96 protein-coding genes, 1 tRNA gene and 4 pseudogenes are annotated in these 104,415 nt (G+C 57.2%); 51 read left to right on the top strand and 50 right to left on the bottom strand.

Translation table 11 applies throughout. The features are described 5' to 3' along the window. From PMI22_RS20735 to PMI22_RS20725, 3 genes and pseudogenes are all read left to right on the top strand, one after another. A pseudogene (locus PMI22_RS20735) lies at window positions 1–576 on the top strand (type IV secretion protein Rhs); the annotation flags it as partial. Between the two features lie 7 nt (window positions 577–583). After that, window positions 584–994 (top strand): hypothetical protein, encoded by a 411-nt coding sequence (locus tag PMI22_RS20730; protein WP_007944415.1) that lies wholly within the window; start codon window positions 584–586, stop codon window positions 992–994. A gap of 360 nt (window positions 995–1,354) precedes the next feature. Continuing rightward, the gene (locus PMI22_RS20725) at window positions 1,355–1,678 is read left to right on the top strand and encodes a hypothetical protein (RefSeq protein ID WP_007944416.1); all 324 of its coding nucleotides are present in this window, start codon (window positions 1,355–1,357) and stop codon (window positions 1,676–1,678) included. Between the two features lie 267 nt (window positions 1,679–1,945). Here the strand turns inward: PMI22_RS20725 and PMI22_RS20720 are convergent, their stop codons facing one another. Continuing rightward, window positions 1,946–4,027: a carboxy terminal-processing peptidase gene (locus PMI22_RS20720; RefSeq protein ID WP_007944417.1), complete on the bottom strand. Its 2,082-nt coding sequence runs from the start codon at window positions 4,025–4,027 to the stop codon at window positions 1,946–1,948. Window positions 4,028–4,166: 139 nt separating this feature from the next. Between PMI22_RS20720 and PMI22_RS20715 the strand changes: the two genes are divergently transcribed. Further along, entirely contained in the window at window positions 4,167–5,129 is a 963-nt protein-coding gene (locus PMI22_RS20715) for a zinc-binding dehydrogenase (RefSeq protein ID WP_007944418.1), read from the top strand. Between the two features lie 112 nt (window positions 5,130–5,241). Here PMI22_RS20715 and PMI22_RS20710 read toward each other — a convergent pair whose 3' ends face one another. The 6 genes from PMI22_RS20710 to PMI22_RS20685 all read right to left on the bottom strand — a co-directional run bounded on the left by PMI22_RS20710 (window position 5,242) and on the right by PMI22_RS20685 (window position 10,664). Then, on the bottom strand, window positions 5,242–5,895 hold the full coding sequence (locus tag PMI22_RS20710) for an HAD family hydrolase (RefSeq protein WP_007944419.1): 654 nt from the start codon (window positions 5,893–5,895) through the stop codon (window positions 5,242–5,244). A 110-nt stretch (window positions 5,896–6,005) separates the two neighbouring features. Then, complete coding sequence (locus PMI22_RS20705; protein WP_007944420.1) at window positions 6,006–6,995, bottom strand: ABC transporter ATP-binding protein; 990 nt, start codon at window positions 6,993–6,995, stop codon at window positions 6,006–6,008. Continuing rightward, on the bottom strand, window positions 6,992–7,792 hold the full coding sequence (locus tag PMI22_RS20700) for an ABC transporter permease (protein WP_007944421.1): 801 nt from the start codon (window positions 7,790–7,792) through the stop codon (window positions 6,992–6,994). Before PMI22_RS20700 ends, PMI22_RS20705 begins: the two co-directional genes overlap by 4 nt. Next, the gene (locus PMI22_RS20695) at window positions 7,779–8,624 is read right to left on the bottom strand and encodes an ABC transporter permease (RefSeq protein ID WP_007944422.1); all 846 of its coding nucleotides are present in this window, start codon (window positions 8,622–8,624) and stop codon (window positions 7,779–7,781) included. The genes PMI22_RS20700 and PMI22_RS20695 overlap by 14 nt, the downstream gene beginning before the upstream one ends. Then, on the bottom strand, window positions 8,621–9,427 hold the full coding sequence (locus tag PMI22_RS20690; protein WP_007944423.1) for an alkaline phosphatase family protein: 807 nt from the start codon (window positions 9,425–9,427) through the stop codon (window positions 8,621–8,623). The genes PMI22_RS20695 and PMI22_RS20690 overlap by 4 nt, the downstream gene beginning before the upstream one ends. A 172-nt stretch (window positions 9,428–9,599) precedes the next feature. After that, a complete protein-coding gene (locus PMI22_RS20685) occupies window positions 9,600–10,664 on the bottom strand; it encodes an ABC transporter substrate-binding protein (RefSeq protein WP_007944424.1) in 1,065 nt (354 codons plus the stop codon). A 361-nt stretch (window positions 10,665–11,025) separates the two neighbouring features. On the opposite strand from PMI22_RS20685, the gene PMI22_RS20680 reads away from it, so the two are divergent. Continuing rightward, complete coding sequence (locus PMI22_RS20680) at window positions 11,026–11,739, top strand: UTRA domain-containing protein (RefSeq protein WP_007944425.1); 714 nt, start codon at window positions 11,026–11,028, stop codon at window positions 11,737–11,739. Between the two features lie 28 nt (window positions 11,740–11,767). On the opposite strand, the gene PMI22_RS20675 is transcribed toward PMI22_RS20680, so the two are convergent. The 7 genes from PMI22_RS20675 to minC all read right to left on the bottom strand — a co-directional run bounded on the left by PMI22_RS20675 (window position 11,768) and on the right by minC (window position 18,431). Next, window positions 11,768–13,924, bottom strand: a complete 2,157-nt coding sequence (locus tag PMI22_RS20675; RefSeq protein ID WP_033049018.1) for a mechanosensitive ion channel family protein — start codon at window positions 13,922–13,924, stop codon at window positions 11,768–11,770. 77 nt (window positions 13,925–14,001) lie between these two features. Beyond that, window positions 14,002–14,178, bottom strand: coding sequence for a hypothetical protein (locus PMI22_RS31570; RefSeq protein ID WP_007944427.1), 177 nt, complete (start codon window positions 14,176–14,178; stop codon window positions 14,002–14,004). Window positions 14,179–14,354: 176 nt separating this feature from the next. Further along, a complete protein-coding gene (locus PMI22_RS20670; RefSeq protein ID WP_007944428.1) occupies window positions 14,355–15,644 on the bottom strand; it encodes a M18 family aminopeptidase in 1,290 nt (429 codons plus the stop codon). 55 nt (window positions 15,645–15,699) lie between these two features. After that, on the bottom strand, window positions 15,700–16,335 hold the full coding sequence (locus PMI22_RS20665; protein WP_007944430.1) for an RluA family pseudouridine synthase: 636 nt from the start codon (window positions 16,333–16,335) through the stop codon (window positions 15,700–15,702). A gap of 90 nt (window positions 16,336–16,425) precedes the next feature. After that, entirely contained in the window at window positions 16,426–16,680 is a 255-nt protein-coding gene (minE, locus tag PMI22_RS20660) for a cell division topological specificity factor MinE (RefSeq protein ID WP_007944431.1), read from the bottom strand. Beyond that, entirely contained in the window at window positions 16,680–17,492 is an 813-nt protein-coding gene (gene minD / locus PMI22_RS20655; RefSeq protein WP_007944432.1) for a septum site-determining protein MinD, read from the bottom strand. The genes minE and minD overlap by 1 nt, the downstream gene beginning before the upstream one ends. 201 nt (window positions 17,493–17,693) lie before the next feature. Then, the gene (minC, locus tag PMI22_RS20650; RefSeq protein ID WP_033049029.1) at window positions 17,694–18,431 is read right to left on the bottom strand and encodes a septum site-determining protein MinC; all 738 of its coding nucleotides are present in this window, start codon (window positions 18,429–18,431) and stop codon (window positions 17,694–17,696) included. 118 nt (window positions 18,432–18,549) lie between these two features. Between minC and PMI22_RS20645 the strand changes: the two genes are divergently transcribed. Further along, window positions 18,550–19,482: a lipid A biosynthesis lauroyl acyltransferase gene (locus PMI22_RS20645; RefSeq protein ID WP_007944434.1), complete on the top strand. Its 933-nt coding sequence runs from the start codon at window positions 18,550–18,552 to the stop codon at window positions 19,480–19,482. A 35-nt stretch (window positions 19,483–19,517) separates the two neighbouring features. Further along, window positions 19,518–20,687 (top strand): patatin-like phospholipase family protein, encoded by a 1,170-nt coding sequence (locus PMI22_RS20640; protein ID WP_007944435.1) that lies wholly within the window; start codon window positions 19,518–19,520, stop codon window positions 20,685–20,687. Between the two features lie 142 nt (window positions 20,688–20,829). Here the strand turns inward: PMI22_RS20640 and PMI22_RS20635 are convergent, their stop codons facing one another. The 8 genes from PMI22_RS20635 to puuE form a co-directional block, all read right to left on the bottom strand. Continuing rightward, entirely contained in the window at window positions 20,830–21,615 is a 786-nt protein-coding gene (locus PMI22_RS20635) for an outer membrane protein OmpK (protein ID WP_007944436.1), read from the bottom strand. A gap of 376 nt (window positions 21,616–21,991) precedes the next feature. After that, the gene (locus tag PMI22_RS20630; protein ID WP_007944437.1) at window positions 21,992–22,777 is read right to left on the bottom strand and encodes an outer membrane protein OmpK; all 786 of its coding nucleotides are present in this window, start codon (window positions 22,775–22,777) and stop codon (window positions 21,992–21,994) included. A 94-nt stretch (window positions 22,778–22,871) separates the two neighbouring features. Beyond that, the gene (locus PMI22_RS20625) at window positions 22,872–24,224 is read right to left on the bottom strand and encodes a nucleobase:cation symporter-2 family protein (protein WP_007944438.1); all 1,353 of its coding nucleotides are present in this window, start codon (window positions 24,222–24,224) and stop codon (window positions 22,872–22,874) included. A gap of 166 nt (window positions 24,225–24,390) precedes the next feature. Next, complete coding sequence (locus PMI22_RS20620) at window positions 24,391–25,692, bottom strand: urate hydroxylase PuuD (RefSeq protein WP_007944439.1); 1,302 nt, start codon at window positions 25,690–25,692, stop codon at window positions 24,391–24,393. 50 nt (window positions 25,693–25,742) lie between these two features. Next, window positions 25,743–26,246 carry an ureidoglycolate lyase gene (locus PMI22_RS20615; RefSeq protein WP_007944440.1) on the bottom strand — a complete coding sequence of 168 codons (504 nt, stop codon included), beginning with the start codon at window positions 26,244–26,246 and terminating at the stop codon, window positions 25,743–25,745. A gap of 117 nt (window positions 26,247–26,363) precedes the next feature. Then, the gene (gene alc, locus PMI22_RS20610) at window positions 26,364–27,359 is read right to left on the bottom strand and encodes an allantoicase (RefSeq protein WP_007944441.1); all 996 of its coding nucleotides are present in this window, start codon (window positions 27,357–27,359) and stop codon (window positions 26,364–26,366) included. Between the two features lie 99 nt (window positions 27,360–27,458). Further along, on the bottom strand, window positions 27,459–27,974 hold the full coding sequence (gene uraD, locus PMI22_RS20605) for a 2-oxo-4-hydroxy-4-carboxy-5-ureidoimidazoline decarboxylase (protein WP_007944443.1): 516 nt from the start codon (window positions 27,972–27,974) through the stop codon (window positions 27,459–27,461). After that, the gene (puuE, locus tag PMI22_RS20600; RefSeq protein WP_007944444.1) at window positions 27,971–28,897 is read right to left on the bottom strand and encodes an allantoinase PuuE; all 927 of its coding nucleotides are present in this window, start codon (window positions 28,895–28,897) and stop codon (window positions 27,971–27,973) included. Before puuE ends, uraD begins: the two co-directional genes overlap by 4 nt. Window positions 28,898–29,324: 427 nt before the next feature. Between puuE and uraH the strand changes: the two genes are divergently transcribed. Further along, on the top strand, window positions 29,325–29,678 hold the full coding sequence (uraH, locus tag PMI22_RS20595; protein ID WP_007944445.1) for a hydroxyisourate hydrolase: 354 nt from the start codon (window positions 29,325–29,327) through the stop codon (window positions 29,676–29,678). Between the two features lie 150 nt (window positions 29,679–29,828). Here uraH and PMI22_RS20590 read toward each other — a convergent pair whose 3' ends face one another. After that, window positions 29,829–31,682 carry a hypothetical protein gene (locus tag PMI22_RS20590; protein WP_007944446.1) on the bottom strand — a complete coding sequence of 618 codons (1,854 nt, stop codon included), beginning with the start codon at window positions 31,680–31,682 and terminating at the stop codon, window positions 29,829–29,831. A gap of 24 nt (window positions 31,683–31,706) precedes the next feature. On the opposite strand from PMI22_RS20590, the gene PMI22_RS31320 reads away from it, so the two are divergent. Then, the gene (locus tag PMI22_RS31320; RefSeq protein WP_157214415.1) at window positions 31,707–31,856 is read left to right on the top strand and encodes a hypothetical protein; all 150 of its coding nucleotides are present in this window, start codon (window positions 31,707–31,709) and stop codon (window positions 31,854–31,856) included. A 64-nt stretch (window positions 31,857–31,920) separates the two neighbouring features. Here the strand turns inward: PMI22_RS31320 and PMI22_RS20585 are convergent, their stop codons facing one another. From PMI22_RS20585 to PMI22_RS20545, 9 genes are all read right to left on the bottom strand, one after another. Continuing rightward, window positions 31,921–33,780 carry a hypothetical protein gene (locus PMI22_RS20585; RefSeq protein ID WP_007944447.1) on the bottom strand — a complete coding sequence of 620 codons (1,860 nt, stop codon included), beginning with the start codon at window positions 33,778–33,780 and terminating at the stop codon, window positions 31,921–31,923. A gap of 241 nt (window positions 33,781–34,021) precedes the next feature. Continuing rightward, window positions 34,022–37,618 carry a calcium-binding protein gene (locus tag PMI22_RS20580; protein WP_007944448.1) on the bottom strand — a complete coding sequence of 1,199 codons (3,597 nt, stop codon included), beginning with the start codon at window positions 37,616–37,618 and terminating at the stop codon, window positions 34,022–34,024. 205 nt (window positions 37,619–37,823) lie between these two features. Then, window positions 37,824–38,453 (bottom strand): LysE family translocator, encoded by a 630-nt coding sequence (locus tag PMI22_RS20575; protein WP_007944449.1) that lies wholly within the window; start codon window positions 38,451–38,453, stop codon window positions 37,824–37,826. 79 nt (window positions 38,454–38,532) lie between these two features. Next, a complete protein-coding gene (locus PMI22_RS20570; protein ID WP_007944450.1) occupies window positions 38,533–39,882 on the bottom strand; it encodes an NCS2 family permease in 1,350 nt (449 codons plus the stop codon). Between the two features lie 438 nt (window positions 39,883–40,320). Next, window positions 40,321–40,692 carry a glutathione S-transferase N-terminal domain-containing protein gene (locus PMI22_RS20565; protein WP_007944451.1) on the bottom strand — a complete coding sequence of 124 codons (372 nt, stop codon included), beginning with the start codon at window positions 40,690–40,692 and terminating at the stop codon, window positions 40,321–40,323. A gap of 104 nt (window positions 40,693–40,796) precedes the next feature. Then, window positions 40,797–41,342: a GTP cyclohydrolase I FolE gene (gene folE, locus PMI22_RS20560; RefSeq protein ID WP_003204506.1), complete on the bottom strand. Its 546-nt coding sequence runs from the start codon at window positions 41,340–41,342 to the stop codon at window positions 40,797–40,799. A gap of 77 nt (window positions 41,343–41,419) precedes the next feature. Further along, on the bottom strand, window positions 41,420–41,977 hold the full coding sequence (locus PMI22_RS20555; protein ID WP_007944452.1) for a Smr/MutS family protein: 558 nt from the start codon (window positions 41,975–41,977) through the stop codon (window positions 41,420–41,422). 86 nt (window positions 41,978–42,063) lie between these two features. Then, window positions 42,064–42,384, bottom strand: a complete 321-nt coding sequence (locus PMI22_RS20550; RefSeq protein WP_007944454.1) for a hypothetical protein — start codon at window positions 42,382–42,384, stop codon at window positions 42,064–42,066. 131 nt (window positions 42,385–42,515) lie between these two features. Continuing rightward, entirely contained in the window at window positions 42,516–43,106 is a 591-nt protein-coding gene (locus PMI22_RS20545) for a cysteine hydrolase family protein (RefSeq protein ID WP_007944455.1), read from the bottom strand. Window positions 43,107–43,345: 239 nt separating this feature from the next. Between PMI22_RS20545 and prmB the strand changes: the two genes are divergently transcribed. After that, window positions 43,346–44,254 (top strand): 50S ribosomal protein L3 N(5)-glutamine methyltransferase, encoded by a 909-nt coding sequence (gene prmB / locus PMI22_RS20540; protein WP_007944456.1) that lies wholly within the window; start codon window positions 43,346–43,348, stop codon window positions 44,252–44,254. Between the two features lie 138 nt (window positions 44,255–44,392). On the opposite strand, the gene PMI22_RS20535 is transcribed toward prmB, so the two are convergent. After that, entirely contained in the window at window positions 44,393–45,184 is a 792-nt protein-coding gene (locus PMI22_RS20535) for a hypothetical protein (RefSeq protein ID WP_007944457.1), read from the bottom strand. Between the two features lie 95 nt (window positions 45,185–45,279). Then, window positions 45,280–46,279, bottom strand: a pseudogene (locus PMI22_RS20530) (alpha/beta hydrolase). Between the two features lie 84 nt (window positions 46,280–46,363). On the opposite strand from PMI22_RS20530, the gene aroC reads away from it, so the two are divergent. The 3 genes from aroC (at window position 46,364) to PMI22_RS20515 (ending at window position 49,280) form a co-directional block, all read left to right on the top strand. After that, on the top strand, window positions 46,364–47,455 hold the full coding sequence (gene aroC, locus PMI22_RS20525; protein ID WP_007944460.1) for a chorismate synthase: 1,092 nt from the start codon (window positions 46,364–46,366) through the stop codon (window positions 47,453–47,455). A gap of 34 nt (window positions 47,456–47,489) precedes the next feature. Further along, window positions 47,490–48,635 (top strand): MFS transporter, encoded by a 1,146-nt coding sequence (locus tag PMI22_RS20520; RefSeq protein ID WP_007944461.1) that lies wholly within the window; start codon window positions 47,490–47,492, stop codon window positions 48,633–48,635. Window positions 48,636–48,734: 99 nt separating this feature from the next. Next, complete coding sequence (locus tag PMI22_RS20515; RefSeq protein WP_007944462.1) at window positions 48,735–49,280, top strand: 1,2-dihydroxy-3-keto-5-methylthiopentene dioxygenase; 546 nt, start codon at window positions 48,735–48,737, stop codon at window positions 49,278–49,280. Window positions 49,281–49,365: 85 nt separating this feature from the next. Here PMI22_RS20515 and PMI22_RS20510 read toward each other — a convergent pair whose 3' ends face one another. Then, the gene (locus PMI22_RS20510) at window positions 49,366–49,644 is read right to left on the bottom strand and encodes a DUF3509 domain-containing protein (RefSeq protein ID WP_007944463.1); all 279 of its coding nucleotides are present in this window, start codon (window positions 49,642–49,644) and stop codon (window positions 49,366–49,368) included. Window positions 49,645–49,983: 339 nt separating this feature from the next. On the opposite strand from PMI22_RS20510, the gene PMI22_RS20505 reads away from it, so the two are divergent. The 9 genes from PMI22_RS20505 (at window position 49,984) to PMI22_RS20465 (ending at window position 57,866) form a co-directional block, all read left to right on the top strand. Further along, on the top strand, window positions 49,984–51,822 hold the full coding sequence (locus tag PMI22_RS20505; RefSeq protein ID WP_007944464.1) for a long-chain-acyl-CoA synthetase: 1,839 nt from the start codon (window positions 49,984–49,986) through the stop codon (window positions 51,820–51,822). A 96-nt stretch (window positions 51,823–51,918) separates the two neighbouring features. Next, window positions 51,919–52,437, top strand: coding sequence for an ankyrin repeat domain-containing protein (locus PMI22_RS20500; protein ID WP_007944465.1), 519 nt, complete (start codon window positions 51,919–51,921; stop codon window positions 52,435–52,437). 116 nt (window positions 52,438–52,553) lie between these two features. Then, window positions 52,554–53,084: a hypothetical protein gene (locus PMI22_RS20495; RefSeq protein WP_007944466.1), complete on the top strand. Its 531-nt coding sequence runs from the start codon at window positions 52,554–52,556 to the stop codon at window positions 53,082–53,084. Between the two features lie 78 nt (window positions 53,085–53,162). Next, on the top strand, window positions 53,163–53,354 hold the full coding sequence (locus PMI22_RS20490; RefSeq protein WP_007944467.1) for a PLDc N-terminal domain-containing protein: 192 nt from the start codon (window positions 53,163–53,165) through the stop codon (window positions 53,352–53,354). Window positions 53,355–53,501: 147 nt separating this feature from the next. Next, entirely contained in the window at window positions 53,502–53,735 is a 234-nt protein-coding gene (locus tag PMI22_RS20485; protein WP_007944468.1) for a hypothetical protein, read from the top strand. 213 nt (window positions 53,736–53,948) lie between these two features. Beyond that, on the top strand, window positions 53,949–54,293 hold the full coding sequence (locus PMI22_RS20480; protein WP_007944469.1) for a ribonuclease E inhibitor RraB: 345 nt from the start codon (window positions 53,949–53,951) through the stop codon (window positions 54,291–54,293). Between the two features lie 394 nt (window positions 54,294–54,687). Continuing rightward, window positions 54,688–56,097: a circularly permuted type 2 ATP-grasp protein gene (locus PMI22_RS20475; protein ID WP_007944470.1), complete on the top strand. Its 1,410-nt coding sequence runs from the start codon at window positions 54,688–54,690 to the stop codon at window positions 56,095–56,097. 12 nt (window positions 56,098–56,109) lie between these two features. Further along, window positions 56,110–57,060 (top strand): alpha-E domain-containing protein, encoded by a 951-nt coding sequence (locus PMI22_RS20470; protein WP_007944471.1) that lies wholly within the window; start codon window positions 56,110–56,112, stop codon window positions 57,058–57,060. Next, window positions 57,057–57,866, top strand: coding sequence for a transglutaminase family protein (locus PMI22_RS20465; RefSeq protein WP_007944472.1), 810 nt, complete (start codon window positions 57,057–57,059; stop codon window positions 57,864–57,866). Before PMI22_RS20470 ends, PMI22_RS20465 begins: the two co-directional genes overlap by 4 nt. A 122-nt stretch (window positions 57,867–57,988) precedes the next feature. On the opposite strand, the gene PMI22_RS20460 is transcribed toward PMI22_RS20465, so the two are convergent. Then, on the bottom strand, window positions 57,989–58,810 hold the full coding sequence (locus tag PMI22_RS20460) for a c-type cytochrome (RefSeq protein WP_007944473.1): 822 nt from the start codon (window positions 58,808–58,810) through the stop codon (window positions 57,989–57,991). A gap of 593 nt (window positions 58,811–59,403) precedes the next feature. On the opposite strand from PMI22_RS20460, the gene PMI22_RS20455 reads away from it, so the two are divergent. The 3 genes from PMI22_RS20455 to PMI22_RS20445 all read left to right on the top strand — a co-directional run bounded on the left by PMI22_RS20455 (window position 59,404) and on the right by PMI22_RS20445 (window position 63,599). Then, on the top strand, window positions 59,404–60,609 hold the full coding sequence (locus PMI22_RS20455) for an acetyl-CoA C-acetyltransferase (protein WP_007944474.1): 1,206 nt from the start codon (window positions 59,404–59,406) through the stop codon (window positions 60,607–60,609). A 27-nt stretch (window positions 60,610–60,636) separates the two neighbouring features. Further along, a complete protein-coding gene (locus PMI22_RS20450; RefSeq protein ID WP_007944475.1) occupies window positions 60,637–62,781 on the top strand; it encodes a 3-hydroxyacyl-CoA dehydrogenase NAD-binding domain-containing protein in 2,145 nt (714 codons plus the stop codon). Window positions 62,782–62,876: 95 nt separating this feature from the next. Beyond that, entirely contained in the window at window positions 62,877–63,599 is a 723-nt protein-coding gene (locus tag PMI22_RS20445) for an amidotransferase (RefSeq protein WP_007944476.1), read from the top strand. An 84-nt stretch (window positions 63,600–63,683) separates the two neighbouring features. Here the strand turns inward: PMI22_RS20445 and PMI22_RS20440 are convergent, their stop codons facing one another. The 3 genes from PMI22_RS20440 to PMI22_RS20430 form a co-directional block, all read right to left on the bottom strand. Then, complete coding sequence (locus PMI22_RS20440) at window positions 63,684–64,658, bottom strand: magnesium and cobalt transport protein CorA (RefSeq protein ID WP_007944477.1); 975 nt, start codon at window positions 64,656–64,658, stop codon at window positions 63,684–63,686. 133 nt (window positions 64,659–64,791) lie between these two features. Further along, a complete protein-coding gene (locus PMI22_RS20435; RefSeq protein ID WP_007944478.1) occupies window positions 64,792–65,514 on the bottom strand; it encodes a lysophospholipid acyltransferase family protein in 723 nt (240 codons plus the stop codon). Between the two features lie 213 nt (window positions 65,515–65,727). Further along, window positions 65,728–66,417 carry a crotonase/enoyl-CoA hydratase family protein gene (locus PMI22_RS20430; protein WP_007944480.1) on the bottom strand — a complete coding sequence of 230 codons (690 nt, stop codon included), beginning with the start codon at window positions 66,415–66,417 and terminating at the stop codon, window positions 65,728–65,730. A gap of 308 nt (window positions 66,418–66,725) precedes the next feature. Between PMI22_RS20430 and PMI22_RS20425 the strand changes: the two genes are divergently transcribed. Continuing rightward, window positions 66,726–66,815 (top strand) — tRNA-Ser (locus PMI22_RS20425). A gap of 303 nt (window positions 66,816–67,118) precedes the next feature. Then, entirely contained in the window at window positions 67,119–67,301 is a 183-nt protein-coding gene (locus PMI22_RS20420; RefSeq protein ID WP_007944481.1) for a hypothetical protein, read from the top strand. Window positions 67,302–67,492: 191 nt separating this feature from the next. On the opposite strand, the gene PMI22_RS20415 is transcribed toward PMI22_RS20420, so the two are convergent. Further along, complete coding sequence (locus PMI22_RS20415; protein WP_007944484.1) at window positions 67,493–68,146, bottom strand: YopT-type cysteine protease domain-containing protein; 654 nt, start codon at window positions 68,144–68,146, stop codon at window positions 67,493–67,495. A 585-nt stretch (window positions 68,147–68,731) separates the two neighbouring features. Here PMI22_RS20415 and PMI22_RS30415 point away from each other — a divergent pair. The 8 genes and pseudogenes from PMI22_RS30415 to PMI22_RS20385 form a co-directional block, all read left to right on the top strand. Further along, window positions 68,732–69,505 (top strand): annotated as a pseudogene (locus tag PMI22_RS30415) (hypothetical protein); the annotation flags it as partial. A 30-nt stretch (window positions 69,506–69,535) separates the two neighbouring features. Further along, window positions 69,536–69,856 carry a YbjQ family protein gene (locus PMI22_RS31755; RefSeq protein ID WP_033049030.1) on the top strand — a complete coding sequence of 107 codons (321 nt, stop codon included), beginning with the start codon at window positions 69,536–69,538 and terminating at the stop codon, window positions 69,854–69,856. Between the two features lie 164 nt (window positions 69,857–70,020). Then, the gene (locus tag PMI22_RS20410; RefSeq protein ID WP_007944489.1) at window positions 70,021–70,209 is read left to right on the top strand and encodes a hypothetical protein; all 189 of its coding nucleotides are present in this window, start codon (window positions 70,021–70,023) and stop codon (window positions 70,207–70,209) included. Window positions 70,210–70,543: 334 nt separating this feature from the next. Further along, the gene (locus PMI22_RS20405; protein WP_007944491.1) at window positions 70,544–70,915 is read left to right on the top strand and encodes a hypothetical protein; all 372 of its coding nucleotides are present in this window, start codon (window positions 70,544–70,546) and stop codon (window positions 70,913–70,915) included. A gap of 113 nt (window positions 70,916–71,028) precedes the next feature. After that, a complete protein-coding gene (locus PMI22_RS20400) occupies window positions 71,029–71,490 on the top strand; it encodes a glycine zipper domain-containing protein (RefSeq protein WP_007944493.1) in 462 nt (153 codons plus the stop codon). Window positions 71,491–71,613: 123 nt separating this feature from the next. Beyond that, a complete protein-coding gene (locus tag PMI22_RS20395) occupies window positions 71,614–71,802 on the top strand; it encodes a hypothetical protein (RefSeq protein WP_007944494.1) in 189 nt (62 codons plus the stop codon). Window positions 71,803–71,907: 105 nt separating this feature from the next. Beyond that, window positions 71,908–72,120, top strand: a complete 213-nt coding sequence (locus tag PMI22_RS20390) for a hypothetical protein (RefSeq protein WP_007944495.1) — start codon at window positions 71,908–71,910, stop codon at window positions 72,118–72,120. Between the two features lie 80 nt (window positions 72,121–72,200). Then, window positions 72,201–72,530 (top strand): hypothetical protein, encoded by a 330-nt coding sequence (locus PMI22_RS20385; RefSeq protein WP_007944496.1) that lies wholly within the window; start codon window positions 72,201–72,203, stop codon window positions 72,528–72,530. 535 nt (window positions 72,531–73,065) lie between these two features. Here the strand turns inward: PMI22_RS20385 and PMI22_RS20380 are convergent. Both PMI22_RS20380 and PMI22_RS32325 read right to left on the bottom strand, forming a co-directional pair. Continuing rightward, window positions 73,066–73,458 (bottom strand): hypothetical protein, encoded by a 393-nt coding sequence (locus PMI22_RS20380; protein WP_007944497.1) that lies wholly within the window; start codon window positions 73,456–73,458, stop codon window positions 73,066–73,068. Continuing rightward, entirely contained in the window at window positions 73,458–78,311 is a 4,854-nt protein-coding gene (locus PMI22_RS32325) for an RHS repeat-associated core domain-containing protein (protein WP_007944498.1), read from the bottom strand. Before PMI22_RS32325 ends, PMI22_RS20380 begins: the two co-directional genes overlap by 1 nt. 252 nt (window positions 78,312–78,563) lie before the next feature. On the opposite strand from PMI22_RS32325, the gene PMI22_RS20370 reads away from it, so the two are divergent. Next, window positions 78,564–79,259, top strand: a complete 696-nt coding sequence (locus PMI22_RS20370; protein WP_007944499.1) for an HAD-IA family hydrolase — start codon at window positions 78,564–78,566, stop codon at window positions 79,257–79,259. A 70-nt stretch (window positions 79,260–79,329) separates the two neighbouring features. Here PMI22_RS20370 and PMI22_RS20365 read toward each other — a convergent pair whose 3' ends face one another. Continuing rightward, window positions 79,330–80,076 carry a 3-oxoacyl-ACP reductase family protein gene (locus tag PMI22_RS20365; RefSeq protein WP_007944501.1) on the bottom strand — a complete coding sequence of 249 codons (747 nt, stop codon included), beginning with the start codon at window positions 80,074–80,076 and terminating at the stop codon, window positions 79,330–79,332. A gap of 124 nt (window positions 80,077–80,200) precedes the next feature. Here PMI22_RS20365 and PMI22_RS20360 point away from each other — a divergent pair, with 124 nt between their 5' ends. Next, window positions 80,201–81,124 (top strand): LysR family transcriptional regulator, encoded by a 924-nt coding sequence (locus PMI22_RS20360; protein ID WP_033049023.1) that lies wholly within the window; start codon window positions 80,201–80,203, stop codon window positions 81,122–81,124. 183 nt (window positions 81,125–81,307) lie between these two features. On the opposite strand, the gene PMI22_RS20355 is transcribed toward PMI22_RS20360, so the two are convergent. Continuing rightward, entirely contained in the window at window positions 81,308–82,048 is a 741-nt protein-coding gene (locus tag PMI22_RS20355; RefSeq protein WP_007944504.1) for a phosphoadenylyl-sulfate reductase, read from the bottom strand. Between the two features lie 173 nt (window positions 82,049–82,221). Between PMI22_RS20355 and thrH the strand changes: the two genes are divergently transcribed. Continuing rightward, window positions 82,222–82,839, top strand: coding sequence for a bifunctional phosphoserine phosphatase/homoserine phosphotransferase ThrH (thrH, locus tag PMI22_RS20350; RefSeq protein ID WP_007944505.1), 618 nt, complete (start codon window positions 82,222–82,224; stop codon window positions 82,837–82,839). 133 nt (window positions 82,840–82,972) lie between these two features. Here the strand turns inward: thrH and pabB are convergent, their stop codons facing one another. The 4 genes from pabB to rloA form a co-directional block, all read right to left on the bottom strand. Further along, complete coding sequence (gene pabB, locus PMI22_RS20345) at window positions 82,973–84,310, bottom strand: aminodeoxychorismate synthase component I (protein WP_007944506.1); 1,338 nt, start codon at window positions 84,308–84,310, stop codon at window positions 82,973–82,975. Between the two features lie 189 nt (window positions 84,311–84,499). Beyond that, a complete protein-coding gene (locus PMI22_RS20340; protein ID WP_007944507.1) occupies window positions 84,500–85,486 on the bottom strand; it encodes an alpha-L-glutamate ligase-like protein in 987 nt (328 codons plus the stop codon). Continuing rightward, entirely contained in the window at window positions 85,486–87,021 is a 1,536-nt protein-coding gene (gene rloB / locus PMI22_RS20335; protein ID WP_007944508.1) for an osmotic stress tolerance membrane protein RloB, read from the bottom strand. Before rloB ends, PMI22_RS20340 begins: the two co-directional genes overlap by 1 nt. 5 nt (window positions 87,022–87,026) lie before the next feature. Beyond that, window positions 87,027–87,563 (bottom strand): retropepsin-like aspartic peptidase RloA, encoded by a 537-nt coding sequence (gene rloA, locus PMI22_RS20330; protein ID WP_007944509.1) that lies wholly within the window; start codon window positions 87,561–87,563, stop codon window positions 87,027–87,029. Window positions 87,564–87,864: 301 nt separating this feature from the next. Between rloA and PMI22_RS20325 the strand changes: the two genes are divergently transcribed. The 5 genes from PMI22_RS20325 to prpF all read left to right on the top strand — a co-directional run bounded on the left by PMI22_RS20325 (window position 87,865) and on the right by prpF (window position 94,862). Then, window positions 87,865–88,581 (top strand): GntR family transcriptional regulator, encoded by a 717-nt coding sequence (locus tag PMI22_RS20325; protein ID WP_405046871.1) that lies wholly within the window; start codon window positions 87,865–87,867, stop codon window positions 88,579–88,581. Further along, entirely contained in the window at window positions 88,578–89,468 is an 891-nt protein-coding gene (gene prpB / locus PMI22_RS20320; RefSeq protein WP_007944511.1) for a methylisocitrate lyase, read from the top strand. Before PMI22_RS20325 ends, prpB begins: the two co-directional genes overlap by 4 nt. 205 nt (window positions 89,469–89,673) lie before the next feature. Beyond that, window positions 89,674–90,801 (top strand): bifunctional 2-methylcitrate synthase/citrate synthase, encoded by a 1,128-nt coding sequence (gene prpC, locus PMI22_RS20315; RefSeq protein ID WP_007944512.1) that lies wholly within the window; start codon window positions 89,674–89,676, stop codon window positions 90,799–90,801. A 209-nt stretch (window positions 90,802–91,010) separates the two neighbouring features. Further along, the gene (acnD, locus tag PMI22_RS20310) at window positions 91,011–93,605 is read left to right on the top strand and encodes a Fe/S-dependent 2-methylisocitrate dehydratase AcnD (protein WP_007944513.1); all 2,595 of its coding nucleotides are present in this window, start codon (window positions 91,011–91,013) and stop codon (window positions 93,603–93,605) included. Window positions 93,606–93,671: 66 nt separating this feature from the next. Continuing rightward, complete coding sequence (gene prpF, locus PMI22_RS20305) at window positions 93,672–94,862, top strand: 2-methylaconitate cis-trans isomerase PrpF (RefSeq protein WP_007944514.1); 1,191 nt, start codon at window positions 93,672–93,674, stop codon at window positions 94,860–94,862. A 198-nt stretch (window positions 94,863–95,060) separates the two neighbouring features. On the opposite strand, the gene ppsR is transcribed toward prpF, so the two are convergent. Beyond that, complete coding sequence (ppsR, locus tag PMI22_RS20300; protein ID WP_007944515.1) at window positions 95,061–95,879, bottom strand: posphoenolpyruvate synthetase regulatory kinase/phosphorylase PpsR; 819 nt, start codon at window positions 95,877–95,879, stop codon at window positions 95,061–95,063. Window positions 95,880–96,053: 174 nt separating this feature from the next. Here ppsR and ppsA point away from each other — a divergent pair, with 174 nt between their 5' ends. From ppsA to PMI22_RS20265, 8 genes are all read left to right on the top strand, one after another. Beyond that, window positions 96,054–98,429 (top strand): phosphoenolpyruvate synthase, encoded by a 2,376-nt coding sequence (ppsA, locus tag PMI22_RS20295; protein WP_007944516.1) that lies wholly within the window; start codon window positions 96,054–96,056, stop codon window positions 98,427–98,429. Window positions 98,430–98,521: 92 nt separating this feature from the next. Beyond that, window positions 98,522–99,511: an alpha/beta fold hydrolase gene (locus PMI22_RS20290; protein WP_007944517.1), complete on the top strand. Its 990-nt coding sequence runs from the start codon at window positions 98,522–98,524 to the stop codon at window positions 99,509–99,511. 120 nt (window positions 99,512–99,631) lie between these two features. Next, entirely contained in the window at window positions 99,632–100,123 is a 492-nt protein-coding gene (gene rraA, locus PMI22_RS20285) for a ribonuclease E activity regulator RraA (protein WP_007944518.1), read from the top strand. Window positions 100,124–100,147: 24 nt separating this feature from the next. Beyond that, a complete protein-coding gene (locus PMI22_RS20280; protein ID WP_007944520.1) occupies window positions 100,148–101,143 on the top strand; it encodes a zinc transporter ZntB in 996 nt (331 codons plus the stop codon). Window positions 101,144–101,206: 63 nt separating this feature from the next. Further along, window positions 101,207–101,455 carry a hypothetical protein gene (locus PMI22_RS20275; RefSeq protein WP_007944521.1) on the top strand — a complete coding sequence of 83 codons (249 nt, stop codon included), beginning with the start codon at window positions 101,207–101,209 and terminating at the stop codon, window positions 101,453–101,455. Window position 101,456: 1 nt separating this feature from the next. Then, the gene (locus PMI22_RS20270; protein ID WP_007944522.1) at window positions 101,457–102,281 is read left to right on the top strand and encodes a mechanosensitive ion channel family protein; all 825 of its coding nucleotides are present in this window, start codon (window positions 101,457–101,459) and stop codon (window positions 102,279–102,281) included. 86 nt (window positions 102,282–102,367) lie between these two features. Further along, on the top strand, window positions 102,368–102,958 hold the full coding sequence (sigX, locus tag PMI22_RS0129270; protein WP_033049026.1) for an RNA polymerase sigma factor SigX: 591 nt from the start codon (window positions 102,368–102,370) through the stop codon (window positions 102,956–102,958). 107 nt (window positions 102,959–103,065) lie between these two features. Next, window positions 103,066–104,106, top strand: a complete 1,041-nt coding sequence (locus tag PMI22_RS20265; protein WP_007944525.1) for an OmpA family protein — start codon at window positions 103,066–103,068, stop codon at window positions 104,104–104,106. Window positions 104,107–104,191: 85 nt separating this feature from the next. On the opposite strand, the pseudogene PMI22_RS0129275 reads toward PMI22_RS20265, so the two are convergent. Continuing rightward, window positions 104,192–104,415, bottom strand: a pseudogene (locus PMI22_RS0129275) (uroporphyrinogen-III C-methyltransferase); the annotation flags it as partial.

Here is a 104,415-nt window from a genome sequence, read left to right on the forward strand (position 1 = left end):
TACACGCCGAATCCGACGGGGTGGGTTGATCCGTTGGGGTTGAGCGGGAACTGTCCGCCACCGAATAAGCCTGGGTGTGGGGCGCCGGATGATACGACTGGCACTAGGGTGGATGAGGGTGAGCCTGAGTTACCCAAGCGTAAGTTAAGTGCTGCGGAGCTTGCCGAGAATGAAATTAGACGGTTGGATAAAAGCCAGGGCATGCATATGGTGGGGAAACATAGTCCAGCAGTACCAGATGCCAAATGGAAGCAGCGAGCTATTGATGGTACGGATCCGATAACTGGTAGAAAACCCTGGCACCAACGTGGTAATCCAAGCTCCAGATTTAGCAGTTGGGAGTTGATGCTCGAGGCTTACACTCTTGCAACAACAAGAACGAAGAACGGTCTTCCGCGTTACACGGGGAAAGACAATGAGGACAACGATGTTGTCAGAATGAGACTTCCGGGCGCGGGGGAAGGGTACATGCCAAATTCCAAATCAAAAGAAAATCCGAAGTTGATCGGTTTGGACGGATTTGAAATGAAATTTGATGATGACGGCGTGCCATTTACGCTGTATCCGATTAAGTAGAGAAAAAATGCTTATTGATCCTGGAACTGAACAGCCATACGTCCCGACGCCTTCATATTTTTTAGGGTGTTTTGATATTTATGATCGCGAAGAGACCCTTGGGGAGGAGTTGGAACAGTTTGATCCCAATAATCCTGCAGACAGGGAAGAGCTAATACTCAAGTACTGCCTGACTAGAAAACGGTCATACCGACATCGATTTTTACTTTATAAGTGCTTGGAAGAGGCGCTTCAGGACGCAGCATATGATTTTAAGTCGCTGCTGGCGTATGACCCAGAAGCATATTCGTCATTTCCTTGCGGCTGGGATGAGATGGATAACACCAGAGCTTTTTTCGAGGATATCTTCCGGTTGGCAACCTTGGAATGGAAAGACGATCTTCAAAAAGCCAGTCTTGAAGACCAATCCACTTGGTAGGCGACGTTTGTGAAACGGAAGCGAAATTTCTGGGCAAGGTCGTCGGAAGTTTCCTTCAACTTGTAGCGGCTTTCATGAACTGGTGCGAAGTGAGATCCATGGATAGTCTTTGGCTGTCCCTGCAAATGCAGTGGCAGGGTGTAGGAACCCTTGGGTATTCACCGCGCGTCAGCGCTGTCGTGTGATTGCGGCACTTAATCAGTGTCCGTAAGATCGTTCGCGGCGGCTGTGCGCGGGGCACGCTTCGGCGTGGCTGAGTTTGGTGGGTACCTCAGTTTCCTACTCCCGCGTACGGCTGCCACCCAAGCCCGTAGGAAAGGCCGTTGGTAGCTTAAATTTATCCGCCAAAGGTCTGAAAAAATGAAAACCCTTCACCCCGATCCCCCCTACGAAAAACCAATCCCCCACCCCAAAAGCCGCTTCATGGCTCTCACCAGCAACTGCACCGACATGCCCACGCTGTTCGTCGATACCCACGCGCCGCTCGATGTTTTATACGACGCCGCCAACTATCGAATTCGCGCCGTCACGCAGGTGCTGGAGAACATGTCGATGCGCGGATCGGTTGAGTGTGAGTCGTTCATTCTTAGTGATTTTGCGTTGCTGTGCGCCATTCCGTTGCGCGATGGGTGTGATGTGCTGGATGTGCTCGGGCGGCGGTTGCGGGCTCAGGCTTCGGAGTAACGCCGCTGAAAGATCATTCCCACGCTCCGCGTGGGAATGCAGCCCGTGACGCTCTGCGTCACAGGGGTGCCCGGCGCGATGCCGGCGCTGTAGCTGGAACGCGGAGCGTCCCTGGAGGCATTCCCACGCGGAGCGTGGGAACGATCACAATATCTAGGCGATAAAAAAGGACTGGGAGCAGACTCTTGTTCAAGAGTTGCTCCCAGTCCCTTATTTCGCGACAGATGATGACGCTCCGGAGAGCGCCAGCATTAATTTGCCATCATCTTAGTGCTTGGCGACCGCGGTGTTGAGTTTCAGGTAGTCCAACAGGATCCGACCAGCCTCGCTCAGGTAAGCGTCGTCTTCTGGCTTGGTCTTGTCCGGCTCGGCCGCGATGGCGTCTTCGTCTTCTTTTTTCAGCTCTTTGAGCGGCTCTTCGCCTTTGGCCTTGCGACGGATGTTTTCCATCGCCAACTGTTTGGCTTCGATGTCGGTGTGCTGCGCCCGACGCTCGACTTCGTTGAGGCTAACGGTTTTTTCATCCATCAGCTTCTGCGCCAAGGCCAGCTTGTCGCGGATGAACACGAACTCCGCGTCTTTGGCCGAGCGAGCGTCATGCTCGGACTTGAGCTGTGTGATGTACGGCTTGAACGGATCAACCGCAGGCTTGATGGCCGGTTTGATGGTGTCCCACGGCATGGCTTCCGGAAGGGCGCTTTCACCGATTTCCTTGGTGTCGATGATCGACGGGTAATCAATATCTGGCAGTACGCCCTGATGCTGGGTGCTCTGGCCGGAAACCCGGTAGAACTTGGCCAGGGTCAGTTTCAGCTCGCCATGGTTCAGCGGTTGAATGGTCTGCACGGTGCCTTTGCCGAATGTCTGGCCACCGATGATCAGCGCGCGGTGGTAATCCTGCATGGCGCCGGCAAAAATTTCCGATGCCGAGGCGGACAAGCGGTTGACCAACAACACCATCGGGCCTTTGTAGAAGGCGCCCGGGTTTTCATCTTCCAGCACATCGACCCGGCCATCGGCGTTACGCACCAGAACCGTAGGCCCCTTGTCGATGAACAGACTGGTCAGCTCGGTGGCTTCCTGCAAGGAACCGCCGCCGTTGTTGCGCAGGTCGATAACTACGCCGTCGACCTTGTCTTTCTGCAACTCGGTCAGCAGTTTCTTGACGTCGCGTGTGGTGCTCTTGTAGTCCGGATCGCCTGCACGGAAAGCTTTGAAGTCGAGGTAGAAAGCCGGAATCTCGATGACGCCGAGCTTGTAGTCCTTGCCATCCTGTTTCAGGTTGAGGACCGACTTCTTCACCGCCTGATCTTCAAGCTTCACCGCTTCGCGGGTGATCGGCACGATTTTGCTGGTCTGGTCGTTGGGTGCATTGCTGGCCGGAATCACTTCCAGGCGCACCACGGTGCCTTTCGGACCACGGATCAATTTGACCACTTCGTCCAGGCGCCAGCCGACCACGTCGACCATCTCTTTATTGCCTTGGGCAACACCGATGATCTTGTCGGCAGGGGCAACCATTTTGGTCTTGTCGGCCGGGCCGGCAGGCACCAGACGCACGACTTTTACCTGGTCGTTGTCGCTCTGCAACACGGCGCCGATGCCCTCCAGGGACAGACTCATGTTGATGTCGAAGTTTTCCGCATTATCCGGTGACAGATAGTTGGTGTGCGGGTCGTAGGACATGGCGAAGGTGTTGATGTACGCCTGGAAGATGTCTTCCGCACGGGTCTGGTCCAGGCGCGCCAACTGGTTCTTGTAGCGCTTGATCAAGGTTTCCTGAATCTGCTTGGAGTCCTTGCCCGCAATCTTTTGCCGCAGCACTTCGTCCTTGACGCGTTTGCGCCACAGGTCGTTGAGTTCGGCAGTGGATTTGAGCCAAGGTGCGTCCTTGCGGTCGATCAGCAAGGTTTCCTTGGCGGTGAAGTCGATCTTGTCGACGCCTTTGTTCAACTCGGCAAGGGCGAAGTCCAGACGCGCCTTGACGCGGTCCAGGTAGCGCTTGTAAATGGTGAACCCGGCATTGAGGTCGCCGCTTTTGAGGAAATCGTCAAACTGGGTTTTCCACTTGTCGAATTCGGCAATGTCGCTGGCCATGAAGTAGCTGCGCGACGGGTCCAGCAGCTTGAGATAGCTGTCGTAGATGATCACGGAACGCGCGTCATCGAGCGGCGGTTTGCTGTAGTGATGGCGCTTGAGCAATTCGACTACGTTCAGACTGGCGATTACTTCGTCACGATCAGGCTGAAGCTTGTCCCAGCTATTGGCGGCAAACGTATTGGTCGACAGCGGCAACAGGCCGATACCGATGCAGAGGGCAAGGGCGGAGCCAGAGAAAAAATGCTTCATGCTGATTCGACGCGGGGACAATTGATCACGCATATTAGGCCGTCTTTGAAGTCGCCGGATCCACGAGAACCGGTCGCATAATGCAAGAAAGCCCGGCGCTACAGCTACGGGCTCAGTCCAGACTCACTATGGAGGCACTGTGAAAGCATTGCAAGGCGTTGAAGGTCAAGTGGAGTGGCTTGAAGAGCCCAGTCCTACATGCGATGTAGGACAAGTTCGTATCCGAGTGGCGGCAGCGGGTCTCAATCGTGCCGATTTGTTGCAGAAAGCGGGCCTCTATCCACCCCCGCCGGGAGCCAGTCAAGTACTGGGTCTTGAGTGTTCAGGGGTGATCAGCGAGGTGGGCGCGGGGTCTTCCTGGCAGGTCGGTGATCGGGTTTGCGCCTTGCTGGCCGGGGGTGGAATGGCCGAAGAAGTAGTTGTCGACGGGCGGCATGTGTTGCCGGTTCCCGAAGGACTGTCCCTGGTCGAGGCGGCCGCCTTGCCAGAAGTATATGCGACCGTTTGGCTGAATTTGTTTCAGCTGGCTGCGCTCAAACCGGGTGAGAAAGTTCTTCTGCACGCCGGAGCAAGTGGAATTGGTTCAGCTGCCATTCAGCTCTGCAAGGCGTTTGGTAATCCGTGCTGGGTCAGCGTCGGTTCCGCCGAGCGTTTGGCTTACTGTGAAGCACTGGGGGCGCAGGGTGGGGTGGTGCGCAAGGGTGGCCTGGACAGTTTGAATGATCTGGGGCCGTTCGATGTGATCCTGGATCCAGTGGGCGGCAACTACGCCGCGCTGAATCTGAAGCTGCTGGCCCGCGATGGACGTTGGGTGCTGATCGGCCTGATGGGTGGGCGTGAGGCACAACTGGATCTGGCGCAGGTGCTGGCCAAGCGTGTGCAACTGCTGGGCTCGACGTTGCGCAACCGCGACGAGCAGTTCAAGGCGGACTTGTTCAGTGATCTGAGCCAGCATGTCTGGCCATTGTTTGCAGAGGGGCGTTTGAGCCCGCAACTGGCCAGGACGTTCCCGATCAAGGATGCCGAAGCGGCGTTTGCGGAGTTGGCGAGCAATACTGTGGCGGGGAAACTGGTGTTGGTGATCGACGAAAGCCTGACCTGACAACACAAAACCTGTGAGAACTAGCCTGCTGGCGATGAACGATGGCGCGGTTTTCCAGCTGAACCGCGTCATCGTTCATCGCCAGCAGGCTAGCTCCCACAGGGGATTTGCGTTACTTCCAGATATGGATCGGCCAGCCGGCTTTTTCGGCGTGCTCAAGCAGGACCGGGTCGGGGTTTACCACGTGTGGGAAATCCACCTTCAGAAGCAGCGGCAAATCGTTACGTGAGTCGGAATAAAAGCTCGCGCCTTCCAGGTTTTCCTCTTCCGCATCCAGCCATTCCAGCAGACGGGTGATTTTGCCTTCGCGGTAGGTCAGCGTGCCAACGGTGTGGCCGCTGTACACCCCATGCGCGACTTCCAGTTCAATGCCGAGAATCTCGTCAATGCCCAGGCGATCTGCAATCGGCCGCACCAGGTGCGTGCCAGACGCCGATATCACCAGAATCCGGTCGCCAGCCTTGCGATGGGCGGCAATCGCTTTAGTAGCGTCGCTGAAGATGATTGGCTCGATGAAATCTTCAACCCATGGCCCGACCAGGTGATCGACCTCTTCAGGCGTCCGGCCGATCATCGGCTCAAGGCTGAACTCCATGTACTCTTCCATACGCAACTTGCCGTGGCTGTAAGCGTCCATCAGCTCATTGTTCTGCCGCATGAACGACTCAGGGTCGACCCAACCCAAGCGGCCCATTTGCTCGCTCCAGAGGGTGGCGCAGTCGCCGTGGATCAGGGTTTCGTCCAGATCAAAAATTGCCAGGGCCATCAGTGGGTTCTCCCTGAGAACAGCTTCAAGCGGCAAGCTTCAAGCTGCAAGGTGGATAGAGGTAATCAGTCGTTTACTTGCAGCTTACAGCTTGAAGCTTGCAACTGCTTTCAAGCTACCTCACAGAGCGCCGCTGGATCGATGGAAAGCGCCAGACGCTGACCATCGGGATGCAGGTCGGCCGCCGAGCGGTTCAGAACATCCACCACCAATTCCACGCCGCGGGCTTCGACCCGGTAACGAATCACGTTGCCGAGCAAGCTGTGGCTGCGCACCTGGGCGTCCAGTTGACCGTTCAGACTCAGCTCGATGGCTTCCGGGCGAATCGCTATGCGGTGGTTGATCGGCCGTTGCAGCAACCTTGTAGCACTGTCGGCGTCCAGCAAGTTGTAATTGCCGATAAATCCGGCGGCAAACACATCCACAGGCGCGGTGTACAGGGTTTCGGCGTCTCCGCTTTGTACGATCTTTCCCTGATTCATCAGGAAAATCCGGTCAGACATGGTCAGCGCTTCTTCCTGATCGTGTGTGACGAAAATCGTGGTCAGGCCCAGTTCGCGCTGGATCTGACGGATCTGTTCGCGCAAGTGCTTGCGAATCCGTGCGTCGAGGGCCGACAGCGGTTCATCCAGCAACAACAGTCGTGGTCGCGTGACCAGCGAGCGGGCGAGGGCCACACGCTGGCACTGACCACCAGACAGTTGATGAGGGAACCGCGCGGCGAAGTCGTTCAGTTCCACCAGCTTGAGCACTTCGGCAACGCGCCTTTGGCTGTCGTCGGCGTTGACCTTCTGCATCCGCAGGCCAAAGGCGATGTTTTGTTCCACGGTCATGTTCGGGAACAGTGCATAACTCTGAAAGACCATGCCGATCCCGCGTTTCTGCGGGCTCAATGGAACGAGGTCCTGACCCTCCAGCAAAATCTTGCCGCCATCGACCGAGGTCAGGCCGGCGATGCAACGCAACAGTGTCGATTTACCGCAACCTGACGGGCCGAGCAGGGTGACGAACTCACCCTTCTGGATCTCGCAGTTGATGTCGCTGAATACCGTGGTGCCCGAGTAGTTTTTTTGCAAATGTTGGACGCTGACATAGCTCATTCGCTTTTGTCCTTGTTCAAGATATTGGCCGCCCAGGTCAGAACCAGCACAAAGAAGAAATAGGAAATCACCAGCGCACTGGTGAAGTGGCCGCTGCTGTTGCGCATGTTGTTGAGGTAGACCTGCAGGGTTTCGTAGCGGGTGCCGACGAGGATGTTGGCGAACACGAATTCCCCGAACAGGAACGAGAACGACAGCAGAAGCGCCACCATCAAGCCCTTGCGCAGGTTTGGCAGCACCACCAGGAACGCCGCTTGCCAGGTGCTGGCGCCGAGCAACTGTGCGGCGTCCATCAGGTCGCGCAGGTTGATGGCTTGCAGGTTGTTGGTGATCGCCCGGTACATGAACGGCGACGCAATCGTGAAATAGCAGCCAATCAAAATCCACGGTGTACCCACCATCGCGAACGGTCCGGAACCGTAGAGCTGCAACAGCCCCACCGACGACACCACTGGCGGCACCGCGAAGGGCAGCAGGATCAGAATGTTCATCAGGGCGTCGAGTTTCGGGAAGTGGTAATGCACCACAAACAGCAATGGCAGAATCAGTACCACCGACAACAGCAACGAGCCGACGCAGACCAGCAGTGACTGACCGAACGCACCGAGGAAGCGCGGGTCGCTCCACAGCTGGAGGTACCATTTGAAGGTAAAACCGCTGGGCAGAATGGTCGCCGACCAACTGCTGGAGATCGAGTAGATCAGCGTCCCGATCAGCGGCAACAACAGAATGGCAAACAGCAGGTACACCACGATGCGGTGATAGACACCGACGGGGCCCAGTTCAACGCGAGACATGGTAGCTCCTCTTCAACAGCAGCTGATGCACGAGGGTCACCAGGGTCATCAAGGCCACCAGCACCACCGCCAGGGCACTGGCGAGGTTCGGGTCCAGGGAAATATCACCAGAGACCATCGCCGCGATGCGGATGGTCATCACGTTGAAGTTGCCGGTGGTCAGCGCGTAAACCGTCGCGTAGGCGCCGAGGGCATTGGCCAGCAGGATCACGAACGTACCGAGCAACGCCGGCGTCAGTACCGGTAAGCCGATATGCCGCCAGAACTGCCAGCCGTTTGCGCCGAGCAATTCGGCGGACTCACGCCAGTCTTCGCGCAAGGCATCGAAAGCCGGGTAGAGCAGCAACACGCCGAGCGGAATCTGGAAATAGGTGTAGAGAATAATCAGCCCGGTTTTCGAGTACAGGTTGAAATCCTGAATGATCCCGGCCTGCTTGAGCATGATGGTGAAGCTGCCGTTGAAGCCCAGCAGGATGATGAACGCGAAGGCCAGGGGCACGCCGGCGAAGTTGCTGGTCATGTTGGCGAAAGCGTTGACGAAATTACGCAGTTTCGAGTCGACCCGGCGCAGGGAGTAGGCACCCAGCACCGCGATAATGATCCCGAATACGCTGGACCAGAAACTGATCTCGAGGCTGTACTGGATCGCCTGCAAGTAGAACTTTGAACTGAAAATCTTGGTGAAGTTGGCCAGTCCCCAGCCGAATTCTTCCGACTCCAGACTGTTGATCATTACCCAGACCAGCGGGGCGATTTCAAACACGATAAAAAACAGGGCGAAAGGTACAAGGCACAAGGCTGCCAACCACTTGCTACGGGTATTGGCATTCACTTGAGCAGCTCCTGGCACACCGGTTTGTCGTGGGCCACGCCCAGCAATTTGCAAATCGTGCCGCAGATTTCGGTCTGTTTCGGCGTGGCGTCGGGGTTGAGACTGAACGCGTCACCGAGGACAAACAGCGGCACTTCGCGCTCTTCCGGCAACAGGCCGTTGTGGGAGCGGTCGTTGTTCATGCCGTGGTCGGCGGTCACCAGCACTTGATAACCGGCGTCGAGCCAGGTGCGCAGGTAGTCAGCCAGAATAATGTCGGCCGTGCGCGCGCTGTTGCGGTATTGCGGGGTGTCGAGACCGTGTTTGTGCCCGGCGTCGTCGATGTTCATCGGGTGGATCAAGAGAAAATTCGGCGCATGACGCAGGCGCAGGCTTTCGGCGTCGGCGAACAGGTGAGAGTCCGGGTAGTGGTCGTTCCAGTAGAAGTGACCGTGCTGGATAGGCAGGAATTCATCATCGGTGTGACGATCCCGTGCAGCCACAAACGGCGAACGGTTATACAGCTCGCTGACCCAGTGATACGCCGCTGCGGCAGTTATCAGACCGGCGTCCGTGGCGTAGTGATAAATGCTGCGCTGGTTGGACAGGCGCGAGACATTGTTGTGAACGATGCCGCTCTCGATGGGCGGGACACCCGTGAGAATGCATTCGTAGAGTGGACGGGACAGGGACGGCAGTTCGCACTCAAGTTTGTAGAGCGCGGCGCGCCCAGCGCCGACGTACGCCTGCAAGTGCCCCATGGTGTGGCGTGCGACGTCGTGGTTGAGACCGTCGAGCACGACAAGGATGACGTTGTGCTTCATGGGCTGAAACTCCGCAATACAAAAATTCAGAAACTCAGGCTTCACTCGATCCAATGTGGGAGCGGCGGTGCGACGATTCGACTTGCTGGCGAAAGCGGTGTGCCAGTCAACCTAAATGTTGAATGTAAAACCGCTTTCGCGAGCAGGCTCGCTCCCACAGGGATTTACGACATCACTTCATTTCTACGATGACTTCTTCGTTCCACATCTGAGGAAGGGCTTTGGAGGTCTTTTCCCATGCGTCGGCGTCTTTGATCGGCTTCACGTTCTTGTACTGCTCGTTAGGCAGCAGCTTGGACTTCACGTCGTCTGGCAGTGTGATGTGCTCGGCACGGATCGGACGTGCGTTGCCTTTTGCCAGGTTGATCTGGCCGGCGTCGCTGAAAATGTATTCGCGGGTCAGCTTGGCGGCGTTCGGGTTTTTCGCGTACTTGTTGATGATGGTGGTGTAGCCGGAGATCACTGAACCATCGGACGGGATCAGCACCACGTAATCATCCGGGTTAGCCATCTTGGCCTTGTAGCTCAGGCCGTTGAAGTCCCAGACCACGCCGACTTCGATCTCGCCTTTTTCCATGGCGCCAATGACCGGGTTGGACATCGACAGGCGACCCTGCTTGGCGAGATCGGCGAATAGCAGCAGCGCAGGCTTGAGGTTTTTCTCGTCGCCGCCGTTGGCCAGTGCCGCCGACAGAACGCCGTTTGCAGCCTGGGCCGCGGTGCTTACGTCACCAATGGAAACTTTGTACTTGCCAGTTTTGAGGTCAGCCCACTTGGTCGGCACTTCGGAACCGTGCAGCAGTTTTTTGTTGATGATAAACGCGATGGAGCCGGTATAGGCCAGTGCCCAGTTACCGTCCTTGTCCTTGGCCCAGGGCGGAACCTGATCCCAGGTCGTCGGCTTGTACGGTTGCACCACGCCTTGCTTGACCGCGATCGGGCCGAAGGCTGCACCCACGTCGCCGATGTCAGCGCTGGCGTTGTCTTTTTCAGCGGCGAACTTGGCAATTTCCTGGGCCGAGCTCATGTCGGTGTCGATGTGTTTGAGGCCGTAGGTTTTGGCCAGGTCTTCCCAGGTGCCTTTCCAGTTGGCCCAGTCATCGGGCATGCCGACGCTGTTGACGGCGCCTTCCGCTTTCGCAGCGGCTTCGAGGGTTTTCAAATCATCAGCCGCCATGGCGGCGGTGCACATGGCTATGGTCGAGCCTAACAGTGATGCCAGGAAAAGCTTTTTCATCCGAAGCTCCTTTGGGCGTTTTCAACGCTGCGATTGCGGTTGTGTTGGTCTAGGTCAGCAATACCTGAGCCAATTTAGGCGGGCTCGATGACACTTTCATGTCGGTCGTCGCCCGGCAGCACAGTTATTTGCCCGGTATTGGCAGGTGCACGGTAAGCGTAGACCATGGGTAAAGACCCCGTGAGCAAGGGACTTGGCGGATGTATTGCAGGGTTTTCGGCAACCGTGGGAATGACCGTTGGGTGGCTTTGTCATCGATCAGTCATCTGCATTGCCTACGCTTGCAGCATGTCGATGAACCGGTTTGACAACGCGATTTTGCTCTGTAACAGCGCTGGTCTAGTCCAGATAGGTAACTTTGATGCGTGATGAGGCAACGAAAGCGGTGACGGCCATTGGTCAGGTCTTGCAGGAGCAGCTCGACCACGGTTTGTTGGCGCCCGGCAGCAAGCTTCCGGCCGAGCGCAAGCTCAGTGAGTTGTTCGGGACCACACGGATTACCGTGCGCGAGGCGTTGTTGCAACTGGAAGCGCAGGGCCAGATTTATCGCGAAGAGCGCCGTGGCTGGTTCGTTTCACCGCCGCGTCTGGCCTATAACCTGATGCAACGCAGTCACTTTCACGCGATGGTCAGCGCGCAGGGTCGTGTGCCGTCCACCGAAGTGATTTCGGCGCGGTTGCAACCGGCCTCGGCAGCGGTGTGCGCGTGGTTGCAGTTGCCGGCGCTGTCGAGCGTGATCCAGATTTGCCGCGCGCGACGTATTGATGGGCGGCTGGTGTTATACGTGGAGCACTATTTGAATCCGCTGTATTTTCCGGGAATTCTTGAATTCGATTTGAATCAGTCGATCACCGAGTTGTACGCACGGCATTACGACTTGCACTACGGGCGGGTGCGTTTCGAAATAGTCCCGACATCGCTCTCGGTGGATGCGGCCGCCGCGTTACGCGTTTCGGTGGGCAGCCCGGGTTTGCGCATTGCGCGGGTCAACTACGATCAGCATGAGCGGTTGATCGACTGTGACCTGGAGTTCTGGCGCCATGATGCGATTCATGTCGGGGTTGATGTGGTTTAGTTCGCAGAAAACCGAGTCGCCGCCATCGCTATTCCTTCTGCGCTTCACCCGTCGCCGTAACAACCTGAACACTCATGCGCGGCGTCGCCAGGTCCAGGCCCGCCTCATCCAGATGCCGCTTGAGCGACAGGTTGAATGCCCGTGAAACCTCCCACTGTTTGATCGGCGCGGTTTTGAACCGGGCGCGAAGGATCGCATTGCCAGACTCGAAACTCTCGACCCCCTGGATTTCCAGTGGCGACCAGATGTTGCGACGTTGCAGTGGGTCGGTGCGCATTTTCTGACCGACTTCGCGCATCAGTTTTATCGCGCTATCTATGTCCATGTCGGACGGCACCGCTACCCGGAAAATCGCGTAGCCGAATTCCCGGGAGTAGTTCTTGATGCTTTTGATTTCGCTGAAGGGAATGGTGTGGACGATGCCGTCGATGTCTCGCAGGCGCACCGTGCGGATGGTCAGCCCTTCCACGGTGCCCAGGTGGCCGCCGACGTCCACATAGTCGTCGATGGCCAGGGAGTCTTCGATGATGATGAACAGCCCGGTGATCAAGTCCGCGACCAGCGACTGCGCACCGAAACCGATGGCCAGACCGATCACGCCGGCACCGGCCAGTAATGGCGTGACGTTCATGCCCATGTTCGCCAGCGCGACGATCAGCGCAATAATAAAGATCGCCACGAACAGCACGTTGCGAATCAACGGCATCATCGTCTGTGCGCGGGTATTGGCCAGGCCTTTGCGGGATCGGGTGAGGGCGAGGTGCACGGCCGTGTCGCTGAGAATCCAGATCAGCCAGGCGAAAATCAGCGTGCCGGCGAGGCTGAACAGTTTGACGCTGACTTCATGGCCTTCACCTTCAGTGAACGTGATCAGCGACATGCCCCAAACCCGCAGGCCGAGCTCGATGAACGCCAACCACACCAGCAAGTGAACGAGGGTGTAGAAAAAGTTTTTCAGGCGTTCCGAATACAGCGCATGGCGCTTTACACCGCGTTGCGGTTTAAGGGCGTGGCGCCGCACCAGTCCATTGATGACCATGCTCAACACCAGCAACACGGTGCAGATCAGCGACTGGCGCAATGCGGTGCTGGTGTCGCCCGCCGAGATAAACGTGGCGAACAGCGAGACGCCCACCAGCACCAGTGCCGGGACGTACCAGAAGGTACCGAGAATCTCGATGGTATCGCTCAGGGCGCGACGGGTCAGGCGCCGGGACAGTGGCTGGTTGCGGATCAAATGCGCAATCGGCCGGCGAAACCGCAAGATGAACAGCCCGGTCGAAATCGCGGCCAGTACGTTGGCCGCCGTCGCCGCCGTGTGCGCCAGATGGCTGCCGAGACCGGCGATCAGTCGCGGATCGTTCAGCGCCTCACCAAACGCGGCGAAACTGCCGATCAGCCACAATGGCCGAAATGCCTGGTGCCGCAGGATATACAAGGCGCGGTGGCGGTGCGGACCATCGAGCAGGGAGAACGCGATCACACAGATCGCCGAGAAACAGGTGCCAACCACCAACGCGTAAGCCAGCACCATGGCCAGGCTTTTGCCCAGTGAGGAGGGCAGGGCGTAGCTCATGTAGACGGTGATCACCAGGGCGACCATCCATGGCCCAATCTTGCGCAAGGCGAAGCGCAACATGTCCAGCGCCTTGGGGTGTTGCGGCAGTTCCTCGGTCAGGCCGAAGCGCGTGCGCACCCGGTGACTGATCCAGATCAGGGCCGCCGCCAACAGGCTCCAGACCATCAGGATCATGGCGAACGCGAAGATGATCGGCAGCCACTCACTGGCCGGCAACAACAATGCTGTCAGTTCGTCCCTGGCCTGATCGAGTTCTTCAGTCCAGCGTGTGAGCGGGCTGTCGGCCCCGGAGAATTGTTTTTCGAACGTGGCCAGCGTGCCGCCGATCAAGCCCAGTACGCCTTCTTCGGCGGCGGGTTGCGCCTTTTTGGTGGCATCGCGCAGTTTCTTCAGGTCGGCCAGCAGTTTGCTGCGCTGCTGATCGTTTTCCAGCGACTTGATGACTTCGTCCAGCGATTGGCCCAACGGTTCTTGCGCCTCTGGCTGGGCTTTGGTCGAACTGCCGAGCAGGCCCGGCAAACCGACCGCCTGGGCTGGCGTCATCGGCAGCAACGTCATGAGGCAGACAAGGAAGAAACACGGCAGGGCGAAAAGACGGGCAAGCACTAGGCGGTCAACCTCGGGATGAACGGATCGTCCGAGTGTACGAGCCCCTCTAAATCAATGCGAGTCAGGGGGAGGGTTTATTCATTGAGTTTGGCGAGGATCTTGAAAATCACGGTGCCGAAAATGGTCAGCATCCCAACCCACATGGCAAATACACCGGCGTTTTTGTCGCGAAAGTTGAAGCCGATTGCCAGCATGAGCATCCCGGCGAGGATCGGGACCAGCATGGCGTGAAACGAAGACAGCGAGATCATGGAGACGGCCTTGTCAGTGGTTAATTTAAGTCTAGGTGGCTTTTGGGTGGCTGATTGTCAGGTGTGTAAAACAACATGCTGTGGTGGCAGTGCCGCCGTCATCGCGAGCAGGCTCACTCCCACATTGGAATGCAATTCAACTGTGGGAGCTAAGCGGCTCGCGATGCTTTTAGGGGTTACGGCAATTCCTGGCAGGCGTAGAACGCGCTCAGCACTTTGACCAGGTGCGCCAGGTCGTGGCTGCCGCACAGTTCGCGGATCGAGTGCATGGCGAACGTCGGCAGGCCGATGTCCACGGTGCGCACGCCCAGGTGGCTGGCGGTGATCGGGCCGATGGTCGAGCCACAGCCCATGTCGCTGCGCACCACAAAGCTTTGCACCGGTACTTCCTCGGCCATGCACAGGTGGCGGAAGAAGCCGGCGGTTTCGCTGTTGGTGGCGTAACGCTGGTTGCTGTTGACCTTGATCACCGGGCCGGCGTTGAGTTTCGGGCCGTGGTTGGCGTCGTGTTTGTCGGCGTAGTTGGGGTGCACGCCGTGGGCGTTGTCGGCCGAAACCAGCAGGGATTTCTGAATGGTGCGCACGAACTCGTCACCTTCAGGCAGCAGACGACGCAACGTCTGCTCAAGCATCGGACCATCAGCGCCGCACGCCGAACAGGAACCGACTTCTTCGTGATCGTTGCAGACCAGCACACAGGTTTCGTCGGTTTCGGCACTGAGCAATGCTTGCAGGCCGGCGTAGCACGACAACAGGTTATCCAGGCGCGCGCCGGCGATGAAGTCACCATGCAGGCCGATGACCGCAGCGCTTTGCGTGTCGTAGAAACTCAACTCGTAATCCAGCACCACGTCGGCGTTCAAGCCATGTTCCAGTGCCAGTTGATTGGTGAGCACGGCGCGGAAGTCCACGCGCTCGTCACCGGCGAATTGCGCGAGGATCGGCGGCAATTCGGTCTGCGCGTTGATCGCCCAGCCCATGTTGGCTTCACGGTTAAGGTGAATCGCCAGATTCGGAATGGTGGCGATGGGCGCCTTGAAGTCGATCAACTGGCTCTCGACCTTGCCGTCGCGGCGGAAGGTCACGCGGCCGGCGAGGGACAGGTCACGGTCAAACCAGGGCGCGAGCAACGCACCACCATAGACTTCGACACCCAATTGCCAGAAACCCTGACGCTGCAGCTCAGGCTGTGGCTTGACCCTCAGGCACGGGCTGTCGGTGTGGGCGCCGACCAGGCGAATTCCGCCATGCAACGGTGAATGCCGACCCATCTTGATCGCGACGATGGAGGAGTCGTTACGGGTGACGTAGTAACGACCGTTGGCTTCGGTGGTCCAGGGCTCGCGCTCGTCAAGGCGTACAAAGCCCGCCGCTTCCAGGCGTTGAACGAGGCTGGCAGTGGCATGGAATGGGGTAGGGGAGGCCTTGAGGAAGTCGATCAGGCCTTGGTTCAACTCTTCGCGCATAAGAAGCTCCAGACAGCAGTGGCGCCAGTTTAACGTATTGAAAGCTCATCGGGCGTCAGAACGGTGCCGGGCACTCGAAGCGCAAGCGTTCACCGGTTTGAGGGTGGGTGAAGCTGAGCATGCTGGCGTGCAGGCACAGGCGAGGCCAGGCGGCCAGGGCTTGCTCATGGGCATAGAGCCCGTCACCCAGTAGCGGGTGGCCGATGGAGAGCATGTGCACGCGCAATTGGTGCGAGCGGCCGGTGATCGGCGTCAGCTCGACGCGGCACCAGTCGCCACAGCGTTCCAGCACGCGCCAGAAGGTCAGGGCGTGCTTGCCGAATTCGTGGTCGACCACATGGCGTGGTTTGGTCGGCGGATCATAGCGCAAGGGCAAGTCGATGCTGCCGCTGTCCAGTTCCGGCTGACCCCAGCACAATGCCGTATAGGCTTTTTCGGTTTCGCGGTCGTGAAATTGCCGAGACAGCTCGCGATGAGTGTCCGGGTCACGGGCCAGAAGAATAATGCCGGAGGTTTCCCAGTCCAGGCGATGGACGATTCGTGCTTCCGGGTAGCCGTTTTCTTGCAGGCGGGTAATCAGGCAATCCTTGTTGTCGTCAGCCCGGCCAGGGACGGAGAGCAACAGGGTCGGTTTGTTCACCACCAGTACGGCGGCGTCCTGATGGATGATGTGGACATTGGACAACGGCATTAAAACAGCCTCGTAACAAACGCCAACGGCGGCTCAGGCCCCTTCCAGTGGCAGAAGGGCCCTGAGCCGCCGTGGCTCCGACCGGATCGATTAACGATCTGGCAGGGTGATATTGAGTTCCAGAATCGAGCAGCTGCCCTGGTTTTCCAGAGCGACGTGCACGTCATCGGACCCGATATTGACGTACTTGCGGATCACTTCCACCAGTTCCTTCTGCAAGGCTGGCAGGTAGTCCGGGGTACTGCGTTGGCCGCGTTCATGCGCCACGATGATCTGTAGACGCTCTTTCGCTACCGATGCGGTACTTGGCTTCTTGTTGGCACGAAAGAAGTCAAAAATGTTCATTATCTACCTCCAAACAGGCGCTCGAAGAATCCCTTCTTCGTGACATCGAGAAAACGATGTTCCACGGTTTTGCCCAGCAGGCGATCGACGGCATCGCTATACGCCTGACCGGCGTCGCTCTGGTCGTCGAGAATGACTGGCACGCCCGAGTTGGAGGCCTTGAGCACCGCTTGCGATTCCGGAATCACACCCAGCAGGGCGACAGCCAGAATCTCTTTGACGTCTTCGACGCCGAGCATTTCGCCATCGCTGACGCGTTGCGGGTTGTAGCGGGTCAGCAGCAAGTGTTCCTTGATCGGCTCTTCGCCTTTTTCAGCGCGGCGCGATTTGCTGGCCAGCAGGCCCAGCATACGGTCCGAGTCACGAACCGAGGACACTTCCGGGTTGGTCACGATAATCGCTTCATCAGCGAAGTACATGGCCAGGTGGGCGCCTTTTTCGATGCCCGCCGGGGAGTCGCAGACCACGAATTCGAAGTCTTCTTTCAGCGCCATCAGGACTTTTTCAACGCCTTCCTGAGTCAGCGCGTCTTTGTCGCGGGTTTGACTGGCGGCCAGGACGTAGAGGTTTTCCAGGCGCTTGTCTTTGATCAGGGCTTGCTGCAGGTTGGCTTCGCCGTTGACCACGTTGACGAAGTCATACACCACGCGACGCTCGCAACCCATGATCAGGTCGAGGTTACGCAAGCCGACGTCGAAGTCGACGATGACTGTTTTGTGACCACGCAGAGCGAGGCCGGTACCGATAGCGGCGCTGGTGGTGGTCTTACCCACACCACCCTTGCCGGATGTAACCACGAGAATCTTGGCCAAGGTGTTTCACCCCTAAGGAAAAAGGACATTTAGCCCCTGAAAAACATCTCTTGAAAAACTACTGCAGTCGGACAGCCTTGGCTGGAATACGGTTTTGGGCGGGGCTTACCTCCGGTAAACACTGCTTGTAGCCGTTTTCCTACTTCGTTTGAGCCGTTTTCGCTACGTTTTAGAGATGCTTGGAAAATGCGGCAGTATCCGTTAAAGCCGAATGATGTTCAACACGTCGCCGGACAGGCTGACCTGTACGCCCGCGCCCCACAAGGGATCGCGACGCAGATCCTCGGAGACCTTGTAGTGGCCTGCGATGGACACCAGTTCAGCGCTCATTTGCTGACAAAAAATCCTGGCTTTCGTGTCGCCTTTGACGCCGGCCAACACACGACCACGCATCGGACCGTATACATGGATATTGCCATCGGCGAGAAGTTCCGCCCCCGGGCTGACTGATGAAATCACCACCAAATCGCAACCCTGGGCATAAATCTGCTGGCCCCCACGTACTGGCGAAGTGATGATTTTCGTCGGTTTGATGGTCGGTTCCGGCGGTTTTTCCGGTTTTTTCTTCACCTGACCTTCGAGCGGGTCAAGCGCACGCTCACGGGCACCGGATGGCGGCAGTACGGGCAGATCGATGGCAATGGCGGCAGCGATGTCTTCAATGCGACTGGCGCGGATGGCCAGCGTGCGCAAGCCATGCTGGCGACAGACGCGCATCAGGCCCGGCAAATCCACCGCGCCTTCACCCGCTGGAAGCTTGTCCAGGGCCAGCACCAGCGGCGCATTGCTGAAAAAATTAGGCGCCTGAGCGACCTTGGCGGCCAGTTGCCGATCAAGGTTATCGAGGTCGTTGCGGGCCAGTTCCAGCACCGTGATGGCGAGCATGCTGCCCTTCAACTGGAACACGGGATCCTGGTCTTGCGGTTCGGTTTGGCTCATGGTCGGCATACAACGGCTTGTCACTAAAAGTGCCGAGACTTATAACGAGAACGCCCGCAAGCCGCAAGCCGGGTCGAACGATGTAGAATGTGCGGCCATTGTCTTTCCGGAACCTTTAATGGATCGCCCGCGTTTTCGAAAAACATTTCTTATGCCGCGTTTCTGGCCGCTGTGGTGCGGCTTGGGGTTGTTGTGGCTGATTGTTCAGCTGCCATATCCGGCGTTGCTGTTTATCGGTCGCCTGCTCGGTGCCCTGATGTATCGGCTGGCCGGCGACCGACGGCGCATTGCCAAGCGCAACCTTGAACTGTGTTTCCCTGAAAAGTCCGCCGCCGAGCGCAAGCGTCTGCTCAAGGAAAACTTTGCCTCGACCGGCATCGCCTTCTTCGAAATGGCCATGAGCTGGTGGTGGTCGCGTCAGCGTCTGGCCAAACTGGCCCATGTCGAAGGCCTGGAGCACCTGAAAAAGGCTCAGCAGGACGGCAAGGGCGTGATCCTGATGGCGGTGCATTTCACCACGCTGGAAATCGGCGCGGCGCTGTTGGGGCAGCAACACACCATCGACGGCATGTATCGCGAGCACAAGAATCCGCTGTTCGATTACGTCCAGCGTCGTGGTCGCGAGCGGCACAACCTCGATTCGCTGGCGGTGGAGCGCGATGACGTGCGCGGCATGCTCAAGTTGCTGCGCGCGGGTCGAGCGATCTGGTATGCACCGGATCAGGACTACGGCGCCAAGCAAAGCATTTTTGTACCGCTGTTTGGCATTCAGGCGGCCACCGTGACCGCCACCAGCAAGTTTGCGCGGCTGGGCAAGGCATTGGTGGTGCCGTTCACTCAAGAGCGCCTGGCCGATGGCAGCGGTTATCGACTGATGATTCATGCGCCGCTCGAAGGTTTCCCCGGTGAAACGGAAGAGGCCGATTGCATCCGCATCAATCAGTGGGTCGAAAGCACCTTGCGTGAATGCCCGGAGCAATACCTCTGGGCTCACCGCCGCTTCAAGAGTCGCCCGCCGGGCGAGCCGAAGCTGTACAAAAAACGCGGTTGAGTGACCGATCCCTTTAAGCGCCATGGAGTGTTGCGATGAGTCCTGCTGAACCGGTTACAGGGTTGATTCTTTCCGGCGGCGGGGCTCGGGCGGCGTATCAAGTGGGTGTATTGGCGGCGATTGCCGAGCTGTTGCCGGTGGGCGCAAGCAACCCGTTTCCGGTGATCGTCGGCACCTCGGCCGGGGCGATCAACGCGGTAAGCCTCGCCAGTGGGGCGATGGATTTTCGCGGCGCGATCGAACGGCTGACCGCATTCTGGCAGGGCTTTCGCAGCCATCTGGTGTTGCGCAGCGACTGGCCCGGCGTGATCAGCCAGGCCAGCCGCTTTGTCAGTCACAGCCTGTTGGGCATCGGCGCGCAGGTACCGGTGGCGTTGCTGAACAGTTCGCCGCTGCGCGGTTTGCTCAACGACAAACTGAACATGGCGGGCATCGACGAAGCCATTGCCCAGAAGCAGTTGCAGGCGGTGGCGGTGACGGCGTTCGGCTACGAGTCCGGTCAGGCTGTCACGTTCTATCAGGGTGGCGGCACCATCGAATCGTGGCTACGCCATCGGCGCATCGGCGTTCCGACTCAATTGAGTGTCGAGCATTTGCTGGCCAGTTCCGCCATTCCGTTGCTGTTCGCCCCGGTGAAAATCGGTGAGGAATACTTCGGTGACGGTGCCGTGCGCCAATCTGCCCCGATCAGCCCGGCCCTGCACCTGGGTGCCAGTCGGGTGCTGGTGGTGGGCGTCAGTGGCAACCCGCGAGGCGTCGACCCGCAACAGCTACAACGAGCCTATACCGGGCAACAGCCAACGCTGGCGCAGATTGGCGGGCACATGCTCAACAGTACCTTCATTGATAGTCTGGAAAGCGACATCGAGTTGTTGCAGCGTCTGAATCAGTTCAGTCACTTGATGCCCAGTGGTACGCCGACCCGTGCGCTGGGCGTGGCACCGGTGGAGGTGCTGGTGATTTCGCCGAGTCAGCCGATCGATGAGATTGCGGCGCGGCATCGTCAGGAATTGCCGGCGGCGCTGCGTCTGTTCCTGCGCGGGCCGGGGGCGACCAAGACCAGTGGGGCGGGGGTGTTGAGTTATCTGTTGTTCGAGGCGGGGTATTGCAGCGAATTGATTGATCTGGGGCGGCGGGATGCGTTGGCCAAGCGTAAGGAACTGTGCCGGTTTCTTGGGTTGGCGGAGCCTGTAATCCCTGCTTGAGATTTGTGGTGCGGCCATTCGCGAGCAGGCTCGCTCCGACAGTAAATTTTTGTCGAATACAACCTTTGCATACGGCGAAAATCCCTGTGGGAGCGAGCCTGCTCGCGAAGGCGTCCTTGCAGACGCCGCGAAACTCAAATCGTCAGAAGTGAACCTTGACCAGGAAGCTGGTCACGCTCTGATCCGTCTTGAAGCCATCGGTGTCTTTGATGCCGTACTTGTCTTTCCAGTAGTCATACTCGACACCGACGTACAGTTGTTTGTCGCCCAGCTTCAGTGCTTTACCCAAGTCGTATTTGACCTGAGGGTTGAAGTGCAGGTTGGCGTGGTATTCGCCTTCGTCGTTCACGTCGTTGTCGACCACCCAGTCCATGAAGCCGTCAATCACTACATCCGAGCTGCCCGCCGGGATGGTGTAGGACCAGACTGGAGAGACCTGCCAGATATCATCACCCGGTCGGCCGCCTTCGGTGTGACGGTTGTAGAAGTTCAGCTGGAAGTAGTCGAAGCCAGGGATAGCCAGATCGAACCCCGGACCGATCAGGTACGACTCGGTGTCGTCCTCGCCAAACTCATAGGTCATGGCCAGCAGGACGTCTTTGATCGGGCCGAATTCCAGCTTCTGATCAAAAATCTTGTTGAACGACAGGCGCGGGCTGATTTCGCCGTAGTGGGTGTTGTCCCCAGCGAAGGCGTCTTCCTTGCCGTTGTAGAAGATCTTGTCGATGAAGAAGAAGTTGTCACCGTATTTCCAGCCATCGGCGTGTTCGAAGGTCACCGTCTGCTGAATGCGCGGGTTGACCTGGAAGTCCTTACCGTACAGGTAGGTCAGACTATTGGTCTGCCATTGCAGCAAGTCGCCGGCCATGGCCTGCCCCCCAGCCAGCATTGATCCCGCCAGCATCAGGCTAGTGCACGTACGTTTCATTCGGTTGCTCCCAAAAAGTAGGTGATTCCACGTTATTTTTTTAAGGTCGGCGCTCTGGTTTGGCGCCTCTATCTGTAGCGGTAAAAAATCATCCAGTCGGTCAGCTTTAATGCTCTTAGCAAGAGCTGAGCCAAGGTTTTCAAAAAACAAATAAACGCCCTCTCGGCTGCTCAAAAACAGTCGATTGAGTGGGGATATGGAGTGCCTTGCTACTGCCCAGCGCCGGAAAAAGCTGGCTTTATGGTCAGAAATTAAATCCGGGCTTTTTTTTAGCGTGGATTCAGGCGGCCGCGGAGAATACTGACTACTCGGCCAGGTCTCAAGTGCCCCGTAACAGCGCACCGACGACAGGTTTGGCGCACGGTTGCGGGTCATCTTAGAAATGCACCTTCACCAGCAGGCTGGTGGTGTTTTCATTGGTGTCGAAGCTGGAGGTGTTCTCGATGCCGTATTTGTCTTTCCAGTAGCTGTATTCGGCGCCGACGTACACCTGTTTCTCCCGCCAGCCCAGGGCTTTGCCCAAGTCATATTTGATCTGCGGGTTGAAGTGCAGGTTGGCGTGATAGGTGCCGTGTGAGTTCTGGTCGTTATCCACCACCCAATCGATGTAGCCGTCGATCAGCAGGTTGGAATTGCCCAATGGCAGGGTGTAGGACCAGGCCGGGGTGACCTGCCAGACATCGTCGCCGGGGCGCGCGCCTTCGGTCTGGCGGTAATAGAAGTTCAAGGTGAAAAAATTGAAGCCCGGTACCGCGAGGTTGAAACCAGGGCCTATCAGGTAGGCCTCGGTGTCGTCTTCGCCATTTTCGTAGGTCATGGCCAGCAGCACGTCCTTGATCGGGCCGAATTCGAAACGGCGATCGAGGATCTTGCCGAAGGACAGGCGCGGACTGAATTCGCCGTAATAAGCGTGAACGCCTTTGTTCCGGTCTTTCTCGCCGTTGTAGTAGGTGCTGTCGACGAACAGGAAGTTGTCGCCGTACTTCCATCCGTCGGCGTGTTCGAAGGTTATCGTCTGCTGAATCGGCGGGTTGACCGCGAAGTCCTTGCCGTACAAATAGCTCAGGCTGTTGGTCTGCCACAGCAGTAAATCGCCGGCCATGGCTTGACTCGCGGCCAACAGGCCAGCACTCAACAGCACGTTGGTTTGTGTCCGAATCATCTGTTGCTCCCTCTTGGTTTTTATTGTGTGAGGCGCAGGCAACCGCTGACCTGTGGGGGCGGGCTGGCTCCCACAGGTCTTATGTCCTTCTGTGTCAGTGGGCGTGGCAGTCGTTGGCTGCGGCGCGTTCTTTGCCGCCAAGGATGTTGAACAGCAGGTTCAACGACAGGGCGCTCAAGGTGGCCATGGCGATACCGCTGTGGGTAATCGGGCTCATCCACACCGGCAGGTGGGCGAAGAACTCCGGCCGCACCACCGGAATCAGGCCCATGCCGATGCTCACCGCCACCAGCAACTGGTTGCGACGGTCACCGATGTCGGCTTCCTGAAGAATCTTGATCCCGGTGGCGGCGACCATGCCGAACATCGCAATCGCCGCACCGCCCAGTACCGCTGGCGGAATCGAGGCCACCAGGAATGCGGCTTTCGGCAGCAGGCTCAATACGATCAATAAGCCACCGGCAACGATGGTGACCGAGCGGCAACGCACCCCTGTCATTTGCACCAGGCCGATGTTTTGCGCAAAGGAAGAGTGGGTGAAGGTGTTGAAGAACCCGGCGAAAAACGAGGCGCCGGCATCACACAGCAAGCCGCGACGCAGCATCCGTGGGCAGACGTCCTGGCCGGTGATTTTGCCCAAGGCGAGGAACATCCCGGTGGACTCGACGAAGATGATCACCACCACCAGGCACATCGAAAGGATCGGCGCGAGTTCAAACTTGGGCATGCCAAAATGCAGCGGAGTGACGAATTGCAACCACGGCGCTTGCGCCATTCCGCTGAGGTCGACCATGCCGATCAGGCCGCAGAGCACGTAGCCCAGGCTCATGCCGATCAGCACTGAAATATTGACCCAGAAGCCACGCATGAAGCGGTGCACCAGCAAAATGGTGCCCAATACCAGCGCAGCAATGGTCAGGTAAATCGGTGAACCGAATTCGGTGGCGCCGGCACCACCGCCGGCCCAGTTCACGGCCACGGGGAACAACGACAAACCGATCGAGGTGATGACCGTGCCGGTCACCAGAGGCGGGAAGAAGCGAACAACTTTGGACATGAACGGGGCGATGAGCATGCCGAAGAACCCGGCGGCGATGGTCGCGCCAAAGATCCCTTGCAGACCGATACCCGGCATGCCGGCCATGGCGACCATGCTGCCGACCGCGGCGAAACTGGCGCCCATCATCACCGGCATACGAATGCCCATCGGGCCGATGCCCAGCGATTGAACGATGGTGGCGATGCCGGCGACCAGCAGGTCCGCGTTAATCAGAAAGGCGATTTCTTCACGACTCAGGCCAGCGGCCTGTCCGATGATCAGCGGGACCGCGATGGCGCCGCCGTACATCAGCAAAACATGTTGCAGACCGACCAGGATCAGTTGCAAAAGGGGCAAACGCTGAATGGCGGGTGCGTCGGGGATGCGCGCTTCGGATAGCTCGGACATGCAACACCTCGGATCTTTTTTATTCTTGTGATGTACAGCTGCCGTGCTGCTGGCAGCTGTTTTCGAATCAGGTGGCCGCAATGTGCGGCCAATCGCAGGCAAGCCAGCTCCCACGCAGGCAATGCAAAACCTGTGGGAGCGAGCCTGCTCACGATGCTTTTACTGCTTAATTGGTCTGAGCTCCCTGAACAATCCAGGCACCAATCAGGTCACGTTCCTGCTGGGTCATCTGCGTGATGTTTCCCAGTGGCATGATCTGGCTGGTAACGGCCTGAGCCTGGATGCGCGGGGCGTTCTGGCGGATCTGCTCGGGGGTGTCGAACATCACACCGCCAGGGGCCGCGCTGAACAGTGGGCTGGTCGGTTTGGCCGAGTGGCAAACCGCGCAACGCTCCTGAATCACGCTGTGCACCTTGTCGAAGCCCGGACCGGCGTTGGACGCTTGAGCCGGTGCGGCTGCGGGCGCTGCCGCCGGCGCTGCTTCAACCGGTTTCAATCCACCGCCTATTGCGGTTTCCGGCAGCGGTTGGTACTCGATCTTCGCAGGAGCCTTGGCCACTTCCGGGCTGGTCATCGGCGCAGGGCCGGTGACGTAAGCCAGGCAGATCATGCCTACCGCTGCCACTGGCAGGGTCCAGGCAAACTTGTGGCTGTCATGACGGGTGTTGAAATAGTGACGCACCAACACCGCCAGTACCGCAATCCCGGCCAGGATCAGCCAGTTGTATTGGCTGCCGTAAGTGCTCGGGAAGTGGTTGCTGATCATGATGAACAGCACCGGCAAGGTGAAGTAGTTGTTGTGACGCGAACGCAGCAGGCCTTTGGCCGGCAGCGCCGGATCGGGCGTGCGGTTCTCGGCGATCGCCGCAACCAGTGCGCGTTGCGCCGGCATGATGATACGGAACACGTTGCCGACCATGATGGTGCCGATGATCGCGCCGACGTGCAGGTACGCACCACGACCGCTGAACACTTTGCTGAAGCCGTAAGCGGCGCCAATGATCAGCACGAACAGGATTCCGCCTAGCAGGGCAGGACGTTTGCCCAGGGCCGAGTCGCACAGGAAGGAGTAGACGAACCAGCCGACGAACAGCGAACCGATACCCAACAGAACGCCTTCAGGGCCCGTCAGGCTGCTGCCCGGTGCCAGCAGGTACAGCGTCGGGTTGGAGTAGAACACCACGCACAGCAGCGCGACACCCGACATCCAGGTGAAATAGGCTTCCCATTTGAACCAGTGCAGGTTGTCCGGCATGGTCGGTGGAGCCAGTTTGTATTTTTCCAGGTGGTAGATACCGCCACCATGGATTGCCCACAAATCGCCCGCCAGCCCGCTTTTCGGGTTGACCCGATTAAGGTTGTTTTCCAGCCAGACGAAATAGAACGACGCGCCGATCCAGGCCACGCCAGTAATCATGTGAACCCAGCGTACGCTCAGGTTCAGCCATTCGAACAGATGTGCTTCCACAGTCTTTACCTCTCGCCTGTCACTCTGTTGTCGAGTGATCAGACCTTCTCTTATTGGTGGGGGGCGAGGACCAAACGCTCATCCTCTTTGAAAAAATGCTCATCGCAGTTGTTGCCTGTGCCACTGCGATCAACCACCAGGAAGTCATCCCGCTTTTCGATCGTCAGCACCGGGTGGTGCCAGACGCCGCGATGGTAATTAATGCCCTGCCTGCCGTTGGTGACGAAGGCGCGGACCAAACCTGATACAGGTTCATCGCCAAGTGGCGCGACCACGATCAGAAAAGGGTTGCCGAGCAGCGGAATAAACGCCTGACTGCCCAACGGGTGACGCTCCAGCATGCTGACGGTCAGCGGCATGTCCTGCGCGTCGGCGCGGAAAATGCTGATGATCGCGTTGTCCTCTGGCGTGGCGGTTTGCACCGTCGCCAGTTTATGGAAGCGCATGGTCGAACCGTTGTTGATCATGAAGTGATCGCTGCCATCGGTTTCGATCACGTCACCGAAAGGGGCGAAGGCTTCTTTGGTCAGCGGTTCAATCGTTAGTGTGCGCATGCTGTTCTTATCCGAATTCTGTGTTGTTGGTTCTATCGTCATCGCTAGCAGGCTAGCTCCCACATTTGGAATGCATTCCCCTGTGGGAGCCAGCCTGCTGGCGATTGGGTTCGGCGCTTATTTAGCGACCTTGCCCAATACGCGCAGGCGGCTCACACCACCATCCGGGAACACGTTCAGGCGGATGTGGGTGATCGGGCCCAGCGCCTTGATCTGCTCGGCGAAGGTGTGTTCGGCGTGCATTTCCAGTTTCTGCGCCGGCAGCAGTTCGCGCCAGAACAGCGATTGGGTTTCGATCTGGCTGTCGGTACCGCCCTTCACGAACGCGCCCTGGATCGAGCACGTGTCCGGGTAGTTGCCCTTGAAGTGCAGGGTGTCGACGATGACTTTCTCGACTTCACCGGCATGGCCCAGCGCGACGATCACCCAGTCATTGCCCGGGGTACGGCGACGTGCGGTTTCCCAGCCGTCGCCCATGTTGATGCCACGGCCCGGGTTGAGGATGTTGCTCATGCGGCCGAAGTGTTCGTCGGAGCAGGCGAGGGCGCGGCCACCGTTGAGGGCTGCGGCCAGGTCGATTTGCTCGTTGTCGCCGACGGCCGACCAGTCACGGTGCGGAACGCCATACACACGCAGACGGGCTACGCCACCATCCGGGTAGATGTTGAAGCGCAGGTGGCTGAACGGCTGGTCGTTGTTGATTTCGTGGAAGTGGTGGCTGTTGCCCTGCAGCTCGACAGCCGACAGCACTTCAACCCACTGGGTGTTTTCAGTCGGTTCGCCTTCAGCCAGGAAACAGGCTTCCAGGGAGGCCGATGGCGGGAAGTTGCCGGTGAAGAATGAAGTGTCGATATCGACGCCTTTGATCGAGCCCGGTACACCAAGGCGGATCACCGCACTGTCGTAGCCTTCGAAGCGCTTGCGGCGCGATTCCCAGCCGTCCATCCACTTGCCGTTGTCATCGAACACGCCTTCTTTCCACACAGCCGGAGTCGGCTGGAACAGGCGGTTGGCATCAGCGAACCAGTCATCGGTGACCGAGATGATTTTGGTGCCCAGGCGGGCGTCGGCCAGGTTGACGAACTTCTCGAAAGGTACGGCGTAAGCTTTCATTCTTCTTGTCTGCCTTTAATAAGTTGGCTTGGGATGCTTGCTGGCCCTGTGCGTTTTCCGCGTTTTTTACGCTCGGAGGCTTTTCACAAGGGCAGTTCGCTATAGGGTCAGTAAACGGAACAGGGCGATCTTGTTGATCTCCGCCAGCGCGCATTTGAATTCGGTGTCGACCGAGTTGTGAATGCGCGTTTCGAACGCCGCGAGGATCTGATGCCGGTTGCTGCCTTTTACCGCCATGATGAAGGGAAACTTGAACTTGGCTTTGTAGGCGTCGTTCAGCTCGGTGAAGCGCTGGAACTCTTCGGCCGTGCATTGGTGAATACCCGCGCCAGTCTGTTCTTCAGTGCTGGCTGCGGTAAGCTGGCCCTGGACGGCGGCTTTGCCGGCCAGGTCCGGGTGAGCGTTGATCAGCGCCAGTTGACTGGCGTGATCGGCGCTCAACAGGATGTCGCTCATGCGCTGGTGCAGGGTTTCGATCTCGTCGATCGACGCGTCCTGGCCCAGATCGAAGGCCTTTTCGGCCACCCATGGCGAATGTTCGTAGATGTCGGCGAAGGCTGCGACAAATGCATCGCGGCTCAAGCTTGAAGGTTTGACGGTTTGAAAGGTGCTCATTTCGCGGCCCCTTGGAATGGATGGGTTTGCTGCCAGTGGCGCGCAATGTCGACACGGCGGCTGAACCACACCTGTTCATGACTTTTAGCGTATTCGATAAAGCGTTTGAGCGAAGCCAGACGCGCCGGGCGGCCAATCAGACGGCAGTGCAGACCGATCGAAAGCATCTTCGGTGCTTCGGCGCCTTCAGCGTAAAGCACGTCGAAGGCGTCCTTGAGGTATTCAAAGAAATCGTCGCCCTTGTTGAAACCCTGGACCTGGGTGAAACGCATGTCGTTGGTGTCCAGGGTGTACGGGATCACAAGGTGCGGCTTGCCGGTCGGGTTGTTCGGTTCCCAGTAGGGCAGGTCGTCGTCGTAGGTGTCGCAGTCGTACAGGAAACCGCCTTCTTCCATCACCAAGCGACGAGTGTTCGGGCCGGTGCGACCGGTGTACCAGCCCAGTGGGCGTTCACCGGTGATTTCGGTGAGGATGCGGATCGCTTCGAGCATGTGCTCGCGTTCCTGCGCTTCGTCCATGTACTGGTAGTCGATCCAGCGATAGCCGTGGCTGCAGATCTCGTGGCCGGCATCGACCATCGCGCGAATTACGTCCGAGTGGCGCTGGGCGGCCATGGCGACGGCGAAGATGGTCAACGGAATATCGAATTCCTTGAACAGTTTCAGAATCCGCCACACGCCGGCACGACTGCCATACTCGTAAAGGGATTCCATGCTCATGTTGCGCTCGCCTTGCAGCGGCTGGGCGGAAACCATTTCGGAGAGGAAGGCTTCGGACTCTTTATCGCCGTGCAGGATATTGCGCTCGCCGCCTTCTTCGTAATTGAGTACGAACGACAAGGCGATGCGGGCATTGCCCGGCCAGTGTGGGTGAGGAGGGTTACTGCCGTAACCTTTCAGGTCGCGTGGGTAGTCAGCGCTCACTGCAGTCTTCCTTCTTATTCGTGTCGACGTGTTCAAGGTTATGTGGCGGCCTTGCGATGAGGTATCAGGCTGGCGTCACTGCGATGGAGTGATTGTATACAACTTTATATTCAATTTGTAAGCCCGTTTTTTTGCATTTTTCTCGAACCGTCATGAATTCATGATACTGCAAGAAACCTGCCTGAGTGGTCAGCTAAAGGATAGAAGGTCCGCTGATCTTATGGCGCGGGCTTAAATTCGATGAAAAATCCCGGCTGGCGGACATCGAGGCAAATAGGTCGTTTTTATTGTGTACAATTTTTCTGGAAAGTGTCTTAATCAATCGCTCGCCGCAGTGATTCGTGCTCCGAATCGGTGCGGTCTCCTTTTAACTGACTTCGGGAGGCGCGAAGCCTGACTGCTGTACGCAGGCAGGCGCGCAGAATCAATGGGACGTTTGACTACACACGTTTTAGACGCTGCACACGGTTGCCCGGGCAGCTCGATCAAGGTCGAGCTATACCGCGTTGAAGGATCGCACCTGGAATTGGTCGCCAGCGCGACAACCAATAGCGATGGCCGTGTCGATGCACCGCTGCTGCAAGGAGATGACTACCGTACCGGGGTCTATCAGGTTCAGTTTCATGCGGGCGACTACTACCGCGCCCGTGGCGTTCAACTGCCGGAACCTGCATTTCTGGATGTGGTGGTGCTGCGTTTCGGCATCTCTGCGGAACAGGATCACTACCATGTGCCGCTGCTGATTTCGCCGTACAGCTATTCCACGTATCGCGGCAGCTGATCCCCCAAGCAGCTGCCGCAACCTGGAAGCGACTGCGCATATAGCTTCTTTGGTCTTTCGCCCGCTCACACTGCGGGCTTTTTTTCGCCAGATGGAAAAGCGTGTGTGGTGCACCCCGTCAGCAGCCTGGCGAGGTGCCGTCGTTTTAAATTAGCGCTCTCTGATAATAAAAATGGAAGGGCTCCTTCCCGACGGGTGTTGAACGCCACCAATCAGCCATACCACATCATTTCGTGCGTCGGCGGCCACCAGTGTTTGATGTATTTCTGTACTCATCTGCTTGATTAAAAGAGGATCATCAAGCTCTGGTATCAACGGCGTTCTGATTTCGATGGCGTCAGTTGCCACTCGTCCCAGTTTCAAGAAATAGACCTTGGGGTGGTTGGGGCGTTTGAAGACCAGCGTGTTGAGATGGGTCACAGCATTGGGAGTCAGGGTGTCGTAACCGCTGTCGTTGAGGATATTAACGAACAGAGTCTTCAGGTTCATCGCCGTCTGGTCGTTTGCATATATTTTCCAGTGGGACGAGGAGGTGAAGTTCAGTTGCTGCAATGTCTTCACCGATTCGGGAGGCAGCAAAGGAACGATGCGTCGGGAGACGTCACTGCTTGCAGTGATGGGCAACATATCCAACGGGTCGCCAATTCCAAACGTACTTAGGGTCGATTTGCCTTCCCAATGGCGGAAAGTCTGCATCATACGAGCTAACCCGCTGCCGTTGATCTCCCCATCATCACTGGACAGTTCGAACAATCGCTTGGCGACGACCCGCGATGTTTGATCCGTAAAGTTCTTGAATGTATTCGCTACATAATGAGCCAATGGTTTTTCAAAGTTGCGGATGGCCCCGTTCACCCTCCTGGGGGCGGGACCACTCCGATAAGTCAGCACTGGTTGCAAATCAGGCGCTTCCTGCAGCATGCGTTCGAATGCTTCAAAGCGCGAGGGTGCAAATTGAGGATGCTGAATGAAGGCGAGCGGGAGTTTATCGGCCAGCGGACCCTGAGGAACGATGGGGTAATAGAGCTGGCCTATCTGAATGGATTCAACTGTATAGGGTTTTGTTGTTTTTCCCCAGGATGCCCAAAGATAAGGGTTCGTCGTTGTTGGGACGTTAACCGGATCGATGATCGCTTCTGTTTCGGCATGTTTGATATCCTCCCCGAGGCGAGGGCGCTTGCTCGGGCCAGGGCCTGAGTCGTCTGTTGCTGAAAGCTGTGCAGGCTGCTGTGGCTTGCGTTGCCAAAGCGTCATTCCTTCGATGCATTCAAGCACAGGGCCCGACGGGACTAGCTCGCTGGTGGTTGTCGCTTGATACTGACCCTTCACATTTCTACGGACCAGTACGGTGCCTTCTTCCACGACATCAACATAAGTTCTCTTCAGCTTGTCGTAACGCAGACCCTTCGCGTCGGCCTTGGTCAGCTTTTCGGCAAGTACCGGTAGAATGACCTGTAGCGTTTGCTTCGCAGATGCATCCGAAGGCTGCATGAATACAGTCTTGCCATTTGCCGATGTATCCAATCCCTGTCGTTCGATACGCCACCGCGGCTCGCCAGGAATTTTTGCCAGGATCGGGCCGGGCAGATCAGGGGTAGAGCGGGAGGGAACCTGGTACTTGCCCTTCGCATTGGGTTCGATTCTTAATAGTCCTTCTTCTCCAGTATCAGCGTAGAGTTTTTGCTCGGCACTCATGAAGAGCCCCGTATCGTCGATTGGAAATAATTGATCGATCTGGTGACGAGGCCAGGAAATAACGTTGGAGGTCACTTCAATTGCGCTGGCCCCGCTTACAGGTATGTCAGTCACGACAATCGTCTGGCGAGAGGCAGTATCCGATAAAACAGTCGAGGCGCCAGTGTCCGGCATTTGATCCAGGTCCAGGGCAGATCTGCCAGACAGGCCGGAATGATCACCCGTGACCGAGCTGGTTTGACGTGTTGATTCTAGATGTGTGGAGGAATCTTCTGTTTTTGAGTTTCTGGTTTTTGGTCGTTTGGCCATGGTCATACTCCAATTGATATATAAGTGCCGCTTGATCAAATCGATATCGCTTTAAACAAGCAAAAATTAATGGCGCGCGAAAATAAAGCCTGTGTTGAGCTTATAAAATCGTATGCCGGTTTAATGGGTGTGTGCTTTGAATCCGGTAAAGCGAATGTATACCCTAAAAACTGATATCAAAACTGAGTACCTGGATGTCACTACCTAGGCATGATGATGTTAGATCGATAGGTGACTGTTAGCGCTCTCTCATAATAAAAGCTGATTGCCATCCAGAAGCAGTTGTTTGAGCGCCACCCGCGAGCCATACGATATTATTTTGCTCGTTAGCGGTCATCAGAGCCTGATAAGCGTTGTTGCCGATATTATTGGCCAGTGTTGGATCGGATAACTCCGGGGGGGTTGCCTTTAGCTCTATATAATCCCCCTCGGCAAGACCCAACTTGAGAAAGTAAATCTTGTCATGGTTTGCACGCCTGAATATCAATGCAGGGTTCCATGGTGTATCTATAAAAGGAAACACTTCATACCCGTTGTTGCTGAGCAGGGTATTCATTAGATGTTTCAGGTTGTAGTAAGATTGCTGCTCCATGTAGCGAGTCCACTCAACTTGATAGCGCTGAAGAGTGAAGTCCAGCCGTTGCAGCGGGTCACGCGGTGTGGGTGGTCGTGTGGAAATGAAGGTCTTCGAAGGTCCGGTGCGTGAAGCAACAGGCAACAAATCCACCGGGTTTTCGAATTCAGGAACAAACAACGGAGATTTGTCCTTCCAGTGACGAAGGGTCACCGCTGTAACTGACAATCCATCCTGGAGGATGATCTCGGAGCGACTCGAATGTTCAAACAGGCGCTTGGCGATGGCTCGCGCGGTATAAACCGAAAAGTCCTGGAATGAATCCATGACGGTCTGTGTTATAGGTCTATCGAATTGTCGAGCGTTGCCTTGTACGTTCCATGGGCTGCTCGTGCTATTGCGGATGGCTGCAACGGGTTGTAATCCTGGGGACTTAGCGAGCATTTTTTCGAAAACTTCGAAGCGCGAGGGAGGGAAATCGGGGTGCTGTAGGTAGGTCACGAGTGGATAGGGAAATTGTCCATGGGGCACAATTTGATAATGAAGCTGGCCTATCTGAACGGATTCAACGGTCTCGGGTTTCGCTATTGTTCCCCATGACGCCCATAGGTACGGATTGAAATCTGATGTGATGGAGATATTGGCAGATTTATCACGGCTTTCGTCAGTTCGATAACGCTTGGCAGGGCCAGGCCCGGAATCTTCAGAAGAGGAGGAATGTTCAGCGATGTTTAGTTTTTCCACAGAGCTGGAACTTGTCGACTTGCGCCTCCAGAATCGTGTCACTCCGATTCTTTCCACTGCCGGACCGGACGGCGTCCATTCCTGGGGAATGGTCGCCTGATAGTCTCCATTGGCGCCCTTGCCAACCAGCACAGTGCCCTCGTTGATCAGATCGACATAGCTTCTGAGGTTGTGCCAGCGTATTCCAAGTTCATTGGCTGCTGGTAGTTTCTTCACCGCAGCCGGATTAATGAAGATGACAGGAGCATCGGTAGCGGGAATGTTAGTGTTCGAGCCGCCGGCTTGGGGAGCAGCCCAGGGCTCTATAAATTGCCACTGTGCCTTGCCTGCGATTTTTTTCAGAACCGGGCCTGGATAGTCCGGCGCAAACGGAAAATGAACCTGATAGTCTCCTTTCGAATTCAGTTCTACTCGGCCGAGCCCCGCGTTTTCAACATCGGCATACATCTTTTGCGCTTTACTCATAAAGAGCCCTGAGTCGCCGATCCGAATAAGTTGATCGATCTGGTCCCGGGGCCAGGAAACCAGGTTGGCAAGACGTGTGATTGTTTCCCCGCCGGGCATCTCGGTGACGACCACTGGCTGATGATGATGAGGAGTATCTCTTGTCGGGTTAGTTGAGATGCGCGAGTCGGGCTCTGGTTCTCCCGTCGGCAGGCGCACGCCAGGCTGGACAGGTTGATCGCCTCTGAGTACGTCCTCCCTTGACGATGTTCTTGGCGGTGTCGACGACGAGTCGGCCGCATGAGTGCTGGTCACTTTCTTGGGGGGTTTAGCCATGTCTATATGTTCCAATAAATTATCAAGTGGATGCCTGATTCAGGAAGTTCACCTGAATGAAGACCAGAGTGTCACTGGCGTAACAGCACGCGTAAAAATGTGTGGCGTCTGATTGTTACAGCGCTTAGTTTCGGGTGATTCAGCGTTTGATGTGCACTATATATTTATAGGGGGCGAGGTTTTTGCTTCAAAAGACTTCACTGCGAGGTCGAGTTGCGAGGCCAAGGAGAATTCATATAAGTTATAAAGCCTTGCAGGCGTCCATCAGTATTCTTAAGTTCGCCGCGCTGACGGGGGGAGATTGGTTGGCGCCGAACTCCATCAACGCATGGCAATGTTCTAGCTGGTGCTGGCACCGGTTGAGTTTTATCAGGTCTGTGTAGTGGATAGTTCGAGATGTATCGGTATCCAACGTCCAGCTCCTTGTCGGCAGGCTGAAAGTAAGAGTGCCCGCGGTGCCGTCTTTTAACGCTATGTTTCGAACGGGAATCTCATTGGTTTCGGATGATTTAAAGTCTTCGGGTATTGATATGCTGAGGTCGGAGTAATCATTGCAATACCGACCATCTAACGAATCCATTTGAACGGTTTCAAAAACAAGGTCGACGTTGTAAATAATGCCAGACGCAGTGATGACACTTATTTCGTCTATGAGGTCTGCGGGGTCTCTATAATCTGGGAGGTGAATCACAGTATGTCCAAGGACCAATTGGTTATTGGCCAAGTGGATCGTAATTTCGCCTAGTTGTGTTGCGTCAAGTTCCCAGCTGGAGGCGAAGGGTAGTCGGTGAACTGCTTCGGCCAGTGCACCGGGGGTCGCAATGCGCAATGAAAGGCCGGGGCTGAGGTGGACAAGGTACTTTGAGCCTTCACCTGTCAGATTTTCGATAGCTGTCTGCTCTGGGGAAGCTTGTATGTGTACACATTTGTCCCTTGAGCCCAGTTCATGCGCTTCATTGTTGAAAGGCTGACGATAAATATGCGTTCCATTCCTGGCTTTTAGAGGCAGCGGAACCTCGCTTGTCCACTTCATGGGCCCGGTTATTTCGAAAGCTTCGTTTTTAAATACAGTGTCGGGCAATGGGGGTTGCGAGAGACGATAGGAAACCCCATCCTTCATTGTCAATACAAAAGGGTGGTTCAAAGAGTTGACGGGGCGAGTAATTCGACTCGTGATTCTGTCGTGTCCGCCGGCATAAGATTTAGCCAGATTTTTGATGATTATTCGCTTGCTGCCGAAGTGAAACGTCAGCCCACACTCCGTAAACATAATGCGGTCGAAATTCTGCTCTTTATTGAGGTCCGCGTAATAATACGCTTCGACACGGCTCAGCTCATCACTGGTGTAATCCAGGTAGAGGGTGGTAAGAATATTGTGACTGGACTGCTTTACGTGCAGTGTTGTTTGCGCATTGAATTGCGAAACACAATAGCTCGTATTTCTGTCGTGGGGGATCGTGCATTCAGGTTGGGTGAGTATGATTGGGTTGTGCGGGGCTCCTTGTCGGGAGATGACTGCCTGAATGTCCGTTGAGTGATCAGCCTCTAGTGTCTCAGGCAATTCAGGGGTTAGATGGGATCCGTCTTTAGTAATGAACGTTAGCTTGTTGTTTTGTAGTTGTAGCAGGTTGCCAGATTTTTTATAAACATCTTTTATATAAACATCTCTCTGTCTGTTGTCATCGAGGTCGAACCCCGATGTAATGACCAGTTGCTGGTTTTCTATTTTCCAGCTTTTTATCAGGTCCATTCTCCAATCCAGGGCAATGATACTTTCATCGATGCCATCCTCGGTAATATAAACACCACCGGATTTGTGGGCGATGGCGTAGTGATCCTTGCCGGCTCCTCCGGAAACCGAGCCGTGATTGTTGAACAAGTAAATCTGGTCATCGCCATTACCCGCCTGAATGCTATCGAAGCCTCGAGACTTGATAACGTTCGGGCCGTCGGTGCCAATGACTTCACTTTCCGCGCCCGCCAGGGTTTCAACGTTCTCAATGCTCTCTAGCAGAGCGTGCCGGTAATTCCAGCGGTTCTGGTTGGCGCTGTCGTAGCTGATGATGGACAGTCGGCCATCATTCAAGTCGATGAGATAGCCAAGTCTTAGGTTGTTACGCTCTGGATAATATCCGTCCAGTATTAACGTGTCGTTGCCCGCGCCGCCCTTCAATGTAGTCGGCAAGGCATCCTTTGAACCATTTTTTAGCAGTTCAGTGGCGCCTTCGAAGATGAACTCATCGTCTTTTTCACCCCCCGTCAGGTTTTTGATTCCAGCGCTGTAATAGAATCGGTTGGGCTTTTTTTCTACGCCACGGACAGTATCTTGTCCACCGCCGATAAACCACAACGCCCCTTTTTTCTCTCCGGGTGTCCCAAACTCCGCACCAGGCATGTCAACTGTAACGCCGGCTCGAGCATCAATCATGTCATTCCCGTCGATAACCTGGGGTTTTGTTTCAGTCTTATAGATATATTGTTGTGCTTCCCAATCGTACTGCCTTACCTGTGTCGGCTTAAGTTCTACCTTGAACTTACCGTTTACGATGACCTCGGTACTGTCCTTTAATTTTCCATTCAGTAGTTTTCTGGCAGTTTTTTGTAATATTTTCGCGTGTTCAACCGACGATTTGGTGATTGCGTGGCGATCTTGAATGCTTTGGTCAGGACTGACTCCCCAGAAGGCGAACCAGCCTGTGCGGAGGCGCTCGTGGGCAGTGAGCTCGATATAATCGTCAATGTCATCCACCACGCGTACTGCCGCATAAATCTGTGAACCCGCGACCAGAAGCAACCCTGCCGCCAGACCTACCGGCCCCGCGAACGAAAAGCCTGCCAAGGCGGCGGCACCCAATATCAATGTCATAGCTGCACTGGTCACGCTCAAGCCCGCAGCGACATAGTGGTCCAGGGCCTCTTTGCCGCTGGCGCCTGCTGCACTGTTAAAGGATTTAACCGCAGAGATGATATCGAAGGGCAAAGTCAATGCACTCGCTATCAGGCCTGCCCCCCGACCCAATCGAACTCCAAAACGGCTTTTGGCAAAATCCTTGTAGGCGTTTTGACCCGCTTCGATCATGTATTTTGCTTGTTTGGTGACAGCCAGTTCGACAGCTAACGATGAAAACTCTCCGGTAATACTGAGGCTGTTAAATACAACCTCACCCTCGTCTTTTCGGCTAATGGCATCTTGCAATCCACGAAGGCCGCTGTAGATTCCAAAGGCCTGAAGCCCGGCTCCCATACTCACCATGCTGCTGCTTTTTATACGATTTACCCATTGAGGGGTGCTGTCAGGAAGGTTCGCGTGGCGTACATCCAGCGTTTGTGCCGATTTCAGCAACTTGTCCAATTTGTGTTGGTAGTGATTTTGTTCGGACAGCGTGACAGGAACATTCTTTAACAGGGGGAGGGCAGTTAATGGGCGCTGGGTTGCAATCTCGAATAACAATGAAGGTAATATATAGTCATCCGCTGTATGAGTAGACTGCATGCGCGCTTCAATAAGGAATGGGTCTAGCTGTAATGAATTGATAAACGATCGTTTAGGGTGGCGAAAGAAAGTATTGTGTCCATTCAATAGTTCTCCATTTGTTGTCGCGCCGAGTGCATCCAGTGCACGTCGCGTTATCATGAACGAACCTATTTTAATGGGGCCCAACAGCTCATCTGCCACTTTTAGCTGAGCTTGGTAGTTTTTTGGGTTTTTAGTTTTGTGTGTGTCATCACTTTCAAAATCGATAGTCGAAGTTGAACGTTCGTTTGTGTTTAACCCGATATCTGTAATCTCGACGGTATTGAAATTATCTGAGTCGGATGGTTGCGGGGGAATAGCCATAGGAGACATCCTTGTCTTGGAATGGTGTGCGAAATTGCAGCGCCATATTAGTAGGCCTTCGCAGTTGCCCGAAAGTAAATATTGGCTTCGCCTATTGCGTTATATTTCATGTTGGTTGTGATGCCGTCCTTGGCGACACAACGTGTTAGGCAGGATTTCAGATGGATTATTAACGACTAAATAATAATGACATGAGTTGATAGTGTTAATGATTGCTCAATAAAGAGGCAACCCCGGCGCCGCTGAACAATCCCGCACTGATCCGATTAAACCAGCTCTGTCCCTTGCCACTGCGCAGATATCCAGCCGCGCCATGCGCACCCAGCCCATAAGCCAATTTGCACAGCAGATCCAACACCGTCCATGTCGCTATCATCACTAGCAACTGTGGCAGGAACGGCTGTTGGGCGCTGAGAAACTGCGGCAGGAAGGCTGCAAAGAACAGAATGTCTTTCGGGTTGCTCGCACCCAGTACAAACGCACGACCGAACAGCGCACGAAAGCGCGGTACTGGCGACGCCTGAGGCACTTCAGCGCCGACTGATGGCTGGCGCGATTGCTGCCAGCTCTGCCAGGCGAGATAGAACAAGTACAACGCACCGACGATTTTCAGCGCACTGAACAGTTGCTCCGATGCCAGCAGCAAGGCGCCCAAACCCAGCGCCGAGGCACTGAGCAAGCAGATCGAAGCGATCACGCCACCGAGAAACGCCGGGTAAGATCGGCGCAAACCGTAATTCAGACTGTTGCTGATCATCAGCAAAGACAGGGGCCCCGGGATCAGGATCACCACCAGCGCAGCGCCGCTGAACAGCAGCCAGGTTTCCAGACTCATCACTTTCCTCCATTTGTGCAAAAGCCCCACCCGGCGGGGTGAGGCTGTTTTGAAACACTGTTTTTGAAACGTAGGCGCCTTACAAGAAAATGAACTTGGCGATGAAGATCGTGCAAAGCACCCACAGGCTGACGGAGATTTCCTTGTACTTACCCGTACCGGCCTTCATCGCCACGTAGGTGATGAAGCCCAGCGCGATGCCGTCGGCGACCGAGAAGGTCAGCGGCATCATGATTGCGGTGACGATTGCCGGAATGCTGTCGGTCGCTTCGTCCCATTCGATGTGCTTCATACCGCCCATCATCAGCATCGCCACATAAATCAGCGCACCGGCCGTTGCATACGCGGGGATCATGCCCGCCAATGGCGCGAAAAACATCGCGGCAATAAATAGCACGCCCACGGTCACGGCGGTAAGCCCGGTCCGACCACCCGCGGCAACGCCTGCGGCACTTTCAACGTAACTGGTGACCGGTGGAACACCCACCACCGCACCAAAGACGCTGGAGGCACTGTCGGCTTTCATGGCGCGGGAGAGGTTTTCGATCCGGCCGTCCGCGCCGACCAGGTTGGCGCGCTGGGCCACGCCCATCAGGGTGCCGGCGGTGTCGAACATATGCACGAAGAGGAAGGCCAGGACCACGCTGATCATGCTGACGTTGAATACGCCAGCAACGTTCATCGCCATCCAGGTCGGGGCCAGGCTCGGCGGGGCCGACATAATGCCCTCGTAGTGCACCAGACCCAGGCCCCAGCCGGCCAGGGTGACGGTGATGATGCTGATGAGGATTGCGCCGAATACTTTGTGGTAGCTGAGGATAGCGATCATCAGGAAGCAAACGGCGGCGAGCAGCGGGCCGGGTTCGCGCAGGGAGCCGAGCTTGATCAGGGTCGCCGGGCTATCGACGACAATGCCCGCGGTTTTCAATCCGATCAGCCCCAAAAACAAACCGACGCCAGCGCCCATGGCAAAGCGCAGGCTCACTGGAATGCTGTTGAGCAGCCATTCGCGGATCCGCGAAAAGGTCAGGAACATGAACAGCACACCGGACACAAATACCGCACCGAGGGCGGTTTCCCAGTTGTAGCCCATGGTGCCAACCACGGTGTAGGTGAAGAAAGCGTTCAAGCCCATGCCCGGCGCCAGGCCGACCGGCCAGTTGGCGTAGAGACCCATCAACAGGCAGCCCAGCGCGGCCGCGATGCAGGTCGCGACAAAGGCGGCGCCGTGATCGATCCCGGCGTCGGCCATGATGTTGGGGTTAACGAAGATGATGTAAGCCATCGTGATGAAGGTTGTCAGACCGGCAATCAGCTCGGTCTTCACCGTGGTGCCATGCAAGCTGAGTTTGAAGATGCGCTCAAGCAAGCCATTGCGTAATGGCGGCGAGAGATCCAGCGTCGATGCTTCGGATTTGCGGCTTTCCACAGCGAGTACTCCTCAAGAGTTTTATTGTTATTTCCCGGACCGGACCCATGAGGGTGGCAGCGGCCCTTTGAGGCAAGGCACTTGCGAATTTATTGACCGTACGGTCAAGAACTCGCGCGAAGTGGATTATGCTTTTGTATACAAAAAAAGCAAATAATGTTTTCTGTTTTGTTGGCTGAATTTTGGGCGATAGGAATATATCGCCTGGACTGACGCCATCGCGAGCAGGCTCGCTCTCACAGGGAAATGCGCTCGCCTTAGGGCGCGAGCCTGAGGGGTAGAGGGCAAAAACAAATAAACCGGCCATTTGGGCCGGTTTATTTTTGACTGAGATTTGTGGTGGCTGTACTGGCCTCCCACAGTTTTTGTGAGCGCCACAAATCCTCTGTGGGAGCCAGCCTGCTGGCGATAGCGTCAGTCAGGGCAGCACAAAAACCATCAGGCCGCCGCGAAACGCTTATCCAGATAATCAATGATCACCTTGGACTCATACATCCAGGTTGTCTGGCCGTTCTCTTCGATGCGCAGGCACGGCACCTTGATCTTGCCACCTTGCTCCAGCAGGGTCTGGCGATCCTGTTCGTTGTTCTTCGCATCGCGCAGGGCCACCGGTACATTCAGGCGACGCAGGCTGCGGCGGGTCTTCACGCAGAACGGGCAGGCGTGGAATTGATACAACGTCAGGTCCTTGGCAGCGGAGTTGACCTTGGCCTGAGCCTCGGCGGGGCGCTGCTTCTTGCCCGGACGAGTCAGGAAGTCGATGAAGATGATGAGTTGGCCAAGGCCGACACGAAGCGCTTTTACGAACACGTTGAAAGCCTCACGGTGCGAATTGAGAAGGGCGCGCAGCTTACCTGATTTTCCGCAGGCGAAAAAAAACCGGCGATGAATGCCGGTTTTCTTCGTACTGCCATTTACTTGATCAGGCTGAGAAACTCGCTGCGGGTGGCCGCGTTTTCGCGGAACTCACCGAGCATCACCGAGGTGATCATCGACGAATTCTGTTTCTCCACACCGCGCATCATCATGCACATGTGCTTGGCCTCGATCACTACCGCAACACCCAGGGCGCCGGTGACCTGCTGGACCGCATCCGCGATCTGGCGGCTGAGGTTTTCCTGGATCTGCAGGCGGCGGGCGTACATGTCGACGATTCGCGCCACTTTCGACAGACCCAGCACTTTGCCGCTCGGGATGTAGGCAACATGCGCCTTGCCGATGAACGGCAGCAGGTGGTGTTCGCACAACGAGTACAACTCGATGTCCTTGACCAGCACCATTTCGCTGTTGTCGGAGCTGAACAAGGCACCATTGGTGACCTCTTCCAGCGTCTGTTCATAACCGCGGCAGAGGTACTGCATGGCTTTGGCGGCACGTTTTGGCGTGTCGAGCAGGCCCTCGCGGGAGACGTCCTCGCCCAGTTGGCCGAGAATCGCGGTGTAATTCTGTTCCAGGGACATGAAACTACCTGTGGGGATTTTCGCAAAGGGCAAGGGTACGGTGGCAAACACGGCGCTGCAAGCGTGACGCGTCAGCTTTACTCGTCGCGGCCTTCCATCATGGTGCGTTTGAGCATCACATAAACGGCTCCGGCACCGCCATGTCGGGCTTGGCACGAGGTGAAGCCGAGTACCTGTGAATGCTGGCGCAGCCAGGTGTTGACGTGACTTTTGATCATCGGCCGCTTGCCGTCCAGACGCACGGCTTTGCCGTGAGTGACGCGCACGCAGCGAATTTCGAATTTTGTCGCTTCGGCCAGAAAGGCCCAGAGCGTTTCTCGCGCTTTTTCCACGCTCATGCCGTGCAGGTCGAGGCTGCCCTCGAACGGAATCTGACCGATCTTGAGCTTACGCATCTGGCTTTCCTGGACACCGTCACGGGCCCACATCAATTCGTCTTCCGGGCCGACATCGATGACGAACTGATCGGACAACCCGTCAACGGTGGTGGCATCGGTGCGAATGGTTGCGGCTTGACGCAGCTTGGCGATGTGCGCGCGGTCGGCCTTGGGTCTGCCGGTTTCGGCGCGATCGTGCTTGATCGGCTTGACGCCTTGGATCGCACTTTTGAACAGGGAAAAATCGTCGTCTTGCATGTCAGCCTCCGCGAAGGGCGGCCAGTTTACCCAAGTCGAGGCGCGATCCATAACAATTGAGGCCCGGCCAGTACCAGGCCTTCTGTTCAGTCATGTTTTTTCATCAGGTGCGGAGACATGTTCAGCCCGCGCGCCTGGCGCGAACGGCGCCGGCAGCGACGCCATAGCCACACGCCGAGGTACAGCATGAACAGGCCAACCGCCAGAATCACCGCGGCACCGATCCGGCTGGTGTTCAATTCGCCCAGCGCGGGTACGTGGCCGAACAGACTCGCGGCAGCGGCCATGGCGAGCAACACACCGCAGGTTGCCAGCAACGCGGCAAACGCGGCGCCAATTCGAAAACGCCAGTTGCGTTGGCCTTTGGACCGCAAACGGCGAGCGTCAAAACCATCGGATAACTTCATTCCGACCTTCCTCAATGGGTATCGGCCCTTCGACCGGGAGTTGACCGGGTTGTTCCTGAGGCTAAGACAATTGCGGCAAATGCGAGACTTTTGCGGATGAGCGGCAGTCTAGGCCGCTCATCAAGGGTCGATCAAATCAGATCATGAGTCAGCGCGAGCGTGGCGAAGTTGTCCGCCATGATCGCCATTTCGGTCTGCTGAACGTGCTCGGCACTCAACACGCCGCCCTTGTAAGGCAGATCGCGCGTGGCGCAGGCGTCTTCCACCAGCGTGCAACGGAAACCCAGGTTCTTCGCGGCGCGCACCGTGGTGCTGACGCTGGAGTGACTCATGAAGCCGCAGACAATCAGGTCAAGGGCACCGAGGTCTTCCAGGCGCTGCGCCAGTTCGGTGCCATGGAACGCACTCGGTAGCAATTTGCCGATGATGGTTTCGTCGGCCAGTGGCTCAAGGCCGGGGATGAACTCACCGCGCTCGCCTTGTGGGTCGAACAGCCCGCCGACTGTGCCGAGGTGACGCACATGCACGATCGTGCGGCCGGCCGCGCGGGCAGCCGCCAGCAATTGCTTGATGTTCGCGACGGCAGCGTCCATGCCGCTCAGGGCCAGCGGACCGCTGAGGTACTCTTTCTGTGCATCGATGATGACAAGGGTCGCATGGCTCAGATTGGCTGCTGCGTAACCGCGGCCGCTGAGTTGAAACATCGTTTTTGGAACGGACATTCTGGGGCTCCTTGGAGTGGGGCTTTTGCGCCATTGTCCTCTGGCTGAGCGGTTCTGTGAATCGCTACTATTGTAGACGTCGTCTTTACTGGCTTGCAGCCTTGTCAGTTTGCTCGTTTTGTTCAATAGCGAGCGGTAAAAAGGGATAGGTCCTACATTTGATCGGGTGTTTTTCCTGCGTCGTCGTGGCGCGTTTTGGCTGTTAGAATCGCCAGTCGTTTTTTCTGGAGCTTGCCGCCGTGATCACTTCCCGACTTCGTACCCTGCGTGACCATATCCGTTGGGCCGTCAGCCGCTTCCATGGGGAGGATCTGTTTTTCGGCCATGGGACCGACAACGCCTGGGATGAAGCCCGTCAACTGGTGTTGGGAGCCTTGCACTTGCCGTGGGAAATCGCTGACAGCTACCTCGACTGTGCGCTGGAAGAAGACGAGTTGGTCAATCTGCAACGCCTGCTCAAGCGCCGCATCGAAGAACGTATTCCTACCGCCTACTTGCTGGGCGAAGCGTGGTTTTGCGGCATGTCGTTCATCGTCGACGAGCGCGTGCTGATCCCGCGCTCACCCATTGGCGAGTTGATTGAAAACCGCTTCACGCCATGGCTGGGCACCGAGCCTGCGCGCATTCTCGACCTTTGCACCGGTTCCGGCTGCATCGGCATCGCCTGCGCCTACGAGTTCCAGAACGCCGAAGTGGTGCTGGCCGATCTGTCGTTCGAAGCGCTGGAAGTGGCGAATCAGAACATAGAGCGTCACGGTGTCGATGAGCGGGTGTACACCGTTCAGGGTGATGGGTTTGATGGCTTGCCGGGTCAACGTTTCGACCTGATCGTGTCGAACCCGCCCTACGTCGATGCGGAAGATTTCGCCGATATGCCGGATGAGTATCAGCACGAGCCGGAGCTGGGACTGGCCTGTGGCGATGATGGCTTGAACCTGGTGCGTCGCATGCTCGCTGAAGCCGCGGATCATCTGACCGAGAAGGGTTTGCTGATTGTCGAAGTGGGCAACAGTCAGGTTCACGTCGAGGCGCTGTACCCGGAAGTCGATTTCGCCTGGCTCGATTTCGAGCGCGGCGGGCATGGGGTGTTCATGTTGTCGGCTGAGCAGTGCCGCGATCATCAGGCGCTGTTCGCGTCCCGCGTCTGACCTGAGGACGCTATCGTCGGATCGCCGCCCGGACCAAGCCCACTCCCACAGGTTTTGTGTGTGCCACATAATTTGAGCACGACATAGAACCTGTGGGAGCGAGCCTGCTCGCGATGGCCGCGCCTCGGTATCAACCTTTTACCGATGCGTAGCAATCCAGATCAACAACCCCGCCTGAAACACCGCAAACGCCACCAGGCAGGTAATGGTAAAGCGCAGCCCGGCGTCTTCACGCCTGTACTTGCTGACTTTTTCTTCGTGCGTCTTCAGCTTCACTTCCTGCTCGGCCAGGTTCTGTTCGGCCTGCTGAAGCATCTGCGCGGCTTCGAGAATTTCCACCAGTTGCAGCTTTTCAGTATTCCACTCGCCCGACAAGTCGCCGACCTGGACGTCTTTGACGCGGCCCTTCAAGTGCTGGGCATCGGCATACACCACCTCAAAACCATGGGCCTTGAGAAATTGATCGCGGCGTAGGCGGGTGTCTTCGTTCAGTGCGTCTTTGTTGTTCAGGTCCATGCCATCGACGGTGTAACCGGACCAGCGCTTCTTCGCCCAAGTGATCCCTTGAGCGGCCATGAAGCGGCCGATGCCACGGTTCATCGGTTCAATCTGCAGGCCGCTGTCGGGTCCGAAATGCACGCTCCTGGTGGTGTGGTCGACCCACACATCCAGATGATTCTGTTCTTTGCGCACACGCTGGCCGGGCAGGGTGATGCTCATGCGCATCAGGCTCTGTTCCTTGCCGTTGCGTTCGGCATAGCCGAATTCGACAAAGCGCAGTGGCCGCCCGCCGGTGTTGCGGTCGGTTTTCAGCGGCGCCAGACGAAGCATCTTGTGGTGCTCGACGTGGACGTCCGCCCACGGCAGCTCAACCGCTGGCGGTGCGTCTTGTTCCGCGGTGGTGTCGGGTGAAATCTGGGTTTCAGTCATAACGGCGAGATCCTGTCCAAGCCCTGCCGCCAGCCAGTGCGCTGGCGACAAAGGTTTATCGGCCGTTTTTGACAGGACTGGAGGGCCAATAGCGCTTAACGGCTGTGAAGTCCGTCAATAAACCCGAGGATTCGTGTGCCAAGTTCGGCCGCCAGCGGCAATTGTGGATCTTTATAAGAGGCCAATTGCCGTTTTACATCGTTGGGTACGATGCGCAGGACGTGGTTCATGCCTTCGATCAGCGCCAGTTCGGCGTCCGGTTTAGCAGCTTTGAGCAGCCTGGCGTCACCGACCCCGACCTGGATGTCGTTGCTGCCCTGAATGATCAGCGCCGGCATTTTCAACCGGGCAAACGCTGCTGCCGGATCCTGGCGGAACAGCGAAATCAGGTACGGCTGCACACTCGGGCGGAATATCCCCTGCAATGGCGGTGGCACGTTGTCGTCGGTGTGGCCGGCCTTGAGGCTGTCGAGCAGTTCATTACTGCGCTGCATCAGCGCAGGTGGCAGGTTATTGCTCAACTGCTGACGCAACACTTGATCGACCGGTCGCGCGCTGCCGGACAGGGAAATGATCCCCGCGGCATCGACGCTCGGTGCCGCCAGGGTGGCAATCAGGGCTCCTTCGCTGTGGCCGAGCAAAATCAACTGGCTAAAACGCGGATCATTTTTGAGCTTCCTGGCCCAGGCTTCGGCGTCGGCTACATAGGCTTCAACGGACAAATTGCGTTCATTCGGGGTGGCGGCAAGGCTCGCTGCCACCCCGCGTTTGTCATAACGCACGCTGGCGATGTTGTGTTTGGCCAGCACCCAGGCCAGCCGTTTCAGGCTGTCGTTGCGTCCGCCATCGGTGTTGTTTCCGTCACGATCCGTAGGACCTGAGCCGGAAATGATCAGGACAACCGGCACAGGCGTGTCGGACTTGGGCAGTAACAACGAGCCGAAAAGCTCACCGCTGCCGGTATCCAGGGTGATAGGTCGTTGCAGGACGGTGGCCTGCACAAAGCCGGTAAACAGGGTCAGGCTCAAGGCTAAAACTCGCAGCATCATCACGCCATCATTTACAAAGGTGCCGTTTGGACTCGCCGGTACCCATAAGGTTCGAGGATGAACTACTCGGGTAGCCTGCGTATACTGGCGCGCATTACGTATTCAGGTTCTATTTCACGGAGCGTCCTGCATGTCCGGCAATACCTACGGCAAGCTGTTCACTGTCACCACCGCGGGCGAAAGCCATGGCCCGGCGTTGGTCGCCATTGTCGACGGCTGCCCGCCGGGGCTGGAGATTTCTCTGGAGGATCTGCAGCGTGATCTGGACCGCCGCAAGCCCGGCACCAGCCGCCACACCACACAACGCCAGGAAGCCGACGAAGTCGAAATCCTTTCCGGCATATTCGAAGGTCGCACTACCGGCTGCTCCATTGGCCTGCTGATCCGCAACACCGACCAGAAGTCCAAGGACTACTCGGCGATCAAGGATCTGTTCCGTCCAGCCCACGCCGACTACACCTACCATCATAAATACGGTGAGCGCGATTACCGTGGCGGCGGTCGCAGCTCGGCCCGGGAAACCGCCATGCGCGTGGCCGCCGGGGCAATTGCGAAAAAGTACCTGGCGACGCAAGGCATCATCATTCGCGGTTACATGAGCCAACTTGGCCCGATTGAAATCCCGTTCAAGACCTGGGATTCGGTGGAAGAAAACGCGTTCTTCAGCCCTGACCCCGACAAAGTCCCGCAGCTCGAAGCCTATATGGATCAGCTGCGTCGCGATCAGGATTCGGTCGGAGCCAAGATTACGGTTGTTGCCGAAGGTGTGATGCCAGGCTTGGGCGAGCCGATTTTCGACCGCCTCGATGCCGAACTGGCCCATGCGCTGATGAGCATCAACGCAGTGAAAGGCGTGGAAATCGGCGCCGGCTTCGCCAGCGTCGCCCAGCGCGGCACCGAACACCGCGATGAAATGACCCCCGAAGGTTTCCTCAGCAACAACGCTGGCGGCATTCTCGGCGGCATCTCGTCCGGACAGCCGATCGTTGCGCACCTGGCGCTGAAGCCGACGTCGAGCATCACCACGCCGGGGCGCTCCATCGACATTCATGGCAACCCGGTGGAAGTCATCACCAAGGGCCGTCACGATCCGTGCGTCGGTATTCGTGCCACGCCGATTGCTGAGGCGATGATGGCCATTGTGTTGATGGATCACCTGCTGCGCCACCGTGGGCAGAACGCCGATGTGCGTGTGAGCACGCCGGTGCTGGGTCAGCTTTAATGGCTGATCTCAACGCCGCTGCAGTCTGACGACGGTGGCGGCGCTCCCGTACTGGCGGCTTTCCAGTTTCTATCTGTTCTATTTCGCCTTGCTCGGTTCGACGGCGCCGTTTCTGGCGCTGTACTTCGATTACCTGGGGTTTTCCAGCGCGCGGATCGGCGAACTGGTGGCGATCCCGATGCTGATGCGCTGCGTCGCGCCGAACATCTGGGGCTGGTTGGGTGACTACACTGGCCGGCGCCTGGCCATCGTGCGCTTCGGTGCATTCTGTACGTTACTGACGTTCTCGCTGATTTTCGTCAGCAAGACCTACGCCTGGCTGGCGATGGTCATGGCGCTGCACGCGTTCTTCTGGCACGCGGTATTGCCCCAGTTCGAAGTCATCACCCTGGCGCACCTGAAAGGGCAGACCTCGCGCTACAGCCAAATTCGACTCTGGGGCTCCATCGGTTTCATCATCACCGTGGTGTTGCTTGGCCGAATATTCGAATGGCTGAGCCTCGACATCTACCCGATGGCGTTGGTGTTGATCATGGCCGGTATCGTCCTCAGCAGCCTGTGGGTGCCCAATGCACAACCGGCTCAGGGTATTCGAGAGTCGGGGGACGGTTTTCTCAGGCAATTGCGCAGCCCCGGCGTCCTGGCGTTTTATGGCTGCGTGGCGTTGATGCAGATGAGCCACGGGCCTTATTACACGTTTTTGACTTTGCACCTGGAACGGCTCGGTTACAGCCGAGGGGTGATCGGTCTGCTCTGGGCGGTCGGCGTGGTCGCTGAAGTGTTGATGTTTCTGGCCATGACCCGAATCCTCGCACGGTTCTCGGTGCGCCGGGTGCTGCTGGCGAGTTTCCTGCTGGCCGCCCTGCGCTGGGTGCTGCTCGGCTCGTTTGCCGAATTTCTTTGGGTATTGCTATTCGCCCAGGTGCTGCACGCGGCTACGTTCGGTAGCTTTCACGCGGCGGCCATCCAGTTCGTGCAACGTAGTTTCGGAGCGCGTCAGCAAGGGCAAGGCCAGGCGCTATACGCCACATTGGCAGGTACCGGCGGCGCGCTGGGCGCTTTGTATGCCGGTTATAGCTGGAATGCCCTCGGCGCCCCATTGACCTTTAGTATTGCAAGCCTCGCAGCCCTGGCAGCAGCCGTTATCATTGCCACACGACTGAAAGAGGACAGGCCATGAGCTGTTTCGGCAGATCGAGGCCTAAGAATTTTTTGAGTGCGAGTTGAAGACGCGTGCGCTCTTTAACCGTAAAGCATGAACCGTTAAGGAGTTGCCCTGATGAGCAGCCTGTCCGTTTACCACGTCTCAAGCCCTGACCTGCCGAACAAGGTGCTGACCCATTTCGAAGACATCGCCTCGACCCTGGCCGAGCAAGGCGTGCGCTTCGACCGCTGGCATGCGGCAGCGAAAATCCAGCCCGGCGCCAGTCAGGAAGAAGTGATTGCCGCGTATCAGGAACAAATCGACAAGCTGATGACCGAACGCGGTTACATCACCGTCGACGTTATCAGCCTGACCAGTGATCATCCGCAAAAAGCCCAACTGCGCGCCGAGTACCTCGACGAACATCGTCTTGGCGAAGACCTCGTCAGATTTTTCGTTGCTGGCCGTGGCTTGTTTTCCCTGCACATCGGCGATTACGTCTACGCGGTGCTCTGCGAAAAGAACGACCTGATCTCGGTGCCGGCCGGTACGCCACACTGGTTCGACATGGGCGAACATCCACATTTTGTGGCGATCCGTCTGTTCAAGAATCCTGACGGCAGGGTGGCCAACCTCACCGGCGACGACATCGCCGGCCGCTTCCCGCGTCTTGAGGACTAAACCTGGATAGTTTGGGCGATGCTGGAAACAATTCAGGCCGTGAAGCGAAAGCTCTCACGGCCTGTTTGTTTAAACACGGGACGATCTACGCCGTGTGATAAGTCGGCAACGCAAACCGTTGCTGGCTTTGCAGCATCGAGATCTGCGGCAGTTCACTGGCCTGTTCGGCCAGGTCACGGCGAATCGCGCTGATTACCCACGACAACTGATCGCCAGCATGTAATTGCTGATAGGAAATCGAACGCTTGAACACCCGGCCTTCGGTGCTGCGCAGAGTCAGCAGAATGCCGCCGTCAGGACGCGGTTGAGTGGTCACATCGAAGTTGGAGAACAGGGAGGAAAATTTTTCTTGGATCAGGTTCATGTCTATCAGCTCCGTGCACAGTGATTGGAAAGCATGGAGAGGTAGTTGCAGCGATTGTGCCAGTATTTTATGTTTTTAAAATCCTTATAAATCAATCAGTTATGTTTTTGCGTATTTTGGCTTTCGTGCAATCTGCATGAATGGCCATCGTGCATCCTGCATTTTGAAAGATCGTCGCTGTTTCGATGGAACCAAACGCCAGGTCGAGGTTCATCGTTCGTTTGTCCGGGTTGCGGATACAAAACATTGCAAAAACCGCGTGTACAGTTCAAGAACCGCTGACGTATTTTCGAGGTCAATGAACACCGCCCGACAATAAAAAAATCAGCGGGAACACCCATGAAACGCACGCCGAACGACACGATTACCTGGGGCATGATGCTCCGCAAACTGCCGACGATCGCCAAGGTCATCCCTCGCGTGGTGAAGGGCCTGAAAGTCGCCAACGTCAAGGATCCGACCCAACCGTGTGGCCTGGGCTGGTGTTTCGAACAGGCGACGTTGCGCAATCCTGATGGCCCCGCGTTACTGCAGGGCGACGTGGCACTAACTTATGTGCAGGTCAATCAATGGGCCAACCGCATCGCTCATCATCTGATGGCCCAAGGCATCGGCAAGGGTGACGTGGTCGCGGTCTTCATCGAGAACCGCCCGGAACTGCTGGTGACGATTCTTGCGGTAGCCAAGGTCGGCGCGATCAGCGCGTTGCTCAATACCTCGCAGACCCGCGATACCCTTGTGCACAGCCTGAACCTGGTGGCACCGGTGGCGATTGTTGTCGGAGGCGAGTTGGTCCCGGCGTTTTCGCAGGTCCGCGAACGGGTGTCCATCGCTTCGGCGCGAACCTGGTTCGTCGCCGATCAAGCGGCCTGCAATCATCCGGGCATTGCCCCCGACGGTTTCGTCAACCTGATGGCGGCCAGTGCCGATGCGGTCGACGACAACCCTGCCAGCAGCCAGCAGGTTTTTTTCGACGATCCTTGTTTCTATATCTACACCTCGGGCACCACCGGACTGCCCAAGGCCGGCGTCTTCAAGCACGGGCGCTGGATGCGCAGCGCCACCAGTTTTGGCCTGATCGCCCTGGACATGCAGCCGCACGACATCGTCTATTGCACCTTGCCGCTCTATCATGGAACCGGACTCTGCGTGTGCTGGGGCTCGGCCATCAGCGGCGCCTCGGGGTTTGCCATCCGCCGCAAGTTCAGCGCCAGCCAGTTCTGGAGTGACGTACGCAAATACCACGCGACCACTATCGGCTACGTGGGCGAGCTGTGCCGCTATCTGGTAGATCAACCTCCCAGTACCGAGGACAGCCAGCACGGCGTGACCAAGATGATCGGCAACGGTTTGCGTCCCGGAGCATGGAACGCCTTCAAGACCCGTTTTGGTGTCAGGCACATTTGCGAGCTGTATGCGGCCAGCGACGGCAACATCGGATTCAGCAACATTCTGAATTTCGACCACACCATCGGTTTTTCGCTGATGGCCTGGGAATTGGTGCCCTACGACCATGACAGTGGTCAGCCGATTCGCAATGCCAAGGGTTTCATGAATAAAGTGGAGAAAGGTGCGCAGGGGCTGTTGTTGGCGAGAATCGACGACAAGGCGCCGCTAGACGGCTACACCGATCCGCAAAAGACCGCAAAAGTCGTGCTGCATGACGTGTTCAAGAAGGGTGACCGTTACTTCAATACCGGTGACCTGCTGCGCAACATTGGATTCGGTCATGCGCAATTCGTCGACCGTTTGGGTGACACCTATCGCTGGAAAGGCGAAAACGTCTCGACAACGGAAGTCGAAAACATCCTGCTGCAATATCCGCAGATCGCGGAAGCCGTGGCGTATGGTGTGGAGGTCCGAAACACCAACGGGCGCGCCGGCATGGCTGCGATTACCCCGGCAGAATCCCTCGCTACTCTGGATTTCAGCGAGCTGCTGAATTTCGCTCGCCAGCAAATGCCGGCCTATGCGGTGCCGCTGTTCCTGCGGGTAAAAGTCAAAATGGAAACCACCGGGACGTTCAAATACCAGAAGACCCGGCTCAAGGAGGAAGCATTCGACCCCGGAAAAACCAGCGATGACCCGATCTACGCCTGGCTACCCGGCACTCAGACATACGTGCAAGTGACCGAGCAAGTGCTGGCGGATATTCACGGCGGCAAGTACCGCTATTGAATGTGGCTATGACGGCCCTTGAGAAAAAACAAGTGACAGCCGGCGGGCTGCTCGGGAAACTGTCGGCTTTGCGAATAACCCAACGTGGAGCCCCCGATGTCAGACCAAAGCCGCCAGATGACCCCTGAAGAAGCCGCTGAATTTGCCGAACAGGTCTTCAACAAAGCGCGCGAGGGCGATGCGGCCATGATGGCTGCCCTGCTGACCAAAGGCCTGCCGCCTAATCTGCGCAACCACAAAGGTGACACCTTGCTGATGCTGGCCGCCTATCATGGCCATGTGGAAACCGTAAAAGTGCTGCTCGAACACAAAGCCGACCCGGAAATTCGCAACGACAACGGCCAAAGCCCGATTGCCGGTGCCGCATTCAAGGGCGACCTGGCAGTGGTCAAGGCACTGGTCGACGGCGGGGCGCAAGTGGAAGGTTCATCGTTTGATGGCCGCACCGCGCTGATGATGGCGGCGATGTTCAACCGCGTCGAAATCGTCGATTACCTGATCAGCAAAGGTGCCGATCCGAAAGCCAAGGACGCCAATGGCGTGTCCGCACTCGATGCCGCGAAAACCATGGGCGCCGTCGACACCACCGCGCAGCTGGAAAAACTGCTCGGCTGATCCTTTGCGGTGAGGGGGAAAAGCTCCCTCACTACAGGTCTCACCCTGCTCGGTAACTTCCCCCGAATGCGCTATCCTTCGCGCCCTCAAAAATCATTCGCTACAGGATCCACCTCATGAAAGCCGCACTCGTCGAACTCATCAGCAAAATCAGCTCCGGGTGCATGAGCGATGACGAAATCCTGAAAGTCGCTGACGAAGCGGCTCAGGCCTACGCCGATCCTGAGACTTTTCTGACGGCCAACCCGGATATCAATTACGACGACACGTTCCCGATCTCCTTGGGCGAATGGGTGGTTGTCGGCAGTCTGCCGGAGACGGTGCTGTTCCAGGCCGACACTTACATGGACCTGTTCGCCCAGATCGTCGCCTCGTTCGGCCCGGGTGTTGATTTCAATATCAAGCCCAAGCAGCTGGCCAAAACCGAAGCCCTGACTGCGCTCAATCGCATTCAGGTGCAAATGGGCAGCATGAACAAGGAAAACGGCGGCTACACGCTGATGAACTTCAGCCAGTTGCTCGACGACGAACTGCAAGTGGTGCTGGTCTACGGCAACGACGTGCCGCGGGTGCTCGAATTGTGCGCCGAGGTCGGCATCGCCGCTGCGCCATCTCTGGAAGCCTTGAAAGTGGCGATCCATATCTGACGTTAATCCTATAAAAATCGGAACCCTCGCATTAGGCGGCTATCCTAAGAGTGCAAATTACTCTTAGGGAGCGTCACCATGGGTTCTACGTTCAACAGCCTGATTGCCTTGATCATTTTCGTTCTGGATATCTGGGCCATCATCAACGTGGTTAAAAGTAGCGCCACTACCGGGATGAAAATCCTCTGGGTGCTGTTGATCGCGTGCTTGCCGGTGCTGGGGCTGATCATCTGGGCCATTGCCGGGCCACGGGGGAACGCGCGGATCTGACTCGAAACTTCCTGTGGGAGCTGGCCGGCTCGCTCCCACAAGGACCGTGTTTTTCATACTCGCACGCAGTATGCCGTTGAACGATCAGTCCGCGAAAAAGTCCAGATGCTTGTAAGCCCATCAACGGGTTTTATCGAGGAGGCACTGATGCAAAAGTGGAAGATCACTTTCGTGGATGATCACGGTGAAACAATCGATGAAGTCTTTGAGTGCGACGAGTGCCCGGACAACGAGCAAGCAGCCAAACTCATCAAGGCCCGGCTTCTTCCTGTCGCCGCCGAACTGGATCTGAATGATCTGGAAGGGCGAACCGCTGATGCGAGCGTCAAAAGCCTTAAAGCCCAGAACAGCATACAAATCCTCGGTATCACGCCAATCTGAACACCTCCTGTCACATTCTCATCCAGGCCTTGGCAGCGGCTCTCTCTTGAGGCTACTCTGCAATCGAGATCAGCGAACGGATCGCTAAGGTCTGGTCTTGTCAGCTACATGCTTGCTTCCCAACGGCAACGAGATTGCCGCATCGCTCGCACCACTCGGTTGCGCGTGCCGGGAATACGGAAAGTCTATCCATCACTTTGAGGGGGACGTTTCATGAGCACAGCCTATCAAGAAGACATCAGCAGCTCGGTGCTGCGCCGCATGAAAGAAGGCGGTTTCGACTTTTCAAGATTCCATCCCATCGAGTTCTACGCCATTTTCCCCGACGAGGAGCGGGCCCGCAGGGCAGCAGGACATTTTTACCGTGGTGAGTCCCTGAATGCGCAAATCAGTGTGCGCGACGATGGCGCATGGGCGCTTGAACTGAGCAAAGTCATGTACGCCACTTACGATGATATCGGCGATTTCGAGCAATGTTTTGAGGCCGTGGTCGAGCCGCTGGGCGGCATCATCGAAGGATGGGGCGTCAAACAGGAGGTACGAGGGCTACTCGCATAATCTTATGAACAGTGACACGCGCTAACGGCTGACCTTCGGGTTGGCCGTTTTAGTTCATGGGGCGGTAAAACCCCTCCGGCAAAACCCTGAAACAAGAACCCGGCGCAAAAAAAACCGCCTGAGCAGGCGGCGAAAGGGAGGTTCGGGCTGTTTTTCCAGCGAATGCACGGATTATCCGCACCGGCGACCGGGCAGTGAAATCAACTCTGACTATGCTGGTGATAGGCGACAACGTCGCCTTGCAATGAAGCGGGGGCAATCAAGTTGGGGCGTTTGCTGCACAGGGTTGGTGCGGTATTGACGATGTGTATTTACAACTGATTGATATCTAAGCGTTTATGCCGATGGCACGGGCCTTGCGAAGCGTAGATGTCCGGGTGACAAGGAGTACGGCATGATCCGCACCTATTTTGATGAAATGTACGATGCCGGCGGCCTGGTCCGCCCGCATTATCGGGAGTTTGCCCGTTGGCTGGCCGAAACGCCTGACGAGCTTTTGGCACAACGGCGACGCGAGGCCGATCTGTTATTTCATCGCGCCGGGATAACATTCACGCTCTACGGTGATGAGCAAGGGACAGAGCGCCTGATTCCCTTTGACACCATTCCCCGCAGCATCCCTGCCAGTGAATGGCGGGTCGTCGAGCGCGGCTGCATTCAGCGGGTCAAGGCATTGAACATGTTCCTTGCCGACCTCTATCACGAGCAGCGCATCATCAAGGCGGGCATCATTCCAGCCGAGCAAGTGCTGGCCAACGAGCAATACCAATTGGCGATGCAAGGGCTGGATCTGCATCGGGATATTTATTCGCACATTTCTGGCGTCGATCTGGTGCGCGACGGCGACGGCACGTATTACGTGCTTGAAGACAACCTGCGTACACCCAGTGGCGTGAGCTACATGCTTGAAGACCGCAAGATGATGATGCGGTTGTTCCCCGAACTGTTCGCGGCGCAACGCATTGCGCCCATCGATCACTATCCGAACTTGCTCCTGGATACCCTGAAAAGCTCCAGCCCGATCGACAATCCGAGCGTGGTGGTGCTGACCCCGGGTCGCTTCAACAGCGCGTTTTTCGAGCATGCCTTTTTGGCGCGGGAGATGGGGGTTGAACTGGTGGAAGGCGCAGACCTGTTCGTGCGGGACGACAAGGTGTTCATGCGCACCACCGACGGGCCGAAAGCCGTCGACGTGATTTACCGTCGCCTCGACGACGCGTTCCTCGATCCACTGGCGTTCAACCCGGATTCGATGCTGGGCGTTCCGGGGCTGCTGTCGTCATACCGGTCAGGCAACGTGGTGCTGGCGAATGCCATCGGCACTGGAGTCGCGGATGACAAGTCGGTGTATCCGTTTGTCACTGACATGATCCGTTTCTACCTCGATGAAGAGCCGATCCTGAAAAACGTGCCGACCTTCCAGTGCCGAAACCCTTCTGAACTGTCCCACGTACTGGCCAATCTTCCCGATCTGGTGGTCAAGGAAACCCAGGGCTCCGGTGGTTACGGAATGCTGGTGGGGCCGGCGGCGACGGCGGCGGAAATCGAGTCGTTCCGTGCGCGGATCAAAGCCAAGCCCCATGCGTACATCGCGCAACCGACGTTGTCCCTGTCGACCTGTCCGACCTTTGTCGAAAACGGCATTGCTCCACGCCACATCGACCTGCGTCCGTTTGTATTGTCTGGCCGCGAAACCCGGGTTGTACCCGGCGGTTTGACCCGTGTCGCCCTGCGTGAAGGCTCTCTGGTGGTGAATTCCTCACAGGGCGGCGGAACGAAGGACACCTGGGTGGTCGAGGATTGAAGGAAGCCTGCCATGTTAAGTAGAACTGCCTCGGATTTGTATTGGATGTCACGTTACCTGGAGCGGGCGGAAAACCTCGCACGGATGCTCGACATCAGTTATTCGCTGTCGCTGATGCCACAGGATGGTCGCGGTGACGGGCTGCACGAACTCGCCATGCCGCTGCTGATCACCGGTACCCTGGACGATTATCTGGAGCGCCACGGCGCGTTGCATGCCGAACGGCTGCTGCATTTTTTCGCCCTGGATGCGGCCAACCCGGCGAGCATCTACAGCTGCCTCGGTGCCGCTCGGGCAAGCGCCCATGCGGTGCGTGGGCGAATCACCGCCGATATGTGGGAAAACATCAACGCCACCTGGCTGGAGATTCGCGGGATTGCCGAACAGGGGTTGAGCCGCTACGGCATGAGTCGTTTTTGCGAATGGATCAAGGAACGTTCCCACCTGTTTCGGGGCGCGTCCTACGGCACCATCATGCGTAACGATGCGTTCCGCTTCATTCGTCTGGGAACATTTATCGAAAGGGCTGACAACACACTGCGCCTTCTCGATGCGCGCTACGAAATGGCCGGTGATCAAGCCGAAGCCGTCAGTGACAGTACGGCGCACGCCTATTACCAGTGGAGCGCATTGCTCCGTGCGCTGTCGTCGTTCGAGGCGTACACCGAGGTCTACCGCGATGCTCCCGGTGCCCGGCATGTGGCTGAGTTGCTGTTGTTGCGGGCCGATGTGCCGCGCTCATTGCGCGCCTGTACCGAAGAAATCGACCAGATCCTCGCCAGTCTGCCGGGGGCCAACGGCCGTCCGGCTCAACGTCTGGCCGCTGAGATAGACGCGCGCCTGCGCTACACCGGCATCAACGAAATTCTCGAAGAAGGCCTGCACGCCTGGCTGACCGAGTTCATCCCGCTGGTGCGCCAGTTGGGCAACGCCATTCACAGTTCATACCTGGAGGCTGCATGAGACTTTCCATTAGCCACGAAACCACCTATCACTATGAAGATCAGGTGCGGGCGAGCATCCAGTACCTGCGACTGACACCCCACGACAGCGAGCGTCAGCACGTGCTCAGCTGGCAACTCGACCTGCCGCGCCCGGTACGCGCGCAACTCGATCCGTTTGGCAACATTTTGCACGTGCTGACCATGGACGAGCCGCACGAGGCAATCATCATCGGCGCCCGTGGCCAGGTCGACATCGATGAACTGCGTGAAGCTGAGCATGAAAGCCAGTCGGCCCTGCCGTTCCTGCGTTTCACACGCCTGACCGAGCCGGACGAAGCCTTGCGAGCGTTCGCGCAAAAGGAATGCAAAACCCGTCGGGACCGCACTGCGCTGATCGACTTGATGCATGGCCTTAACCAGCACATGACCTACTCGCCGGGTTCAACCGAAGTCGACACCAGCGCGGCTCAAGCCTTCGCCGGGCGTTCAGGCGTCTGTCAGGATCACACCCATGCGTTTCTCGCCTGCGCGCGCAGCCTGGGCATTCCGTCGCGTTATGTGTCGGGTTATCTGTACAGCGAAAACAGCGAACACCTGGCCAGTCACGCCTGGGCTGAAGCCTGGCTGGATGATGCCTGGTACAGCTTTGACGTGACCAATGAACTGGCTCGTCCGGAGCGCCACTTGAAACTGGCGGTGGGCCTGGATTATCTGGATGCCTGCCCGGTACGCGGGATGCGCCGGGGGGGCGGGTGCGAACAGATGCATGCGAAGGTGTTTGTGTCGCCAACGCCGATGCCGGTTGTCTCGGTCCAACAGCAATAATCTGCAGCACCACAATACCCTGTGGGAGCGAGCCTGCTCGCTATAGCGGTCTTTCAGTCAGCAAATCTGTGACTGATACACCGCCATCGCGAGCAGGCTTGCTCCCTCCAGGGTTGATGGTGTCAGGGCTTAACCTTGCGCCCGGCCATATGCTTCAAATACCCCACCAGCATGTCCAGATCCCGCTCCGGCAACACCTGCGCGGTAAATCCCGGCATCTTCGCCTGCGGCCACTGGCGCAGGCTCTGCGGATCCCGGATGTACCGCTTCAGAAAGTCCGCTCCAAAATACTCGGTCGGACTATACGGAATATTCAGATCCGGCCCGAACTGCGCATCTCCGGCACCATTCAGTCGATGGCATGCCAGGCAGTTTTTCTGAAACAGCGCAAAACCTTGATTGACCGGATCGTCCGCTTTCAAGGCCGGATCCGGCAGCAGGGCAGGGAAGCGCTCGGCCACCGGCGCCAAACGTTTGATGCTGGCGACTTGGTATGGCCACTGCTCCGGGCTGATATTGCCTGCCTGCGGATTACTCCAGACCAGATAAAACGGCCCGGCACTTGGCTTGCCGGCAGACAGCGCCGGCCACGGTTTGGCCGGGTCTTCAATCGCCAACCATGCCTGCGCGCCTTGGGTGTTGAGCAAAGGTGCCGCGGCCAACTCGGCGGCAAAACCGTCCAGCGCCACGGCTTGCAAATGGTCAGCAGGCTTGATGTCGGTCAACAAGGCCGCCAGCGGCACCGCTTGATAACTCATCTCCCGTTTGTAGGAAACATCGTCGGCAATGCGCAGAGTCTGGAGTCGAGGGTGCTTGAGCAGTTCCTCGGTCTGCCAGGTGCGACTGCTCGCGCCCAGCTCAAGGTTCAGCTGTGCGGCAAACAGAGGCGTGCTGAACAGCAAGGCCCCGATCAGAGTGAGCGTTTTCAATAGATCGTCATCCATGTCGTGAAGATGCCATAAAGGTTGGCACACCCACGCTGGCTCGGGTAGCGAGCCAGTCACATTTTGGAATGACGATATAAATACCTGACGCCGTATTTTTTACCGACTAGCCAATCACCTTGGTCAGATTCGGCAAAATCAACAACAGCGTGGTAGCGAAAAGAATGAGCCCCGCTTGACGTACTTTTGATTGCTTGAACATGGCTTGACCGCCTTTATTGTTATTTCCTGATGCCTGCCTGCATATCTCCATGACGGCAGAGCGTTGCACTTCCTGTAAGACGAGCGCCTCGGCAAAACCCGACGACAACTTCGTACACTTCACCTTAGAGCCCACGTCACCCGTGGTTTAGATCCATTTCGTATGGAGCTGTTGGTAAAAGCTATAAAAAAGACATGAGGCCTATTGCCAGCTTCTTGGGCGCCCTTTTGCTAGACAGCTCCGTGTCCTGAAACGGTTAATCCCATAGCAGGCTACCGTCCGTCTGAGCGTGTCCGTCAACGTCTGTGAGCACTGCGGTCATTGAATCCGAACCGACTCGGCATAAGAGTGAGCGCTCAGTATTTACTCACCGCCCAGGTTCGAGGACGTCATGACCCAAGCTTTGATATTCGATGCGTTACGCACGCCCCGCGGCAAAGGCAAGGCCGATGGCGCCTTGCACAGCGTCAAACCGGTCAATCTGGTGGCCGGCTTGCTGACGGCGCTGCAACAGCGCACCTCGCTCGATACCAGTCAGGTCGATGATGTCGTCCTCGGTTGCGTGACGCCTATCGGTGATCAAGGCTCCGATATCGCCAAGACCGCGACCCAAGTGGCGGATTGGGACGTCAGCGTCTCGGGTGTTCAGATCAACCGCTTTTGCGCTTCAGGCCTTGAGGCGGTGAACCTCGGCGCGATGAAGGTGCGTTCCGGCTTCGAAGACCTGGTGGTGGTCGGCGGTGTCGAGTCGATGTCCCGCGTGCCGATGGGCAGTGACGGCGGCGCCTGGGCGTTGGACCCGGAGACCAACCTGCACAGCCATTTCACCCCACAGGGCGTGGGCGCTGACCTGATCGCCACGCTTGAAGGTTTCAGCCGCCAGGACGTCGATGCTTACGCGCTGTACTCGCAACAGAAAGCGACGCGGGCACGGGCGAACGGTTCGTTCAACAAGTCACTGGTGCCGGTGCAGGATCAGAACGGCATCATCCTGCTCGATCACGATGAGTTCATTCGGGCCGACTCCACCCTGGAAGGCTTGGGCAAGCTCAAGCCGAGTTTCGAGATGATGGGGCAAATGGGCTTCGACGCCACGGCGTTGCGGGTTTACAGCCATGTCGAACGGATCAATCACGTCCACACGCCGGGCAATAGCTCCGGAATCGTCGATGGCGCCGCACTGATGCTGATCGGTTCCGAGGCGAAGGGCCGGGCGTTGGGTTTGCAGCCTCGGGCGCGGATTGTCGCCACGGCAGTCACCAGCACCGACCCGACCATCATGCTCACCGGCCCCGCGCCGGCCACCCGTAAAGCACTGGCCAAGGCCGGCCTGCGGGTTGATGACATCGACCTGTTCGAAGTCAACGAAGCGTTTGCCTCGGTGGTGCTCAAATTCATCAAGGACATGGCCATCGACCCGGACAAGGTCAACGTCAACGGCGGCTCCATTGCCATGGGCCACCCGTTGGGTGCCACGGGGTGCGCAATTCTCGGCACGTTACTCGATGAGCTGGAAAACCGGCGCCTGCGCTATGGCCTCGCGACGCTGTGTGTCGGCGGCGGCATGGGCATTGCCACCATCATCGAACGCCTCTGAGCCCCCGACTTTCAAGGAAACATGTTCATGACTGAAACCATTCGTTACGAAAAAGGTCAAGACCAGATCGTCGTCCTGACCATCGACTTGCCAGGCCAGAGCGCCAACACCATGAACGCGGTTTACCGCGAAGCCATGGCCGCCTGCGTCGCCCGTCTGGTTGCGGAAAAAGACAGCATTGCCGGGGTCATCATCACTTCGGCGAAGAAGACGTTCTTCGCTGGCGGCGACCTCAATGAGCTGATCAAGGTCGGCAAACCTGAAGCCAAAGCGTTCTATGACAGGGTGCTGACGCTCAAGGGGCAATTGCGCACTCTGGAAACCCTTGGCAAGCCGGTGGTGGCTGCGATTAATGGCGCTGCATTGGGTGGCGGTTGGGAAATCTGCCTGGCGTGCCATCACCGCGTGGCGCTGGACAATCCGTCCGTGCAAGTCGGCCTGCCGGAAGTCACCCTTGGCCTGTTGCCGGGCGGCGGCGGGGTGGTTCGCATGGTGCGGATGCTGGGGATTGAGAAATCCTTGCCCTATCTGCTCGAAGGCAAAAAAGTCCGACCACAACAGGCGTTGCAAGCCGGGTTGATTGACGAATTGGCCAAAGATCCCGGCGAACTGCTGAGCAAGGCACGGGCCTGGATTCTGGCCAATCCGGCGGCGGTTCAGCGCTGGGACGTGAAGGGCTATCAGATCCCGGGCGGCACACCGTCCAGCCCGAAAGTCGCGCAAATGCTCGCCATCGCGCCGTCGATCCTGCGCAGCAAAACCCAAGGTTGCATGCCCGCGCCGGAGAAAATTCTCTGTGCGGCGGTTGAAGGTGCTCAGGTGGATTTCGACACTGCGCACTTGATCGAAACCCGCTATTTCACCGAATTGACCACCGGCCAAATCTCGAAAAACCTGATCGGCACGTTCTGGTTTCAGCTCAATGAAATCAATGCCGGCGGCTCTCGGCCCCAGGGTTTCGCTCCCTACCTGACGCAGAAGGTCGGAGTGCTCGGCGCCGGGATGATGGGTGCGGGTATCGCGTTCGTCAGCGCATCGGCGGGTATCGAGGTGGTGCTCAAGGACATCACCCTGGCGGCAGCTGAAAAGGGCAAGGCCCATTCGGCAGCACTGCTGGACAAGAAAGTCGCGCGCGGCCAGATGATTGCGCAGCAGCGTGAGGCGATTCTGGCGCGGATCCGCACCACGGAAAGCGACGCGGACCTGGCCGGTTGTGACTTGATTATCGAGGCGGTATTCGAAGACCGCGAGCTCAAGGCCAAGGTCTCATCGGCCGCGCAAAAAATCGTCGGTCCGGACGCTGTCATCGCTTCCAACACCTCGACCTTGCCGATCAGTGGCCTGGCCACGGCGGTGCCGGATCAGACCAAATTCATCGGCCTGCACTTCTTCAGTCCCGTGGAAAAAATGCCGTTGGTGGAAATCATCAAAGGCGCCCACACCAGCGACGAAACCCTGGCGCGCGGCTTTGATTTCGTCCTTCAAATCAAGAAAACCCCGATTGTGGTCAACGACAGGCGCGGATTCTTTACTTCGCGGGTATTTGGCACCTTCACCAATGAAGGCATTGCGATGCTCGGCGAAGGCGTCAGCGCGCCGATGATCGAAACCGAAGCACGCAAGGCCGGCATGCCCATCGGGCCTCTGGCAATCTCTGACGAAGTTTCCCTGAGCCTCATGAGCCATATCCGCAAGCAAACGGCCAAGGACCTGCAAGCCGAAGGGAAGCCGCTGATCGAGCACCCGGCGTTTACCGTGATTGACTTGCTGCTCAACGAATACAAACGGCCCGGTAAAGCGGCAGGGGGCGGTTTCTATGAATACCCGGCCGCCGGCCAGAAACATCTATGGCCGGAGCTGAAAAGCCGTTTTGAGAAGCCTGACGGGCAGATATCGCCAAAGGATGTGCGTGATCGACTGCTGTTCGTGCAAGCCATCGAGACGGTGCGCTGTGTGGAGGAGGGCGTGCTGACGTCGACGGCAGACGCCAACGTCGGCTCGATCTTCGGCATCGGTTTTGCCGCATGGACTGGCGGTGCATTGCAATTCATCAATCAATACGGCGTGCAAGACTTCGTCGCCCGCGCCCAGTACCTGGCCGCGCAGTATGGCGAGCGCTTCAATCCGCCGGCCTTGTTGCTGGAAAAAGCGGCTAAAGGGGAGGCGTTTTAAGGGACCGGTGACGCCTCGCAGGGCTTGCCTTGGAACGGTGTTTCGAGGCAGGCTCTGGGGTGTGCATTATTCCCATCACGTGTCAGGTATTTTTTATGTCGTTACGCATCTGCATTCTGGAAACCGACATCCTGCGTCCAGAATTGGTCGACCAATATCAGGGCTACGGGCAGATGTTCAAACACCTGTTTTCGCAGCAACCTATCGCGGCCGAGTTCACGGTTTACAACGTGATGCAGGGCGAATACCCAAGCGATGAGCTGACCTTCGATGCTTATCTGGTCACCGGCAGCAAGGCCGATTCCTTCGGCACCGACCCGTGGATCGAAACCCTAAAAACTTACCTGCTGACCCGCTACGAGCGCGGCGACAAGCTGCTAGGCGTGTGTTTTGGCCATCAACTGCTGGCGCTGTTGCTTGGCGGTAAAAGCGAACGTGCAACCCAAGGCTGGGGCGTCGGCACCCACCGTTATAAACTCGCGGCCAAGGCGCCGTGGATGAGCCCGGTCAGGGAAGAGTTGACCTTGTTGATCAGCCACCAGGATCAGGTGACGTCGCTACCGGAAAACGCCACGGTCATCGCCTCCAGCGATTTCTGCCCGTTTGCCGCTTACCACATCAACGATCAGGTGCTGTGCTTCCAGGGGCATCCGGAGTTCATTCACGATTATTCGCGTGCGCTGCTGGAGATCCGTCAACAAGCGCTGGGCGAGCAGATTTACTCCAAAGGCGTAGCCAGCCTTGATCAGGAGCATCATGGTGCTACCGTTGCGGAGTGGATGATGCGGTTTGTGGCGCACAAGCCAGAAACGGTTTAAAGCTAAAACATGCAGGCTCGCCCACACTGAATATCCCTGTGGGAGCGAGCCTGCTCGCGATTGTCACAGTCACCTCGGTATTGACTAAAGCCACCCCGACCTCTTGAAACTCGCCCACAACCCTGTACACCCCACCGCAATAAACGCCAGCACCCCGAAGTACCCGTACTGCCACGCCAGCTCCGGCATGTTCTGGAAGTTCATCCCGTAAATTCCGGCCACGGCCGTCGGAAACGCCAAAATCGCCGCCCACGCAGCAAACTTGCGCTGCACCACGCTCTGGCGTGAAGCTTCCAGCAGCACCCCAATCTCAATGGTCTGGCTGGCAATGTCTGCCAAAGTTGTCAGGTCTTCCATCTGCCGTGTCACGTGAATCTGCACATCCCGGAAGTACGGGCGCATGTTCTTGTCGATGAACGGGAAGCTCAACTTCTGCAGTTCCTCACCGATCTCCACCATCGGCGCCGCATAACGACGCAGGCGCAACACATCCCGACGCAGGCCGTGAAGTTTCTGGATGTCACGTTCATTCAGCGTACCGCACAACAACACGTTGCGTTCCAGCTCATCGATCTCGGCATGGATCGCTTCGCCCATCGGCTGGTAGTTTTCAATCACGAAATCGAGGAGGGCATAGAGGACGAAATCTTCCCCATGCTCAAGTAACAACGGACGCGCCTCACAACGCTGACGGACATAGGCGTAGGACGCCGAATGACCATTGCGTGCCGTAATAATGTAACCGTTGCCGGCAAAGATATGGGTCTCGATGAACTCCAATTTGCCTTCGTTACGTATTGGCGAATACGTGACGATAAACAGCGCATCACCGAAGGTTTCGAGCTTCGGCCGGCTGTGCTTTTCCAGGGCATCTTCGATGGCCAGTTCATGCAGGTTGAACTGACGTTGCAGGTTGGCCAGTTCCTGAGCGTCCGGCTCTTCAAGGCCGATCCAGACAAAGTGGCCAGGCTTGGCGGCCCAGGCAGCACCTTCGTCGAGGGTGATATTGGTGACTTTCTTACCGGCGCTGTAAACCGCAGCAGCAACAACTCTACCCATGATTCAGGTTCACTTCTTATTGGCAGGTGGCAGTGGCAGGCAATCATCAGCTTAGCCTTGTCTACTGCTTGAGAGTGAGTGAACTCTGCAGAGTTCGCAGGCAAAAGAAAACCCGCACCAGGCGGGTTTCTTTTTACGCGGCTTGCAGTTGCCGATCCATCGAAGCGATGCACTCGCGCATCTGCTCGCGACACTGATCCATCAACATGGGCATGTCGTCCAGGCTCAATCCCGCTGTCGGAATCGCCGGCAAAGAACGAATCAGAACGTTCCCACTGCGCCAGCGGTTCAATCGCATGTGTTTGACGTAACTGCTGACACACACCGGCACGATCGGCACGCCGGCAGCAATCGCCATCTGGAACGCGCCTTTCTTGAACGGCAGCAACTCTTCGCCAAGGTTGCGCGTGCCTTCCGGGAAGACCCAGATCGAAGTATCTTCATGCTGCAGGGTATGTGTGGTGGTCAACATTGACTGACGCGCCTTATGGGCATTGCCGCGGTCGATCAACACGTTACCGGCCAGCCAGAACAACTGCCCGAACAGTGGCACCCACTTGAGGCTTTTCTTGCCAATGCACACGGTGCGGCGGGGCACCACGTTGCCGAACACAAACAAGTCGTAGTTGGACTGGTGATTGGCGACGATCACACAGCTGGCAGGCTTGTCCATCAATGGCCCGACATCGGTCTTCACCCGTAAACGCAAAATACACATCGCCGGCCACGCATACAGGCGTGCGCACAAGCGGCTGTTGTCCGGGTTGAACGGGCGACACAGGCCCAGGATTACCCCAAGTACGCCAGCCAGAATAAAGTGCAAGCCCATCAAGAACATACGAAACACAAACAGCATTTGCAGGCCCCACCGGGACAAAAGGTGGCGCAGTGTACGGATGTGCACTGTTTTCGGCAATTGCCACTAAAGAGGGGGAGAAAAGCAATGTTTGTGAGCATGTTTCTGACTAATTGGTCAGATGTGTTCTAGAGCGGTTGCAGGCTTTTTAACGCGACGCGTAAGAAAAAGCCCGACACGACGGTCGGGCTTTTCGGCACAGCAAGTATGGGCTTAACCCAAATGCTCCTGGTCCAGGATGATCGCGTTGTCCAGCGTCTCCAGTAACGCCTTGCGTACTTTCAGCTTGGTGTTCTTGTGCGCGGTCATGTTGATCTTCTTCAACTGACGAGCCGCCGCCAGCGCTGCACCTTGCAACTCTTCGGCCGACACCACTACGTCGAGGAATCCGGCATCTACCGCACTCTGCGGGTTAAACATCTCACCATTGATCACGGAGCGGTGGAACGCCGACTTGCGCAGACGATCACGCGCAATCTCGATACCCGCGTGGTGCATGGTCATGCCGATCTGCACTTCGTTCAGGCCAATGCTGAACGGGCCTTCGACACCAATGCGGTAATCCGCCGACAACAACAGGAACGCACCCTTGGCCACGGCATGCCCAGGGCACGCCACGATCACCGGGAACGGGTGCGACAGGAGGCGACGGGCCAGGGTCGAACCGGCCGTCACCAACGCCACGGCTTCTTTAGGGCCGGACGTCATCACCTTCAAGTCATAACCACCGGACAGAATCCCGGGCGTACCGGTAATGATCACCACCGCACGATCCGTCACCGCTTGATCCAGTGCCGCGTTAAACGCAGTAATCACGTCGGGCGAGATGGCATTGACCTTGCCATTGCTCAAGGTCAGGGTCGCGATACCGTCTTCGAGGTGGTAGGAAATCAACTCACTCATGACGCTATTCCTTGTATGAAAGTTGACGCAGAAGTTACCCACCAAGGCAGGCCAGGTAAAGCGCCGTGACTGACCCGCCAGTCACCCTTTCCCCGCCAGGCAAGCGTGGCCCGCCACACCCGCCGCGCATTCCCCTCTATATAGATGAGGGCGCGAAGCCGGAGATTGGCAGGTTTGCCATGGGCAGCAACCCGCCGGAATCGCTAAAACGCTAAGCGCATGAAAATTCTGCAAAAAAAGTTTGCCATCAGAAAAGGTTTCGACTACATTAGCGCGCCTCGACAGACAGAACTTGTTTGACGAGATACGGTGAAGTGTCCGAGTGGCTTAAGGAGCACGCCTGGAAAGTGTGTATACAAGAAATTGTATCGAGAGTTCGAATCTCTCCTTCACCGCCAAATTCGATGTAACCAGAACCCCTGATTTCGAGAGAAATCAGGGGTTTTGTGGTTTCTGGGTCTGGATTTTGTGAGTGGCGCTGCCGTTTCTGAATTTTATGCAGGACGAATCGCAGGCTTGTAGGAAGTCGTGCTGGAAAGCCAGGCAGTCGGGGCGTCCACGAGGTTTAGCGTCTCAAATGAGCCATTTCGAGAGGGGTTTTCGATTTGTGCCTTCGGGTTCAAGATGAAAAACAGCGCAGTACATATGACGGCTCCCCCTTAATTCGAAATGGACTTACGCGCGATATGCAGGAAATGACCATGAATCAGGCCGAACTCGAAAAGATCCACGTAGAGATCATCAAATCGCTCGCTGAGCAACGCAAGTTGAATGCTGAAGCGGGCAAGATGACCCGTGAAACCTTTTGGTATCCGGTGGCAATAGCCATTGGGATGATTGGTACGGTAGCAACCGTCACTGCAATGTTGATTAAACTTCTTTAGCGCCTGATTTTTGGAGAGTGTCAGATTTTTTGTGTGCGGGCGTGTAACGGCCTGCCGTTAGGTAGGCCTTCATTTCACCAGGTTGGCCTGACGAATCGATCCCGTACAAAACCTCAAGCGTGGTGATCGAAACGAGAGGCGCTGAGAGCAAGCCAAACACGACATCAAAAAGAGTATTGCAGAAAAGGGGGTTACGCGGATTCTGCCGCTCCCCTGGATTCATTATCAATATTGGAGGGCGATTCGTACATGTTGACGCTCAGTCTAGAGAAATAAGAGTAACGCTTATCAAAAACGTTGCTCATCCAGTTCTCGAATTCGGTAGAGGAGTTGAACGACATTTCACCAAAATTAGGGTCCATAAATTTTATGCAGTCCTGCTCCTTAATGCATGCGACGGCATGTCCCGGCCCGGATGGATTGTATAGGTAGCACATGTTAAAGCCGTCTTTGTCGTCGTTGACCACCATGCTCATCGCATTCGACAGTCCCTCTGAGCAAAAGTCGTTAGGTTTCAGGTTCAGCGTGCCAAGATGATTAAGGTGGAGTTTTAATTCATCCTGAATACGGTCCTGTACCTCGATCGGAGCAAGTGCAGAGTAATCGCTATCCAAATACGAGGACACCACTTCCCACTTTGAAGATGAGTCAGCAAGCCAAGAAAAAAAGTCTTGGTTCTGCGAATTTTTAAGAAGATATTTCGCAGACATGGCCATGCAGACGCCACTGTCGGTGGCGTTTGTTCTGACGCCATAGACCTCGTAAACGTTCTTAGTTATTTCAGATTGTTTGTAGTCAACCTGAATACTTCCGAATTTCTCACTGTTGTGTATAGCATTGAGCATAGCTTTACTCTGAAAGGTGCTTTATTAAGTCAGTGTTAGCATCGGGGTTCGAATGATGAACTTCCCTCCGCGAGCTAGCGGAGGTTAGGTCGCCAGCGCACTGTATAAACTGACAGACGATGCATCATTCCAGCCAGCTTCACCTGTTTACAATGAAGCTATCCATAGTGCTGATTTTGGGTTGTCCACAAACGACGAGCAGACCCGCAGACCCGCCTTAGCAAACAGCGGGTGCAGCATCTCGCTTTATCTGGTCAGTCACTTGCAATTTTCGCTCATTTCACAGGAGTATTTTGACAAAGAGCTACGTGTATGGATTGTGCTCCGGCGTAGGTGCTGGCCAGAGCGAGCTCTATGCGAACGCCCCTCATTCCCAGGGTAACTTTCAATGAAAAAAAACGATGTTCTTGGCTCTTAAGATCTAACCGCGAACATGATGTTTTCGCGTTGACGTTATTTGTTCCATTCTACTAAGCTCAGATTATCGCCCTCCCCAATGCAGTACCCTTCTGTGTAGTCCAAATGGCAGTTGTGTGATGGTCTAGGAAAAAATCAAGAGCAAGAAAAAGCGGCCGAAGAGAACTTATCCTTTTCCCGCCGTCGGGATTTTCGTCCCTTTTTTGTGCAAAAGTGTGTGGTGGTGAAGAAGCCAGCGATCCGGCGAAACTCGGCTGGATGGTCGGATCGCCACCTCCTGCCGACGATCAGCGTTTTACGAGGCCTGGTCGCCCCGGACCCATTGATTTTTGCACTGCGTAACGATATCGACGCCCTTAGCTTCAAACCACTTGGCGCAACGCAGTCGATGAGCTGGGATCAATCCCTCGCGGCCATTTACACCGACGGGATTGTGGTGATGTCATCGCCAGAGCGACCGGTCGCAACGTTGCACAGATGTTGTCTGAGGGCATCTGGACTCACCTGGGCGCCGAGCAGGATGCCTATTTCACGGTGGACTCCATCGGGACGCCGTTTGCTGGCGGTGGCTTGAACACCGGCTTGCGAGACCTCGCCCGATTTAGCGAGATGTTGCGCAATAATGGCCGGTTCGACGGCCAGCAGATCGTGCCCCAAGCCGTCGTGGATGACATTCGCCGTGGCGGCGACAAACAGATTTTTGCCAAGGCTGGTTATGACTTGTTGAAGGGCTGGAGTTACCGCTCGATGTGGTGGGTGACGGACAAAGAGGGCGGGGCATTCATGGCGCGTGGTGTTCATGGCCAGCGCATCTATGTCGATCCCAAAGCCGAGATGGTGAGTGTCCGCTATGCCTCGCACCCGGTTGCCAGCAATTCTGCGAATGATCCTGTGACGTTGCCGGCGTTTGATGCGTTGGCCGCCTATCTGTCCAAGTTACCTTTATCCACTGCTTATGAAGAAGAAATCCCCATGATCACCACCACAACCCACGCCATCGAAGGCCGCCAAATCACCGCTTACCTGGACATCGTCAGTGCCGAGTCAGTGCAGGGCATAAACGTTATCCGTGACGTGTTCGCCGGGATGCGGGATTTTTTCGGGGGGCGGTCCCAGACGTTGGAGCGAGCGTTGAAGGAGGCGCGGATTCAAGCGACTGACGAGATCAAGGAGCGTGCGCGGGCACTTCAGGCGGACGCGGTGGTGGGGCTCGATTTTGAGATCAGTATGCCGTCCGGCAAAGGTGGGATGGTGGTGGTTTTTGTGACAGGGACTGCGGTCAAACTGAATTGATTCATTCTGCTTTATCACGCATAGAGTTTGGGCCACTCGTCGGGCATGCGAAAATCTGAATTACAAGTCGGGTAGTGACCGGCTAGTCTCAAAAGCCTTGGCGGTCGATATTTTTCAGGCAAAGGGCTTTGCCGGTGTCGACCCTTTTTGAGAGGGGAAGAGGTATGGCTGATCCGTATATCGAAGACGACGGGGCTGAATTTCCGATCAACAATTGCGTTAATTGTGGCCAGACCGAGTATGTGGCAGGCTTTGGGGAAGACCCGGTCCAAATCATCAAAATGAAATCGACAACGCCCAGAGGCCCTAAGGCGAAATTTTTGCCAAGAGTGGCGGCGCCGCCCAAGAAGTAACGGTTAACCGGACAGACCCCGCCATCGAGCGGGGTTTTCATTTTCACGCTATCGATTATCGATTCAAACCGGACCTCAGACATTCGGTCATGGCGCCCGGTTGTTTTTCACAAACTTTTCACAGGTTCGGTCGTAGGCTCAAACCATCCGTTAGAAAGCAGTACCCTAGCCCGTTCCCCAGCGGGCTTTTTTTTGCCTGTCATAAAACCTTTTCCATAAAAGCTGTCCAACCGACGCTAATTGCGAGATGCGGAGGTTTTTGTGTGGACGTTTACCGCGCTAAAGCATTCAATCACCCGCTTTCGTTTTTCCCCCCTATTTTGAGGTTTTTGTCATGCGTTTAACGTTGCCTGCTCTGGTTCTTGGCCTTTTGGTTGCTCAAGGCGCGATGGCTGCCAGTGATGGCACCGCCGCAATCGGCGGCGGTCTGGGCGGCGCGCTGGGTAATGTGGTCGGCCAGAGCATGGGCGGCAGCACCGGCGCAGCGATCGGTGCTGGCGTAGCGGGCGCAGCTGGCAGCGCTGTTGCGGCGCCTAAAGGCCGTCGTACCGAAGCCGCCATCGGTGGCGGTGTAGGTGCAGCCGGTGGTTCGGTGATCGGCCACAGCCTGGGCGGCAAGACCGGCTCCACCATTGGCGCAGGTTTGGGTGGTGCCTTGGGCGGCGGCGTAGGCAGCAACCTGGGTAAAGGTCACAAGCGTCACTGATCCTGATCGATCAGCATTGAAGAGCCCGGCTAAATGCCGGGCTTTTCTTTTATGAACGATTCTTTAAACATAGTCTCAAAGCCCATATACCCCAGAAGAACATGAGGCGTCCTATGACACCGGTTAACAACGGCAAAAAGACTAAACGTTTGGCACTGTCCGCGTTTTTGGCTGGACTGTTGATGGCTCAAGGAGCAATGGCAGCCAATGACGGCACCGCAGCTGTAGGCGGCGGTCTGGGTGGTGCATTGGGTAACGTCGTCGGCGGCCAATTGGGCGGCAGCACAGGCGCAGCCATTGGCGCCGGTGTCGGCGGCGCGGCAGGGAGCGCAGTCGGCGCGAATAAGGGCAGTCGCAACGAAGCAGCCATTGGCGGTGGCTTAGGTGCGGCAGGCGGCTCGATAATTGGTAACAGCCTCGGCGGCTCAACGGGTTCGACCATTGGTGCGGGCCTTGGCGGTGCAGCGGGTGGTGGCGTCGGCAACAACCTGGGCAACGACGACGATGATCATGGCAGTTCCCATTCCGGTAATGGCCATAAGCACAAGCACAAGCATAAAAACAAACATCACTAACTCGGTATCGAGTTGCAAAACCCGGCCCCGTGCCGGGTTTTTCGTATCTGGGCGCCGCAAACCGGAACGATTGGCCACAGGCAGTCTCGAACTTTATACACACCAAACATGACGAGGCATGCCATGACGCCTGAAACCGAAGGCACCGAAGAAAAAGGCCCGAGCGGGCTTCCGTTCATCAATGACCCCGGCAATGAAGATCCAGGATCACTGATGGACGATGCCACGGTGCCACTCAACGATTCTGATGACGCGGGCGATGTGGGGAATCTCGAGTACGAAGAAGAGGATGAAGACGTAGAAAAAGATTGATCTTTGTTGACGCGTTTCGACCGATCGTCTCTCCGATCGAACACTCCCCTGCATCATCCCCTCGAAGTTTCAGGGCATGATTTTCACGCCCTTCGAGAGGTGCTTATGAACGCAGATCCGAAAGACACTGACACCGACGACACCCCTGAATATCCGCTGCCTTCACCGACTGACCCGTTGAGTCGCGATCAACGTCCGCCGGATGACGATACGGCGGTAGAGCAACTGCCAGCCGATGATGTGAGGCGCGGTGATGTCGAGGCGGATCCTGAGGATCCGGACATTGCCGGTGAAGATCTATCAGGTGAACCCAGCTGAAAAGCCGCTGGTCGATTGTGCGGCAACTTTAAAAAGTGAGCGCTGCCACATAGGTATGCGCCTTTTAAAGGAGATGCACCATGATCAGTTCAAAGTTAACAGCCCTGATCATTGCAGGGCTGTTGTCGATCAGTTCATTGACCGCCGTCGCTCAATCCAACGGTAACGATGCGCCTGTGGATAAAGGCGGAATGCCTCCATATACCGAAATGAATGCGAATTCTACGGATGGTAATGCGTTGCCGCCTGGGTCTATCCAAAACGGAAATGGTGGTGATGCCAATGGGAGCAGCACTGGGACTGGAAGTGGGGTGGTGAGTGGTGGGAGTTCGATGGGGAAGGGGGCTGAAAAGGATGGTAGTGCGGATAATAGCGGCACTGGCGGTGCCAAAAATAAGAATGATAATTAATCTCACGGCTGACTGAAGGTAGCAAAGCCCAGCTATATGTTGGGCTTTTGATATCCGCTGTTTCCGACTCTACCGCTCGTACGCTATAAACCGGTTTCAACACCTATTTGCTAACGATTCGATCCACCGTGTGTAGAATTCTCGTTGTCGCTGGATGTTGTTCGTAAGATTTGTTTCCTCATAGTCGAATATTCTCACAATATCCTCGTCCTCCGCTGGTATGCCTAAGCGAAGTTCATACGCTACTAATCCTGCGGACATTTGCGATGACATTCGCGAAGGGTAAACGTTGATTTTCGCACCTTTGCATAGAAATTTCGTTTCGGGGAAATCCGCCCGCAATAGCCCAAGACATTCAAACAGGTCATGGGCTTTATATGTTTTGTTTGGATTGCTTCTGAGTCGTAAGGTTGATAGGGCTCCCTCGCGTCCGTATTCAATTATAGACCTATCAGTGATACCGTCGGAATGGGTGGCGATTTCAAATGTTTTCATGAGCGTCTTTGAGTTAAAGGTTATTTTTAGTCTGTGTCGACTATTCTTTCAGAGATTTTAGCCAGCGATGGAAGAAGTCAGTTTGCAACTGTGGATCATTAATAATGTCTTGGTCGTCATACTGAAAGATATTAACAAGATCTTTTCGTGACGCGCGGACGCCTAATTTGTGCTCGTAAGCCATGATTCCGCAGCTCATTTGTGAGGACATGCTGGACGGTCGCACATTTATTTTTGCGCCTTTACATAGAAACTTAACATCCGGAAGCGATTTGATTATTTTTCCAAGGCATTCATAAATATCTAGCCCTGAGAATTTTTTAGTCCAGCCGCTCTCCAGTGTAATTTGGATGGCTGGCGCGTCTGTGTCGCAATCAAGTATCGCAGTCTCTAATTTCTCATTGACCAATATAGAAACTCTTTCAATTGTCATTATCGTTTCCTTTGAGGGTTCGGTATCGAGTGCCCAACATAGCTACCGTCTTTTTTTAGCGGGGTAGCACCTAAGATGTCTTCAGTTTTTACTCTGCTGGGAATAGCTATTTCGTCTTCATAGTGATAAGGGATATCATTGGGGTGTAGTTCTTTGTTGATATCATGACCAAAAACCCTTCGGAGGGTGTACATGTAACCTTTCTTGGTCCTGTAGTCGGTGCCAAAGTCTATGGCTATCTCCGGGTCAGTAGATGTACTGATGAAATTGCTCGGGGGGGTTTTGTTGTCCCAAACGTGAAGTATTAAATCGTTACTATCTCCTCTACTCAAGAATCCAATTTCAAAAATTCCGTCAGGCTGCCGCAAATCACCACGATATAGATACTCGCTTTCCCCTGTCGAGAAAGGAAGTGATGGCTCGCCTTCATCAACTTTAGCCGTCCCCGCCGGATCCTCATCCCCAAACCCCGGTCTCTTACACCCATCCCCCCCAGGGCACTCACTCAACCCCAACGGATCAACCCACCCCGTCGGGTTCCGCGTGTACTGATACCCGTTTATTCCACCCGCCAACCCACTCGGATCCGGCGTTAAATACCGTCCAAGATCCGGGTTGTAGTAACGATGCCGGTTGTAATGCAGCCCTGTCTCCGCATCGAAATACTGCCCTTGAAACCTCAGCGGTTGATCCAGTACCTGATGGGTATCTCGGTTAAGCCGGGTCAGGCGGCCGTAGGCGGTGTATTGCGCGGCCCAGATGATGTCGCCGCTGTAGTCGGTGAGTTCTTGCGGGGTGCCGAGGTGGTCGAGTTGGTAGTAGAACGGGCAGGCCTGGCGGGGGCCTTTGCCGTCGAGCATGGCGAGTGGGCGGAAGGTGCCGGGTTCGTAGAGGTAGCTGCGATGGTGGTCCTGGCTGTGTTCGGCGATGAGGTGGTCGCCTTGCCAGAAAAACTCGGTGGTTTTGCCGTCGACGGTTTTGCTGATTCGGCGACCGAAGGCGTCGTAGCGGTAGGTCGCGCAGGTGCCGTTGGGTAGCGTGGCGCCGATGAGTCGGTGTTGGCAGTCATAACGGTATTCGGTGACGAGTTTTTGCGCGGTACCTCGGCGTTCGCGGATCAGATTGCCGAAGGCGTCGTAGTCGAAATGCCGGTCGCCTTGCATTAACAGCCGATTGCCTTTGACGGCGGACGGGCCGGGGCGATCCTGCATCAGCAGATTGCCGGCCGGGTCGTGGGCGAAGCTCTCGGGTTGTTGATCGCGGGAATGGCGGACGCGGATCAGGCGGTTCAGGGGATCGTATTGGTAGTTGCGTTGACCGTGGCGGGTGTCAGCGAGGGTGTCCAGGTTGCCGTTGGCGCTGTAGGCGAAGTCACGCCGATACAGCGGTTGCTGATGTTGGCTGACGGCATGGGCCTTCAGGCGACCTTGTTCGTCATGCTCGTACTGGCTGTGTAACAAGCCTTGCTGACGCTGCTGCTCACGGCCGAATTGATAGGTATGGCTCGTAAGACGTGTGCCGTTGAGGTCAATGGCGGTCAGTGCGCCACCCTTGGCGCGGTGGTAAGCGAGTTTGCTGTTATCCGGCAGGCGCAAGTGGCTGAGTCGGCCGCAAGCGTCGTAGCCGTAACGCAATGTGGCCCAACTCTGGTGTTCAGTAATCAGCCGGTTCTGGGTGTCGTATTCGAACTCCAGTGGGTGATCGTGGTTGTCATTAACGCTGACCAAGCGGCCGAGGCCGTCGTAGTGGTATTCGACCTTGATGCCGTCGGGCAGGGTTTTGATCAGCAGGCGACCTGTCGAGTCCCGTTGATAACGGGTAATCAGCTGCGAGCCGTCGTCGCCGAACTCGGTTTTCTCCAGCAGGTGACGATTGAGGTCATAGGCGTACGCCGTGCGTCGACCATCAAACCCGCTTTCCTGTTGGATGAATCCACTGGGTGTGTAGTCCAGCTGATAGCGTTCGCCGGATTCGTTTTCGATTTCAGTCAGCAGCAGCCGCGCGTTGTCATAGCGATAGCGCAGTTGCGTGCCGTCGGGGTTGATCCGGCGACTGACCAGGTGCAGGTCATCGTCGTACTCAAAACGCGTGATCCGGCCCAGCTCATCGCGTTCGGCGGTGATCTTGCCGTAGGCGTTGTAGCTGAAGGCTCGGCTGGCGCCTGTAGGAAGTGTCGTCTGAATCAGTCGGCCAACGGCGTCCCACTGGTAGTGAGTGACAGCACGGTGTTGGTCCTGACGGGTAATTTGCCGTCCCAGAACATCGTAGGAAAACCGCCGCTGCCCACCGTTCGGCAGGGTTTCCTCGATCAGTTGCCCGAGAGCATCCCGAACGAACACATGACGGCTGTTGTCCGGATAACGGATCGACAGCAGGCGACCTTGAGCGTCGTAGTGGTTGTGGGTGATCTGGCCGTCGGGATCGATGGCCTCGGTAACATCGCCTTGAGCATTGCGTTTATATTTCCATACCGCTTTGCCGCGATAGCACGCATGCAGGAAGCCGTAGCGGTACTCGTAGGACGTTGGCTCATCTTCGGGGGGAATCAGCGCAATCAGCCGCCCGATGTCGTCGTAGCGGTATTGAGTAATCGCCCCCAGCGGTCCCTGTTCGGCAATCAGCTGACCCTTGTGGTCATATGTCTTGAAATGCTCGGCGCCATCCGGCTCAACCCGGCGCACCATCCGCGCCGTGTCGTCATGGACATACACTTCCTCGCTGCCATCGACGTTTTTAACTAGCACTGCGCCGTTGTTGTCCCAGGCATAGCGCGTATCCATCTGCGCGAACGTTGCCCAATGCCGTATGCATCGGGCGGCTTTGCCGGACTGTTCCCACTCCCAAAAGAAACTTGCCCCACCGGCCAGTTGCCGCTGGAGAATCACGTGTTGGTCGTCGTAGTCGTATCGTTCGCTTTCACCGGCGGCATTGGTCGCTTCGATGAGTCGCTGTCGGGCGTCGTAGCGGTAGGCAATGAGCGTTTGCTCTGTCCGCCAGGCGTCATCCGCGGTGTCGGCAGGGTGAAATGACTGATACTCGACGGCGATGATGTGCCGACGTTCGTAGCGCAACAGCAGCGCTCGACCTGCACCGTTGTCGAGGCGGTGAATGCGATCCTGGCGGTCACGGGTGATGTGCAATCGGTTGTTGTAGGCGTCACTGATCGCGGTCAGCCGCCCATTGCGAAAGTGATAAAAACGCACCGTCTCGCCAGCCAGGGCGAGGACTAATTCCTCAGGTTGATCCCCAAGATAAATCGCGGCCCGGGACAGGCTGTTGTGAATGGCCGGGCGTGCCTCGCTTGGCAGCGGAAAGGTAGTGCGGCGGTTTTCATGGTCGATCCAGACGACGTGTTCTGCGTCCAGTTCCAACCGGTGCGCCAGCGAATGACTCCAACCCCAGCCCAGCCCGCAATCGATTTCCACGGCGCTGGTGCGGTACAGCCGGGTGAACGCAAATGGCAGCAAACCGTTGAGCGAACCATCGTCCAGCGTCAGCAACTCTTCGCCGGTGACCATCGACACCGGGCAACCGTTGGTGCAGGTGAGTGGTGCGCAATCGGCGCTGTCACCGTTGGGGTTTTTCGCCTGGTCGGGCGCGTCGTCACGCTGTTCGTGCCGCCCCAGGCGAGTCTTGGCTGCGGATTTGTTGCGAGCAATGGCGACCGGGTTGTTCACCAACACAACCGGCGCGGAGCCGGCGCTGATCTGCAACGGCACCACAGGCGCTGGGTTCAGTGCAGAAGTCCGGACATTGACCGCGAGAGGTTTGAGCACCCCCGCGTGACTTGTGAGGTCGGGCAGGGTGGCCAGGCGCAAACTGGCGGCAGCCAGCCATTTGCGCGCACGTTCCGATTTGATGTTGCTCAGCACCCTGGCGCTGATGCCGAGCGTCAGTCCTGCACCACCGGTGAAACGAGCCAGCAGGAATCCGATCAATATCCCTGTACGAATCTCTGACACGACCTCGGCGATGTGCTGTGGCGGTAGCATTCGAAGCCAACTGGTGAACGCCGCCAGATGGATGAACATCAACGGCTCGTCACTCAACACCAACAACAGATTGGCAATCGATTCCGCCGAGGCCTGCAACAGCGTTTCAAGTTCGGTTTCGGTCAGGTATTCAAGGAGCTTTTCGCTGTTGGCTTGCAGGTCCGTGATCAGCTCGTAAATCTGCTTCACGTCGTCCCACAATCCGTTCAGCGACTTCTCGAAACCCAGCCAGTCAGCCTGTTGCAGCAGGCCGTAGCGCTTGATGAATCCGGCCTCGGAAAACGCTGTCCATGACGGTTCGAATTCGCTCGACCATTCATTGCGCAGCCAGCCTTCCAGGTCGTCGATGACGCCTTGATAGGAGGCGTACAACGCTTTGACATGGTCAGTGGAGACATTCGGGAAGAAGGTGATGCGATAACGCTGACCGCGCTCGCATTCGGGAATTTCGAGGATGCCGCTGGGCCCGATCTCGTGGTTGACCGGCTCGCCATAGGTGCCATCAGCGTTCAACGGCTCCAGCGTTACCGGCGTATTGCCAATCGGCACGAACCGCGCCGCGTCGAACATGTGTACCAGCGTCAACGGGCCGCTGGCCGCACACGCCGCGACGGTTGCGCTGACCGATGTCGTGGAATGTTTTGGCGCGAACAGCCGGACTTCGTTGCCGACCTTGAACACCTGCTCGATATCCAGCGCCTTGCCGGTCCAGAAACTCTCAGCCCAGGCGTCGTAGTCGTTGAGGCACAGCCGAAAGTCTGCGAGCAGCGCTTCGACGTTCGGTTGCTCGGGGTCCATGGCCGCGACCACCAGTAGCCCGATGGCGTTATTCAAGGCCAGTACCTTGTCAGGTTCGAGCATTCGCAGTCCCTCGCGCAGATCAAATGTGAGCGCGAGACTTTGCGTGGGATCAGCGGGTAAAGAAGTCGGGAAAGGAGGCGTTTTATGTAGGGAAAATCGCTAAATGACGACCAGCACTTTTTGTAAAGGTCAGGCATTGCCCGTTGCCCAACGTCAGCCGCGCTCGCTATGCTGCTGAATCCTTTAATCGATCACGGAACCGGCTGTATTTGAGCCGCCTCCGGGGCGTCATTAGAAAACGGAACCGATGCGATGAATGCACCGCTCAATCAGTTCGGCCCGATCAAGGCTGTGATTTTCGACATGGACGGCTTGTTGCTGGACACCGAAGGCATTTACACCGAGGTCACGTCCTTGATCGCCGCGCGTTACGGTCGGGTTTTTGACTGGAGCATCAAGCAAAACATTATCGGTCGTGGTGCCGGTGATCTGGCGCGTTACGTGGTCCAGGCGCTCGATCTGCCGATTACCGCCGAAGAGTTCCTGGTGATCCGTGAGCCGCTGATGCGCGAGCGTTTTCCTGCCGCTCTGGCGATGCCGGGTGCAGAAGAACTGGTGCGGCACTTGAAGGCCAACCAGATTCCGATTGCGGTGGGCACCAGTTCTTCGCGTCAGTCGTTCGCTCAGAAAACCACATTGCACCGTGACTGGTTTGCGCTGTTCGACTTCATCGTGACGGCGGATGATCCAGAAGTAGGCGCCGCCAAACCGGCACCGGATATCTTCCTCACGGCAGCGCGGCGCCTTGGCGTAGCGCCTGAGGATTGCCTGGTGTTTGAAGACTCACCGTTTGGTGTCACTGCGGCAAAAGCGGCGGGGATGACCGCGATAGCGATCCCGGACGCGGCCATGGCGGATGAAAAATACGCACATGCCGATGGCATTCTTCGAACGCTGAAGGCGTTCACACCGAGCGCTTGCGGCTTGCCAGCCCTGGAATGGGCTTAGAGCGATACACAAAAAAACGCCGGCAATCTGATCAGGGTTGCCGGCGTTTTTGTTTCGATCAAACCGTGGATCAGGCGCCGAAACCACCGTCGATGGTCAGGCTGGCCCCTGTGATGTAACCCGCTTCCGGACCGACCAGGTAAGCCACGAAGCTGGCGATTTCTTCAGCCTTGCCGTAACGACCCACTGCCATTAACGGGATCAGGCTTTCAGCGAAGTCACCGTGGGCCGGGTTCATGTCGGTGTCGACCGGGCCGGGCTGCACGTTGTTGATGGTGATGCCGCGCGGGCCGAGGTCGCGGGCCAGACCTTTGGTCAGGCCGACCAGCGCCGCTTTGCTCATGGCGTACGGGCCGCCGCCGGCGAAGGGCATGCGGTCGGCGTTGGTGCTGCCGATGTTGATGATGCGACCGCCCTCGGTCATGTGTATGGCGGCGGCCTGCGTGGCAATGAACACGCTGCGCACGTTGATGGCGAGGGTCTGGTCGAAGTCTTCGAGCTTGAAATCTTCCAGAGGGGCAACGGCCAGCACGCCGGCGTTGTTGACCAGGATGTCCAGGCGGCCGAAGGCTTTGACAGTCGCACTCACGGCGCTGCGAATGGCCTCGGCGTCGGCGCTGTCCGCCTTGATGGCCAGGGCTTTGCCGCCGCTGGTGGTGATGCTGTTTTGCAATTCTTCGGCTTTGGCGGTGGAGCTGACGTAGGTGAAGGCAACGGTTGCGCCTTCAGCGGCCAGGCGTTTAACGATGGCTGCGCCGATACCGCGAGATCCGCCCTGGATCAACGCCACTTTGCCGATGAGGTTCTGAGTAGTCATATCGATCTCCAAAGTCCCGAGGCGGATGCCTCGGTTGATGGAGCCTAGTATCGATTGAGGATTACACGCTGGGTAGACGGTAATTGCGATAGTCTGTGTAAACCAGAAGTTTATAGTGATGCTTATGGAAACCTTCAGCAGTATCGAATGCTTCGTGCGCAGCGCCGAGGTTGGCAGCTTTGCCGAGGCCGCCCGGCGGTTGAGCCTGACACCGGCCGCTGTGGGCAAGAGTGTTGCCAAACTTGAGGCGCGGCTCGGTGTGCGGCTGTTTCAACGCAGCACCCGCAGCCTGACGCTGACGGAGGCCGGTCAGCTGTTTCTTGGCGAGGTCAGTACCAGCCTGCACACGATCCAGAATGCCGTCGCCAATCTGGCCAGCGCCGAAGGGCGACCGGCGGGGACGTTGAAGGTGAGCATGGGCACGGTGTTCGGACGTCTGTATATCGTGCCGTTGCTGGGGGAGTTTTTGCGGCGGTTTCCGGCGATCAATCCGGACTGGCACTTCGATAACCGTCAGGTCGATTTGATCGCGCAGGGGTTCGACGCGGCCATCGGCGGTGGTTTCGAATTGCCCCAAGGTGTGGTGGCGCGCAAATTGACACCGGCGCACCGGGTATTGGTGGCGTCAGCCGGGTATCTGGAGGCGCAGCACGTCATCGCCGAGCCTGATGATCTCAAACATCACGATGGTATTCTGATTCGTTCGCCGCAGACCGGCCGGGTGCGTTCCTGGCAGTTGACCAGCCGTACGCAGCAGCACAGTCCATTGACGCTGAAGGCGCGAATGACCATGAGCGATTCGGAAGCCGCGTGTGCGACAGCGGCTCAAGGGCTGGGGATTGCGCTGGTGAGCATGCCGTTCGCTTCGGGTTATCTGGAAAACGGGCAGCTACAACGAGTGTTGCCGGACTGGTACGTCGACGATGGCAATATTTCGATCTATTACGTGGAACACAAACTGTTGCCGGGCAAGACCCGGGCGTTTGTGGATTTCATCATCGAGCAGTTTGCGGAGCAGGGTTTGGGGCAGAGGTTTAGTGCGGTGTGAGTTCGGCTTGGGACCGAAGTGCTGCCATCGCGGGCAAGCCACGCTCCCACAATGGATTTGTGGCGCTCACAAATCCCCTGTGGGAGCGGGTTTGCCCGCGATGAACGATAACGCGGTCTACCGTCCCAACCGCCCCGGCCAGCCAATAATGTGCTCCCGCCGGGGGAAATCAAAAGACTGGGATCAGTCCTTGGACTTGCCGATGATGTTGCCCGCATGTAACCCGCATTCTTTCTGCGTTGCCTCTTCCCACCACCAGCGACCTTCGCGTTCATGCTGATTCGGCAGCACTGGCCGGGTGCAGGGTTCGCAGCCAATGCTGATGAACCCGCGCTCATGCAGGCTGTTGTAGGGCAACTCCAGCATGCGGATGTAGCCCCAGATCTCTTCGCTGGTCATTTGCGCCAGCGGATTGAACTTGTACAGGGTGCGTTCCGGGGTGGAGAACGCGGTGTCGATTTCCAGCACGGCGACGGTGCTGCGGGTGCCGGGGCTCTGGTCGCGGCGCTGACCGGTCGCCCAGGCGGTTACGCTGGCCAGTTTGCGGCGCAGCGGCTCGATCTTGCGGATGCCGCAGCATTCGCCATGGCCGTCCTTGTAGAAGCTGAACAGGCCCTTTTCCTTCACGAACGGTTCAAGTTTCGTGTAGTCCGGCGACACCAGTTCGATGTCGATCTTGTAGTGCTCGCGCACCTGATCGATGAAGCGGTAGGTTTCCGGGTGCAAGCGGCCAGTGTCGAGGCTGAACACCTTGACGTTCTTGTTCAGCTTCCAGGCCATGTCTACCAGCACCACGTCTTCGGCGCCGCTGAAAGATATCCACAGGTCATCGCCAAACTCGGCAAACGCGAGTTTCAGGATATCCTGCGCAGATTTATTGGCATAGGTCGTGGCAAGTTCCACGACGTCGAACGTTGGGCTCATCAGGGCGGCTTCCTACAGGTCGGTGGCGCTGGGCGCTCTATATGGTCCGGATGGTAACAAAATCCTGCTGTCGCTGGCGCGCCCTCTGCGTTGCGCCGGTCAGCCTGAATCGCTAGAGTTCGGCAGTCTTTTTACTCGCTCGACTCAATAATCAATACAAATGGGAGTGTCTTGTGGAAATTGCCTGTCTGGATCTTGAAGGTGTACTGGTCCCGGAAATCTGGATCGCTTTCGCCGAAAAAACCGGGATCGAATCGCTCCGTGCCACCACTCGGGACATTCCCGATTACGACGTACTGATGAAGCAACGTCTGCGAATCCTCGACGAACACGGCTTGAAACTCACCGATATTCAGGAAGTGATTGCCACGCTCAAACCACTCGATGGCGCCATTGAGTTCGTCAATTGGCTGCGTGAGCGCTTTCAGGTGGTGATTCTGTCGGACACGTTCTACGAGTTTTCCCAGCCGCTGATGCGTCAACTGGGCTTCCCGACGTTGCTCTGCCACCGTCTGATTACCGACGAAACCGGTCGAGTGACCAGCTATCAGCTGCGTCAGAAAGATCCCAAGCGTCAGTCGGTCTTGGCCTTCAAGAGCCTTTACTACCGGGTGATCGCGGCGGGGGATTCTTACAACGACACCACGATGCTGGGTGAGGCGGATGCCGGGATTCTGTTCCATGCACCGGACAATGTGATCCGCGAGTTCCCGCAGTTCCCGGCGGTGCACACCTTTGACGAACTGAAGCAGGAGTTCATCAAGGCTTCTAATCGGGCTTTGAGTTTGTAACGATTACAGCTAATCGTTCCCACGCTCTGCGTGGGAATGCCTCAATAGACGCTCCGCGTCTGATTTGGGACGCAGAGCGTCCCGGGCTGCATTCCCACGCAGAGCGTGGGAACGATCATTCAGAAGCTCGGCTTTAGAGATTTTGCAGGGTATCGAGCAGGACTTTTACCTTGGTAATTGATTCCTGATACTCAGCCTGCCATTCGGAATCGGCGACAATCCCGCCACCACCCCAGCAACACACCTGTCCATCCTTGACCAGCAAGCTGCGAATCGCGATGGAACTGTCCATCTCGCCACGCACATCCAGATACAGCAGTGACCCGCAGTACAACCCGCGCCGGGTCGGCTCCAGCTCATCAATGATCTGCATCGCACGAATCTTCGGCGCACCGGTGATCGAGCCGCCGGGGAAGCTGCCGGCGATCAGGTCCAGCGCATCTCGCTCATCGGCCAGTTCACCGGTCACGCTGCTCACCAGGTGATGCACATTCGGATAGCTTTCCAGGCTGAACAGCTCCGGTACCCGTACCGAGCCGATGCGGCAGGTACGGCCCAAGTCATTACGCAGCAGGTCGACAATCATCAGGTTTTCCGCACGATCCTTTGGGCTGGCCAGCAGTTCGGCGGCGTTCGCGGCATCTTCGGCAGCAGTCAGGCCGCGTGGGCGGGTGCCTTTGATCGGGCGGGTTTCCACATGACGTTCGCTGACTTTGACGAAGCGTTCCGGAGACAGGCTCAGCACCGCACCACCCTCGGGGAGGCTCTGGAAACCGGAAAAGGGTGTTGGGCAGGCGGCTCGCAGCGCGACATACGCCGACCATGGATCGCCTTTGCACTCGGCGCGGAAACGTTGGGCGAAGTTGACCTGGTAGCAGTCACCGGCCTGGATGTAGTTTTGAATACGTTCCAGCGCCTGGCGATACTCTTCGGTGCTCAGATCGGCGCTCATCGGCGTTGTCAGCTTGAAGGGTTCAAGGACTTCAGCCGTCACCTGAGTGAACAGTGTGATCAGGCGCTCGCGGCCGCTTTCAATCAACGACGGGTGAAAGACCAATTGACTGGTCTTCACGTGGTGATCGCTGATCAAGGCCCAGTCGTATATCCCGAAACGCGCGTCGGGTAAGTGCAGGTCGTCTTGCGCCTGAGTCGGCAGATGCTCCAGGTGCCGACCGAAATCGTAGCTCAGATAACCGATCAGGCCGCCGGCGAAGGGCAGTTCGTCAGGAACAGCCGCTTTACCGAGTCGTGTCAGCTGGTCGCGCAAACGTTGCAGGAAATCGCTGCCGCTTTCGTCAGGCAGCACCGCCAATTGCTCCAGCGGCCAGGCGCTGAGCAGATCAAAACGGCCACGCTCGGCATTCGGCCGGCCACTGTCGAGCAGCACGGCACCGGGAGCATGACGAATCGCCGCGAAGTACTCGGCGGGGTTGGCGCGATAAGGGAGCGGGTGTACGGAACAGGTCAACATGGGCGGGGCAGATCAGCCATCGAGGCGGGGTGGCGATTGTAGTCCTCTGCAGGATTTGCTCCTAGAGGGGATTGATCGTTCCCACGCTCTGCGTGGGAATGCATCCTCTGACGCTCCGCGTCACAGGCGAACGCAGAGCGTCCGTGGCGGCGTTACCACGCAGAGCGTGGGAACGATCAACTATAAGGATCAGCCCTCAACCGCCGGAATATGCCCAAACATTTCCTGCGTAAACGCCACTCGCTCGTTCACCGTTTCGGTAACCCCGCGAGCCTTCAATTCTTCCAGTCGCGCTTCGACCGCATGGGTACGCAAGGTCAGGCCGCAATCGTTGGCGATTTGAATGTTCAACCCCGGCCGGGCATTGAGCTCAAGGATCAGCGGGCCTTTTTCCTGGTCAAGGACCATATCCACGCCTATGTAACCCAGCCCGCACAGCTCATAACAGCCGGCGGCGAGTTTCATGAAACCGTCCCAGTAGGGCAGTTGCACGCCGTCGACGGCATTGGTGGTGTCCGGGTGTTTGGTGATGATGTTGTTCAGCCACGTACCGCGCAGTGTTTCCCCGGTCGCAAGGTCGACGCCGACGCCGATGGCGCCCTGGTGCAGGTTGGCCTTGCCGCCGGATTGTCGGGTCGGCAGACGCAACATGGCCATCACCGGGTAGCCCATCAGCACAATGATGCGAATGTCCGGCACACCTTCATAGCTGATGCTCTTGAAGATCTGGTCCGGGATCACCCGGTATTCGATCAGCGCGCGGTCGCGGTGACCGCCCAGGGAATAAAGGCCCGTGAGGATGCTGGAGACATGGTGCTCGATTTCCTCATGGCTGATGATCTTGCCGGATACCGTGCGGTAGCGGCCCTCGAAACGGTCGGCAATCACAATGATGCCGTCGCCGCCCGCGCCCTGGGCCGGTTTGATCACGAAGTCGGTGCGCCCGCCGATGATCTCGTCGAGGTTGTCGATTTCCTTCTCGGTAGAAATCACGCCATACAGTTCCGGCACGTGAATGCCGGCAGCAATGGCGCGCTCCTTGGTGATGATCTTGTCATCGACAATCGGGTACAGGCTGCGCTTGTTGTACTTGAGTACGTAGTCCGCGTTGCGCCGATTGATCCCCATGATGCCCCGGGCTTCCAGGGCCTTCCAGGTCTTCCAGAAACCGAACATCAGGCGTCAGCCTTCTTCAGGAACGCCTTGAAACGCACCAGTTCGGTCAGGCGGTAACCGCGATAGCGACCCATCGCCAGCATGAAGGCCACCAGGATCAGCAGGATCGCCGGGAAGGTGAACACAAAGTACACCAGCTCCGGCACGGTCATGATCAAGTGCGCCAGGGACGCGGCGAACAGGGTGCCGATGGCCACCTTCATGGCAAAGCCCGAGCCGCGTTCTTCCCAGGTAATCGACAGGCGTTCGATGGTCATCGTCAGGATCACCATAGGGAACAGCGCCACCGACAATCCGCGCTCCAGGCCGAGTTTATGGCTGAACAGGCTGATGGCCGCAATCAGTACCACCACGAAGGTCAGTACCACCGACAGTCTCGGCAGCATCTGCAACTTCAGGTGTTCGAGGTAGGAACGCAGCGAGAGCCCCAGCGCCGTGATGATCGTAAACAATACGATACCGAAGCCGAGCTGGGTTTCGCGGAAGGCGAGGGCGATCAGCACCGGGGTAAAGGTACCGAGTGTCTGAATGCCGATCAGGTTGCGCAGGATCAGGATCACCAGCACGCCAATCGGGATCATCACCATGATCATGAACGTCTGCTGGGTTTGCAGCGGCAGGCCATACAGCGAGTATTCAAGGAAGTTGGCGTCGGTGTTTTCATCGGTCAGCTTGGCCAGGCGAATGGCGTTCATTTCGCTGTTGTTCAGGCTGAACGTCACGCTGGCTTTTTTGCCACCATCGACCGTGATCAGGTTTTCGTCGCCGGTCCACCAGAGCAAGCGGTCGGTCGGCAGGCCTTGTTCACCGGTTTCCGGGTTGAAGTAGAGCCAGTCGGTGCCGTTGAAACTGCGCAACCACAGCTCAGGCACTTGCGGCTGGTCGGCCACCAGACGAACGGTATGGACCTTTTCCACCGGCACGTGGGCGATGGACAGGACCAGCTCGATGATTTTGGCTTTGTTCGCACTGGACGGATCGCCGGCCAGCAGCAGTTTCACATTGTCGTCGCTGAGGTTGTTGACCCGCTTGATCGCCTCGCCAATGAAGGTTTCGACGTCGGCCGAGTGCTGGCGAATCGGTGCGAGCAGGGCTTCGGCGGCGAGTTTTTCCGGGCCTTCGATCGCGATGCTGTCGCGGAAGGTCGGGCCTTTGACTTTGGATTTTTCGCCGGAGTAACGCTTGGTCAGCACCAGGCGGTAATACAGGGTCTGGTTGCCCTTGGCCCGGCGCGCCGACCAGGTGACCTTGCGGTTGCCGTCGACACGGTTCACCGCCACGCCGTAATTATTGGAGATGAAGCTTTCGTTGAGGCTGACGAAGTCGCGGCTCAGCGGCGGCACGAACATCTGGATCTTGACCGGGTCCTTGGCACTGGCGACGAACTCGACCTTGGCGTCGATGTTCCACAAGTCGTCGGTGGCGTCTTCGGTCACGGGAATGCCGAGCACGAAGATCTGATAGGCCGTAACTGAAATGCCCAGTACCACCAGGATGGCGATCAGCATTTTCAGATGGAGGGTAAGAGAGCGCATTGGAATTACTCTGCGGTATGAGCGTCGGTGGCGCAGGCGGGTTTGCCAGCAGCGTATTTAAGACTGGGGTCGACCAGCGCGTCGAAGCGTTTGAGCGCTTCGGAGCCGATCAACAACGGGTATTGGAAAGCGCTGCGGTCGGTCAGGTTCACTTCGATGCTGCGTAAAGCCGAGCCCATGCAAATGTCCAGCTCGATCACCGGACGGGCCGTGTACTTCTTGCCTTCTTCCGGGTCGTAGTCGCCGGCCCGGCGCTTGATCTTGCTGACCCGGGCCAGTGGGCGTTCGATCGGGTGCGAATGGGCGGCGTCGATGGCCAGGTAAAAGCGCACCCAGGACTCGCCATTGCGTTTGAAGCGTTTGATGTCGCGGGCACTCAGAGAAGCGGTCTTCGCTCCGGTGTCGAGTTTGGCCGCGACTTCAAGGTTGATGCCATTCAGGGACGCGTACTCGTTGAGGCCGTACACCGTCTTTTCCCCAGCCGCGGCAAAACCGGGCAGACAAAGGAGATAAAGGAATGTCGGGAAGGGCTTGAGTCTCATAAATCCTGGCGTGCAGCGGTCCGTACTTCGATTCAAGGCCCTGGCATTGCTGCACAAGTTCCCTCGTATGCCTGTCAGCTATTAATGACAAGCCGTGCAGATGCCACAAACAAATGCGGGCGGCATTCTAGCACGGTGGATTGATGGCGCCAGCGCTGGCAGGCGGCTATAACCCCTGTTCTGCTTTGTTATGGAGCGACTGGTTATTAGACGATTGTCGACAATATCGAATTAACCTTTGACTGCGCGCCCTGTTTTCGCTAGTTTTTGCGCCATCAGCTTTCAAGGTGTCGACAATATGCTGGATCAACTGGATCCCCCGCTCACTACCCAAGACGATTCGGAGACACTTTCCGAAAACGTCTTTCGGCGTATTCAAGCGGCCATCGTCAAGGGCGAGATCGCCCCGGGCAGCAAGATCTCCGAGCCAGAGCTGGCGCGCATCTACGGCATCAGCCGAGGGCCGCTGCGTGAGGCGATCCATCGCCTGGAAGGCCAGCGCCTGCTGGTGCGCGTGCCGCATGTTGGGGCGCGGGTGGTTTCGCTGAACCATGCCGAGTTGCTGGAACTCTACGAAATCCGTGAGTCCCTGGAAGGCATGGCCTGCCGCTTGGCCGCCGAGCGTATGACCCTCGAAGAAATCGACGAACTGCGCCGTGTCCTCGAAACCCACGAACGCGATGAGGCGTTTCGGGCCGGACTGGGCTACTACCAGCAGGAAGGCGATTTCGACTTTCATTACCGAATCATCCAGGGCAGCGGCAACCGCACGCTGACCCAAATGCTCTGCGGCGAGCTGTATCAATTGGTGCGCATGTACCGCATCCAGTTTTCCACCGTACCTAATCGCCCGCACCAGGCATTTGCCGAGCACCACCGAATTCTCGATGCCATCGCCGACCGTGACGGTGAACTGGCCGAGTTGTTGATGCGCCGTCACATCGGCGCCTCCAAACGCAATATCGCCCGTCATTACCAGGACGGCGCCAACCCGACAGCCAAACGAGGTGAGTCATGAGTTTGAACAAGAGCACTCCAGGCCAGCGTTTCCGCGATGCGGTCGCCAGCGAGCATCCATTGCAAGTGGTCGGCGCAATCAACGCCAACCACGCGTTGCTGGCCAAGCGCGCCGGTTTCAAGGCGATCTACCTGTCGGGTGGCGGCGTAGCTGCCGGCTCCCTCGGTTTGCCGGACCTGGGCATCACCGGCCTGGATGACGTGCTGACCGACGTGCGTCGCATCACCGACGTCTGCGACCTGCCACTGCTGGTGGACGTGGACACCGGTTTCGGTTCCTCGGCGTTCAACGTCGCCCGCACCGTGAAGTCGATGATCAAGTTCGGCGCTGCGGCGATTCACATCGAAGACCAGGTCGGCGCCAAGCGTTGCGGCCACCGCCCTAACAAAGAAATCGTTACCCAGCAGGAAATGGTCGACCGCATCAAGGCCGCAGTGGATGCGCGTACCGATGACAGCTTCGTGATCATGGCTCGTACCGATGCCCTGGCGGTCGAAGGTCTGGAATCTGCCCTGGATCGCGCTGCTGCGTGCATCGAGGCGGGCGCCGACATGATTTTCCCGGAAGCCATCACCGAACTGGACATGTACAAGCTGTTCGCCAGCCGTGTGAAAGCGCCGATCCTGGCCAACATCACCGAGTTCGGCGCGACGCCTCTGTACACCACCGAGCAACTCGCCGCTGTCGACGTGTCGCTGGTGCTGTACCCGCTGTCGGCCTTCCGTGCCATGAACAAGGCGGCGGAAAACGTCTACAACGCGCTGCGCCGCGATGGCACCCAGGCGAATGTCATCGACACCATGCAGACCCGCATGGAGCTTTACGATCGCATCGACTACCACACCTTCGAGCAGAAGCTCGATGCGTTGTTCGCCGCGAAGAAGTAATGAAGAACGCAACCCTGTAGCAGCTGCCGAGCCCGCGAGGCTGCGTTCGAGGCCGAAGGCCTCGCAAAAACTGGCGACCGTGTCTGCAGGTTTTACGACTGCTGCGCAGCCGGACGCAGGCTTCGCCAGCTGCTACAAGTGTGCGATGTAAATCTGAAAGAAATTGCAGATTCCCAAACAAATTCAAGAAATACTGGAGACAGCAATGGCCGAAGCAAAAGTACTCAGTGGCGCCGGGCTCCGTGGCCAGGTTGCCGGGCAAACCGCACTGTCCACTGTGGGCCAATCGGGCGCAGGCCTGACCTATCGTGGCTACGACGTTCGTGAACTGGCGGCTGACGCTCAGTTCGAAGAAGTCGCTTACCTGCTGCTGTACGGCGAACTGCCGAGCAAAGCGCAACTGGCCGCTTACGTCGCCAAACTGAGCAAGCTGCGTGACCTGCCACAAGCCTTGAAAGAAGTGCTGGAACGCATCCCCGCCGACGCCCACCCGATGGACGTGATGCGTACCGGCTGCTCGTTCCTGGGCAACCTGGAACCGGAGAACGATTTCTCCGAGCAACACGACAAGACCGACCGTCTGCTGGCCGCATTCCCGGCGATCATGACCTACTGGTATCGCTTCAGCCACGACGGCAAGCGCATCAGCTGCGTGTCTGACGAACCGTCGATCGGTGGCCATTTCCTGCACCTGCTGCACGGTGAAAAGCCGAGCGAGTTGCACGTCAAGGTGATGAACGTTTCGCTGATCCTCTACGCAGAGCACGAGTTCAACGCGTCGACGTTCACCGCACGTGTTTGCGCGTCCACCCTGTCGGATCTGTTCTCTTGCATCACCGGCGCTATCGGCTCGCTGCGTGGTCCTCTGCACGGCGGCGCCAACGAAGCAGCGATGGAAATGATCGAGCGCTTCAGCTCGCCGCAAGAGGCGATCGAAGGCACCCTCGGCATGCTTGAGCGCAAAGACAAGATCATGGGCTTCGGTCACGCGATCTATAAGGACAACGATCCGCGTAACGAAGTGATCAAGGGCTGGTCGAAAAAACTCGCTGAAGAAGTGGGCGACAAAGTCTTGTTCCCGGTCTCCGAAGCCATCGACAAAACCATGTGGGAACAAAAGAAACTGTTCCCGAACGCCGACTTCTACCATGCCTCGGCGTACCACTTCATGGGCATTCCGACCAAGTTGTTCACACCGATTTTCGTCTGCTCGCGCCTGACCGGTTGGGCTGCCCACGTGTTCGAACAACGTGCCAACAACCGCATCATCCGCCCGAGCGCCGAGTACACCGGCGTCGAACAGCGCAAGTTCGTGCCAATCGAACAACGCTGATCTGGAGGGCACTGACGCTGGATACTGAAGGAACCGAAAACCCTGTGGGAGCGAGACCGGCTTGCCGGCGATGACGGACTGACATTCACCATTGATGTCGACGGATACACCGCTATCGCGAGCAGGCTCGCTCCCACATTTGATCCGGTTTCAATTCAACTCCAGCGTCAGACGCCCCCTTTGTAACTACCGTGACCGAGTCCCTGACGATGAACACAGAATTTCGTAAACAGCTGCCCGGCAGCCATCTGGATTACTTCGACGTCCGCGCGGCAGTCGAAGCCATTGCCCCTGGCGCCTACGACACCCTGCCGTACACCTCGCGCGTGCTGGCGGAAAACCTTGTGCGTCGCTGTGACCCGGCCACGCTCACCGAATCCCTGAAGCAATTCATCGAACGCAAGCGCGACCTCGACTTCCCGTGGTTCCCGGCGCGCGTGGTATGCCACGACATTCTCGGCCAGACCGCTTTGGTCGACCTCGCCGGCCTGCGTGACGCCATCGCCCTGCAAGGCGGCGACCCGGCGCAAGTGAACCCGGTCGTACCGACCCAATTGATCGTCGACCACTCGCTGGCCGTCGAGCGCGGTGGTTTTGATCCGGAGGCGTTCGAGAAGAACCGCGCCATCGAAGACCGCCGTAACGAAGACCGTTTCCACTTCATCAACTGGACCAAGAAGGCGTTCAAGAACGTCGACGTGATCCCGCCAGGCAACGGCATCATGCACCAGATCAACCTGGAGAAAATGTCTCCGGTGATCCAGGTACGTGACGGCGTGGCGTTCCCCGACACCTGCGTCGGCACCGACAGCCACACCCCGCACGTTGATGCGCTGGGCGTGATCGCCATTGGCGTGGGCGGTCTCGAAGCCGAGAGCGTGATGCTTGGTCGTGCCTCCTGGATGCGTCTGCCAGAAAGCGTCGGCGTCGAATTGACCGGCAAGCTGCAACCGGGCATCACCGCCACCGACATGGTGCTGGCGCTGACCGAGTTCCTGCGCAAGCAAAAAGTGGTTGGCGCATGGCTGGAGTTCTTCGGTGAAGGCGCTGCCGCGCTGACCCTCGGCGACCGCGCAACCATTTCCAACATGGCTCCGGAATACGGCGCCACTGCCGCGATGTTCTACATCGACCAGCAGACCATCGACTACCTCAAGCTCACTGGCCGTGAAGACGATCAGGTGCAGCTTGTGGAGCACTACGCCAAGACCACTGGCCTGTGGGCCGACAGCCTGAAGGGCGCGCAATACGAGCGCGGCTTGACCTTCGATCTGTCCACGGTCGTGCGCAACATGGCTGGCCCGAGCAACCCGCACGCTCGCGTGGCGGTTTCCGATCTGGCCGCCAAAGGCATTTCCGGCAAGTGGGACGACGTGCCTGGCCAAATGCCGGACGGCGCTGTGATCATCGCGGCCATCACCAGCTGCACCAACACCAGCAACCCGCGCAACGTGATCGCTGCCGGCCTGCTGGCGCGCAATGCCAACAAGCTCGGCTTGACCCGCAAGCCATGGGTGAAATCCTCCCTGGCACCGGGTTCGAAAACCGTCGCGCTGTATCTGGATGAAGCCGGTCTGACCGACGAACTGGAGCAACTGGGCTTCGGCGTCGTCGCCTTCGCCTGCACCACCTGCAACGGCATGTCCGGCGCACTGGACCCGGTGATCCAGCAAGAGATCATCGACCGCGACCTGTACGCCACTGCCGTACTGTCCGGCAACCGTAACTTTGACGGCCGGATTCACCCGTACGCCAAGCAAGCGTTCCTCGCTTCGCCACCGCTGGTGGTTGCTTATGCCATCGCCGGGACCATCCGTTTCGACATCGAAAAAGATGTGCTGGCAGTGGTCGATGGCAAGGAAATCCGCCTGAAAGACATCTGGCCGAGCGACGAAGAAATCGACGCCGTGGTCAAGGCATCGGTGAAGCCGGAGCAGTTCCGTCAGGTCTACATCCCGATGTTCGCCATCCACGAAGACACCGGCCCGAAAGTAGCGCCGCTGTACGAGTGGCGCGAGATGAGCACCTACATCCGCCGTCCGCCGTACTGGGAAGGCGCGTTGGCCGGGGCACGTCCGCTCAAGGGTATGCGTCCGTTGGCAGTACTGCCGGACAACATCACCACCGATCACCTGTCGCCGTCGAACGCGATCATGCTGGACAGCGCCGCCGGCGAATACCTGGCGAAAATGGGCCTGCCGGAAGAGGACTTCAACTCCTACGCGACTCACCGTGGTGACCACCTGACCGCACAACGTGCCACCTTCGCCAACCCGAAACTGTTCAACGAAATGGTTCTGGAAGACGGCAAGGTCAAGCAGGGTTCGCTGGCGCGCGTCGAGCCGGAAGGCAAAGTGATGCGCATGTGGGAAGCCATCGAAACCTACATGGACCGCAAGCAGCCGCTGATCATCATCGCCGGCGCCGACTACGGTCAGGGCTCGTCCCGCGACTGGGCGGCCAAAGGCGTGCGTCTGGCGGGTGTGGAAGCGATTGCCGCTGAAGGTTTCGAGCGCATTCACCGCACCAACCTGGTGGGCATGGGCGTGTTGCCGCTGGAGTTCAAAGCCGGCACCAACCGTCACACCCTGGCCATCGACGGCAGTGAAACCTACGACGTGATCGGCGAGCGCACACCGCGTGCCGAGCTGACGCTGGTGATCCATCGCAAGAATGGCGAACGCGTCGATGTGCCGGTGACCTGCCGCCTCGACACCGCTGAAGAAGTGTCGATCTATGAAGCCGGCGGTGTGTTGCAACGCTTTGCCCAGGACTTCCTCGAAGAGTCGGCAGTCGCCGTTTAACACACGCTGTACGGACACGGGACTTTAAGTCCCGTGTCTGTTTTCAAGGTAAGGAGTAACGAGCACATGGCTCACGCAGCTCAGATCAAAATCCCTGCCACCTACATGCGTGGCGGCACCAGTAAAGGCGTGTTTTTCAGCCTGAAAGACCTGCCAGAAGTGGCACAGATTCCCGGCCCGGCCCGCGATGCTTTGTTGCTGCGCGTGATCGGCAGCCCCGATCCGTACGACAAGCAAATCGACGGCATGGGCGGCGCAACCTCCAGCACCAGCAAAACCGTGATCCTGTCGAAAAGCCTCAAGGCCGATCACGATGTGGATTACCTGTTCGGTCAGGTGTCCATCGACAAGCCATTCGTCGACTGGAGCGGCAACTGCGGCAACCTGACGGCGGCGGTCGGTTCGTTTGCTGTCAGCAACGGCTTGGTGGATACCAGCCGCATCCCGCATAACGGCGTAGCAATTGTTCGCGTTTGGCAGGCTAACATCGGCAAGACCATCATCGCCCACGTGCCGATCACCAACGGCGAAGTACAGGAAACCGGTGATTTCGAACTCGACGGCGTGACCTTCCCGGCCGCCGAAGTGCAAGTCGAATTCCTCGATCCTGCGGCAGAAGAGGAGGGCGGCGGTGGTTCGATGTTCCCCACTGGCAACCTGGTGGATGACCTCGAAGTACCCGGCGTCGGAACCTTCAAGGCGACCATGATCAATGCCGGCATCCCGACGATTTTCGTCAATGCCGAGGACATCGGTTACACCGGCACCGAGTTGCAGGGCGCGATCAACAGCGATCCGAAGGCGCTGGCGATGTTCGAGACGATCCGTGCTTATGGCGCATTGCGCATGGGCTTGATTTCGAACCTCGACGAAGCGGCCAAGCGTCAGCACACCCCTAAGGTGGCCTTCGTGGCCAAACCGTCAGACTACGTGTCGTCCAGCGGCAAGGCGATTGCGGCGGGGGATGTCGACCTGCTGGTCCGTGCATTGTCGATGGGTAAATTGCACCACGCGATGATGGGCACGGCCGCCGTAGCCATCGGCACGGCAGCGGCGATTACCGGCACCTTGGTAAACCTCGCGGCAGGCGGCATTGAACGTAACGCTGTGCGCTTCGGCCATCCGTCGGGAACGTTGCGCGTTGGCGCCGAGGCCAGCCTGGTGAACGGTGAATGGACCGTGAACAAAGCCATCATGAGCCGCAGTGCGCGGGTATTGATGGAAGGTTTTGTCCGCGTCCCAGGCGACTCGTTCTAAGCCGGACAATAAACCCCTGTGGGAGCGAGCCTGCTCGCGATGAGGCCCTGACATTCAACATTGATGTTGTCAGGCACACCGCCATCGCGAGGAGGCTCACTCCCACAGTCGATCTTCAGTTACACCAAGTAGTGTGCGACCAAAAGTCACTGTGGGAGCGGGCTTGCCCGCGATGGCGATATAAGAGGCGACGCAGAACTACTTGAACCGCCGCTCCACGCCTTTCTCCACAAGAATTTTGGCGGAAATCTCTTCCACCGAAAAATGCGTGGAGTTGATGTGCGGGATGTTCTCGCGGCGGAACAGGTTTTCCACCTCGCGCACTTCAAACTCGCACTGGGCATAGCTTGAATAACGGCTGTTAGGTTTGCGCTCGTTGCGGATCGCGGTAAGGCGGTCCGGGTCGATAGTCAGGCCAAACAGTTTGTGTTGATGGGTGCGCAGGGCGCTTGGCAGGGTCAGGCGTTCCATGTCGTCTTCGGTCAGCGGGTAGTTGGCCGCGCGGATGCCGAATTGCATGGCCATGTACAGACAGGTCGGGGTCTTGCCGCAACGCGACACGCCGACCAGGATCAAATCGGCCTTGTCGTAGTAGTGCGTGCGGGCGCCATCGTCGTTGTCGAGGGCGAAGTTCACCGCCTCGATGCGTTCCATGTAATTGGTGTTGGCGCCGATGGAGTGGGATTTGCCCACGGTGTAGGAAGAATGCTCGGTCAATTCCTGCTCAAGCGGTGCCAGGAACGTCGAGAAAATGTCGATCATGAAACCATTCGAAGTCGCGAGGATCTCACGGATGTCCTGATTGACGATGGTGTCGAAAATAATCGGCCGGAAACCGTCGGTTTCAGCGGCTTTGTTGATTTGTTGTACCATGGCCCGCGCTTTATCCACGTTATCGATGTACGGTCGCGTGAATTTGCTAAAGGTAATGTTTTCGAACTGCGCCAGGAGGCTTTGACCCAAAGTTTCGGCCGTGATGCCGGTACCGTCGGAAATAAAGAAAGCAGATCGTTTCATTTGCACCTTGGGCCTTAAGCTAATGACGAATCTTGGATATGATAGGCGCGGTTTGTCGGCCGCCAGTGGCCCGCATTCTCACTTATTTTCCAGGTCCAGGCCATACAGCCGCAAAACGCTCCTTTGAGCAGCCGGCTTCTGAGCTTTTCCAACACAGTTAGTGGAGAGATCACCTTGGTAGAGTACGTAGTTTCCCTCGATAAGCTCGGCGTCCATGATGTAGAGCACGTAGGGGGCAAGAACGCATCCCTGGGCGAGATGATCAGTAACCTTGCAGGTGCCGGTGTATCGGTGCCCGGTGGCTTCGCCACGACAGCTCAGGCTTATCGTGATTTTCTGGAACTGAGCGGTCTCAACGATCAGATCCACGCCGCCCTCGACGCCCTGGATGTCGACGATGTCAACGCCCTGGCCCGTACCGGCGCCCAGATCCGTCAATGGATCATGGAAGCCGAATTCCCCGAGAAGCTCAACGCCGAGATCCGCACTGCGTTCGCCACGCTGTCGGCCGGCAACCCTGACATGGCCGTGGCCGTTCGCTCTTCCGCTACCGCCGAAGACTTGCCGGACGCATCCTTCGCCGGCCAGCAGGAAACTTTCCTGAACATCCGTGGTGTCGAAAACGTTATTCGCGCCGCCAAAGAGGTGTTCGCTTCGCTGTTTAACGACCGTGCGATTTCCTACCGTGTGCACCAGGGCTTCGACCACAAGCTGGTGGCCCTGTCGGCTGGCGTTCAGCGCATGGTCCGCTCCGAGACCGGCACCGCCGGCGTAATGTTCACCCTCGACACCGAATCGGGTTTCCGTGACGTGGTGTTCATCACTGGCGCCTACGGCCTGGGTGAAACCGTCGTACAAGGCGCGGTGAACCCGGATGAGTTCTACGTGCACAAAGGTACGCTGGCTGCCGGTCGTCCGGCCATTCTGCGCCGCAACCTGGGCAGCAAAGCCATCAAGATGATCTACGGCGAAGTCGCCACGGCCGGTAAATCGGTCAAGACTATCGACGTCGACAAGGCTGATCGCGCTCGTTTCTGTCTGAGCGACGCTGAAGTCAGCGAACTGGCCAAACAAGCGATGATCATCGAGAAGCACTACAAGTGCCCGATGGACATCGAGTGGGCCAAAGACGGTGACGACGGCAAGCTCTACATCGTTCAGGCTCGTCCTGAAACCGTGAAGAGCCGCACCCAGGCCAACGTCATGGAGCGTTACCTGTTGAAAGAAACCGGCACCGTGCTGGTTGAAGGTCGCGCCATCGGCCAGCGCATCGGCGCCGGCAAGGTCCGCATCATCAAGGACGTGTCCGAGATGGACAAAGTCCAGCCGGGCGACGTTCTGGTTTCCGACATGACCGACCCGGACTGGGAACCGGTCATGAAGCGCGCCAGCGCCATCGTCACTAACCGTGGCGGTCGTACCTGCCACGCGGCAATCATCGCTCGCGAACTGGGTATCCCGGCCGTGGTCGGTTGCGGCAACGCCACCCAGCTGTTGAAAGACGGCCAAGGCGTGACGGTTTCCTGCGCTGAAGGCGACACCGGTTACATCTTCGAAGGCGAACTGGGCTTCGACATCAAGAAAAACTCCGTCGATGCCATGCCGGACCTGCCGTTCAAGATCATGATGAACGTCGGCAACCCGGATCGCGCCTTCGACTTCGCGCAACTGCCGAACGCCGGTGTGGGCCTGGCCCGTCTGGAATTCATCATCAACCGCATGATCGGTGTTCACCCCAAAGCGTTGTTGAACTACGACGGTCTGCCGCAAGACATCAAGGACAGCGTCGACAAGCGCATTGCCGGTTACAACGACCCGGTCGACTTCTATGTCGACAAACTGGTGGAAGGCATCAGCACCCTGGCGGCAGCGTTCACGCCGAAAAAGGTCATCGTGCGCCTGTCGGACTTCAAGTCCAACGAATACGCGAACCTGATCGGCGGCAAGCTCTACGAGCCGGAAGAAGAAAACCCGATGCTGGGCTTCCGTGGCGCTTCGCGTTACATCAGCGAATCGTTCCGCGACTGCTTCGAACTCGAATGCCGCGCCCTCAAGCGTGTGCGCAACGAGATGGGCCTGACCAACGTCGAAATCATGGTGCCGTTCGTCCGTACCCTGGGCGAAGCCAGCCAGGTGATCGATCTGCTGGCCGAAAACGGTCTGGCTCGCGGCGAAAACGGTCTGCGCATCATCATGATGTGCGAACTGCCGTCCAACGCGATCCTCGCTGAAGAATTCCTGGAATTCTTCGACGGTTTCTCGATTGGTTCCAACGACCTGACTCAGCTGACACTGGGCCTGGACCGTGACTCCGGCATCATCGCGCACTTGTTCGACGAGCGTAATCCGGCGGTCAAAAAGCTGCTGGCCAACGCTATCGCGGCCTGTAACAAGGCTGGCAAGTACATCGGCATTTGCGGTCAGGGTCCTTCGGACCACCCGGACCTGGCCAAGTGGCTGATGGAGCAGGGCATCGAAAGCGTTTCGTTGAACCCCGATTCCGTATTGGAAACCTGGTTCTTCCTGGCTGAAGGTCAGGCTTCGGCTTGATGTGAATGAAGCCCCGGTCAAGTGGCCGGGGCTTTGAGAGTGAAGTAGGGCGGGCTCCAATTGGATGCCGCCCTTTTTTGTGCAAGAGCATTATGCAAAGCAGCAGCAACCTATTTCCTGTCGCCCTGATCAGCGCCGAACGGCGTGGGGATCTGAGCGAAGATGTTTACCGATTGAAACCGGCCAACAGCCCGGACCCTAGCGTAGAGCTGGCCGTTACCCGGTTGGGCATGGCCGATGGGCCGGTGGGGCGCGGTGTGCCCGTGATTTTGTTGCATGGCAGCTTTTCCAATCGGCGCTTCTGGTTTTCCCCCAAGGGGCTGGGATTGGGCGCGTACCTGACGCGTCAGGGGTTCGATGTGTGGATTCCGGAAATGCGCGGCCATGGCCTGTCCCAACGCAATCAGAACTACCGCAAGAACCGGGTCGCCGACTACGCTCGTTACGACCTGCCAGCCATTGGCGCGTTCGTACGTGAACAGAGCGGTCAGGTTCCACACTGGATCGGTCACTCACTGGGCGGTATCACGCTGGCGGCGGCGTTGGGCGGAGAGTACATCGGCGAGCCTGTGGTGGCATCTGCGGCGTTCTTTGGCGCGCAGGTCAGCCGGACTTACTGGCCATTGAAAATTCCACCGGTGGAATGGAGCGGGCGTTTCATTCTCAAGCGCTTTGCGCAGCTATCGGGATCCCGGCTCAAGCGCGGCCCGGAGGACGAGCCGATTGGCCTGGCCCTGGAAAGCATGCGCTGGTACGGTTTGTTTGGGCGTTTCGGCGATGCCGACAAGGACTGGTGGGCCGGCTTGGCCAACGTTGCGGTGCCCGTGTTGGCCGTGAGCGCTGTGGGCGATCATCAGGACCCGGCGTCGGAGTGCCTCAAACTGTTCGACCAGATCGGCTCCGAGCACAAGCAATTCATCAACCTTGGTCGCGATCAGGGCTTTGGCGACGATTTTGGTCACGTGGAAATGCTCGTCAGCAAAGCCGCTCAAGCCGAAGTCTGGCCGTTGGTGGCGCGTTGGCTGGGCGATCAACAGACACCTTTGATGGGCGATAAGCCGGATCTGGCCGCGGCAGTATGAGCCCGATGCTCTAACAAGGGCATTCCGCTCTGTTCCGCTTGCGGCTAAGATATGACGCATTGAGCTATTTTGGTCACGTTCGACACCCTCGATTGTCTTCCTCTTTACAGGAGTTTCTCGATGAACCATTACCTCACGCCTGACCTGTGCGACGCCTATCCGGAGCTGGTGCAGGTGCTGGAACCGATGTTCAGCAATTTCGGCGGCCGTGACTCGTTCGGCGGCGAAATCGTGACCATCAAGTGCTTCGAAGACAACTCGCTGGTCAAGGACCAGGCCGAGCTCAAGGGCAATGGCAAGGTGTTGGTGGTCGATGGGGGCGGTTCTCTGCGTCGTGCGCTGCTGGGCGACATGATCGCCGAGAAAGCCGCGAAAAACGGTTGGGAAGGGCTGGTGATCTATGGTTGCATCCGTGACGTCGATGTCATTGCGCAAACCGATCTCGGCGTTCAGGCCCTGGCCAGCCATCCGATGAAAACCGACAAGCGCGGTATCGGCGATCTCAATGTGCCGGTGACCTTTGCGGGCGTGACATTCCATCCAGGCCATTACATCTACGCGGACAACAACGGCGTGATCATTTCGCCAAGCCCGCTGAAAATGCCTGAATAAGCCAAAACCAACAAAGGGATGCGGATGTTCGAGGAAGAAAACGCGCAATGGGGCCTGGTGCATGCCCTGGTGCTGGACGGTAAAGGCGGCGCGCGTTCGATAGCCCGGACTGAACTCGATGACTTGCAGCTACAGGCTCATGAAAGCCTGTGGCTGCACTGGGATCGCAGTCATCCACAAACCCAGACCTGGCTGCGTAAATCCAGCGGTCTGAGTGAATTCAGCTGTGACCTTTTACTCGAAGAAAACACCCGGCCACGCCTGTTGCCCTTGCCGGACGCCGAATTGTTGCTGTTTCTGCGTGGGGTCAACCTGAACCCTGGCGCAGAACCGGAAGACATGGTCTCGGTGCGGATTTTCGCTTCAGCTCAGCGTGTTATTTCTTTGCGTCTGCGACCCTTGCGCGCCACCGATGAATTGCTGGTGCAGCTCACTGATGGCAAAGGGCCGAAAACCGCCTCTGAACTCGTCCTGTATATGGCGCAGTACCTCACCAACAAAGTGCAGGATCTGGTCAGTTGCCTCTCGGAAGTGGTCGATGAGGAAGAAGAAAAACTGGATACCGACGAACGGTATACGCCCGAGCACGGAGCGATTTTGCAGATTCGTCGCAGGGCCGCCGCGCTGAAACGTTTCCTTGCACCTCAGCGGGAGATTTTCGGGCAACTAACGCGTATAAGGCTGCCCTGGTTTGTCGAAGACGATGGCGATTACTGGAACGAATTGAACAACAGCCTGACCCGCTACCTTGAGGAGCTGGAGTTGACCCGGGAGCGGGTGGGGCTGGTCCTTGAGGCTGAAGACAGACGTCTGAGCGTACGCATGAACCGCACGATGTACCGTTTCGGGATCATCACCGGGATCTTTTTGCCGATGAGTTTTCTGGCCGGTCTTTTGGGGATCAACGTGGGGGGGATTCCGTTCTCTGACAGCCCCTATGGCTTCCTCATTGCGTGCCTGATGATGGTCTCGGTGGCGCTCGCGCAGTGGTGGTTATTTCGACGTTTGCGCTGGGTCTGAGCATGAGTCATGTGACCCGAGCAAATTTGACCGCGTCTTTCACAGACATCACGAGAGGTGCGTATGCACGATCCGTTTGAACAGTCTTTGCGTGACATGCTCAATGCATCACCCTCCACCCGGGACGATGATGCGTGCCTTGGGCGTGTACTGAAAACCGCCAACCGCCAGGTCGGCGCCGGCGATCTGTTCAGCCTGCTGGGCCGCTGGTTGCCCGCGCTGATGATTGCCCTCAATAACGGCTCGGCCCACGTCTCGCCGGTTTCCCGCCACCGTAAACCTACCGTTCGCACTGCTGATAAGGCTGATTAATATGGAACTTGATCTCTGGACTCAGAGCCTCGTCACCGCAATGACTGCGTTATGGACCAAGGTTGCGAACTTCATTCCGAACCTGTTTGGCGCACTGGTTGTGCTGCTGTTGGGTTTTGTCGTGGCGAAACTTTTGGACACTTTGTTGTCCAAGCTGCTCGCCAAGCTGGGGCTCGATCGCCTGATGGGCGGCACCGGTCTGACCAAATTGCTGTCCCGCGCCGGGCTTCAGGTACCGATCTCGACCTTGATCGGAAAAATCGTCTATTGGTTCGTTCTGCTAATTTTTCTGGTTTCTGCCGCAGAATCCCTTGGACTTGAGCGAGTTTCAGCTACGCTAGATATGTTAGCTCTGTATTTGCCGAAAGTATTCGGCGCGGCGCTGGTGTTGCTGGTGGGTGTTTTGCTGGCACAACTGGCCAATGGATTGGTACGCGGGGCGGCAGAAGGCGTAGGACTGGACTACGCTTCAGGATTGGGACGAATTGCTCAGGGGCTGGTGATTATCATCAGCATTTCGGTTGCGATCAGCCAGTTGGAGGTCAAGACTGACCTTCTGAACCATGTAATTGTTATCGTTTTGATTACCGTTGGTCTGGCAGTTGCACTGGCCATGGGGTTGGGAAGCCGGGAAATTGCCGGTCAGATTCTTGCGGGAATCTATGTGCGTGAGCTATATGAGGTTGGGCAACAAGTGCGTGTTGGTGAGGTTGAGGGGCAGATAGAAGAGATCGGCACGGTTAAAACTACATTGCTGACCGATGAGGGTGAGCTAGTCTCTCTCTCAAATCGGATTCTCCTGGAGCAGCATGTGAGTAGCCGCTAACCCGGCAAACCCTGCTAACGTATGCCGCCGCAAAATGCCCTGAAAGGGCGCGGCGGACATTGACCTGACTGTCGGCCCGACTTGTTTTGAATAAAGCTCAATCGCTCTCCACGCGCTACGACCCCCGCGAGCTCTCTGATGAGGAGTTGGTCGCGCGCTCGCATACCGAGCTGTTTCACGTAACGCGCGCTTATGAAGAATTGATGCGGCGTTACCAGCGAACATTATTTAACGTCTGTGCCCGATACCTTGGGAACGATCGTGACGCAGACGATGTCTGTCAGGAAGTGATGCTGAAGGTGTTGTATGGCTTGAAGAACTTTGAGGGGAAATCAAAGTTCAAGACGTGGCTATACAGCATCACGTATAACGAATGCATCACACAGTATCGAAAGGAACGGCGAAAGCGTCGCTTGATGGACGCTTTGAGTCTGGACCCCCTCGAGGAAGCATCTGAGGAAAAGATGCCGAAACCTGAGGATAAGGGTGGACTGGATCGCTGGCTTGTGTATGTAAATCCGATTGACCGTGAAATTTTGGTGCTACGATTTGTCGCAGAGCTGGAATTTCAGGAGATCGCGGATATTATGCATATGGGATTGAGTGCAACAAAAATGCGGTACAAACGCGCTCTTGATAAATTGCGTGAGAAATTTGCAGGCAGTGCTGAAACTTAGTTCAGCGCAAATATCTCTTACGTGTAGGCTAGTTCTGATAGACTAGCCGCCGAGTTGTCCCCCGGTTTGAGGGACTGCTTTACAATCACCAGATGGGGATTTAACGGATGAAACTGAAAAACACCTTGGGCTTGGCCATTGGTACTCTTATTGCCGCTACTTCTTTCGGCGTTCTGGCACAAGGCCAAGGCGCTTTTGAAGGCGAGCTTAACTACGGGAAAAAGTACAACGACAGCGTTGACAACGTTCAAGATGGTTACACTCCTGGCGCCTCCATCGGTTACTTCTTGACCGACGATACATCGTTGAACTTCACCTACAACGCTGAAGACTACACTCGTTCGGAAAACAACACTGGCAATCAGAAAATCGAAGGCGACAGCTTCGGTCTGAACGCTCAATACCACTTCAACAACGCTGGCGACGCTCTGCGTCCTTACGTGCTGGGTGGCGTTAAACACGGCAGCATGACCAACGTAAAAGCTGATGGCCACAGCGGTCGTGACCAGTCAACCTTCCTGACTGCAGGCGCTGGCGTTAAGTGGTACTTCGTGGAAAACGTCTACGCTCGTGCTGGCGTAGAAGCTGACTACAAACTGGACAACGGCCGTTTTGACTACATTCCGTCCATCGGTCTGGGTGTGAACTTCGGCGGTGGTAACAAGCCTGCTCCGGTTGTTGCTCCAGAAGTTTGCTCCGACAGCGACAACGATGGCGTGTGCGACAACGTTGACAAGTGCCCAGACACCCCAGCCAACGTAACTGTTGACGCTGATGGCTGCCCGGCAGTTGCTGAAGTTGTTCGTGTTGAACTGGACGTGAAATTCGACTTCGACAAGTCGGTAGTCAAGCCAGACAGCTACGCTGACATCAAGAACCTGGCTGATTTCATGAAGCAGTACCCAGCCACCTCCACTACTGTTGAAGGTCACACTGACTCCGTCGGTCCTGACGCTTACAACCAGAAACTGTCCGAGCGTCGTGCAAACGCCGTTAAGCAAGTTCTGACCAACCAGTACGGTGTTGAAGGCTCGCGCGTTGAGTCTGTTGGTTACGGCGAATCCAAGCCAGTTGCTAGCAACGATACCGCTGAAGGCCGTGCTGTAAACCGTCGCGTAGAAGCGCAGGTTGAAGCTAACGCTAAGTAATTAGCGCGCCGCTCTGAGAAAAGCCCGGCTTAAGCCGGGCTTTTCTTTGTCTGCGATTTGGTGAAATGGAGTGATGCATGCAGCTTTACGCTGAGTGATCCGCCGTCAACGCAGGCAAGTCGTGCTCCCACAGAGATCGAGTTGCACAGGCTGCGACCGCGCCGATCACCAGGATTGCCGGGCTTTTCAACTCGAAAGCACAGGCATCTTCTTCCATCGCCATCAGGCTGCTCCGACATTCCCGTTGATGCGGCAACGATGCATTTTCAATCATCGCCACCGGCGTATCGGCTGGCATTGCGCCCGCCA

The organism is Pseudomonas sp. GM21, from assembly GCF_000282215.1.
Taxonomy (GTDB): domain Bacteria; phylum Pseudomonadota; class Gammaproteobacteria; order Pseudomonadales; family Pseudomonadaceae; genus Aquipseudomonas.

Excerpts from the sequence above, each read along its gene's own strand:
- PMI22_RS20645 (WP_007944434.1), top strand. The coding sequence starts at position 18,550 with ATGGATCGCCCGCGTTTTCGAAAAACATTTCTTATGCCGCGTTTCTGG.
- PMI22_RS31570 (WP_007944427.1), bottom strand. The coding sequence starts at position 14,178 with ATGATCTCGCTGTCTTCGTTTCACGCCATGCTGGTCCCGATCCTCGCC.
- pabB (WP_007944506.1), bottom strand. The coding sequence starts at position 84,310 with ATGTTGACCTGTTCCGTACACCCGCTCCCTTATCGCGCCAACCCCGCC.
- PMI22_RS20625 (WP_007944438.1), bottom strand. The coding sequence starts at position 24,224 with ATGTCCGAGCTATCCGAAGCGCGCATCCCCGACGCACCCGCCATTCAG.
- PMI22_RS20365 (WP_007944501.1), bottom strand. The coding sequence starts at position 80,076 with ATGACTACTCAGAACCTCATCGGCAAAGTGGCGTTGATCCAGGGCGGA.
- PMI22_RS20440 (WP_007944477.1), bottom strand. The coding sequence starts at position 64,658 with ATGGGTAGAGTTGTTGCTGCTGCGGTTTACAGCGCCGGTAAGAAAGTC.
- PMI22_RS20280 (WP_007944520.1), top strand. The coding sequence starts at position 100,148 with ATGTTCGAGGAAGAAAACGCGCAATGGGGCCTGGTGCATGCCCTGGTG.
- PMI22_RS20590 (WP_007944446.1), bottom strand. The coding sequence starts at position 31,682 with ATGGCCAAACGACCAAAAACCAGAAACTCAAAAACAGAAGATTCCTCC.
- PMI22_RS20460 (WP_007944473.1), bottom strand. The coding sequence starts at position 58,810 with ATGGATGACGATCTATTGAAAACGCTCACTCTGATCGGGGCCTTGCTG.
- PMI22_RS20495 (WP_007944466.1), top strand. The coding sequence starts at position 52,554 with ATGAAAGCCGCACTCGTCGAACTCATCAGCAAAATCAGCTCCGGGTGC.
- PMI22_RS20670 (WP_007944428.1), bottom strand. The coding sequence starts at position 15,644 with ATGCGCGAAGAGTTGAACCAAGGCCTGATCGACTTCCTCAAGGCCTCC.
- PMI22_RS20390 (WP_007944495.1), top strand. The coding sequence starts at position 71,908 with ATGAACGCAGATCCGAAAGACACTGACACCGACGACACCCCTGAATAT.
- PMI22_RS20640 (WP_007944435.1), top strand. The coding sequence starts at position 19,518 with ATGAGTCCTGCTGAACCGGTTACAGGGTTGATTCTTTCCGGCGGCGGG.
- PMI22_RS20545 (WP_007944455.1), bottom strand. The coding sequence starts at position 43,106 with ATGTCCGTTCCAAAAACGATGTTTCAACTCAGCGGCCGCGGTTACGCA.
- PMI22_RS20510 (WP_007944463.1), bottom strand. The coding sequence starts at position 49,644 with ATGAACCTGATCCAAGAAAAATTTTCCTCCCTGTTCTCCAACTTCGAT.
- PMI22_RS20410 (WP_007944489.1), top strand. The coding sequence starts at position 70,021 with ATGGCTGATCCGTATATCGAAGACGACGGGGCTGAATTTCCGATCAAC.
- PMI22_RS20730 (WP_007944415.1), top strand. The coding sequence starts at position 584 with ATGCTTATTGATCCTGGAACTGAACAGCCATACGTCCCGACGCCTTCA.
- PMI22_RS20720 (WP_007944417.1), bottom strand. The coding sequence starts at position 4,027 with ATGAAGCATTTTTTCTCTGGCTCCGCCCTTGCCCTCTGCATCGGTATC.
- alc (WP_007944441.1), bottom strand. The coding sequence starts at position 27,359 with ATGAAAGCTTACGCCGTACCTTTCGAGAAGTTCGTCAACCTGGCCGAC.
- PMI22_RS20490 (WP_007944467.1), top strand. The coding sequence starts at position 53,163 with ATGGGTTCTACGTTCAACAGCCTGATTGCCTTGATCATTTTCGTTCTG.
- PMI22_RS20275 (WP_007944521.1), top strand. The coding sequence starts at position 101,207 with ATGCACGATCCGTTTGAACAGTCTTTGCGTGACATGCTCAATGCATCA.
- PMI22_RS20710 (WP_007944419.1), bottom strand. The coding sequence starts at position 5,895 with ATGGCCCTGGCAATTTTTGATCTGGACGAAACCCTGATCCACGGCGAC.
- PMI22_RS20635 (WP_007944436.1), bottom strand. The coding sequence starts at position 21,615 with ATGAAACGTACGTGCACTAGCCTGATGCTGGCGGGATCAATGCTGGCT.
- uraH (WP_007944445.1), top strand. The coding sequence starts at position 29,325 with ATGGGACGTTTGACTACACACGTTTTAGACGCTGCACACGGTTGCCCG.
- PMI22_RS20455 (WP_007944474.1), top strand. The coding sequence starts at position 59,404 with ATGACCCAAGCTTTGATATTCGATGCGTTACGCACGCCCCGCGGCAAA.
- PMI22_RS20465 (WP_007944472.1), top strand. The coding sequence starts at position 57,057 with ATGAGACTTTCCATTAGCCACGAAACCACCTATCACTATGAAGATCAG.
- minE (WP_007944431.1), bottom strand. The coding sequence starts at position 16,680 with ATGAACATTTTTGACTTCTTTCGTGCCAACAAGAAGCCAAGTACCGCA.
- PMI22_RS20680 (WP_007944425.1), top strand. The coding sequence starts at position 11,026 with ATGCGTGATGAGGCAACGAAAGCGGTGACGGCCATTGGTCAGGTCTTG.
- PMI22_RS20550 (WP_007944454.1), bottom strand. The coding sequence starts at position 42,384 with ATGAAGTTATCCGATGGTTTTGACGCTCGCCGTTTGCGGTCCAAAGGC.
- PMI22_RS20450 (WP_007944475.1), top strand. The coding sequence starts at position 60,637 with ATGACTGAAACCATTCGTTACGAAAAAGGTCAAGACCAGATCGTCGTC.
- PMI22_RS20515 (WP_007944462.1), top strand. The coding sequence starts at position 48,735 with ATGAGCAGCCTGTCCGTTTACCACGTCTCAAGCCCTGACCTGCCGAAC.
- PMI22_RS20505 (WP_007944464.1), top strand. The coding sequence starts at position 49,984 with ATGAAACGCACGCCGAACGACACGATTACCTGGGGCATGATGCTCCGC.
- PMI22_RS20430 (WP_007944480.1), bottom strand. The coding sequence starts at position 66,417 with ATGAGTGAGTTGATTTCCTACCACCTCGAAGACGGTATCGCGACCCTG.
- rraA (WP_007944518.1), top strand. The coding sequence starts at position 99,632 with ATGAACCATTACCTCACGCCTGACCTGTGCGACGCCTATCCGGAGCTG.
- aroC (WP_007944460.1), top strand. The coding sequence starts at position 46,364 with ATGTCCGGCAATACCTACGGCAAGCTGTTCACTGTCACCACCGCGGGC.
- PMI22_RS20380 (WP_007944497.1), bottom strand. The coding sequence starts at position 73,458 with ATGACAATTGAAAGAGTTTCTATATTGGTCAATGAGAAATTAGAGACT.
- PMI22_RS20575 (WP_007944449.1), bottom strand. The coding sequence starts at position 38,453 with ATGAGTCTGGAAACCTGGCTGCTGTTCAGCGGCGCTGCGCTGGTGGTG.
- PMI22_RS20370 (WP_007944499.1), top strand. The coding sequence starts at position 78,564 with ATGAATGCACCGCTCAATCAGTTCGGCCCGATCAAGGCTGTGATTTTC.
- PMI22_RS20665 (WP_007944430.1), bottom strand. The coding sequence starts at position 16,335 with ATGCCGTTGTCCAATGTCCACATCATCCATCAGGACGCCGCCGTACTG.
- rloB (WP_007944508.1), bottom strand. The coding sequence starts at position 87,021 with ATGCGCTCTCTTACCCTCCATCTGAAAATGCTGATCGCCATCCTGGTG.
- PMI22_RS20290 (WP_007944517.1), top strand. The coding sequence starts at position 98,522 with ATGCAAAGCAGCAGCAACCTATTTCCTGTCGCCCTGATCAGCGCCGAA.
- acnD (WP_007944513.1), top strand. The coding sequence starts at position 91,011 with ATGAACACAGAATTTCGTAAACAGCTGCCCGGCAGCCATCTGGATTAC.
- PMI22_RS20705 (WP_007944420.1), bottom strand. The coding sequence starts at position 6,995 with ATGAGCTATGTCAGCGTCCAACATTTGCAAAAAAACTACTCGGGCACC.
- PMI22_RS20615 (WP_007944440.1), bottom strand. The coding sequence starts at position 26,246 with ATGCGCACACTAACGATTGAACCGCTGACCAAAGAAGCCTTCGCCCCT.
- PMI22_RS20555 (WP_007944452.1), bottom strand. The coding sequence starts at position 41,977 with ATGCAAGACGACGATTTTTCCCTGTTCAAAAGTGCGATCCAAGGCGTC.
- PMI22_RS20385 (WP_007944496.1), top strand. The coding sequence starts at position 72,201 with ATGATCAGTTCAAAGTTAACAGCCCTGATCATTGCAGGGCTGTTGTCG.
- PMI22_RS31755 (WP_033049030.1), top strand. The coding sequence starts at position 69,536 with ATGATCACCACCACAACCCACGCCATCGAAGGCCGCCAAATCACCGCT.
- PMI22_RS20340 (WP_007944507.1), bottom strand. The coding sequence starts at position 85,486 with ATGTTCGGTTTCTGGAAGACCTGGAAGGCCCTGGAAGCCCGGGGCATC.
- PMI22_RS20470 (WP_007944471.1), top strand. The coding sequence starts at position 56,110 with ATGTTAAGTAGAACTGCCTCGGATTTGTATTGGATGTCACGTTACCTG.
- PMI22_RS20435 (WP_007944478.1), bottom strand. The coding sequence starts at position 65,514 with ATGCTGTTTGTGTTTCGTATGTTCTTGATGGGCTTGCACTTTATTCTG.
- PMI22_RS20415 (WP_007944484.1), bottom strand. The coding sequence starts at position 68,146 with ATGCTCAATGCTATACACAACAGTGAGAAATTCGGAAGTATTCAGGTT.
- prpB (WP_007944511.1), top strand. The coding sequence starts at position 88,578 with ATGAGTTTGAACAAGAGCACTCCAGGCCAGCGTTTCCGCGATGCGGTC.
- PMI22_RS20630 (WP_007944437.1), bottom strand. The coding sequence starts at position 22,777 with ATGATTCGGACACAAACCAACGTGCTGTTGAGTGCTGGCCTGTTGGCC.
- PMI22_RS20270 (WP_007944522.1), top strand. The coding sequence starts at position 101,457 with ATGGAACTTGATCTCTGGACTCAGAGCCTCGTCACCGCAATGACTGCG.
- ppsR (WP_007944515.1), bottom strand. The coding sequence starts at position 95,879 with ATGAAACGATCTGCTTTCTTTATTTCCGACGGTACCGGCATCACGGCC.
- PMI22_RS20685 (WP_007944424.1), bottom strand. The coding sequence starts at position 10,664 with ATGAAAAAGCTTTTCCTGGCATCACTGTTAGGCTCGACCATAGCCATG.
- uraD (WP_007944443.1), bottom strand. The coding sequence starts at position 27,974 with ATGAGCACCTTTCAAACCGTCAAACCTTCAAGCTTGAGCCGCGATGCA.
- PMI22_RS20395 (WP_007944494.1), top strand. The coding sequence starts at position 71,614 with ATGACGCCTGAAACCGAAGGCACCGAAGAAAAAGGCCCGAGCGGGCTT.
- PMI22_RS20500 (WP_007944465.1), top strand. The coding sequence starts at position 51,919 with ATGTCAGACCAAAGCCGCCAGATGACCCCTGAAGAAGCCGCTGAATTT.
- PMI22_RS20535 (WP_007944457.1), bottom strand. The coding sequence starts at position 45,184 with ATGACTGAAACCCAGATTTCACCCGACACCACCGCGGAACAAGACGCA.
- PMI22_RS20580 (WP_007944448.1), bottom strand. The coding sequence starts at position 37,618 with ATGGCTATTCCCCCGCAACCATCCGACTCAGATAATTTCAATACCGTC.
- PMI22_RS20265 (WP_007944525.1), top strand. The coding sequence starts at position 103,066 with ATGAAACTGAAAAACACCTTGGGCTTGGCCATTGGTACTCTTATTGCC.
- rloA (WP_007944509.1), bottom strand. The coding sequence starts at position 87,563 with ATGAGACTCAAGCCCTTCCCGACATTCCTTTATCTCCTTTGTCTGCCC.
- PMI22_RS20360 (WP_033049023.1), top strand. The coding sequence starts at position 80,201 with ATGGAAACCTTCAGCAGTATCGAATGCTTCGTGCGCAGCGCCGAGGTT.
- PMI22_RS20690 (WP_007944423.1), bottom strand. The coding sequence starts at position 9,427 with ATGAAGCACAACGTCATCCTTGTCGTGCTCGACGGTCTCAACCACGAC.
- PMI22_RS32325 (WP_007944498.1), bottom strand. The coding sequence starts at position 78,311 with ATGCTCGAACCTGACAAGGTACTGGCCTTGAATAACGCCATCGGGCTA.
- folE (WP_003204506.1), bottom strand. The coding sequence starts at position 41,342 with ATGTCCCTGGAACAGAATTACACCGCGATTCTCGGCCAACTGGGCGAG.
- PMI22_RS20420 (WP_007944481.1), top strand. The coding sequence starts at position 67,119 with ATGAATCAGGCCGAACTCGAAAAGATCCACGTAGAGATCATCAAATCG.
- prpF (WP_007944514.1), top strand. The coding sequence starts at position 93,672 with ATGGCTCACGCAGCTCAGATCAAAATCCCTGCCACCTACATGCGTGGC.
- PMI22_RS20725 (WP_007944416.1), top strand. The coding sequence starts at position 1,355 with ATGAAAACCCTTCACCCCGATCCCCCCTACGAAAAACCAATCCCCCAC.
- minC (WP_033049029.1), bottom strand. The coding sequence starts at position 18,431 with ATGAGCCAAACCGAACCGCAAGACCAGGATCCCGTGTTCCAGTTGAAG.
- PMI22_RS20585 (WP_007944447.1), bottom strand. The coding sequence starts at position 33,780 with ATGGCTAAACCCCCCAAGAAAGTGACCAGCACTCATGCGGCCGACTCG.
- PMI22_RS20475 (WP_007944470.1), top strand. The coding sequence starts at position 54,688 with ATGATCCGCACCTATTTTGATGAAATGTACGATGCCGGCGGCCTGGTC.
- prpC (WP_007944512.1), top strand. The coding sequence starts at position 89,674 with ATGGCCGAAGCAAAAGTACTCAGTGGCGCCGGGCTCCGTGGCCAGGTT.
- PMI22_RS20480 (WP_007944469.1), top strand. The coding sequence starts at position 53,949 with ATGAGCACAGCCTATCAAGAAGACATCAGCAGCTCGGTGCTGCGCCGC.
- PMI22_RS20700 (WP_007944421.1), bottom strand. The coding sequence starts at position 7,792 with ATGTCTCGCGTTGAACTGGGCCCCGTCGGTGTCTATCACCGCATCGTG.
- PMI22_RS20400 (WP_007944493.1), top strand. The coding sequence starts at position 71,029 with ATGACACCGGTTAACAACGGCAAAAAGACTAAACGTTTGGCACTGTCC.
- PMI22_RS20355 (WP_007944504.1), bottom strand. The coding sequence starts at position 82,048 with ATGAGCCCAACGTTCGACGTCGTGGAACTTGCCACGACCTATGCCAAT.
- PMI22_RS20485 (WP_007944468.1), top strand. The coding sequence starts at position 53,502 with ATGCAAAAGTGGAAGATCACTTTCGTGGATGATCACGGTGAAACAATC.
- PMI22_RS20405 (WP_007944491.1), top strand. The coding sequence starts at position 70,544 with ATGCGTTTAACGTTGCCTGCTCTGGTTCTTGGCCTTTTGGTTGCTCAA.
- PMI22_RS20445 (WP_007944476.1), top strand. The coding sequence starts at position 62,877 with ATGTCGTTACGCATCTGCATTCTGGAAACCGACATCCTGCGTCCAGAA.